This window comes from Leptolyngbya sp. CCNP1308 (assembly GCF_034932455.1).
In the GTDB taxonomy this organism is placed as follows: Bacteria; Cyanobacteriota; Cyanobacteriia; order Phormidesmidales; family Phormidesmidaceae; genus Nodosilinea.
Window position 1 is genome coordinate 57,078 of record NZ_JAYGIH010000036.1, and the last position, 111,559, is coordinate 168,636.

111 protein-coding genes and 2 pseudogenes (2 of these 113 only partly in view) are annotated in these 111,559 nt (G+C 57.9%); 59 read left to right on the plus strand and 54 right to left on the minus strand.

All coding sequences use genetic code 11. The features are described 5' to 3' along the window. Together moeB and VB780_RS10115 are read left to right on the plus strand one after the other, a co-directional pair. Positions 1-855, plus strand: partial view of a molybdopterin-synthase adenylyltransferase MoeB gene (moeB, locus tag VB780_RS10110; protein ID WP_323351213.1) — the 3' portion only. Its footprint begins 318 nt before the window's first position; 855 of the gene's 1,173 nt are visible here — the last part of the coding sequence; the start codon falls outside the window, past its left edge; the stop codon is at positions 853-855. A gap of 116 nt (positions 856-971) precedes the next feature. Next, positions 972-1,604: a hypothetical protein gene (locus VB780_RS10115; RefSeq protein WP_323351022.1), complete on the plus strand. Its 633-nt coding sequence runs from the start codon at positions 972-974 to the stop codon at positions 1,602-1,604. A gap of 10 nt (positions 1,605-1,614) precedes the next feature. Here VB780_RS10115 and VB780_RS10120 read toward each other — a convergent pair whose 3' ends face one another. Together VB780_RS10120 and VB780_RS10125 are read right to left on the minus strand one after the other, a co-directional pair. Further along, a complete protein-coding gene (locus VB780_RS10120; RefSeq protein WP_323351023.1) occupies positions 1,615-2,490 on the minus strand; it encodes a M56 family metallopeptidase in 876 nt (291 codons plus the stop codon). Then, a complete protein-coding gene (locus tag VB780_RS10125; RefSeq protein ID WP_323351024.1) occupies positions 2,490-2,942 on the minus strand; it encodes a BlaI/MecI/CopY family transcriptional regulator in 453 nt (150 codons plus the stop codon). Before VB780_RS10125 ends, VB780_RS10120 begins: the two co-directional genes overlap by 1 nt. A 158-nt stretch (positions 2,943-3,100) precedes the next feature. Between VB780_RS10125 and petJ the strand changes: the two genes are divergently transcribed. Next, positions 3,101-3,433: a cytochrome c6 PetJ gene (petJ, locus tag VB780_RS10130; protein ID WP_323351025.1), complete on the plus strand. Its 333-nt coding sequence runs from the start codon at positions 3,101-3,103 to the stop codon at positions 3,431-3,433. An 89-nt stretch (positions 3,434-3,522) separates the two neighbouring features. Next, positions 3,523-4,299, plus strand: a complete 777-nt coding sequence (locus VB780_RS10135; RefSeq protein ID WP_323351026.1) for a tetratricopeptide repeat protein — start codon at positions 3,523-3,525, stop codon at positions 4,297-4,299. Positions 4,300-4,322: 23 nt separating this feature from the next. Here the strand turns inward: VB780_RS10135 and VB780_RS10140 are convergent, their stop codons facing one another. Continuing rightward, the gene (locus tag VB780_RS10140) at positions 4,323-5,237 is read right to left on the minus strand and encodes an alpha/beta fold hydrolase (RefSeq protein WP_323351027.1); all 915 of its coding nucleotides are present in this window, start codon (positions 5,235-5,237) and stop codon (positions 4,323-4,325) included. Positions 5,238-5,372: 135 nt separating this feature from the next. Between VB780_RS10140 and VB780_RS10145 the strand changes: the two genes are divergently transcribed. Beyond that, on the plus strand, positions 5,373-6,857 hold the full coding sequence (locus VB780_RS10145; protein ID WP_323351028.1) for a hypothetical protein: 1,485 nt from the start codon (positions 5,373-5,375) through the stop codon (positions 6,855-6,857). 197 nt (positions 6,858-7,054) lie between these two features. Further along, positions 7,055-7,606, plus strand: a complete 552-nt coding sequence (locus VB780_RS10150) for a hypothetical protein (protein ID WP_323351029.1) — start codon at positions 7,055-7,057, stop codon at positions 7,604-7,606. Positions 7,607-7,736: 130 nt separating this feature from the next. Here the strand turns inward: VB780_RS10150 and VB780_RS10155 are convergent, their stop codons facing one another. After that, complete coding sequence (locus VB780_RS10155) at positions 7,737-8,006, minus strand: hypothetical protein (protein ID WP_323351030.1); 270 nt, start codon at positions 8,004-8,006, stop codon at positions 7,737-7,739. A 732-nt stretch (positions 8,007-8,738) separates the two neighbouring features. On the opposite strand from VB780_RS10155, the gene VB780_RS10160 reads away from it, so the two are divergent. Further along, positions 8,739-9,995, plus strand: a complete 1,257-nt coding sequence (locus VB780_RS10160) for a DEAD/DEAH box helicase (RefSeq protein ID WP_323351031.1) — start codon at positions 8,739-8,741, stop codon at positions 9,993-9,995. A gap of 163 nt (positions 9,996-10,158) precedes the next feature. Here the strand turns inward: VB780_RS10160 and ppk1 are convergent, their stop codons facing one another. Continuing rightward, complete coding sequence (gene ppk1 / locus VB780_RS10165) at positions 10,159-12,321, minus strand: polyphosphate kinase 1 (protein WP_323351032.1); 2,163 nt, start codon at positions 12,319-12,321, stop codon at positions 10,159-10,161. Positions 12,322-12,574: 253 nt separating this feature from the next. Here ppk1 and atpD point away from each other — a divergent pair, with 253 nt between their 5' ends. Both atpD and atpC read left to right on the plus strand, forming a co-directional pair. Further along, positions 12,575-14,029: a F0F1 ATP synthase subunit beta gene (gene atpD / locus VB780_RS10170; protein ID WP_073610293.1), complete on the plus strand. Its 1,455-nt coding sequence runs from the start codon at positions 12,575-12,577 to the stop codon at positions 14,027-14,029. Between the two features lie 72 nt (positions 14,030-14,101). Next, positions 14,102-14,509, plus strand: coding sequence for an ATP synthase F1 subunit epsilon (atpC, locus tag VB780_RS10175; RefSeq protein ID WP_323351033.1), 408 nt, complete (start codon positions 14,102-14,104; stop codon positions 14,507-14,509). Positions 14,510-14,666: 157 nt separating this feature from the next. Here the strand turns inward: atpC and VB780_RS10180 are convergent, their stop codons facing one another. Beyond that, positions 14,667-14,966 carry a 30S ribosomal protein PSRP-3 gene (locus VB780_RS10180; RefSeq protein ID WP_073610291.1) on the minus strand — a complete coding sequence of 100 codons (300 nt, stop codon included), beginning with the start codon at positions 14,964-14,966 and terminating at the stop codon, positions 14,667-14,669. A gap of 86 nt (positions 14,967-15,052) precedes the next feature. Here VB780_RS10180 and VB780_RS10185 point away from each other — a divergent pair, with 86 nt between their 5' ends. Further along, the gene (locus VB780_RS10185) at positions 15,053-15,865 is read left to right on the plus strand and encodes a TIGR01548 family HAD-type hydrolase (protein WP_323351034.1); all 813 of its coding nucleotides are present in this window, start codon (positions 15,053-15,055) and stop codon (positions 15,863-15,865) included. 96 nt (positions 15,866-15,961) lie between these two features. Here VB780_RS10185 and VB780_RS10190 read toward each other — a convergent pair whose 3' ends face one another. Continuing rightward, positions 15,962-16,768, minus strand: a complete 807-nt coding sequence (locus VB780_RS10190) for a DUF4114 domain-containing protein (protein WP_323351035.1) — start codon at positions 16,766-16,768, stop codon at positions 15,962-15,964. Positions 16,769-17,177: 409 nt separating this feature from the next. Here VB780_RS10190 and VB780_RS10195 point away from each other — a divergent pair, with 409 nt between their 5' ends. Continuing rightward, complete coding sequence (locus VB780_RS10195; RefSeq protein ID WP_323351036.1) at positions 17,178-18,119, plus strand: LysR family transcriptional regulator; 942 nt, start codon at positions 17,178-17,180, stop codon at positions 18,117-18,119. Positions 18,120-18,280: 161 nt separating this feature from the next. Here VB780_RS10195 and thrC read toward each other — a convergent pair whose 3' ends face one another. Further along, the gene (gene thrC, locus VB780_RS10200) at positions 18,281-19,393 is read right to left on the minus strand and encodes a threonine synthase (protein WP_416349217.1); all 1,113 of its coding nucleotides are present in this window, start codon (positions 19,391-19,393) and stop codon (positions 18,281-18,283) included. A 294-nt stretch (positions 19,394-19,687) separates the two neighbouring features. Between thrC and VB780_RS10205 the strand changes: the two genes are divergently transcribed. The 3 genes from VB780_RS10205 to VB780_RS10215 all read left to right on the plus strand — a co-directional run bounded on the left by VB780_RS10205 (position 19,688) and on the right by VB780_RS10215 (position 21,801). Further along, entirely contained in the window at positions 19,688-19,993 is a 306-nt protein-coding gene (locus VB780_RS10205; RefSeq protein WP_323351037.1) for a hypothetical protein, read from the plus strand. 182 nt (positions 19,994-20,175) lie between these two features. After that, positions 20,176-21,045 (plus strand): hypothetical protein, encoded by an 870-nt coding sequence (locus tag VB780_RS10210; RefSeq protein WP_323351038.1) that lies wholly within the window; start codon positions 20,176-20,178, stop codon positions 21,043-21,045. Positions 21,046-21,282: 237 nt separating this feature from the next. Then, complete coding sequence (locus VB780_RS10215; protein ID WP_323351039.1) at positions 21,283-21,801, plus strand: hypothetical protein; 519 nt, start codon at positions 21,283-21,285, stop codon at positions 21,799-21,801. 60 nt (positions 21,802-21,861) lie between these two features. Here VB780_RS10215 and VB780_RS10220 read toward each other — a convergent pair whose 3' ends face one another. Both VB780_RS10220 and VB780_RS10225 read right to left on the minus strand, forming a co-directional pair. Then, positions 21,862-22,824, minus strand: a complete 963-nt coding sequence (locus tag VB780_RS10220) for a hypothetical protein (RefSeq protein ID WP_323351040.1) — start codon at positions 22,822-22,824, stop codon at positions 21,862-21,864. Positions 22,825-23,047: 223 nt separating this feature from the next. Further along, the gene (locus VB780_RS10225) at positions 23,048-24,025 is read right to left on the minus strand and encodes an RluA family pseudouridine synthase (protein WP_323351041.1); all 978 of its coding nucleotides are present in this window, start codon (positions 24,023-24,025) and stop codon (positions 23,048-23,050) included. A 31-nt stretch (positions 24,026-24,056) separates the two neighbouring features. On the opposite strand from VB780_RS10225, the gene VB780_RS10230 reads away from it, so the two are divergent. Then, positions 24,057-24,527, plus strand: coding sequence for a VOC family protein (locus tag VB780_RS10230; protein WP_323351042.1), 471 nt, complete (start codon positions 24,057-24,059; stop codon positions 24,525-24,527). Between the two features lie 89 nt (positions 24,528-24,616). Here VB780_RS10230 and dxs read toward each other — a convergent pair whose 3' ends face one another. Continuing rightward, positions 24,617-26,524 carry a 1-deoxy-D-xylulose-5-phosphate synthase gene (gene dxs / locus VB780_RS10235; protein ID WP_323351043.1) on the minus strand — a complete coding sequence of 636 codons (1,908 nt, stop codon included), beginning with the start codon at positions 26,522-26,524 and terminating at the stop codon, positions 24,617-24,619. A gap of 216 nt (positions 26,525-26,740) precedes the next feature. On the opposite strand from dxs, the gene VB780_RS10240 reads away from it, so the two are divergent. Continuing rightward, the gene (locus VB780_RS10240) at positions 26,741-27,265 is read left to right on the plus strand and encodes a hypothetical protein (RefSeq protein WP_323351044.1); all 525 of its coding nucleotides are present in this window, start codon (positions 26,741-26,743) and stop codon (positions 27,263-27,265) included. On the opposite strand, the gene VB780_RS10245 is transcribed toward VB780_RS10240, so the two are convergent. Further along, positions 27,262-28,044: a DUF362 domain-containing protein gene (locus VB780_RS10245; RefSeq protein WP_323351045.1), complete on the minus strand. Its 783-nt coding sequence runs from the start codon at positions 28,042-28,044 to the stop codon at positions 27,262-27,264. The genes VB780_RS10240 and VB780_RS10245 overlap by 4 nt on opposite strands. A gap of 374 nt (positions 28,045-28,418) precedes the next feature. Between VB780_RS10245 and rpsN the strand changes: the two genes are divergently transcribed. After that, positions 28,419-28,721 (plus strand): 30S ribosomal protein S14, encoded by a 303-nt coding sequence (gene rpsN / locus VB780_RS10250; RefSeq protein WP_323351046.1) that lies wholly within the window; start codon positions 28,419-28,421, stop codon positions 28,719-28,721. 125 nt (positions 28,722-28,846) lie between these two features. Here the strand turns inward: rpsN and VB780_RS10255 are convergent, their stop codons facing one another. Further along, the gene (locus VB780_RS10255; protein WP_323351047.1) at positions 28,847-29,422 is read right to left on the minus strand and encodes a Uma2 family endonuclease; all 576 of its coding nucleotides are present in this window, start codon (positions 29,420-29,422) and stop codon (positions 28,847-28,849) included. 27 nt (positions 29,423-29,449) lie between these two features. Continuing rightward, positions 29,450-29,848 (minus strand): hypothetical protein, encoded by a 399-nt coding sequence (locus tag VB780_RS10260; RefSeq protein ID WP_323351048.1) that lies wholly within the window; start codon positions 29,846-29,848, stop codon positions 29,450-29,452. A 142-nt stretch (positions 29,849-29,990) separates the two neighbouring features. On the opposite strand from VB780_RS10260, the gene aat reads away from it, so the two are divergent. Next, positions 29,991-30,578 (plus strand): leucyl/phenylalanyl-tRNA--protein transferase, encoded by a 588-nt coding sequence (aat, locus tag VB780_RS10265; RefSeq protein WP_323351049.1) that lies wholly within the window; start codon positions 29,991-29,993, stop codon positions 30,576-30,578. Here the strand turns inward: aat and VB780_RS10270 are convergent. Then, entirely contained in the window at positions 30,552-30,941 is a 390-nt protein-coding gene (locus VB780_RS10270) for a helix-turn-helix domain-containing protein (protein ID WP_323351050.1), read from the minus strand. The genes aat and VB780_RS10270 overlap by 27 nt on opposite strands. A 101-nt stretch (positions 30,942-31,042) precedes the next feature. Between VB780_RS10270 and VB780_RS10275 the strand changes: the two genes are divergently transcribed. Then, positions 31,043-31,651, plus strand: a complete 609-nt coding sequence (locus VB780_RS10275; RefSeq protein ID WP_323351051.1) for a flavodoxin family protein — start codon at positions 31,043-31,045, stop codon at positions 31,649-31,651. A 76-nt stretch (positions 31,652-31,727) separates the two neighbouring features. Here VB780_RS10275 and VB780_RS10280 read toward each other — a convergent pair whose 3' ends face one another. Continuing rightward, entirely contained in the window at positions 31,728-32,066 is a 339-nt protein-coding gene (locus VB780_RS10280) for a helix-turn-helix domain-containing protein (RefSeq protein WP_323351052.1), read from the minus strand. A 115-nt stretch (positions 32,067-32,181) separates the two neighbouring features. On the opposite strand from VB780_RS10280, the gene VB780_RS10285 reads away from it, so the two are divergent. Both VB780_RS10285 and VB780_RS10290 read left to right on the plus strand, forming a co-directional pair. Next, positions 32,182-32,931 carry an SDR family oxidoreductase gene (locus VB780_RS10285; RefSeq protein WP_323351053.1) on the plus strand — a complete coding sequence of 250 codons (750 nt, stop codon included), beginning with the start codon at positions 32,182-32,184 and terminating at the stop codon, positions 32,929-32,931. 7 nt (positions 32,932-32,938) lie between these two features. Further along, a complete protein-coding gene (locus VB780_RS10290) occupies positions 32,939-34,600 on the plus strand; it encodes an alpha/beta hydrolase (protein WP_323351054.1) in 1,662 nt (553 codons plus the stop codon). Between the two features lie 51 nt (positions 34,601-34,651). Here the strand turns inward: VB780_RS10290 and VB780_RS10295 are convergent, their stop codons facing one another. Both VB780_RS10295 and VB780_RS10300 read right to left on the minus strand, forming a co-directional pair. After that, positions 34,652-35,941, minus strand: coding sequence for a Glu/Leu/Phe/Val dehydrogenase (locus VB780_RS10295; protein ID WP_323351055.1), 1,290 nt, complete (start codon positions 35,939-35,941; stop codon positions 34,652-34,654). Positions 35,942-36,111: 170 nt separating this feature from the next. Next, positions 36,112-38,022 (minus strand): GGDEF domain-containing phosphodiesterase, encoded by a 1,911-nt coding sequence (locus tag VB780_RS10300; RefSeq protein WP_323351056.1) that lies wholly within the window; start codon positions 38,020-38,022, stop codon positions 36,112-36,114. A 348-nt stretch (positions 38,023-38,370) separates the two neighbouring features. Between VB780_RS10300 and VB780_RS10305 the strand changes: the two genes are divergently transcribed. Continuing rightward, positions 38,371-38,577 (plus strand): hypothetical protein, encoded by a 207-nt coding sequence (locus VB780_RS10305; RefSeq protein WP_323351057.1) that lies wholly within the window; start codon positions 38,371-38,373, stop codon positions 38,575-38,577. A gap of 13 nt (positions 38,578-38,590) precedes the next feature. On the opposite strand, the gene VB780_RS10310 is transcribed toward VB780_RS10305, so the two are convergent. Together VB780_RS10310 and VB780_RS10315 are read right to left on the minus strand one after the other, a co-directional pair. Further along, the gene (locus VB780_RS10310; RefSeq protein WP_323351058.1) at positions 38,591-40,081 is read right to left on the minus strand and encodes an SGNH/GDSL hydrolase family protein; all 1,491 of its coding nucleotides are present in this window, start codon (positions 40,079-40,081) and stop codon (positions 38,591-38,593) included. 60 nt (positions 40,082-40,141) lie between these two features. Next, positions 40,142-41,035: a DMT family transporter gene (locus VB780_RS10315; RefSeq protein ID WP_323351059.1), complete on the minus strand. Its 894-nt coding sequence runs from the start codon at positions 41,033-41,035 to the stop codon at positions 40,142-40,144. Between the two features lie 195 nt (positions 41,036-41,230). Here VB780_RS10315 and groES point away from each other — a divergent pair, with 195 nt between their 5' ends. The 3 genes from groES (at position 41,231) to VB780_RS10330 (ending at position 45,819) form a co-directional block, all read left to right on the plus strand. Then, on the plus strand, positions 41,231-41,542 hold the full coding sequence (gene groES / locus VB780_RS10320) for a co-chaperone GroES (protein ID WP_017299961.1): 312 nt from the start codon (positions 41,231-41,233) through the stop codon (positions 41,540-41,542). 219 nt (positions 41,543-41,761) lie between these two features. Continuing rightward, a complete protein-coding gene (gene groL / locus VB780_RS10325) occupies positions 41,762-43,393 on the plus strand; it encodes a chaperonin GroEL (RefSeq protein ID WP_323351060.1) in 1,632 nt (543 codons plus the stop codon). A 287-nt stretch (positions 43,394-43,680) separates the two neighbouring features. Then, entirely contained in the window at positions 43,681-45,819 is a 2,139-nt protein-coding gene (locus tag VB780_RS10330) for a cation:proton antiporter (protein ID WP_323351061.1), read from the plus strand. 84 nt (positions 45,820-45,903) lie between these two features. On the opposite strand, the gene VB780_RS10335 is transcribed toward VB780_RS10330, so the two are convergent. Then, the gene (locus VB780_RS10335; protein ID WP_323351062.1) at positions 45,904-46,353 is read right to left on the minus strand and encodes an SRPBCC domain-containing protein; all 450 of its coding nucleotides are present in this window, start codon (positions 46,351-46,353) and stop codon (positions 45,904-45,906) included. Positions 46,354-46,540: 187 nt separating this feature from the next. On the opposite strand from VB780_RS10335, the gene VB780_RS10340 reads away from it, so the two are divergent. After that, positions 46,541-47,932, plus strand: a complete 1,392-nt coding sequence (locus tag VB780_RS10340) for an NAD-dependent malic enzyme (protein WP_323351063.1) — start codon at positions 46,541-46,543, stop codon at positions 47,930-47,932. A 26-nt stretch (positions 47,933-47,958) separates the two neighbouring features. Here the strand turns inward: VB780_RS10340 and VB780_RS10345 are convergent, their stop codons facing one another. The 5 genes from VB780_RS10345 to VB780_RS10365 are packed head-to-tail and all read right to left on the minus strand — an operon-like array spanning position 47,959 to position 52,238. Next, positions 47,959-48,432, minus strand: coding sequence for a GNAT family N-acetyltransferase (locus tag VB780_RS10345; RefSeq protein WP_323351064.1), 474 nt, complete (start codon positions 48,430-48,432; stop codon positions 47,959-47,961). Positions 48,433-48,436: 4 nt separating this feature from the next. After that, the gene (locus VB780_RS10350; protein WP_323351065.1) at positions 48,437-49,111 is read right to left on the minus strand and encodes a hypothetical protein; all 675 of its coding nucleotides are present in this window, start codon (positions 49,109-49,111) and stop codon (positions 48,437-48,439) included. 27 nt (positions 49,112-49,138) lie between these two features. Then, complete coding sequence (locus tag VB780_RS10355) at positions 49,139-50,362, minus strand: ABC transporter permease (protein WP_323351066.1); 1,224 nt, start codon at positions 50,360-50,362, stop codon at positions 49,139-49,141. A 6-nt stretch (positions 50,363-50,368) separates the two neighbouring features. After that, the gene (locus VB780_RS10360; protein WP_323351067.1) at positions 50,369-50,863 is read right to left on the minus strand and encodes a DUF29 domain-containing protein; all 495 of its coding nucleotides are present in this window, start codon (positions 50,861-50,863) and stop codon (positions 50,369-50,371) included. A gap of 34 nt (positions 50,864-50,897) precedes the next feature. Then, complete coding sequence (locus VB780_RS10365; RefSeq protein ID WP_323351068.1) at positions 50,898-52,238, minus strand: efflux RND transporter periplasmic adaptor subunit; 1,341 nt, start codon at positions 52,236-52,238, stop codon at positions 50,898-50,900. A 148-nt stretch (positions 52,239-52,386) separates the two neighbouring features. Between VB780_RS10365 and VB780_RS10370 the strand changes: the two genes are divergently transcribed. The 3 genes from VB780_RS10370 to VB780_RS10380 all read left to right on the plus strand — a co-directional run bounded on the left by VB780_RS10370 (position 52,387) and on the right by VB780_RS10380 (position 55,777). Then, complete coding sequence (locus VB780_RS10370) at positions 52,387-53,487, plus strand: Gfo/Idh/MocA family oxidoreductase (protein WP_323351069.1); 1,101 nt, start codon at positions 52,387-52,389, stop codon at positions 53,485-53,487. Between the two features lie 147 nt (positions 53,488-53,634). Further along, complete coding sequence (locus VB780_RS10375) at positions 53,635-54,435, plus strand: hypothetical protein (protein WP_323351070.1); 801 nt, start codon at positions 53,635-53,637, stop codon at positions 54,433-54,435. Between the two features lie 232 nt (positions 54,436-54,667). Further along, positions 54,668-55,777 (plus strand): 4-hydroxyphenylpyruvate dioxygenase family protein, encoded by a 1,110-nt coding sequence (locus VB780_RS10380; RefSeq protein ID WP_323351071.1) that lies wholly within the window; start codon positions 54,668-54,670, stop codon positions 55,775-55,777. Positions 55,778-55,844: 67 nt separating this feature from the next. On the opposite strand, the gene VB780_RS10385 is transcribed toward VB780_RS10380, so the two are convergent. Continuing rightward, on the minus strand, positions 55,845-56,453 hold the full coding sequence (locus tag VB780_RS10385; RefSeq protein ID WP_323351072.1) for a CPP1-like family protein: 609 nt from the start codon (positions 56,451-56,453) through the stop codon (positions 55,845-55,847). A gap of 285 nt (positions 56,454-56,738) precedes the next feature. Between VB780_RS10385 and VB780_RS10390 the strand changes: the two genes are divergently transcribed. Further along, complete coding sequence (locus VB780_RS10390; protein ID WP_323351073.1) at positions 56,739-58,367, plus strand: sodium:proton antiporter; 1,629 nt, start codon at positions 56,739-56,741, stop codon at positions 58,365-58,367. Between the two features lie 156 nt (positions 58,368-58,523). Here VB780_RS10390 and VB780_RS10395 read toward each other — a convergent pair whose 3' ends face one another. Then, complete coding sequence (locus tag VB780_RS10395; RefSeq protein ID WP_323351074.1) at positions 58,524-58,889, minus strand: hypothetical protein; 366 nt, start codon at positions 58,887-58,889, stop codon at positions 58,524-58,526. Between the two features lie 176 nt (positions 58,890-59,065). Continuing rightward, the gene (locus VB780_RS10400; protein ID WP_323351075.1) at positions 59,066-59,743 is read right to left on the minus strand and encodes a TrkA family potassium uptake protein; all 678 of its coding nucleotides are present in this window, start codon (positions 59,741-59,743) and stop codon (positions 59,066-59,068) included. 196 nt (positions 59,744-59,939) lie between these two features. Between VB780_RS10400 and VB780_RS10405 the strand changes: the two genes are divergently transcribed. The 3 genes from VB780_RS10405 (at position 59,940) to VB780_RS10415 (ending at position 63,160) form a co-directional block, all read left to right on the plus strand. Next, positions 59,940-60,749: a glucose 1-dehydrogenase gene (locus VB780_RS10405; RefSeq protein ID WP_323351076.1), complete on the plus strand. Its 810-nt coding sequence runs from the start codon at positions 59,940-59,942 to the stop codon at positions 60,747-60,749. Positions 60,750-61,012: 263 nt separating this feature from the next. Continuing rightward, complete coding sequence (locus VB780_RS10410; protein ID WP_323351077.1) at positions 61,013-61,441, plus strand: photosystem I reaction center subunit II PsaD; 429 nt, start codon at positions 61,013-61,015, stop codon at positions 61,439-61,441. Positions 61,442-61,630: 189 nt separating this feature from the next. Beyond that, positions 61,631-63,160: an anthranilate synthase component I family protein gene (locus tag VB780_RS10415; RefSeq protein WP_323351078.1), complete on the plus strand. Its 1,530-nt coding sequence runs from the start codon at positions 61,631-61,633 to the stop codon at positions 63,158-63,160. Positions 63,161-63,223: 63 nt separating this feature from the next. On the opposite strand, the gene VB780_RS10420 is transcribed toward VB780_RS10415, so the two are convergent. After that, positions 63,224-63,967, minus strand: coding sequence for a hypothetical protein (locus VB780_RS10420; RefSeq protein WP_323351079.1), 744 nt, complete (start codon positions 63,965-63,967; stop codon positions 63,224-63,226). A gap of 211 nt (positions 63,968-64,178) precedes the next feature. Here VB780_RS10420 and VB780_RS10425 point away from each other — a divergent pair, with 211 nt between their 5' ends. Then, positions 64,179-65,123: an S-layer homology domain-containing protein gene (locus tag VB780_RS10425; protein ID WP_323351080.1), complete on the plus strand. Its 945-nt coding sequence runs from the start codon at positions 64,179-64,181 to the stop codon at positions 65,121-65,123. Positions 65,124-65,210: 87 nt separating this feature from the next. Here VB780_RS10425 and VB780_RS10430 read toward each other — a convergent pair whose 3' ends face one another. Further along, entirely contained in the window at positions 65,211-65,756 is a 546-nt protein-coding gene (locus tag VB780_RS10430) for an Npun_F5560 family protein (protein ID WP_323351081.1), read from the minus strand. 287 nt (positions 65,757-66,043) lie between these two features. After that, positions 66,044-66,409, minus strand: a complete 366-nt coding sequence (gene rpsF, locus VB780_RS10435; protein ID WP_323351082.1) for a 30S ribosomal protein S6 — start codon at positions 66,407-66,409, stop codon at positions 66,044-66,046. 160 nt (positions 66,410-66,569) lie between these two features. On the opposite strand from rpsF, the gene VB780_RS10440 reads away from it, so the two are divergent. Beyond that, positions 66,570-67,346: a fumarylacetoacetate hydrolase family protein gene (locus VB780_RS10440; protein WP_323351083.1), complete on the plus strand. Its 777-nt coding sequence runs from the start codon at positions 66,570-66,572 to the stop codon at positions 67,344-67,346. On the opposite strand, the gene VB780_RS10445 is transcribed toward VB780_RS10440, so the two are convergent. From VB780_RS10445 to rimO, 4 genes are all read right to left on the minus strand, one after another. Then, complete coding sequence (locus tag VB780_RS10445; protein ID WP_323351084.1) at positions 67,343-67,846, minus strand: Tic20 family protein; 504 nt, start codon at positions 67,844-67,846, stop codon at positions 67,343-67,345. The genes VB780_RS10440 and VB780_RS10445 overlap by 4 nt on opposite strands. Before the next feature lie 153 nt (positions 67,847-67,999). After that, a complete protein-coding gene (locus VB780_RS10450) occupies positions 68,000-68,197 on the minus strand; it encodes a hypothetical protein (protein ID WP_323351085.1) in 198 nt (65 codons plus the stop codon). 333 nt (positions 68,198-68,530) lie between these two features. Continuing rightward, the gene (locus tag VB780_RS10455; RefSeq protein WP_323351086.1) at positions 68,531-69,940 is read right to left on the minus strand and encodes a DEAD/DEAH box helicase; all 1,410 of its coding nucleotides are present in this window, start codon (positions 69,938-69,940) and stop codon (positions 68,531-68,533) included. A gap of 41 nt (positions 69,941-69,981) precedes the next feature. After that, a complete protein-coding gene (rimO, locus tag VB780_RS10460) occupies positions 69,982-71,334 on the minus strand; it encodes a 30S ribosomal protein S12 methylthiotransferase RimO (RefSeq protein ID WP_323351087.1) in 1,353 nt (450 codons plus the stop codon). A 353-nt stretch (positions 71,335-71,687) separates the two neighbouring features. Here rimO and btpA point away from each other — a divergent pair, with 353 nt between their 5' ends. The 4 genes and pseudogenes from btpA (at position 71,688) to VB780_RS10480 (ending at position 74,838) form a co-directional block, all read left to right on the plus strand. Beyond that, positions 71,688-72,530: a photosystem I biogenesis protein BtpA gene (gene btpA, locus VB780_RS10465; protein ID WP_323351088.1), complete on the plus strand. Its 843-nt coding sequence runs from the start codon at positions 71,688-71,690 to the stop codon at positions 72,528-72,530. Positions 72,531-72,662: 132 nt separating this feature from the next. Continuing rightward, complete coding sequence (locus tag VB780_RS10470) at positions 72,663-73,583, plus strand: vitamin K epoxide reductase family protein (protein WP_323351089.1); 921 nt, start codon at positions 72,663-72,665, stop codon at positions 73,581-73,583. A 287-nt stretch (positions 73,584-73,870) separates the two neighbouring features. Beyond that, positions 73,871-74,140 (plus strand): annotated as a pseudogene (locus VB780_RS10475) (DUF2809 domain-containing protein); the annotation flags it as partial. 215 nt (positions 74,141-74,355) lie between these two features. Further along, the gene (locus VB780_RS10480; protein ID WP_323351090.1) at positions 74,356-74,838 is read left to right on the plus strand and encodes a tellurite resistance TerB family protein; all 483 of its coding nucleotides are present in this window, start codon (positions 74,356-74,358) and stop codon (positions 74,836-74,838) included. A gap of 137 nt (positions 74,839-74,975) precedes the next feature. Here VB780_RS10480 and VB780_RS10485 read toward each other — a convergent pair whose 3' ends face one another. From VB780_RS10485 to VB780_RS10505, 5 genes are all read right to left on the minus strand, one after another. Beyond that, a complete protein-coding gene (locus VB780_RS10485; protein ID WP_323351091.1) occupies positions 74,976-76,607 on the minus strand; it encodes a CapA family protein in 1,632 nt (543 codons plus the stop codon). Between the two features lie 160 nt (positions 76,608-76,767). Then, positions 76,768-77,190, minus strand: a complete 423-nt coding sequence (locus tag VB780_RS10490) for a hypothetical protein (protein ID WP_323351092.1) — start codon at positions 77,188-77,190, stop codon at positions 76,768-76,770. A 42-nt stretch (positions 77,191-77,232) separates the two neighbouring features. Beyond that, a complete protein-coding gene (locus tag VB780_RS10495) occupies positions 77,233-78,630 on the minus strand; it encodes an ammonium transporter (protein WP_323351093.1) in 1,398 nt (465 codons plus the stop codon). A 246-nt stretch (positions 78,631-78,876) separates the two neighbouring features. Then, positions 78,877-79,413, minus strand: a complete 537-nt coding sequence (locus tag VB780_RS10500; RefSeq protein WP_323351094.1) for a hypothetical protein — start codon at positions 79,411-79,413, stop codon at positions 78,877-78,879. Continuing rightward, positions 79,410-81,266: a DUF1989 domain-containing protein gene (locus tag VB780_RS10505; protein WP_323351095.1), complete on the minus strand. Its 1,857-nt coding sequence runs from the start codon at positions 81,264-81,266 to the stop codon at positions 79,410-79,412. Before VB780_RS10505 ends, VB780_RS10500 begins: the two co-directional genes overlap by 4 nt. 114 nt (positions 81,267-81,380) lie before the next feature. Here VB780_RS10505 and VB780_RS10510 point away from each other — a divergent pair, with 114 nt between their 5' ends. The 6 genes from VB780_RS10510 (at position 81,381) to VB780_RS10535 (ending at position 86,508) form a co-directional block, all read left to right on the plus strand. After that, positions 81,381-81,830 carry a DUF29 domain-containing protein gene (locus VB780_RS10510; protein WP_323351096.1) on the plus strand — a complete coding sequence of 150 codons (450 nt, stop codon included), beginning with the start codon at positions 81,381-81,383 and terminating at the stop codon, positions 81,828-81,830. Between the two features lie 283 nt (positions 81,831-82,113). Next, positions 82,114-83,445, plus strand: coding sequence for an ATP-binding protein (locus VB780_RS10515; RefSeq protein ID WP_323351097.1), 1,332 nt, complete (start codon positions 82,114-82,116; stop codon positions 83,443-83,445). 165 nt (positions 83,446-83,610) lie between these two features. After that, complete coding sequence (locus VB780_RS10520) at positions 83,611-85,398, plus strand: tetratricopeptide repeat protein (RefSeq protein ID WP_323351098.1); 1,788 nt, start codon at positions 83,611-83,613, stop codon at positions 85,396-85,398. Between the two features lie 46 nt (positions 85,399-85,444). After that, entirely contained in the window at positions 85,445-85,672 is a 228-nt protein-coding gene (locus VB780_RS10525; protein WP_323351099.1) for a hypothetical protein, read from the plus strand. Next, complete coding sequence (locus VB780_RS10530) at positions 85,656-85,937, plus strand: type II toxin-antitoxin system RelE/ParE family toxin (protein WP_323351100.1); 282 nt, start codon at positions 85,656-85,658, stop codon at positions 85,935-85,937. The genes VB780_RS10525 and VB780_RS10530 overlap by 17 nt, the downstream gene beginning before the upstream one ends. A 211-nt stretch (positions 85,938-86,148) precedes the next feature. Continuing rightward, positions 86,149-86,508, plus strand: a complete 360-nt coding sequence (locus VB780_RS10535) for a hypothetical protein (protein WP_323351101.1) — start codon at positions 86,149-86,151, stop codon at positions 86,506-86,508. A 73-nt stretch (positions 86,509-86,581) separates the two neighbouring features. On the opposite strand, the gene VB780_RS10540 is transcribed toward VB780_RS10535, so the two are convergent. After that, positions 86,582-87,157, minus strand: coding sequence for a GNAT family N-acetyltransferase (locus VB780_RS10540; protein WP_323351102.1), 576 nt, complete (start codon positions 87,155-87,157; stop codon positions 86,582-86,584). Positions 87,158-87,409: 252 nt separating this feature from the next. On the opposite strand from VB780_RS10540, the gene purH reads away from it, so the two are divergent. Both purH and VB780_RS10550 read left to right on the plus strand, forming a co-directional pair. Then, a complete protein-coding gene (gene purH, locus VB780_RS10545) occupies positions 87,410-88,957 on the plus strand; it encodes a bifunctional phosphoribosylaminoimidazolecarboxamide formyltransferase/IMP cyclohydrolase (RefSeq protein ID WP_323351103.1) in 1,548 nt (515 codons plus the stop codon). Positions 88,958-88,968: 11 nt separating this feature from the next. Further along, entirely contained in the window at positions 88,969-89,439 is a 471-nt protein-coding gene (locus VB780_RS10550; RefSeq protein WP_323351104.1) for a GNAT family N-acetyltransferase, read from the plus strand. A 33-nt stretch (positions 89,440-89,472) separates the two neighbouring features. Here VB780_RS10550 and yidD read toward each other — a convergent pair whose 3' ends face one another. The 4 genes from yidD to VB780_RS10570 all read right to left on the minus strand — a co-directional run bounded on the left by yidD (position 89,473) and on the right by VB780_RS10570 (position 92,239). After that, the gene (yidD, locus tag VB780_RS10555; protein ID WP_323351105.1) at positions 89,473-89,718 is read right to left on the minus strand and encodes a membrane protein insertion efficiency factor YidD; all 246 of its coding nucleotides are present in this window, start codon (positions 89,716-89,718) and stop codon (positions 89,473-89,475) included. Positions 89,719-89,823: 105 nt separating this feature from the next. Beyond that, complete coding sequence (locus VB780_RS10560) at positions 89,824-90,183, minus strand: hypothetical protein (protein WP_323351106.1); 360 nt, start codon at positions 90,181-90,183, stop codon at positions 89,824-89,826. Positions 90,184-90,271: 88 nt separating this feature from the next. Continuing rightward, positions 90,272-91,321 (minus strand): serine hydrolase domain-containing protein, encoded by a 1,050-nt coding sequence (locus VB780_RS10565; protein ID WP_323351107.1) that lies wholly within the window; start codon positions 91,319-91,321, stop codon positions 90,272-90,274. Then, on the minus strand, positions 91,322-92,239 hold the full coding sequence (locus tag VB780_RS10570) for a LysR family transcriptional regulator (RefSeq protein ID WP_323351108.1): 918 nt from the start codon (positions 92,237-92,239) through the stop codon (positions 91,322-91,324). Positions 92,240-92,327: 88 nt separating this feature from the next. Here VB780_RS10570 and VB780_RS10575 point away from each other — a divergent pair, with 88 nt between their 5' ends. The 5 genes from VB780_RS10575 to VB780_RS10595 all read left to right on the plus strand — a co-directional run bounded on the left by VB780_RS10575 (position 92,328) and on the right by VB780_RS10595 (position 95,678). Continuing rightward, positions 92,328-92,774, plus strand: coding sequence for an ester cyclase (locus VB780_RS10575; protein WP_323351109.1), 447 nt, complete (start codon positions 92,328-92,330; stop codon positions 92,772-92,774). Positions 92,775-92,778: 4 nt separating this feature from the next. Beyond that, on the plus strand, positions 92,779-93,663 hold the full coding sequence (locus tag VB780_RS10580; RefSeq protein WP_323351110.1) for an SMP-30/gluconolactonase/LRE family protein: 885 nt from the start codon (positions 92,779-92,781) through the stop codon (positions 93,661-93,663). Between the two features lie 11 nt (positions 93,664-93,674). Then, positions 93,675-94,226, plus strand: a complete 552-nt coding sequence (locus VB780_RS10585; RefSeq protein ID WP_323351111.1) for an antibiotic biosynthesis monooxygenase — start codon at positions 93,675-93,677, stop codon at positions 94,224-94,226. A gap of 93 nt (positions 94,227-94,319) precedes the next feature. Further along, positions 94,320-94,970 (plus strand): SDR family NAD(P)-dependent oxidoreductase, encoded by a 651-nt coding sequence (locus VB780_RS10590; protein ID WP_323351112.1) that lies wholly within the window; start codon positions 94,320-94,322, stop codon positions 94,968-94,970. A gap of 9 nt (positions 94,971-94,979) precedes the next feature. Beyond that, on the plus strand, positions 94,980-95,678 hold the full coding sequence (locus tag VB780_RS10595) for an SDR family oxidoreductase (protein ID WP_323351113.1): 699 nt from the start codon (positions 94,980-94,982) through the stop codon (positions 95,676-95,678). Positions 95,679-95,684: 6 nt separating this feature from the next. On the opposite strand, the gene ffh is transcribed toward VB780_RS10595, so the two are convergent. Beyond that, complete coding sequence (gene ffh / locus VB780_RS10600) at positions 95,685-97,157, minus strand: signal recognition particle protein (protein ID WP_323351114.1); 1,473 nt, start codon at positions 97,155-97,157, stop codon at positions 95,685-95,687. Positions 97,158-97,504: 347 nt separating this feature from the next. Between ffh and VB780_RS10605 the strand changes: the two genes are divergently transcribed. Continuing rightward, the gene (locus tag VB780_RS10605; RefSeq protein WP_323351115.1) at positions 97,505-99,808 is read left to right on the plus strand and encodes a GAF domain-containing protein; all 2,304 of its coding nucleotides are present in this window, start codon (positions 97,505-97,507) and stop codon (positions 99,806-99,808) included. A gap of 79 nt (positions 99,809-99,887) precedes the next feature. Here the strand turns inward: VB780_RS10605 and VB780_RS10610 are convergent, their stop codons facing one another. After that, complete coding sequence (locus tag VB780_RS10610) at positions 99,888-100,037, minus strand: hypothetical protein (protein ID WP_323351116.1); 150 nt, start codon at positions 100,035-100,037, stop codon at positions 99,888-99,890. A 115-nt stretch (positions 100,038-100,152) separates the two neighbouring features. Continuing rightward, positions 100,153-100,551, minus strand: a complete 399-nt coding sequence (locus VB780_RS10615; RefSeq protein ID WP_323351117.1) for a thiol-disulfide oxidoreductase DCC family protein — start codon at positions 100,549-100,551, stop codon at positions 100,153-100,155. Positions 100,552-100,826: 275 nt separating this feature from the next. On the opposite strand from VB780_RS10615, the gene VB780_RS10620 reads away from it, so the two are divergent. Then, positions 100,827-102,779 carry a tetratricopeptide repeat protein gene (locus tag VB780_RS10620; protein ID WP_323351118.1) on the plus strand — a complete coding sequence of 651 codons (1,953 nt, stop codon included), beginning with the start codon at positions 100,827-100,829 and terminating at the stop codon, positions 102,777-102,779. On the opposite strand, the gene VB780_RS10625 is transcribed toward VB780_RS10620, so the two are convergent. Next, complete coding sequence (locus tag VB780_RS10625) at positions 102,776-102,985, minus strand: hypothetical protein (RefSeq protein WP_323351119.1); 210 nt, start codon at positions 102,983-102,985, stop codon at positions 102,776-102,778. The two genes, VB780_RS10620 and VB780_RS10625, sit on opposite strands and share 4 nt — an antisense overlap. 396 nt (positions 102,986-103,381) lie before the next feature. Between VB780_RS10625 and hpxO the strand changes: the two genes are divergently transcribed. Continuing rightward, positions 103,382-104,545: an FAD-dependent urate hydroxylase HpxO gene (gene hpxO / locus VB780_RS10630; protein ID WP_323351120.1), complete on the plus strand. Its 1,164-nt coding sequence runs from the start codon at positions 103,382-103,384 to the stop codon at positions 104,543-104,545. 1 nt (position 104,546) lies between these two features. Here the strand turns inward: hpxO and VB780_RS10635 are convergent, their stop codons facing one another. From VB780_RS10635 to VB780_RS31390, 4 genes and pseudogenes are all read right to left on the minus strand, one after another. Then, positions 104,547-105,134, minus strand: a complete 588-nt coding sequence (locus tag VB780_RS10635; RefSeq protein ID WP_323351121.1) for a YHS domain-containing (seleno)protein — start codon at positions 105,132-105,134, stop codon at positions 104,547-104,549. 145 nt (positions 105,135-105,279) lie between these two features. Further along, positions 105,280-107,961, minus strand: a complete 2,682-nt coding sequence (mutS, locus tag VB780_RS10640; RefSeq protein WP_323351122.1) for a DNA mismatch repair protein MutS — start codon at positions 107,959-107,961, stop codon at positions 105,280-105,282. Between the two features lie 90 nt (positions 107,962-108,051). After that, complete coding sequence (locus VB780_RS31385) at positions 108,052-108,294, minus strand: DUF29 family protein (RefSeq protein ID WP_416349221.1); 243 nt, start codon at positions 108,292-108,294, stop codon at positions 108,052-108,054. Next, a pseudogene (locus VB780_RS31390) lies at positions 108,276-108,557 on the minus strand (DUF29 domain-containing protein); the annotation flags it as partial. The pseudogene VB780_RS31390 and the gene VB780_RS31385, both read right to left, overlap by 19 nt. A 231-nt stretch (positions 108,558-108,788) precedes the next feature. On the opposite strand from VB780_RS31390, the gene VB780_RS10650 reads away from it, so the two are divergent. The 4 genes from VB780_RS10650 to serA form a co-directional block, all read left to right on the plus strand. Then, on the plus strand, positions 108,789-108,992 hold the full coding sequence (locus VB780_RS10650) for a hypothetical protein (RefSeq protein WP_323351124.1): 204 nt from the start codon (positions 108,789-108,791) through the stop codon (positions 108,990-108,992). A 127-nt stretch (positions 108,993-109,119) separates the two neighbouring features. Then, positions 109,120-109,896: an MOSC domain-containing protein gene (locus VB780_RS10655; protein WP_323351125.1), complete on the plus strand. Its 777-nt coding sequence runs from the start codon at positions 109,120-109,122 to the stop codon at positions 109,894-109,896. 41 nt (positions 109,897-109,937) lie between these two features. After that, positions 109,938-111,149, plus strand: coding sequence for a radical SAM family heme chaperone HemW (gene hemW / locus VB780_RS10660; RefSeq protein ID WP_323351126.1), 1,212 nt, complete (start codon positions 109,938-109,940; stop codon positions 111,147-111,149). A 228-nt stretch (positions 111,150-111,377) separates the two neighbouring features. Further along, positions 111,378-111,559, plus strand: the start of a protein-coding gene (gene serA, locus VB780_RS10665) for a phosphoglycerate dehydrogenase (RefSeq protein ID WP_323351127.1). 1,399 nt of this gene lie beyond the right edge of the window; 182 of the gene's 1,581 nt are visible here — the first part of the coding sequence; its start codon is at positions 111,378-111,380; its stop codon lies off the right edge, out of view.

Consider the following 111,559-nt stretch of genomic DNA (forward strand, 5'->3'; position numbering starts at 1 on the left):
CATTGCCAGGTTGACCTCTACGAGACCCGCCTCAGCGCCGAGAACGCCCTAGGCATTTTCGAACCCTACGACGTAGTGGTTGACGGCACCGACAACTTCCCCACCCGCTACCTGGTCAACGACGCCTGCGTGCTGCTGGGCAAGCCCAACGTCTACGGCTCGATCTTCCGCTTTGAAGGGCAGGCCACGGTCTTCAACTACCAGGATGGCCCCAACTATCGCGACCTCTATCCCGAGCCGCCGCCGCCGGGGCTAGTGCCCTCCTGTGCTGAGGGTGGCGTGCTGGGGGTGCTGCCGGGTATCATTGGCGTCATTCAGGCCAACGAGACCATCAAGGTGATTTTGGGTACAGGCAATACCCTCAGCGGTCGCCTGCTGCTCTACAATGCCCTGGAGATGACCTTTAGGGAACTCAAGCTGCGCCCCAACCCGGTGCGCCCAGTAATTGAAAAGCTAATCGACTACGAAGAGTTCTGCGGCATTCCCCAGGCGCGTATGGAGGCAGAGAAGGAATTGGCTGACATCTCCGAAATGACCGTCACCGAACTTAAACAGGTGCTCGACAGTGGTGCCGATGACGTGCTGTTGCTCGACGTGCGCAACCCCAACGAGTACGAAATTGCCCGCATCCCCGGCTCGGTGCTGGTGCCTCTGCCAGACATCGAGAATGGCGATGGCGTTGACAAGGTCAAGAGCCTGCTCAACGGCCACCGCCTGATCGTGCACTGTAAGCTGGGCGGGCGATCGGCCAAAGCCCTGGGCATTCTCAAGCAGCACGGCATTGAGGGCACCAATGTCAAAGGCGGCATCACCGCCTGGAGCCAAGAGGTAGACGCCTCAGTTCCCGAATACTAAGCTCCTAGCGTTAGCGAAATGCCCTGGTGGAATCTTCTCCGCCGGGGCATTTCTGTTGATTCGTTCTATCGCAGAGTTGTTATTATCGGGCACGGGTTCCTTGGGAGGTAGAGCAGATGACAACGTGGCGCAAATGTGGTTTTTGGGGTGCGATCGCTCCAAAGAGCGGGCCTCTGACCATCGCCCTTAGGAGTGGGGCTCTGACCCTTGCCGCCCTTGCTATGACCGCCCACCCCGGCTGGCCACTGCCAGGGCAAACGGTGAACCTAACTGAGTCGTGGATTCGCAACAACCCAACCCTCAAGCCTGGCCCTAATGAGCGCCTGGCGATCAATCGCCTGGTGGCCCCTGGGCAACGGTTCACCTTCCAGGCGTCGGTGTTTCCCATCAGTGGCGTAGCGCCCGATCAAAACCCTCGCCAGATTCGTTCCGAGCGCTTTAGCCTGTCCGACCATGCCAACCCGATCACCGTAGAACGGCTCGATGAGTCGCTGCGGGCCATCTACGGGCAAGAAATTTTTAACGACTATCGCCAGGCAACGGTGCTGCTGCGCTACCCGGCCCGAGGGATGAGACCAACTCCGACGGACAACCCCAACCTGGTGCTGAGGGGAGAAGTGCGCGAAGGAGAGCGATTTGCCTACTGGCAAGAGATTGCTTACGATCGCGCCGGTACTGCCTACCTGGGCCGCATGGCCGTTTTTGTCAAAGATGACCTGCCAGCCCTACAAACCCAGCTTGCTCCCTAGGGGCGATCGCTCACGTGTGCAGCCAAGGGGCCACCAACGGCAGCGCCGCAACAAATAGCCAGGCCAGCCGCCCGTGGTGTGGGGTAGAGGGATCGGCCCTAGTGTCTGGTTCTACCAAAGCGTTAACCCGCTGCTCTAGGCGAGTGAGCGACAGAGCGTCGTTGAAACCCACACAGGAAGCGATTTCGGCCTCCAAGGTTGGAGGAATGGAATCCAGGGCCATCTGGCGGGCCAGCTTTACCAAAAGTTCTGCCAGCAGGAGTGGATCGCTGGTGTTAGCGGCTTGGTGGTCAGCCCGCATCTCTCGCAGCAGCAGCAGCTCTTCCCACAGCGATGCGGTATTGGGTAGCCAGCTGGTAAAGCGCCGCACGACACCCAGCCAGAAGAACCAGAACGGGTCGTGATGGTCAGCGTGGGCCTGTTCGTGGGCCAGCATGGCCTGCTGCTCGGCAGGGGGCAGCTGCTCTAGCCAGCCCCGACTGACTAGCAGGGCCGATCGCCACAGCCCCACCTGGGCGGCCATGGGTAAATCAATGGGCAAACACTGAGCCCGCCCGCCCTCGGGCAGGGGGACAACCGGATATTGCCGCAGCCGCCACTGGGTGCGAACCGCCTGCCCCAGAGCAGAGGCAAAAACTCCGCCAACCAGGGCCGTTACCCCTAGGCTGATCCAACATCCAACTGGGCTCACTGACCAGCCCAGCATAGTGCCGTGGTGCCCCATGGCTAGAACGGCCCCAGCGGCCAGAACTACCATCAGCGGCGGTAAGCAAAAGGCGCTCAGGGCCGACTCCCAGCGGGTTTGCCAGGGGCCATCGGGCCGTTGCCATCGCCACCGCCAAACCACTGCGACCAAAATTGTGAACACTATCAGGCTGCTGTGCATTACGCGTCTTTCTCCTCGGATTGGCTGTCCTGGGTGTGGCGCAGGGCTCGCAGGCGGGCGGCGATCGCATCCAATTTATCCAAATCAGCCCCATCTAGGCTGTCGGCAAAGGCGGCCACAATGTCGGGGCTGCCCACCGCCAAAAAACTCTGAAGCTGCTGGTGAGCCGTCAGCAGGTTGGCCTCCCGCTGAGAAACCGTCGGCTGCCACTGATAAACCTGGCGGGTCTTCCCCGCTGGGGTAGCCTCGCGTTTGAGCCAGCCTTTTTTGGCTAGCCGCTGAAGCACCGTCGTGACCGAAGCCTGGGTCAGCTCGCGATCGGGATCAGCCAGGATATGGTCGTGAATCGCCTTGACGGTGGCCCCGCCTTTGGCCCAGATAATGGCGAGAATCTCGGCCTCTAGAGGCCCGAGGGAGAGTTGGTGGGGTCGGTGGCGGGGGAGGGGGGACATGGGTGGAGAGTGGGGGGTGGGATAAGCCTTAGTTTAGGGGATGGGGTCGCTCGGGCAGTGGGTTTGCATTCTGTAATAGTTGACGGGCTGTCTTTTGATGTCAATGGCCTGTTGCCAGACAATGCCTCAGGAGAGGATGTTTTGGCGGTTGACAATCTATGAAAAAGTTCGCGTTTGGTTTAGCGGCTGCGATCGCAGCCCTCGCCCTGTGGATCGCTCCGGTGGCCCAAGCTGCTGACTTGGGGCACGGTGGTCAGGTGTTTGGCAATAACTGCGCGGCCTGCCACATCGGCGGCAACAATGTGGTTAACGGGGCTAAAACCCTGAAGCAGGCAGATCTCGAAAAGTACGATATGGCTTCTGTGGACGCGCTCGTGGCTCAGGTGACCAACGGCAAAAATGCCATGCCCGCCTTTGAGGGCCGCCTCAGCGATGAGGATATTGTCGACGTGGCATCCTACGTACTCAGCCAGGCTGAGCAAGGTTGGTAGGTCAGTTCACTATCTCCAGTTCCACCCCTCGCCGCTGTGGCTTTCGCCGCTTTGGATGGAGGGGTTTTATTATCACAGGGATGATGGTTATGGGCTTTTATCGACTGCTGCTGGCCCTGGGTTTAGGGCTGTTGCTGGGGCTGGGCGGGCCAGGGGGTTGGGCAAGGGCTGACCCAGCGCCCGGCGATCGCTGCTTCCTAGAAGTGCAGCTAGAGCATTACCCAACGGCGATCGCCCTCTGCACCAAAGCCCTCGATCGAAGGCCTGATGCCGTAGACTATCGCCTCAGCCGGGGGGTGGCCCTCTACCGCAGTGGTCGCTACGCCGAGGCGCTGATGGACAACAGCCGGGTCTTGGCGGCTCATCCAGAGGACTATCGGGCCTTTTACAACCGGGGACTGGTGCGGGTGGCTCTGCACGATTTTGGGGCGGCGATCGCAGACTTTGACCGAGCCGCCGATCTCACCGCCGATCCAAATCCCTTGGTCGAGATTTATGACGATCGCGGCCTCGCTAAACTCATGGCCGCCCAGCCCCAGGCAGCCCTATACGACTTTGAGCGGGCTCTCGCCATCAACGGCGAAGACACCCGTGCCCTGTTTAACCACGGCTGCGCCTGTCACCAGTTGGGCCACATTGATGCTGCGCTGGCCGACCTAAATCGAGTGCTGACGCTGGAACCCGACCATGCTCGCACCTACCTGAAGCGGGGGGTGATGCGCCAATCGCTGGGCGATCGCACCGGCAGCCTCGCCGATTTGCAGCAGGCTGCAGACTGTGCCCAGGCTCAGGGACAACCCCATCTGCACCACTACATCCTCACTCTGCTCAATGAGTGGAAAACCCCCACCACATCCCTGGGGTAGCGCCAATCCTTCTCACCTGCGATTCATAACCCATCATCCTGATGGACGATCTCCAACACCCACTCCCGCAGCAGCCCGTTCACCTGATCGGGCACTTCGTCATGGGGGCAGTGGCCCGCCTGGAGGTAGTGCTCCGTCAGCGTGGGGTAATACTGACGGAACTGTGCCCCCTTCTCGCGGCAATTCATCCAGGGGTCACCCTCACCCCAGAGCATGAGCAGAGGGCATCTGAGCTTTTGCAGTAGCTCATCGACCTTTTCGCCCTGGCGAGATTTGAACACCGAGGCAAACACCCTGGGAGCACCAGGGTCGAGGGCGGGGCGGCGAATGTCTTCCACCAGCTGGTCGGTAATGGCGGTTTTATCCAGATACACCTGCTGAAGGGTGCGGCGAATGGTGGCGGGCTGGCGCACGTACTGAAACAGCAGCCAGCTGGGCAGCGGCTGAAGCATGAGTGACTGGATTGCCTTTGCGATCGGATTCGGGGGCGGTGGTGGCGTTTGAGCGGGGCTAGAAAATGGCCCAGCACTGTTGAGCAGCACTAGCCCAGCCACAGCTTCGGGATGGTTGGCCGCTACGCACAGCGAGGCATAGCCGCCGAGGGAGTTGCCCGCCAGCACCGCCGGGCGACCGATCATCTCGACGATGAATTCGTGGAGTTGCGCTTCCCAGAGATCGCCGCTGTACTGCCAGTCGGGCTTGGCCGATCGTCCAAACCCCAGCAGATCAATCGCCCACACCTGAAAGTCAGCCTGTAGGCCCTGGATATTTTTGCGCCAGTGGTCGGTGGATGCACCAAAGCCGTGAACCAGCAGCAGGGGAGGGCGATTCTCCTTTGGAGAGGCTTCGCCAGCTACTACGTAGTGAATGGCCTGGTCGCGCCAAGTCCAGTAGGTGCCCTGGGAGCTATTGACGAGTTGGGAGGCAGTGGCAGTCATAGGGGGGGAGCAAGGGACTTTGTAAACAAGTGTTAATTAAAATGGTAGCGAATCTGCAGACGACCAACCTTATGAGGGTGACAAACGGGCGAATACCAGGCATTGTGGCAGATAAACGCTCGTAAGCCTGGTGCCATGGCCGCCCTTTCTCGCCCCCGTCGATCGTCGAACCGCCGCGAATTTTCTAAGTACGATGCCCGTCGCCTCAGGGCTCGCTGGTTTGAGCGCATCATGGCGATGGTGGCGCTGATCAATCTAGCGTTGGTGATTGGCGATCTGAGCTACATTCCCCTGCGCGACATGTACCTGAGATTGCTGCCCGGTTTGACGACCTGGTATGGCGAAACGTTTAAAGGTATTGAGCCCCATCGCTTTACGACCAACTATCTAGAGACCGTAGAGCAGCTTGAAGAGCAGGTTGCAGAAACGGGGCTAATCTCTACTGCGGCCCAGTCGATTTTGGTCGATCTCCAGCAGCAAAGTGCCGCTATGGTGGCTGAAAACCCGTTTCAGCTGGCCAATCGCTCGGGCAATTTAGAGCAGATAAAAAACAAAATGCGCGATCGCATCGGGCTAGAGTCGGCCACCGACTCACTGACAGAGTTTTGGAGCTATGACCACCTCAGCGAAGCAGGCTTTTCCACTGAGATGGCCTTCTTTAGCAGCGAAGTACAGCCCTTAGTCGAGACTAACTTTTTCCGGCGCACGGCCGTCCACGGCGGGTTTGTAGATCTGTTTTGGCGCATCGACATCTGGTTTAATTTGCTGTTTGGCCTAGAAATGTTGGCCCGCAGCATTTACCTCGATCGCCGCTACAAAAACTTCACCTGGAGCGATGCGATCCTGTGGCGTTGGTATGACATTCTGCTAATTGTTCCATTCAGCGCCCTGCGATTGCCCTGGCTGGCCCTATCGCGCATTATTCCAGTCACCATTCGGGTTAACCAGTCAAACTTAATCAACTTAGAGCCCATCCAAAGCCGCATCAGCCGCTTTGTAATCAGCCAGGTTGCCATCGAGATCACCGAAATTGTGGTGCTGCGCATTATCGACCAAATGCAGTCGCTGGTTCGCGATGGCAGCGTGGCCAAGACGCTCCTAGAGCCCAACTCAAGGCGCTATATCGATGTCGGTGGCGTAAATGAGCTAGAGGTTATTTCCCAGCGGCTGGCCGCGCTCACGGTCTACAACGTGCTTCCCCAGGTCAAGCCCGAAGTAGACGCCCTGCTCAAGCACACCGTTACCCAGGCCTTTGATCGCACCCCTGGCTACCAGGGGTTTCGCCAGCTGCCTGGCATTGGCGACCTGCCCGATCAGCTGGCCGAACAAGTTGTTTCCCAACTTTCGGCCAACCTCTACAATGCCATGAAGGGAACTTTGGAAAACAAATCTGGCGGCGATCTGACCCAGGCTCTCGTGCAAAAGCTCGGCGAAACCTTCAGAGTTCAGTTCAAAGAAAACGAGAATGTCGAAGAGATAGAAGCTCTAGTCGTAGATTTTCTAGAAGAATTTAAACTCAACTATGTCAAACGTCTGGCCGCCGCCGATGTCGATCGCCTGATCGAGGAGCGCTACCAGCTGTACAACGTTTCCCAGGGCAGCCTCAAGGGCGATCGCTAGGGTTAACAACACCTTGAGATGAAGCCTGATCTGCCCTAAGAAAGATAACAGGAACATTGATCTCATCCTGCTAGCTACCCACCTGGGTAGAGACAACTCTATCTTCCCTATTGCTACCTTAGGCAAAGTTTAAGGGGCGTCTACAGAAGATCAAAAACTTCTTATGCCCAATTGCCTGTTAATAGGAGGACGAGAGTATGTCTACACGCAATACTGACCCCCGCAACCGGGATTTTGAAACTTCAATTAATACTCGGCCCGCAACCAGCGACGAAATTGCCTACCGCGATGGTTATATTCGGGGCAAGTCGGCAGAGCAGCTAGAGTACGAGCGTCGCCGGGCTGCCGAAGCCAGAATGCACGAGGAAAACGCCAGGCTGCGGGCCGACAACGGCGTCTCAACTGGTCTGATTTTGGGTCTGGTATTGGCAGCGGTAGCGGCTGTAGTGGGCGGTATCGTCTATGTCTCTAGCACAGACGGTGTGGGCACAGTGGCGCCGACCCCAGAAGCCACCACGCCAGAGGCTACTACGCCAGAACCAGCCAATGAGACAACTGTCATTGAGCGCACCATTGAGCGCACTCAAGAAGTTGTCCCTGCGCCCAGTACCGTAGAGCCCCCCGAAATTAATGTAGAGCTGAACAACCCCCTGGAGGCGGCTCCTGCCACCGCTCCTGAAGCTGCCCCTGAGACGGCTCCTGAAGCTGCGCCTAGCCAGCCTGAGGCCCAAGATACTCAGCCTCAATAGTCGCTAGCTTATATAGGTGAGGGGAACCGTCATCGACGGTTCCCCTCTTTTGATGTCGTAAACCCAACGTCTTTGAATTGGGCGATCGCTGGCTCCTTGCAAAGACCCAATAAACCAAGGCAGTTAAGCGCTACGAATCGGCAAACACATAGCGGGTCAGCACCCGCATTGACTCCTGCTGACGATCGGTGGGAATGGGTTTGCTCCACTCGATTGAGTCAGAGAAGCCCAAATGGCTCATCTCTAAAATGACTCGATTGACAGCCCTGGGTCGACCAACAACAAGAACGCGAACCTGGTCGCGATGGTCTGATATCGGCCCTTTGAGGCGATCGCCTGCCGAAGAAGACGTGGCCGCCTCTTCTGAAGAGGCGCTGGCATATAAAAAAGTTTTAGGCATAGCTGGTTAAGGGGATAAGGGGTTCAACATACATCTGCGGTGACGATTCAGGCAGCGGTTGAAACGTTGAATACCCAGTGGAAAACGGCGATCGCCATACTCCCGAGGCATTTAGGTACACCTATACCCAGCGTATTCACAATACTAATAGGCGGTAGTGCTACGGAGGCACTTCACAGAGATTTCAAGACGGGCGAAGTAGGAATACTTCACCAGATTTAGTCAATAATTCTTGCTAAAGGCAAAATGAGCCTAAAGTCAGGCTGTTATGCTAGATCTGAGCCCTCATCAGAGCTTTGCAAACAAAGATGAGTAGAACACGGTGGCCCAGGAGTTTTCAGCCGACCGTACCCCATAACTAAGTTAACTTGCTAAGGGGCATTAGCTTCAGCTAGTAGACCGTTCAGCCCACTGATTTGCTGCCTTCACTGTCAAGGGCAACGTAGCCAAGAAGTCACATTCATCGCGGCAAGGCTGCTGAATACTTAGGTGCTGAAACCGCTCATCTAAGCGAATAGCGTAGGTCCACAGTGGGGATCTATCAGGGCTATTTTCTGGCTCTGCGTCAATTTTTTGACTTATCTGCTAGACTATAGCTTCGTCCAGCCATCCGGTCTGCGCTGGCCAACAGAATTTGCTTAGCAGCCGTTCTTTTGATCAAAATCATTGCTCTTATGACTGGGCCCAGGTAATTGATTTGGGATAGGGGCACCATTCGGAGCAAAAAACTAAATGACATTTGAGCAACTCGGTCTTACGGCCGGCTTACTTCGCGCGGTTGCCGATCAGGGCTACACCGAGCCAACGCCAATTCAGCTGAAGGCGATCCCCGCGATTTTAGACGGGCAAGACATCTTAGCCAGCGCCCAGACGGGCACCGGCAAAACCGCAGGGTTCACCCTGCCGCTCTTACAGCGGTTGGCAGAAACCAAAACCACTGGTAAGCGTATTCCCCGCGCCCTGGTGCTCACCCCCACTCGCGAGCTGGCGGCTCAGGTGGGCGAGAGCGTGATCACCTATGGCAAGCACATGCCCTTTCGGGCGGCGATGATCTACGGCGGCGTCAGCTTTGGCGGCCAGATTCGTCAGCTGCGCCAGGGGGTCGACATTTTGATCGCCACCCCGGGTCGTCTGCTCGACCACGTCAGCCAGGGCACCATCGACCTCAGCGCCGTCGAGATTTTGGTGCTGGATGAGTGCGATCGCATGCTCGACATGGGCTTCATCCACGACATTCGCAAAATCATGGGTCGTCTGCCCGACGAGCGCCAGACCCTGATGTTTTCGGCCACCTTCTCTAAGCCCATTCAGCAGCTGGCCCACACCCTGCTGAAGTCGCCCGTGCAGATTGAGGTCGCCCAGCGCAACACCACCGCCGAGCGGGTCGAGCAGGTAGTGCACCCCGTCGATCGCCACCGCAAGCGGGAATTGCTGTCCCACATTATTGGCTTCCACAACTGGCAGCAGGTGCTGGTGTTCACCCGCACCAAGCACGGTGCCAACCGCCTGGCCGAGCAGTTGGCCAAAGACGGCCTTAAAACCGCCGCTATCCACGGCAACAAGACCCAGGCGGCTCGCGCCCGTGCCCTGAAAGATTTTAAACAGGGTCGCGTGCGAGTGCTGGTGGCGACCGACGTGGCCTCCCGCGGCATCGACATTGATCAGCTGCCCTACGTGGTTAACTTTGAGCTGCCCAACGTGCCCGAAGACTACGTGCACCGCATTGGCCGCACCGGCCGGGCTGGCAACGAAGGTCGCGCCGTGTCGCTAATCAGCGACGATGAGCTGCCTCTGCTGATCAGCATTGAGCGCATGCTCAAGCAGTCGATTACCCAAGACATCGTGGCCGGTTACGAGCCGTCTTTCTCCTCGGATACGACCAGGGTGAGATCTGCTGCTCCGGCCAGCCCGCGTCGCCAGCGGCCCCGTCGCCGCAGTGGTAGCAGCCCTAGCGCGCCCCGCCGAGCTGGTGCTGGAGCCAGAGGGTAACAGATCTGGCCAAGGGATGGATCAACCCTTTCCCTAGCAACCTAAACCGTACTGACCAAAATCCCCTTTGTCTTTTCATTGAGAAGGCAAAGGGGATTTTTGATGGGCAGCGGCCTGGAGGTTGGCTGGGGCGATCGCCTCTCTCCCCCAATACCCCGCCCGCCTATAGTAAGCTGTCGCGTTTGAGGGCGTAGGCCTTGAGCGTGGCGTGGGTGCCGCGCTCCTCTTCGCCTTCGAGCGGGCGGCGCTGGGTAAACGTACCGTCAGAGGCCATCTCCCAGGCTTGGCGGTTGTCGGCCTGCAAAACATCGAGAATGTTTTGCAGCTCTTTGATCAGCTTCGGGTCTTCAATGGGCACGATCGCTTCCACCCGACGATCGAGGTTGCGGGTCATCCAGTCGGCGCTGCCGATGTAGTACTCGGGCTCGCCGCTGTTGTGGAAGCAAAAAATGCGGGAGTGCTCTAAGAACTGACCGATGACGCTAATTACGCGAATAGTCTCGCTGACGCCGGCTATGCCGGGCTTCAGACAGCAGATACCGCGCACAATTAGATCAATTTCGACCCCCGCCTGGGAGGCTTCGTAGAGCAGTCGAATAATGCGGGCATCGACCAGGGAGTTCATCTTGGCGACAATTTTGCCCTGGCCACCATTTTGGGCATGGTCGATCTCGCGGCGAATCAGGGCTTCCATGCGATCGCGCAGGGTCAGCGGCGCCACCAGCAGTTTGCGGTAGGCTTTCTGGCGCGAGTAGCCGGTGAGAAAGTTGAACAAGTCGCTCAGATCAGCCCCCAACTCCTCCTGGCAGCTAAATAAACCCAGGTCGGTATAGAGTTTCGAGGTTTTAGGGTTATAGTTGCCGGTGCCAATATGTACGTAGCGGCGAATTTCATTGCCCTCTTCGCGCACCACTAGGGTAGTTTTGGTGTGGGTTTTGAGCCCCACAATGCCGTAGACCACGTGAACCCCAGCGTCTTCTAGCTTTTTGGCCCACTCAATGTTGTTGGCCTCGTCAAAGCGGGCCTTGAGTTCGACTAAGGCCACCACCTGTTTGCGATTTTCGGCGGCGGCAATCAGTGCCTTCACAATGGGCGAGTCACCGGAGGTGCGGTAGAGGGTAATTTTAATCGCCAGCACCTTGGGGTCGTTTGCCGCCTGGGTAATAAACTCCTGTACCGAGGCCCGAAACGATTCGTAGGGGTGGTGCACCAAAATATCGCCGTCCCGCAGCCGGGCAAAAATATTGGGCGGGTGCTCCGAAAAACTGCTGTTGCCCTCATCATCAAGCTCAATTACCGGTTTGAACCGGGGCGGCACTAGCGCTGTCCAGGGTTTATCCTTAATCTCCGGCAGGGGCAGCGAGAGGAAAAAGAACAGGTCTCTCAGATTCAGCAGGCCGTCGATTTCATAGATGCGATCGCTGCCTACCTTAAGCTCTCGCATCAACCCCTCCTTTAGGTCGGGGGGCATGGCGCTTTCGACCTCGACCCGGCAGACAAACCCCTCTAGACGCCGCTTGTTAATTTCTTTTTCAATAGCCAGCAGCAAATCATCGGCCTCGTCTTCCAGCACCGGAAAGTCGGCATCGCGGGTAATCCTAAACAGATGACAGCTCACAATCGTCATGCCTGGAAACAGGTAGCTTAGATTTTCGGCAATCACCTGTTCTAGGGGCACCCCAATCCACACGCAGGGTTTACCCCTGTAGGTGCACAACTGCTCAGGCATGCCCACAAACCGAGGCAGGCTGCTGGGCACCTTGACTCGGGCAAAGCGCTCAACCCCAGTGTCTGGGTCGGCCACCTTGACCGCTAGGTTTAAACTCAGGTTCGACATGCGCGGAAAGGGGTGCGACGGATCAACGCTGAGCGGCGTCAGCACCGGAAAGATGCGCTTCTCAAAATAGACCTTGAGAAAGAAGAGTTGCTCTTTAGTGAGGTCGCGATAGTTTTGCAGGTAAACCCCGTGCTTGGTCAGGGCTGGGCGCAGATCACGCTCAAAGGTTTCATGTTGCAGGGCCACCTTCTCGACTAGGTGCGATCGCATCATTTCCAGCTGCTTTACCGGCGTCATCTTATCCGGTGTCTCAGGATGCACGCCCGCCTCGGCCTGCTCCATCACACCAGAGATGCGCACCATAAAAAACTCGTCCAGATTATCGCTGTAGATCGCCAAAAACTTCAGCCGCTCCAGCAGCGGCGTGCGAGGGTCAAGGGCTTCGTGGAGCACCCGCTCGTTAAACCCCAGCCAGCTGACCTCACGATTGACGTAGTACTGCGGGGCACTCAAGTCAGCGCTCTGGTCGGCCACCTTCGCTTTAGCCATGGCTTTCCTTAACCCCCAATATGTTTTGTCAGGGCATTTTAGCGGTGCAACTTGATGATTTGGTTAAGGCCAAGCCCTAGGTCGTCCTCAAAACCCAAGAGTGCCGTCCCCCCATCAACCTGGCGTTTGGATAAAGTCGATGGGATCGTCGTAGGCGGTAACGCTCTAGTGATACTCTAAATGATGGCGCTTTAAAATGTAACAGTAAATTAAAAGCGCCCAAGACAGCTGATCATACGGAATAGGCGCAAGCATGGTCACCACAGCAGAACAAACCAACGTTGGCTACATTACTCAAGTTATTGGCCCGGTCGTAGACATTAAGTTTACGGCTGGTGAAATGCCAAAGATCTACAACGCTCTCAAAATTCAGGGCACAAACCCCGCCGGCAACGAAGTTGCCGTTACCTGCGAAGTGCAGCAGCTCCTGGGCGACTCCCAGGTGCGGGCCGTTTCGATGAGCACCACCGACGGTCTAGTGCGGGGTATGAAAGTTGTCGATACTGGCCTTCCCATTAGCGTGCCCGTAGGCGCTGCTACCCTGGGCCGCATTTTCAACGTGCTGGGTGAGCCCGTAGACGAAAAAGGGCCGGTCAACGTTGACACCACTTCGCCTATCCACCGCTCAGCGCCTAAATTCACTGAGCTAGAAACCCAGCCCTCGGTGTTTGAGACCGGCATTAAGGTGATTGACCTGCTGGCTCCCTACCGTCGCGGCGGCAAAGTGGGTCTGTTTGGCGGTGCGGGCGTGGGCAAAACCGTACTGATTCAAGAACTGATCAACAACATCGCCAAAGAGCACGGCGGTGTGTCGGTGTTTGGCGGCGTGGGCGAGCGCACCCGCGAAGGCAACGACCTCTACAACGAATTTATCGAGTCCGGTGTGATCAACGCCGACGACCTGGGCAAGTCTAAGGTCGCCCTAGTCTACGGCCAGATGAACGAACCCCCTGGGGCACGCATGCGCGTAGCGCTGTCGGCGCTGACCATGGCCGAGTACTTCCGCGACGTCAACAAGCAAGACGTGCTGCTGTTCATCGACAACATCTTCCGCTTTGTGCAGGCTGGTTCTGAAGTATCGGCACTGCTGGGCCGCATGCCCTCCGCTGTGGGTTATCAGCCCACCCTGGGCACCGATATGGGTGACCTGCAAGAGCGCATTACCTCTACCCTAGAGGGCTCTATTACCTCCATTCAGGCCGTGTACGTCCCGGCGGACGACCTCACCGACCCCGCGCCGGCAACCACCTTTGCCCACCTTGACGCCACCACCGTGCTGTCTCGGGCCCTGGCCTCCAAGGGCATCTACCCGGCTGTGGATCCCCTCGACTCTGCTTCCACCATGCTGCAGCCCAGCGTTGTCGGCGAAGAGCACTACAGAACCGCTCGGGCGGTGCAGTCTACCCTCCAGCGCTACAAAGAGCTTCAGGACATCATCGCCATTCTGGGTCTAGATGAGCTGTCTGAGGACGATCGCACGGTGGTGGCCCGCGCCCGCAAGATCGAGCGCTTCCTCTCCCAGCCCTTCTTTGTGGCTGAGGTGTTTACCGGTGCCCCTGGTAAGTACGTTTCTCTGGAAGACAACATCAAAGCCTTTAACCAGATTCTCTCTGGCGAGCTAGATGATATCCCTGAGCAGTGCTTCTACCTCAAGGGTGGCATTGAAGAAGTGTTCGAAGCCGCCGAAAAGATCAAGGCTGAGAAGTAGCTTCTGCTGTTGGGGGCCAGGGAATAATCCTGGTTCCCAACATCCTGTCATAATCCCTATTGCATTCTTGCTATGGCATTAACCGTTCGTGTAATTGCCCCAGACAAAACCGTCTGGGACTCTGAAGCAGAAGAAATCATTCTGCCCAGCACCACTGGCCAGTTGGGCATCTTAGCTGGCCACGCCCCCCTCCTCACGGCCCTCGACATAGGCGTGATGCGGGTAAGAGCTGATAAAGAGTGGGTGCCCATCGCGCTGATGGGTGGCTTTGCCGAAGTTGACAGCAACGAAGTCATTATTCTGGTCAATGGGGCTGAGCGTGGCGATACCATCGATCTCGCCAAGGCCCAAGCCGCCTATCAGGAGGCTGAGACTCACCTCAGCGAGGTTGACACCGAAGATAAGTCGGCCACAATTCAGGCCCGTCAGAGCCTCAAGCGCGCTAGAGCCAAGCTTCAAGCGGCGGGCGGACTCAAGTAGTATCTCAATAGTGAATGAGTTCATTGAAAAGCCCGCCAGTTGAATAACTGGCGGGCTTTTCAATGGGACTGTGCCCCCGATTGAGTCTTAGCAGCGAAGGAAGATCTAAACCAGATGTTTTAGCTAGGCATTAAATCCTGTTCAGCCTCTGGAACAATCACGAACTACCGGTAAAGGTGATTTCGGGAAAGCGATCTTGAGCTTCGGTAAGGGGTTTGCCCTTACCTTCTTCCTGCCAATAGTTGATAATCTCGGTAGCCTGGTTGAGAATTTCAACCCGCTCTTCCTCTTCGATCCAGGGCTTGCTTTCAAGCTCTGTTTTCATTTGTTCCCAGGCGTCGTTACGGGGCCAGAAGAAATAAGAGGTGAGCGGGCTGGTGCCCTTGCCTACCACCTGATCAACTGCCAGCGCAACGTCGCCTTCTAGCCAGAGTACTTTTAGGACAAATCTGGACAAGTAGACCTCCGCTGCAATTCCAAAAATACTACAGTCTATAATTCTATCACCTTGCCTCCCTCCTCTCTACCCCAGGTGTGCATTCTATGACCTCTTTGGCTGCCCCTCGGGCGATCGCGGTGTTTGATATCGACGGTGTACTGCGGGATGTGGGCAATTCTTACCGCCGCGCCCTGGCCGATACCGTGGAAGAATTTACCGGGGGCCGCTATCGCCCCACGTCGGAAGATATCGATCGCCTCAAGGGTGAGGGCCAGTGGAACAACGACTGGGAGGGTTCCCAAGAGCTGGTGTATCGCTATTTTGAAGCCCAGGGGAAGAGTCGGGATGCGATCGCCCTCGACTATGACCAGATCGTGGACTTCTTTCAGCGCCGCTACCGGGGGCCTCGCCTGGACGATCCTAACCAGTGGACAGGCTACATTACCCAAGAGCCACTGCTGGTGGATGCGGCTTACTTTGGTGAACTGACGCGCGATCGCATTCCCTGGGGATTTTTTAGCGGAGCCACCCAGGGGTCGGCCCGCTTTGTGCTAGAGCGGCGGCTGGGGCTGAACAACCCCGTGCTCGTAGCTATGGAGGATGCCCCCGGCAAGCCCGACCCCACCGGCCTGTGGGCCGTGGTGGCTCGCCTGACTGAGCAGCATGGGCTACCGACTGACCTACCGGTGATCTACGCCGGAGACACCGTCGCCGATATGCAAACCGTTGTGCAAGCCAGGGCTGCCCAGCCCCAGCGGCGATGGCTGGGGGTTGGGGTGCTGCCGCCCCACGTAGGGGCCGGAGCAGAGACCTATCGCCGGGCCTACCGGGATGCCCTATGCGAGGCCGGGGCCAGCGCAGTCGTGAGTGGCGTGACGGAACTCACGGCTAGCCTCATCCCCACGCTGCAGCCCTAAGAAAAAACGGGAGATGAGTAACTCTCACCTCCCGCACTACCATCAGGGTGCATTCATGAACAACTAAAGCGACTGAGACCGTTAGGTCAAGCCAGCTTATTCGGTGACGGCTTTACGGCGGCGCAGGGTGGTAAACCCGCCGATGCCCAGGGCCATCATGCCGAGTAGGGCAGAGGGCTCAGGAACGTCTTCAGCCGGGGGTGCCCCATGCTGAATACCGCGCACCGCAAAGATCACGTCGTTGTAGTCGCGATCGCCGCCGCCGACAATATCCTCAAAGCCGAGGATAATCCAGTCTTTGTGCTGGAAGGCGACTACGTGCTGGAGCCCGTTGGGGTTAGCCGCCGCGTCAGTGCCCAGCATGGTTTTGCCGCCGTTTTTGCCGTCCGACTTAATCATGAAGTCGAGCTGGGTAGCCCCAACGAACCCACCGAGGCTAACGCCTTGTCCGAGGGCTAGGGGCCCGTTGCTCTCACTCAGCTTGCTGTTGGCCGACGAAATGTCGTCAAAGATTTTACCACTGCCGCTCAGGCCACCGTTGGCATCGGTGGCGGTGTAGAACAGCTGGTTGCGATACCCCGCGCCTTCATTGATGAAGTAGACCTCAACGGGGTCAACCCCATTCCAAAACAGCTTGCTGGTGTCAAGCTGGTACTGGGCCAGAAACCCCTGAGACAGGGCGTTGGCTTCGTTGTTGATGAGCTTTTTGAGCTCATCGAGGGTAGTGGAGGGCTCGGTTATGTTAAGGCTCTTGAGGTTGTCAAACCCGAGGTCAGTGGAAAACTGATCGGGAGTGAGGCTAGCGTTGGACATTTGGGCCTGGGCTGGTGCCGTAGCCACAAGGCTGACAGACACTGCCGCTGCGGCAAGTCCGGCTTCTAAGAGGTGACGGTTAATAAACATCTCCTGGTACCTGGCTGATAGATTCGTTGGAGTTATATAGGACACCTGCCGCAAGGAAGGGCCTAGGGGATGAGCAGGCTGTATCGCGGTAGCGAATGGGTCTGCCCGAGGGCCAGTTAGACTGGTATATCTCTCGTCCAATCTACTTGACCGGTGGAGAGAGAGCCTGAGTAGATACCCTGGGAGGGAGATAAAGTTTCAGTAATTCTATCGCAGTCAAGTAAAAAGTATTGCTAGAAGTACTGATGCCACCCCCGTAGAACCGGTCTGTTGCTCTAGCCTGCTGCGCTTAAAAGCCCCTCAAATCTGACTCCCGCCTGAAAAAAACTAGAAATTTGGGCTGACTCTTTCACTTAGCCGCAATCAGGGGTTAGTGTCTAGACTTACCCTGTCAAGTTAGGACGGCACCATGGCCAAAGCTGACCCCCACCGCCTGAAGCTCTCGCAGCTGCGAGCGCTGGTGGCCATTGCCGATCAGGGATCGTTTAGCGATGCGGCTCTACATATGGAGCTTTCCCAATCGGCGGTGAGTCACGCGATCGCCACCTTGGAAGATGAGCTAGGGGTACTATTGCTCAACCGAGGTCGTCAGGGGGCGGTGCTGACGCCAGTGGGTGAACAAATTACTGAGGAAGCTCGGCAGGTGCTGCGATCGCTCTCTAACCTGTGCAATCGAGCTGACGAGGCGAAGGGACTACAAACGGGCGAGGTGCGGATTGCGGCCTTTCGCAGCGTGGCCACCCACATTTTGCCGGAGGTGATTCGTCAGTTTCGGCAGCAATACCCCGGCGTGACCATTGCCATTGACGAAAAATCTCACTACGAGATGGTGGAAAGCGATCTGCGCCAGGGGCGGGCCGATGTGGGGTTTACCTATTTGCCCACCCGCGACGAGTTTGAACAGTGGGAACTGCTGCGCGATCGCTACATCATGCTTTTGCCCCCCAGCGCTCAGCCGACTGCCCCCTTTACTTGGGAAGACCTGGCGGCCTACCCGCTGATTCTGACGCCGAGCGACGACGGCGATCGCCAGTACCTCGATCGCCTGCTGCACCGCTGGGGCCAGCAGCTACAGCCCGCCTACGTCGTGCGCGAAGACTCAACCATTCTCAGCATGGTAGAGCGGGGTTTGGGAGCTACGATTATGGCCGCCCTGGCGGCAGAACCGATTCCCCCAGAGCTGCGGGTAGCGGAGTTGCCCCAGCCCCTAGAGCGGGTGATTGGGGTGATTGTGCTGCGCGATGCGCTGCTGCCGCCGCCGGTATACGCCTTCTTAGAGCGGCTCAAAGCAGTTTGGTTGAAGTCTCGGGCGGCTCAGCCCGCCCCTGGCCTGGTGGTGGGAAACAGCTAGCCCGGCGTCTGTCAGCATAAAAAATGCCCCAGCACTGGGCCGAGGCAAAAGGTCGTTGTTGCTCTGGAGGGACGTTGAACGCGGTTCACATTCTCCAGCTATTGGCTACAGCGACAGGACTGTCCATTTCGGACGGCACCAATTTTTGTGGATACCGGAGGTTAAAAACCCATAGCCTTGGCCAGAATGGCGGTGTCGGGGTTGAGGCCACCTTTGACCTGGTTATTGCTGTGGGCGATCGCCGTGTCGGGGTCTTTCAGTCCGTTGCCGGTCAGCACGCAGACGATATTAATGCCAGCGGGCACTTGGTCTTTTACCTTCAGCAGCCCGGCTACGGAAGCGGCACTGGCGGGTTCACAGAATACGCCTTCTAGGGCCAGCAGGCGATAGGCGTCTAGAATTTCGTCGTCGGTGACGGCATTAAATTCGCCCTGGCTGGCGTCGCGCACGGCTTCGGCCTTTGTCCAGCTGGCGGGGTTGCCAATGCGAATGGCGGTGGCTAGGGTTTGCGGGTCACGCACCACATGGCCATGAACCAGAGGCGCTGCCCCCGCCGCCTGAAAGCCCATCATTCGGGGCAGGCGACTGCACTTGCGCTGCTGGTGGTATTCGCAAAAGCCCATCCAATAGGCGGTGATGTTGCCCGCGTTGCCCACGGGAATACACAGCCAGTCGGGGGCATCGCCCATGGCGTCAACAATCTCAAAGGCACCGGTTTTCTGGCCCTCTAGGCGGTAGGGGTTGACCGAGTTGACCAGGGTAATGGGGTAATCCTGCGCCAATTCCTGCACCATGGCGAGAGCATCGTCAAAGTTGCCGTTGATGGCCAGCACTTCGGCCCCGTAGAGCAGTGCCTGGGCCAGTTTCCCCAGGGCCACATAGCCATCGGGTATGAGTACAAAGGCCCGCATGCCCCCTCGGCGAGCGTAGGCGGCGGCGGCGGCAGAGGTGTTGCCCGTGCTGGCGCAAATCACCGCTTCGGCCCCGGCCTCTTTGGCCTTAGAAATGGCCATGGTCATGCCCCGGTCTTTAAAGCTGCCGGTGGGGTTGAGGCCGTCGTACTTGACCCATACCTTGACGTCTTTACCAATGTGCTGGGCCAGAGTTGGCATCGGAATCAGCGGAGTATTGCCCTCGCACAGGGTAACCACCGGGGTCTGGTCGGAAACGGGCAGATAGGCTCGGTAGGTTTCAATTAGCCCCGGCCAGGGCTGGAGCCCAGTGCTAAAGGTGCGGGAGACGGCGGTGGCGGCAGGATTTACGCTTAGGGTCACGGTAGGTCGGCAATATATTGTGGGAAGCTCAAGACCTAGATGAGTTACACCCAATCCAAGGCTCAGCCCTATGTTGTTTCCTAGTTTACCGTGAGCCTTGGCCCCAACGGATCAAGCGCCCCACTTTTGGCTACCTGGCCGCAGAATTCTGTCCTAGGGAGGATCTCCAGTTTATAAACTGCCCTAAGCTGTTTCGGTGGTTTGCGATCGCCCGGTTTAAGATTGGTCTCTAGACAGAATGGTTAAAATGTCTTAACTTTCTGACTGAGTACAACTCTCTACCCAACTTCGCCCATGAACGCCCCCGTAGATCGCGCTAACGTTCAAGTATCTGCTCTATCTGATGGAGCGGCCCTGGAACTGGTGACAGCCCCGAACCCAACGATGACGGCTGTAGTCTCCACAGCGCGCGAAACAGCTCCCGCGGTCGAGGACAAAATTTGCTGGCTTGAAGTTCGCCAAGCCCCCTACCCCCCCAATCAGCAGGTAGAACTGCTGCATTTGCAGGCCGAAGCCGAGGCCCTGCTGTTGCAGCTGCAGGCCAAGCACCAGCGGCGACAGCAGCACCTGGATAGCGCTGTGGAAACGCTCACACTGTAAAAAATTAAAAATCGCAATGGGATTGACCGATGATTCCTGCGGGATACTCGTTCCGAGTCGATTCCCGTGGCTGCGATGCCGCAGGATTCACGCTCCGCGAATCGCGCCTCTGACCCGAGCGAAAATGCGCCACTTTCTGAAGAATTCGCTATGGTTAGGGGAATTTGTGGGGAGATGCTGCGATGACTTACTCTGCCAAACCCAGGCAACCTGGAGAGCCTAAGCTAAAGAGCCTAGCTAACCGAAAGCTGTACGCCGCCCTCGGTGGTGGGTTACTTTTGGCGATCGCGGCCGGTGCAACCCTCAAGCTCACCACGGCAAACTCTCGCAGCAATAATCAGGTGGTCGAGACCGTGCCGCCTGCGGTGGCTACTGACCCCGCCTCGGTTGATGGAGCGCTGATTCCAGCAACTGGGGAAGCCGCTACGCCATTTCAATCTCAACCCTTCTATGCCGCATCGACGCCCCTGCGGCTGGCTGACCCCAGTCTGCTGCGGTCTACCTCACCCCAGGCTCGGGTAGAAGCTATCAGTGCGGGGCGCTCTGATCCATTTGCTTCAGTAGTATTACCCGGGCCTAGAGCTTCCCGGCCCAAGCCAACAGCGGCTGTGCTGACGCCAGCGCCCTCAACCACCGCAGGCCAGGGGCTGCCCGCGGTGCCCGCAACGGCTACCCAGAGTTTGCCGCCTCTGCCCCAGATTGCCGTGCAGCCCGTGGCCTTGCCCAACCTTCCTGCTCCTTTTCTGCAGGGCGGTGTGCCACCGATCCCTACCGATATTGCCGTAGCCCCCACGGGTAGCCCGACCTTTCAAAACCTGGTTGACCAGGTGGTGGTGAGCGGTGTGGTACAGGTCGGCAGCGGCGTCAGCGTCATTGTCACCGAACCGGGCAGCACCGTCAGCCGTCGCGTGTCCCAGGGCGATATGCTGGCCGGCGGGCGCATCAAAGTTAAGTCGGTGGATATGTCTGGACAAGAGCCCATGGTGGTGCTCACCTACGACGGCAGAGACTACACCCGTACTGTAGGGGCTCCCATGGTGAGTGCCCTTTAGCTATTGGCACCCTTCAGCGACGGTCGTGAATCCGACAAAGCAAAGTTTTGCTTAAATTTGACCGCCTATCGTCGCATGGGGTTGATATATGAAGGAGAGCTAGCCAGAGGATTTAGTCCAGAAAGCTGGGCTAGGTGGGCCAGAGGATTGGTGCTTACAACACCAGCTAGCGATACCGAGTAAAGGGCAGCGGGGTGCTATGCCCTTGCGGTTAGTCAGTCGGCTGAGAGGTTGCCTATGGGCAGTAGTCAGACATCTTCTAGCAGAGCAAGGGCTCAGCGGTTGCTGGGTCTTGATGGGGGCGACACCTACGAGTGCCCGGTGTGTCGCCATGGGCAGATTCAGCCCATGGCGCTGATGGATGCCTACGCCTGTAGCTTTTGTCGCCACATATTTGAGGTCAACCTCGAGCAGCAAACGGTGCATGTAGTCGATAGCGTGCAGCCTATGGGCTGGCGCTGGCAGGGCTGGCGCTGGCAGCCCCTTTACCAAAGCCGGGGCGATATTACCCTGACTCTTTGGCTGATCGGGCTGGCGCTGGTGATTCTCCCGGCGGGGATAGTGGCCCTGGGAGGGTACATCTTTCCCCCGCTTGAGGCCACAGCGGGGATGAACTGGTCTATGGTTTGGGCACTGGGTACCTTAGCCGCCCACAGCGCTATGGTGGGCTGGCTCATCGCCGAACATCACCAATTCCCAATTTATGTGATGGCTAAAATTCGTCTCCAACGGCTTTTAGAGCGCCTGCCAGGATAGACGATGACTATCTGCCCCCGGTAAAGCCTCGCGATCTTGAATGAGTAGTCAGCGAGATTTCTAATGATTCACAACCGATAGGCAATCGGTCGAAGAGAACCAAATTAGGGGAATATCGGCGTCGCTGCGCCAGCGTACCCAGCCCTCGGCAGTGCTAGAGCCCGGCAGCGGATTGCATCCTTGGGCCGGTTGTGTGACTCGTACCCGTAGCCAGTCTCCTTCGAGATCGAGGGGTTGAATAATGCTGTTAGACCCCACCAGTGCCTGGAGTGGGGCAGTGCTGTTGGGAGCCAATCGCATGGGTTGAGCCAGGCCAGGTCGCCGAAACTCAATGCGGGATGCCGCCTGCATCGAGGTTTCCCAGGCTTCTATGGTGAGAGGCAATCGGCCCAGGTCTAGGTGGGAGGTATGGGCCCAGGCGGTACCCGCCGGGGTGTATTGAAAGCGAAACCAGCCATCGGGGCGAACTTCTAAAACGGGAAAGGTGTAGATCTGCTGCTCGGTTTTGACCATAGAAAAGGCGGCATCGCGGCCAATGGCCAAGGGGCCTGCGTTGTTAGGGACGAGCCAGCCGTTGATCAGCCAGCCCCAATGGACGCTCTCCGGGCTGGGGTAAATGGGCAGAGCCACCTCGCTCAGCCAGCCAGCACCGGAGAGCTCGTCGCTAATGCCTGTGGTGGGATTGGCGGGACGCAGATTCCCGACGCCGACCTCATCGTTGGGGGCTGGGGTTAGACCAATAATGCCCGCCGCTTCTGGGAGGATGGGCTCTGGGAGAGGGGTCGGTAGCGGTGGTGGAGTAGGTTCTGAGGTGTCTTGTTTGTCCCTGAGGTTGTGGGGGGCGGCGGCGAGAGCATCTGGTGCAGCCTGAAGGGGGCTAGAAAGTGTCGTTCCTAGAAGGGCTGTCGTGGCAAAAAGCCCGATCGCAATGGGTACCAGTCGGCCTAGACAAGCTACGCTGCGCTGGTTGGAAGCCTGCCCCAGGGGACGTTGTGGTGGAAGTAGGAGAGGATGCATAGCCATGACAACTGGAGGAGATAATGACAGAACTCTGTAGCAGTACGCCTGCGATCGCAAGTTGGATGCCTGAGGCCGCCTTGATTATGCTCAAATAAGCCCCGTTTTAAGCTGTGTCTCTGGTTTGCTTGACCAACACTTAACCTGATTGTGCCCGATGCAACCCCTCTGCTCATCGCATATCTGTTGATCTCCCCTTCCCAACCCATCCACCGACTTTCCTCCTCGGCTAAACCGACCGATTCCTAAGCACTGTTAACAGCTTGAGAAAGTGCTCTGGCAAGGGGGCGATCGCCACCACCAGATTCCCCGTGGCCGGGTGGCGCAGTTCTAACCGCTCGGCGTGGAGCGCCTGACCCGGCAAATTTACGCCCACGTCGCGCCCCGCCCCATAGGTGAGGTCGCCAACGATGGGGTGACCCATGTGAGTGCTGTGGACGCGGATCTGGTGGGTGCGACCAGTCTCTAGGCGAAACCGCAGCAGTGAGAAATTGCCCAGGCGTTCTTCCACCTGCCAGTGGGTGATGGCGGTGCGCCCTTTCTCCAGGGGCACAACGGCATGCTTTTTGCGGTCGATTGGGTGGCGACCCAGAGGGGCATCGATGGTGCCAGAGTTAGCCTTAGGCGCTCCGTAGACAACACCGAGATATTCCCGGCGGGCCGTTTTGGCCTTCATCTGGGCTTGGAGATCGCTGTGGGCTAGGTCGGTTTTGGCCACCACAATGGCCCCGGTAGTGTGCTTATCGAGCCGGTGGACAATGCCGGGGCGCTGGACGCCGCCGATGCCGAGGAGCTGATCGCCGCAGTGGGCCAGCACCGCGTTAACCAGGGTGCCGCTCAGGTTGCCGGGGGCAGGATGCACCACCAAGCCAGCGGGCTTGTTGAGAATGATCAGGTGCTCGTCTTCGTAGAGAATGTCGAGGGGAATAGCTTCGGCGGTCAGATCTAGCGGGCGGGGTTCGGGGATGGTGAGGTGGATGCGATCGCCCAACCGAACTGCTTCCTTTTTATTGGTGCACAGCTGACCGTTGATCAGCACGTACTCCCAATCGATCAGCTTTTGCACCCGGTTGCGGGAGAGTTCCTTGACGTTGGCGGTGAGCCAGCGATCGAGCCGCTCGGGGTCAGGACGATCAACGGTGAGTTCGAAGATTTGGTCGGCGATGGCTAAAAGACTGAGCGCGGTAAGATTTCTATAATCAATCATAAGCCGCTCCGTCTTGGGATCTTTGCCGCCGATGAATCCTAGCTCTACCCCTCAGACCCTAGCGAATCTGTCCCCTAACCAGCTACGCCGCATTCATCATCTGGCCCTAAATGTAAAGGATATGGCGGCCTCACGCAGGTTCTACGGCGGTCTGCTGGGGCTGCGAGAGCTGACTGGTGACGAGGTAGATGATACCCTCAAAGATCTGGTCGCCACGGGCAAGGTCGCTAACTTTGTGCTGCCCGACGGGCTAATTCTCGACTTGTTTGGTGCTCCACACCTGGAGCCGCCTGACCCCGACCCCGATAAATCTTTTACCCGCGCTTACCACCTGGCCTTTGATATTGACCCGGCGCAGTTTGACGGGGCGCTGGCGGTGCTGGCGGCGAACGAAGTCTCCATTGCCCACGGCCCTGTCACTCGGCCCACCGGGCGCGGCGTATATTTCTACGACCCCGATGGCTTTATGGTCGAGATTCGCTGCAACCCAGTTGAGGCCTGAGCACAGAACTTACTCAATGATTAGGCAATCGCAAAAAGCCCCAGGCTGAATGGCTTCAGCCTAGGGCCATTGGTTAACCAAATGCCGCCTTACCGCACCAGGGCAGGCTTCTCCACCTGGTAGGTGGCGAGAATGCGCTCGGCCATCTGGGGCGGAGTTAATCCTAGCGCCGCCTTTGACTGGTCGGGGCTGGCGTGGTCTACCAGCACATCGGGCACGCCGATACGCAGCACCTGAGCGGGCAGCTGGGCATCCATGATCGATTCCACTACCGCAGAGCCAAAGCCGCCCATTAGGCAGCCCTCTTCAAAGGTGACCACCTTGCCGATTTCCCTCGCCAGGGGCAAAATCAGCGCCTCATCCAGGGGCTTGGCGAAGCGGGCGTTAACCACCGTGGCCTCAATACCGTGCTCGCTGAGGATTTCGGCGGTCTGCATGGCCGGGTAGACCATCGAGCCGTAGCCCAGCAGCAGCACGTCGTCGCCCTGGCGCAGTACTTCTGCTTCGCCAATTGGTAAAGGCTCCCAGCCTTCTTCCATCAGAGGGGCACCGTAGCCGCTGCCGCGGGGGTAACGCATGGCGATCGCGCCCTTGGTGTAGTCAATCCCCGTCACAATCATCCGCTGCATTTCGGCCTCATCTTTGGGGGCCATCAGCACGATGTTGGGGATGCAGCGCAGGTAGGCGATGTCGTAGAGACCCTGGTGGGTCGGCCCGTCGGCCCCGACAATGCCCGCCCGGTCGAGGCAGAAGAACACCGGCAGCTTTTGAATGCAGACATCGTGGACAATCTGGTCGAAGCCGCGCTGCAAAAACGTGGAATAGATTGCCGCCACCGGGCGCATACCCTCGCAGGCCAGACCTGCCGCCAGCGTCACCGCGTGCTGCTCGGCAATGCCGACGTCAATGTATTGCTTGGGCAGCGCCTGCTGGAGTTTGTCTAGCCCCGTACCCGTGGCCATAGCGGCGGTGATGCCGACAATTTTGGGGTTGTCTTCAGCCAGTTTGATCAGGGTTTCGGCAAACACCTTCGAGTAACTGGGAGGTTTGGGCTTGGTGGAGGGCACCCCTTTGCCAGTAGACAGGTTAAAGGGCGACTGGGCGTGGTAGCCCACCTGGTCTTTTTCGGCGATCGCATAGCCCTTCCCCTTGGTGGTGGCCACGTGCACTAGCACCGGCCCGGTGTGCTTGTGGGCCTCTTTAAAGGTGGCAATTAGCTCTTGCAGGTTGTGGCCATCCACCGGCCCCATGTAGGTAAAGCCCAGTTCTTCAAATACGGCCCCCACCTTGGGCACCGCCAAACGCTTCATGCCTTCCTTCACCCGGTCAAGCTCCGGCGAAAGCGACTCACCCACAAAGGGCAGGTGCTTGAACTGCTCTTCGAGGTTGTCGGTAAGAAACTGCACGGGCGGGCTGAGGCGCATTTTGTTGAGGTAGCGCGGAATCGCCCCCACGTTGGGCGAAATCGACATTTCGTTGTCGTTGAGCACCACCAGCAGGTTGGTGTTGGGCAGGTGCCCGGCGTGGTTGATGGCCTCCAGGGCCATGCCCCCGGTCAGCGCCCCGTCACCGATAATGGCCGCCACCTTGTAGTTGTCGCCGCTCAGATCGCGGGCCAAAGCCATACCCAGGGCGGCTGAAATGCTGGTGGAGGCGTGGCCAGCGCCAAAGTGGTCAAACTTGCTCTCGCTGCGCTTGAGGTAGCCCGCCACACCATCTTTTTGGCGCAGGGTGTGGAAGTCGTGGTACCGCCCGGTGATGAGCTTGTGGGGGTAGGCCTGGTGGCCCACATCCCAGGTGACTTTGTCGCGATCGAGGTCGAGGGTTTGGTACAGGGCCAGGGTTAGCTCCACCACCCCCAGCCCAGGCCCCAAGTGCCCCCCGCTGGCGGCCACGGTCTCCAGGTGCTTTTCGCGAATCTGGCGAGCCACATCTTCGAGCTGGCGAATGGATAGACCGTGGAGTTGATTGGGGTGAGTTACGTCACTCAGGTGCATACTGCCTTAACCTCTACGTCACGAAATTGTGTTTTTCCTGCTACTCTTCACTGTAGAAGATTCGACGACTAGAAACATTGGGGCGATCGCATTGGTCTACCCAAGGCATAACCAAAACGAACTCTGCTGAATTAATTCGCTGTAATTCATTGACCAACAGTCTGTAACCAGCGATTACGCCTGTTAACTAAGCTATATAACCTTTAACGTTCTGTTATGGTTCATTTTCTTGCTTCTGCTACCCGTCGCCCGTGCTCTGCACTACCGTTTGCCCTAATTGCCGGGCTGGCGGCTCCCCTGGTGCTGGTGTCTGCTCCCAGGGCGATCGCCAACGATTTTGAATCCTGCACCAGTAACCTGATCGAGGCGGGCATTGCCGTTGCTGATGCCGCTGGTGCCTGTGGCACAGCACTGCACCCCGCCGACCTCTCAAGCTGCACCGTTGATGTGCTCGGGGCTGCCGAGGTGGATGCCGAACAGGCGTTAGTGGCCTGCCAGAGCGATCGCCGCCCCCTAGAGCTGGCCACCTGCGTCGGCGATATTCACCAGGGTCTAGAGGTCGCCAACTCTACTACCGTGCTCAACAACTGTCGCCGCAGCGTGCTGCCCATGCGGTTTTCTGACTGTGTGGTAGGCGTGGCTACCGCCGCAGAGCTAGCCGTGACCGACTCCATGACCCAGTGCATTGCCGCTGGCTATCGCCCTGAAGATGTCGCCCCTACTTTCATCTTCTCCCGCTAGCTCCGGCGCTGGCTCTCTAGAGCGGTGATGTAGTCGGGAATGTCTTCCTGCCCCACCAGGCAGGCGGTTCTATCCACCGTCAGCAGGTCGTCGCCATAGATGACTTGACCGATGGAAATGCCATTGCCGCGATCGGGCTGCCAGTCGCGGCTGACAAATTTTTCGGTGCAGTCCACAACGCCGCCCGCAAAGTAGTGGCCCAGAGTCGAGTAGACATCCTGCAAAACCAGGGGCACCGACGGGCGGTGCAGTTGCCCCCGAGAGTTAGCACTGCGGGCTTTGTATTTCGCCCTAGGAAAAAGGCCATAGAGGTTTTTCAGAGAAGCCGAAATCAGCGGTGCCCCTTTTAGCTGGGTGCGCTTCAAGGCGCTGACCGACAGGCAGCAATCGACCTCTTGCAGCAGTTTGGGTGCCCACATGGTTGTGAACCGCACCGGACTGGGGGAGCGATTAGAGTATTCGGCCAGTTCCAGCTCATCGGCGTTGAGCAGCTGCATTCCCGCTGACAAAAGCTGAGGGACGCCAACTTTAGCCATGATGGTGTCGAAGGCAACGTTAGAGCAAACCCCTTCAACGATGAGGATTTCGGCGCTGGGGCTAGATTCCCGTAAGCCTCGGAGGACTTCTTTCAGCACCGCCAGGCTGACGGTGGCGGGCGGCCCCACGGGGTACCCCAAATTGGGCTTAACGAGAATGCGCCGGGCCTGCTGGGCAGCTGCGGGCGGGGCGTAGTGGAAGCGATCGCTCAGAGTCGTCACCACTGGAGCTAACACAGGCATAGGTTAAATGGACGAATAGGGCTCTAACTGATGAACTGCACCGCAATGATGCCAAGGGCCCAGGCAAAGACCATCCAGGTCATTAAACTTGTCATCGGCATTCCTCTCCAATAATTTAATTCTTTGGTTGACGAAAACTCTCATTCCACTGTAGTAGGGCCTTGGAGGCATTCCGATGGCAGAAAACCGAACCGAAGACATCGACTCCGCTCAGCCACCAGGAAGGGTTGGCATGGTTGATGAAATGTCTCCGTCGGGGCCGTCGCCGGGGCGGGCTGAAAAAACTGGGCAGTGGGGTTTACTCTGCTGGGTAACGTCGCGTATAGTAGTAGACTGTGTCTGTGATAAAAAGGTCTTACGGCTAGAGAAACCAAATGGCTAAGAAAAGCATGATTGCGCGGGAGCGCAAGCGGGAAAAGATGGTAGCGCAGTACGCTAAGAAGCGTGAGGCACTGCTGGAAGAGTTTGATAAGGCTGCCAACCAGCAAGAGAAGGTAGCTGTCCACCGCAAGATTCAGCAACTTCCCCGCAACAGCGCGCCGACTCGCCTGCACAATCGCTGCTGGATGACCGGCCGTCCCCGTGGTTATTACCGCGACTTTGGCCTCTGCCGCAACAAGCTGCGCGAAATGGCCCACCAAGGTCTGCTGCCTGGGGTTGTCAAGTCGAGCTGGTAAGATAGATTTTCAATATTTGAATAGGCCTAAGGCTTTCGCAAAAGCCTTAGGCCTATTCCCTAAAGGGGTTTGAGTACTGCTCAAGCCCCTTTAATGTGGGGATTGATATGAAATCTCGTAATCCTCTATCCCCAAATCTCGGCCATCACTAGAGCAAAACCGGGCAGAACCTCTTCTCCAGAGAGCTGTTCCGGCTGGCTCAAATACTCTGTAGGTCGCCCTAGACGGTAAATTTCCACCCGTTTTTCCTGGGGATCGATTAGCCACCCTAGCCGCACACCGCAATCGCGGTATTCAGACATCTTGTGCTGAAGGGTTGCCAGTTTATCCGTCGCCGATCGCAGCTCAATCAGAAAATCGGGGGCTAGGGGTAAGAATTTGGCTGGGTCTGGGGCCAGGTCTTCAATACGCGATTTTGCTACCCAGGCTACATCGGGCGAGCGATCGGCTCCGTTGGGGAGCGAGAACCCGGTGGAGGAGTCAAACACAAAGCCCGTGCCATCTTGTTCAGCCCAGGCACCCACCCGTAAGTTGAGCTTAGAATTTTGACGACCAGACTCCCAGCCTGTGGGTGGCATGAGGATCAAATCTCCTGTACTGCTGCGTTCGAGGTGAATGTCGTGGTTAACTTTGCACAGCTCATAGAACTGCTCACGGGTGAGCTGCACCACCGGATCGAGGGTCAGAGTGAGTGAAGTCATAGCCCTAGGATAACGACTTAATTTGAGTCAGTTGATATCGATCGCGGCATCGCCGCCATCACGCAGCGAACCCACGCGGCTGACTTCTAGGGTGGTGGATCGGCCACAGCAGCGATCGATGCCTAGGCTGTCGAAGAGCAGATCGCCCACGGCGTTGGCGACTGCAAACTCACCGTAGAAGCTTTCAGAAAAGTCGAAGGCTTGCAGTTCGGTCAAGATCGCCATCACCAGCGAGCCAACGTCGTTTTCGCCCTCCATGCGCTGGCGCACAAACACCTGAGAGGCTCGCTCGGCGATTTTGCGATTGGCTGGCTCTGGCAAATATTCTGCATTCAACCAGGTGAGCAGAGCTGCTTTGAGCCACAGCCCTTCCTGTTGAGCATCCTCTGGGGGCGGCAGCATAATGGGGCTAAGGGGGTCAGTCATCGCTTTGAGGGGTGAGGAAACCTAGGAAAACCTTCTGTACACTCAATACTACCGCCTTAGATTCTTGCCCCAGGGCGAGGGCGACTGAGCGTCAAGAATCATTACTCGCCTATCCCTTGAGCAACCATCCATTGAGAACACTGTGACCTTCATCAAGTACGACCTAGATGCCATCATTCGCGGTTACTCCCAGGGGTATTTTTTGATGGCCGATGGCGAAGGCGACGACCTGGGCTGGTACTCAAGCCGCCAGCGCACGCTGATTCCGCTGGACGATCGCTTTCGCTATCCCAAGTCGCTGCGGCGATCGCTCAACCAAAACCGCTTTCGGGTCGCGATCAACCAGGCCTTTGAGGAGGTGGTCGACGGCTGCGCCGATCGCGACACCACCTGGATCTCGGGCGAACTTAGGCAGGTCTACAGCGAACTCTACCGGGCGGGCTGGGCCTACAGCTTTGAGACCTGGCAGGGGGACGAGCTGGCGGGGGGCATTCTCGGGCTGGTGATTGGCGGCGCGTTTATTGGCGAGTCGATGTTTTTTCGCATTTCTGAGGGCTCTAAGGTGGCGATGGTTAAGCTGGTCGAGCACCTGCGCCAGCGCCACTTTGCCCTATTCGATGCCCAGATGATGAACCCGCATTTGGAGCGGTTTGGAGCCTATGTTGTGGGCGATCGCGAGTACAAAAGCCAGTTAAAAGTAGCCCTAAAGCAAAACTGTAGCTTTCTGTAGCGCCTCTGGTTGAGCCTGGGATGCCCCACAGCTGGGCAAGTCGCCATACCAGCGCTGGGCCAAGCCGTTGAGCTGATCGAGAATGGTCACCAGTTCGCCAGCGCGCTCCGTCAGGCTGTAGGTGACCTGGGGCGGCACGGTGGGCTCGTAGTGGCGGTGGACAATGCCCTCTTGCTCCAGCATCCGCAGGCGCTCGGTGAGCATTTTGGTCGAAATGCCCTCCACTTGTCGACGCAATGCTCCAAACCGGGTGGGGCCAGCGGTGGAGAGTGTCCAGATAATGTACATCGTCCAAGGCCCTGAGAGCATATTCATCAGCAGACTGACGGGGCAGGGGTTGCGATCGCTAGTAGGTTGCGCCATGGGCTAAGGCTATATCCAAAGTAGTTACCTCAAGGTTCCTACTTTACATCAGTAAGTAGTTACTTTTAGTATCTGTGCGTAACGCAATGAGATATCTAGCTATGGCCACTATCGCAATTGTTTACTTTTCGGGCGGTGGACACACCCACCTGATGGCCGAGGCGATCGCCGCCGGAGTCCGCACCGCTGGCCACACCCCCGACCTGCTCAGGATCACGGGAGAGCAAATTACCGAGGGCCGCTGGGCCGATGACGCCTATTTGGCTCGCTTAGCAGAGGCCGATGCGATCGTGTTTGGCTCCCCCACCTACATGGGTGGTGTAGCGGCCCAGTTCAAAGCCTTTATCGATGCCGCCAGCTCTGCCTGGTTCGTGCAGCAGTGGAAAGATAAGATCGCCGCCGGGTTCACCCATTCCAGCTCGCCCAGCGGCGACAAGCAGGGTACGCTGCTGTACCTGTCTATCAACGCCGCCCAGCACGGCATGGTGTGGGTGGGGGCCACCGACATGCCCAGCCAGTACCAGGGCAAAACCGATGGCGTCAACCGCCTGGGGTCATTTTTGGGAATTATGGGCCAAAGCCCCATGACGATGGACGGTAGCCCGGCGGCGATCGAATCGGGCGATCGCCTCACGGCAGAGCTGTTTGGTCAGCGCATTGCCACCGCCGCCGAGCGCTGGATACCCCAGAAGGTTGCTGTGGTGGCCTAGGCCGCCGCAGCCAGGAAAATGATTAGATCGTGCTCTCAAAGGCAGTGTTTTGGTGGGATCAAAACACTGCCCTATCTTAAGTTGGGGTTTTGCCATAGAGCACCATATGGTGCTCTCCCCAGTGACAAAGTATTTCCAGGACTGGTATTAAACTGTGACCGTAGTCAGTAAAAGAGTACTCTACCTTAGGGGATTTGCTGGGATGCGAAACCCGCAGCACAAGGCCATCTTTTTCTAACTCCCGAAGCTGCTGAGTCAACACTTTCTCACTAATACCAGGCATGAGGCGATTTAGCTCACTAAAACGTTTGGTTTCGTCGCGTAAATGCCAGAGAATCAAGATTTTCCACTTACCGCCCAGCACCCTTAGGGTGACTTTAACAAATTCTGTACCTTCAGTAGTTGTCTCTGACATAGTTGATTTTGGCCAATCAAAGCAATTTTTAGATACTTACGAAAAAGTAAGTACTGGGCAAACCTTGGTGCCCAGTATACCGTTGTGAAAATGAGTTAGAAAAAAGGCCGCTGACATGCAGGTAGAGAACGCTGTAGCACTGGTAACTGGAGCTAACGGTGGTATCGGGCAATACTATATCGACACCCTACGTAGAATGGGAGCAGCCCGAATTTACGCTGGAGCGCGCAAGCTCAATAGCTTAGATGATCTAGTCGCTACTGATCCAGACCGCATTATTCCTGTTGCTCTAGATATTACCGATGAGTCCACGGTAAAGGCCGCAGCAGCTCAGTGTAACGATATGAATTTGCTCATTAACAATGCTGGCATCGCTCTGATGCAGGGGTTTATATCCGCAATAGATCTCTCGGCGGCGCGGGCCGAAATAGAGGTGAATTACTTTGGCACTTTGGCGATGTGCCGCGCGTTTGCGCCTGTACTCAAGGCCAACGGTGGCGGTGCGATCGTCAACATGCTGAGCATTTTAGGCCGGGTCAATTTTCCTATGAACGCGTCTTACAGCGCCTCTAAGGGGGCATGCTACATCTTGACCCAGGGGGTGCGGGCCGAGCTAGCGGCGCAAAACACCCTGGTCATTGGGGTTATGCCCGCCACGGTAGATACCAAGAGTAGCCAACATTTTCCACCTCCCAAGGTGGCTCCCGAAACGGTAGCTCAGGAGGCACTCCAGGCGGTAATCGACGGGGTGGAGGACGTTTACCCCGGTGAGCAGGCCCAGGCCATGGCGGCTCAGCTGCTCAGCGATCCCAAAGGGCTGGAGAAGGCGATGGCGGCGATGCTGCCCCAGTCGGTTGGGGGCTAAACAACCTATGAAAATTGGCATTTTAGGCTTGGGTAAGCTGGGGGCCGGGCTGGGTCTGCAACGACATAGACTAAATCGCTGCTGGTGGCGATCGCTGATTACAGCCCTCAGCAGCGCTCTGTTGGCGCTGCCTGGACTAGCCGCTGAGCGCATTGAGTTTTTCTACGGCCCCTTTGAGATCGCCGTGCGCGTAGACGACCTTCAGCACTTTGCCGAAACGGGCGAGGTGCGGGGCAGTCTGCGCCCCATTGCCCAACGGCTGCCCCCCAGCCAGCTCGATGGCCTGCGGGGGTGGCTGACCCGGCCCTTTTCGCTCGATGTGGTGACGGTGGCAGAGCTGACCTATTCTCCGGTGGGTATGCGGCTACTGGGGCAGCTCGGTGATTTAGTGCAAACCGACGACCGGCGCAGCGGGTTTTCGGCCCTGCGGGCCAGCCTAATTTTGGCCGCGGCTCAAGAGCCAGGACTGACGACCCTGCATGTGTTGCAGCAGTTTCCGTTAGATATTGTGCAGATTGACTACGCCCTGGCTCGGGAATTGTTGGGCGAAGGCCAGGCTTTTTTTCAGCGGCGGCAGACAGTGCTGTCGGCCCTAGAAGCCCAGGCCCGACAAAATCTTGCCCCCGTAGCCACCGCCCTTTCCCAAAAAACGCCCGAGCAGCCAGGGACCTACCCCTGGGAGCGGCGCACCCTTGAGTTTGAGAATGCGCTGCGGCGGACTCGACCGATAGCTGATCTGTATCTGCCGCAGATCTCTGCGCCGCCAGGCTCCCTGCCTGTGGTGGTCATTAGCCACGGGGCCGCGTCGAGTCGGCAGACCCTAAGGTATCTGGCCGAACATCTGGCGAGCCACGGCTATGGGGCCGTGGTACTTGAGCACGACGACAACGGGGCTCAGTTTGAGCAGTTTCTCAGTGGCATGGCCCAGCCCCCTGACCCGATCACGCTGCTGAGTCGCCCGAGGGATGTGACGGCGGTGCTCGATACTCTGGAGACTCTGGCCCAAGCCGATCCCAGTATTGGGCGGTTAGATCTGGCCCAGGTTGGCGTGGTGGGTCAGTCTTTGGGGGCTTACACCGCGCTGGCGGTGGCTGGGGCAACGTTTAACCCCGAGGCCCTGCGACAGGTGTGCCCGTCGCCAACCCAGAGCGGCGTCTCGCTCAATCTCTCGCTGCTGGTGCAGTGTGAGGTGCTAGAGATCGCCACCGACCTGCCCGCTTCCTTGAGAGATCAGCGGGTGACGAGCGCGATCGCCATCAACCCCCTCACCAGCCATATCTTTGGCGAGGCTGGACTCAGCCAGGTGGAGATTCCAGTCATGGTGGTGGCAGGCACCGACGACGTCTTTACCCCTGCCGTACCCGAGCAAATTCAGCCGTTTGATTGGATTGCCAGCCCCGAGAAGCATTTAGTGGTGGTGGGCGCTGGCACCCACTTCTCATTTTTAGAGGGCGACACCAGCGGCGGCGCGCTGCCTCTTCCACCCGGACTCTTGGGGCCTGATGCTAGGGCGGCCTATCCTTACCTCAAGGGTTTGAGCACGGCTTTCTTTAACCGCTATCAGCGGGGGCAGACGGCGGCCTCTACCTACCTGGGGCAGGGCTATTTAGACACCTTTGAGCAATCGCCGTTTCGGGCGCTAATTGTGCAGGATTTACCAGACTTCTAGCGCTCGATATGGAGCCATGAACCGGCGGTGGCCTCCACCTAGGGATGGGTCTCAAATGCCGCTGACGTAGTAGTCGCGGGTGCCCTTGGCGTTGAGGGCATCGCCGAGGCGCTCTAGGGCGTGGACGTAAGCAGCGGTGCGGGGGCGAATATCGAGATCCTGGGCAATCTTCCAGATGCGCTCGCCCTCGGTTACCATCATGGTTTTGAGCCGGGCGTTGACATCTTCCACCGACCAGTAGAGGCCGCTGCGGTTCTGCACCCACTCAAAGTAGCTGACGGTGACCCCGCCCGCATTCACCAAAATGTCGGGGAAGACGTAAATGCCCTTGGCCGACAAAATGTCGTCGGCTTCGGAGGTGATCGGGCCGTTGGCCACCTCAAAGATGTAGCGGGCCTGAATGGCGTCGGCATTCTCAGCGGTAATCTGGTTCTCCAGCGCCGCCGGCATCAAAATATCCACATCTAGAGCCAGCAGTTCTTCGTTGGTGATCGTGGTGTGGTCGTTCACCGTATTGCAGACGGTGCCTTCGCAATACACCGCCTTGAGGCTGCGGGTGGAGGTTTTAAACTGCTGAATGCTGGGAATATCTAGCCCAGAGGGGGCATAGATGCCGCCTTGGGAATCGCTGACTGCCACCACCTTATACCCGGCATCAAACAGCAGCCGGGCGATGACGCTGCCCGCGTTGCCAAACCCTTGCACCGCTACGGTGGTGTTCTGGGGAATGCGGTCAAATTTGGCCATCATTGCCTGCAGCACGTAGAACGCGCCGGTGCCGGTGGCGGTGTCGCGCCCCTGGCTGCCGCCCATGCTGAGGGGTTTGCCGGTAATCACCGCCGGGCTGAGCTTGCGGCGAATAATGCTGTACTGATCCATCATCCAGCCCATGATCATGGGGTTGGTGTAGACATCGGGGGCGGGGATATCGACATCGGGGCCGATGAAGTTGGCGATCGCATCAATGTACCCCCGGCTCAGCCGCTCTAGCTCAAACTTAGACAGCTCCTTGGGGTTGACCGTGACGCCGCCCTTGGCCCCGCCCAGGGGCAAATTCAGCGCCGCGCATTTAAAGGTCATCCAAAATGCCAGCGACTGCACCTCGTCGAGAGTGACATCGGGGTGAAAGCGAATGCCGCCCTTGGTGGGGCCGCGCGTATCGTCGTAGCGCACCCGATAGCCCTGAAACACCTTCAGGGTGCCGTTATCCATTCGCACAGGAATGGACACGGTGAGGCTGGCCTTGGGATAGCGCAGCCGCTCGGAGGCATCCTCAGAAATAGAAACATACTTGAGCGCCCGCTCTAGACGGCGGTTAGCATCGGACAAAATGGAGGCCATAGACGAACACCAGGGAATGAAGGGATTGGTGAAACAGCGAATTTTGCTGCTGTTATTAAGGTTCCGCCAGGGCGCAGCAGCTCAGTCAAACAGCAATATTTTGTATTGTAAGCTACCGTTTTCCCTGCTCCTTTCCCCATCTCCCCATCTCTCCCACCTTCCTCATCCCCTCACCTCGGTGCCAAGCAGGTTCCCTCCCTCAGCAGAGTCGTTAAATCCGGTGCCGTTATCGGTCGCGAGAATAGGTAGCCCTGGCCGTAGTTGTAGTTCAACCCCAGCATGAGGTCGCGCTGGCTGGCCTGCTCAATGCCTTCGGCCACCAAATCAAAGTTGATGCCCTCCGACAGATTGGCGATCGCTCGGCAAATTGCTACCTTCTCCAGGTTTTGGGCATTGGTCGGGATGAAATAGCGATCGACCTTGACCTCATCAAAGCGAAACTGCAACAGCTGGGCCAGCCCCGACTGTCCGGTGCCAAAGTCATCGACCTTGAGGCGCAGCGACATATCCCTTAGACTCTGCAAACTTTGCAGGTAGCGCTCCAAGTTGCTGTAGATGCCCCGCTCGGTAATTTCAATGCCAAAGTGGTTGCTGGCAATACCCGCTCCGGCGACCCGCTGCATGATGCGGTCTAAAAAGTCGTCATCCTCCAGTTCTAGCGGGCTGATGTTAATCGACAGGGTGAATTGGGGGGCGATGTCTTGCCACTGGGCCAGCTGCTCTAGGGCATGGCAGAGCACCCAGTCGCTGATGCGGTGCACCAGCCCTGTCGCTTCGGCCACCGGAATAAACTCTGAGGGCGAAACCCGCCCCAGCCGGGCAGAATTCCACCGGATCAGGGCTTCGGCTCCGACAATGGCACCGGTTTGCATACTGCAGATGGGCTGGTAGGCGAGCCAAAACTCAGCCTCGCTGCTGCGCTGCTCTAGGTAGGCTTCGAGGGTGATCTGGCGCAGCCGCCGCCGAGCCAGATCGCGGTTCCACACCTGAATGCGGTGCTGGGGTGAGTTGGATCGCCGGTTGCGTTTGGCCTCTCGCAGGGCAGTCTCGGCCGCCTGAAGCAGTCGGTTAATGGGGGTATCTTCCTCAAAGGCGTCGATGGTGCCGCTGGCAATACCAATAGAAGCTCCCACGCTGGCCCCTTCGATTTCGATGGCCAAAATGTCTTTGAGCACGCTGGCGGCAATTGTCGCTGGGTCAGGGCGGGGCAGCTCAGACTTGGGGGCAGGCAGCAGCAGCAGAAACTCGTCACCGCCATTGCGCACGGCCACACCGCTGTGGGCTTGGGCGTGTTCTTGCAGCCCGGTCGCCACGGCCACCAGCAGCTGATCGCCTAGAAGGTGGCCCCGCTGGTCGTTGATCAGCTTAAAGCGATCGAGATCGATAAACAGGCAGACATCCCAGGTCTCTAGATCCATCTCCAGCACGCGGCGGTTGTAGAGGCCGGTGAGCGGGTCGTGGATGACGCCGCTGACCTCGGAGAAGGTCATGTAGAGCAGTTCGGGCGACAGCGGTGTTACCAGGTTCATATACCAGCCCGAGACTTCGTCACCTTTGTACTGGTACTCTAAGCGGCGCGATTCGCCCGACTTCAGAGCCTCAAAATAGAGGTTAATTAGCGGTATGTCGTAGGGGTAGACCTGCTGGCGGTGGATGGGCATGGTTTCGCAGAGGCGATCGCCCGACTTGAGTAAGTCTTTGGTGATCGCCCTGGCGGCGGGGTTGATCTTAATTATCCTGAGGTCGTCGCCACTGCGTTCGCAGAGCAGCTTGCCGGTGAGGGCCTGCTCCCAGGTGGCCTCTAGCAGATGAAAGGTTTCCCCCAGGTAGCGCAGCCGGTCTTGGCTTGTGATCAAAACCAAGACCGCCGCCCATGAGACCCCCGCCGTCACCCAGTGCCAGGGCGTGCTGTGAAGGTTCATGGCGCTGAGAGTATGGCCTACACCACAGCTGAAGACAAACATGATCATCAGCAGTAGATTGAGCCAAATTTCACGCTTGGCCTTCAGCAATAGCGGCAGTAGCGTGAGGGGAATGATGAGATACGCTGCGGCGATCGCGCCGTTGGCAGCAGTCTCCATGCTTGACTCTCCCCTAAAACAGTGCTCCTCATACCTATTCAGCCTATGGCCTGAATAGGTAATTAAGGCAGAAACGTCCAATTGTTAACTACGGCTAGAGAAAACCTCACCGCAATCATGCCGATCTATTAAAGTTAAACTCACGGATCCAGACGAGCAGGGTTCAGTAAATTTTCGCTGGCGCTTCGTGCAACGTCCTGTTGCGAAGCGCAACAAACTTTATCGGGGCGTAAAGGTTCACCCTGAACAGTAGCGGTTATCAGTGGGTTCTCGGAGAATGGGGGCATGCACCTAGGCCCAATTCTCGGAATTGGCCTGGATCCTCATTATGTATAAAGGACTATCTCCATGAAAACTCCCCAAGAAGTGCTTGAGCACCTAGAGCAGCTCGAAAAAGCGGGCACGGTGCAAAGCGCCCTATATCGCGAAGAAGCCCAAGAAGTACTCGCAGACGACAGTATTAGCCTCAAGTGGCGACGGGCGATCGCCGATCGCCTCAACCGAGCCAACCACGATCTGGGCCTGCACACCGTCACTGGCGACGACAGCTACTAGGGCTTCAGAAACTCTAGTAGGCCAAACCTGCCGCTGAAGCAGCCTGAATTGGGCTAAGGGTGTCTGCGATTGAGATTTCCCCGCCTGTGCCGTAGCTTCCTAGGGTTCCGTCCTGGGTGAGGGCTCCAGCTGTGGCGAAATCTTCGATGGCCAGTGCTGGCATTGCGCCATTACTAGGCTGCAAGTACCCCGCTTCCACCAGACTCGTCTGAAATACGTCCGCTAGCAGCGCGTGAACGGTGGTGGTGGGGTGTTGATCATCCCACCAGAAGTAGCCAGGGTCGTTGAGCACGCCCTGGTTAAGCAGCGGGTCGGTGACGTTGGTAAACCCAAACTCCGCCGGAGCGCCAATAATGTCGGTGGTCAGCCCAAACAGATCGACTGGGATGATATCGATCGCAACGGGCAGACTTTGTTCCAGCGCCTCTAGCGTGTCGGCCAGGCCAGCATTAAACGCCTGACTTAACGCAGTCGCCTGCTCGCTGGTACCATCTCCCAGGGTGCGGGGCGTGAGGCCCAGGTTGGGCAAGTTGGGCACCAAGAAGGTGTCGGCTCCCCGCGCCGCCAGGCTGCTAATCGCTGTAGCAATGTTGGCCACCGATGCCGCTAAAAAGTCTGGAATAGCGGCAGGGTCGCTGGGCAGGTTAAACAGGTCGTTGGCCCCGGCCCATACCACATAGAGACCGTCAGAATTAGCCGTGCCCTCCCCTAGGCCACCAAGGTAGCTATCGACTTCGTCGAGCAATCCCGGCAGGTTAGACTCTGTGCCCGTGAGCGATCCAATTAGGGGATCGAGGCCGTTGTCGCGGCCCGTGGTGGCTCCCCCCACAGCCAGGTTTTGCACCTGAGCAGGCTCAACCCCCAGGTCATCCACCAGATAATCTGCCCAGAGATCGCCGTTAGAAAACCGGCCCTCAGAGTAGGGAAAGGGCGGAAAAAAGCCCGTCAACCCAAACAGGTTGCCGGGGTCTGACAGACTATCGCCAAAGATCGTCAGGCTGTTAAAGCTGGGCACCAGCGCCTGGGTTTGAAAGCTCTCGGCGGTGAGGCTGGCGGCCTCCACATTGAGCAGAATGACGCTGGGCTCCGACTGGTTTAGGTAGCGCAGGGTGGTGTTTGCTCCCTGCTGGGCGATCGCAATCTGCCCAAAACTCAAGCCCTCCTGAAGCCAGAAGCGATCGACTCCAGGGGTAAAATCCACTACTGTATCAACCCGACCATCGTTTCTGAGCACAACGGTGTCTTGGCCCGGCCCGCTAATCAGCTGATTGCTGCCCAAGCCCCCATCGAGAAAATCATCGCCAGGGCTGCCCAAGAGCCAGTCGTCCCCCCCCGCGCCGAATAGCCGGTTATTGCCCCAGAAACCCAATAAAATTTCGTCGTCTGGGCCGCCGCTGAGGTCGTCATTGCCTAAACCACTGAGCAAAACATTGCTGCCGAAAATATTGAGGGGGCCAAGACCAGCAAAAAGCGGATTCAATAAAGACGATACCAGCGATGCCATAACGCCTCCCGGCAGTAAAACGAGCTAGGCCCAGCCTAACGAACCGCCTTCTTCCTTAACTCACACTTTAGGCTGACTGAGCACCACATTCACACCCAGCAAAATTAATCCCATACTGGCCACCATTGTCGCCGTCAGCGGCTCTCGAAAAAACAGCCAGGCCAGCGCCGCCACAAAAATCGGCACCAAACTATAGACCACGCTGGCGGTGCGAGTGGGGCCAACCTGCTGAATGCTGAGGTTAAACAAAAGGTAGGCCACTCCCGACGCCGCCACCCCCATGTACAAAATGGCCACCAGCGAGGAGAGAGACAGGGTCGCCAACTGTAGCCACCAGCGTTCGAGCGCGGCCAGCACCAGAAGTTGTCCTACTCCGGCCACGGCGGCATAGAAGGTAATCGTCAACCCCGAATACCGCTGGCTCAGCTGCTTAATAATCAGGGAATACACCACCCAGCACAGCACAGCACACAGCATCAGCCCATCGCCCCGGTTGAGTTCAAGCCTCAGCAGCGTCGTCAGGTTGCCCCGCGTCAGCAGGGTCAGCACTCCCAGCAGCGCCAGCAAAATCCCGCCGTACTGGCGGCGGGTCAGCCGTTCGCCAATAAACAGCGCCGCCATCACCCCCGTCACCACCGGGTTAAAGGCGTTGATAATCGCGGTGTTGGCCGTGGCCGTGTAGCGCAGGCTGCTAAAGAAAAAATAGTGATAACCCACCACCCCAAATAGACCTAACAGTGCCATCGCTCCCCAGTCGGCGCGGGCGACGGTGAGGGATTTGATCGGCTGGGCACTGCGGGTGATGAATAGGCCCAGAACCCCCATGGCGATGACGTAGCGCAGCAGCGAGGTGGTCAATGGCCCCAAATCTACCGTCGTATATTTGCCTGCTACAAAGCTGCCCGCAAACAAAAAGCTGGTGAGAATGGGCAGCAAAACCTTGAGTTTGAGCATCAATCAATCCTACCTATGGCAACTCAGTTCGGGAACCCGTACAGGGGGCTTTGTTGCGATCGCCCCCCTGGCGTCGTAAATTAGCACTCGGAGCTTGCGAGTGCTAAGCTTCGAAAACCTGTGTAATGCGTCTGAATGGGGCCGAGTGTAATTCCCCCAGGCGCTGTCTTAATAGCAAATCCGGAGAAGCATTGTATGGCAGCTATCACTTTGGCGGCATCTAGCGTTAAGCCCCTAGCCGATCGAGTTTTGATTAAAGTAAGTGCGTCCGAAGAGACCACCGCTGGCGGCATTCTGCTACCTGACACCGCCAAGGAAAAGCCTCAGGTGGGCGAAATCACCGCCGTAGGCCCCGGTAAAACCGATGACAAAGGCTCTCGCCAGGCTATGGAAGTCAAAATCGGCGACAAAGTTCTCTATTCCAAGTACGCCGGTACCGACATCAAGCTGGGCGGCGACGAGTTCGTGCTGCTGTCTGAGAAAGACATTCTCGCCGTGCTCGGCTAAATCAATTTTGGATTTTAGATTTGGGATTTTGGCTGCGTAGGGTGGGCACGGCCCACCATCCCCTAGGCCAACTGCAAGGCATTGTCTGCTACGGTCTCTGCCGGGTTTTGTTGGGTTCCGCTACCGCTTCACCCAACCTACTCAAACGCCTAAATCTTCTTCCCACCGTCTTCTAGCTAACGTTCACCTCATATTCTTCTTTCGGAGAAAACTGACTTTATGGCTAAGCGCATTGTTTACAACGAAAACGCCCGTCGCGCCCTCGAAAAGGGTATGGATATTCTGACCGAGGCCGTGGCCGTTACCCTCGGCCCCAAAGGCCGCAACGTGGTGCTCGAAAAGAAATTTGGCGCACCCCAAATCGTCAATGACGGCGTCACCATCGCCAAAGAAATTGAACTCGAAGACAACATCGAGAACACCGGCGTCGCCCTGATTCGCCAAGCCGCTTCTAAAACCAACGACGCCGCTGGCGACGGTACCACCACCGCCACCGTCTTGGCCCACGCCATGGTCAAAGAAGGTCTGCGCAACGTCGCCGCTGGCGCTAACGCGATTTCGCTGAAGCGCGGCATCGACAAAGCCACCGCCTTCCTGGTCGAAAAAATTGCTGAGCACGCCCGCCCCGTCGGCGACTCTAAGTCGATCGCTCAGGTGGGTTCCATCTCCGCCGGTAACGACGAAGAAGTGGGTGCCATGATCGCCGAAGCCATGGAGAAAGTGGGCCGCGAAGGCGTCATCTCCCTGGAAGAAGGCAAGTCGATGACCACCGAACTGGAGGTCACTGAGGGCATGCGCTTTGACAAGGGCTATGTCTCCCCTTACTTCGTCACCGACACCGAGCGCATGGAAGCGGTGCTCGATGAGCCCTACATTCTGATCACCGACAAGAAAATTGCCCTGGTACAGGATCTCGTGCCCGTGCTGGAGCAGGTGGCTCGCTCCGGTCGTCCCCTGATCATCATCGCCGAAGACATTGAGAAAGAAGCCCTGGCTACCCTGGTGGTCAACCGTCTGCGCGGCGTGCTAAACGTGGCTGCCGTTAAGGCTCCTGGGTTCGGCGATCGCCGCAAGGCCATGCTCGAAGACATCGCCGTCCTCACTGGCGGTCAAGTGATCTCCGAAGACACCGGCCTCAAGCTCGACAACACCAAGCTCGATATGCTGGGTCAGGCCCGCCGCCTCACCATCACCAAAGACACCACCACCATCGTCGCCGAAGGCAACGAGAAGGATGTCAAGGCTCGCTGTGAGCAAATCCGTCGCCAGATCGACGAAACCGAGTCCACCTACGACAAAGAGAAGCTGCAAGAGCGCCTGGCTAAGCTCTCCGGCGGTGTGGCTGTAATCAAGGTCGGTGCCGCCACCGAGACCGAGATGAAGGACCGCAAGCTGCGCCTCGAAGACGCCATCAACGCCACCAAAGCAGCGGTTGAAGAAGGCATCGTCCCCGGCGGCGGTACCACCCTGGCTCACCTAGTACCAGCCCTGACCGAGTGGCTCGAAGCCAACCTCACCGCTGAAGAGCACACTGGAGCTGCGATCGTAGCTCGTGCCCTGGCCGCACCTCTAATGCGGATTGCTCAGAACGCTGGCCAAAACGGTGCCGTGATCGCCGAGCGCGTCAAAGAGAAGGACTTCAACGTCGGCTACAATGCTGCCAACGGTGAGTTCGTTGACATGTTTGACGCTGGTATTGTTGACCCCGCCAAGGTGACCCGCTCTGCCCTGCAGAACGCGGCCTCCATCGCCGGTATGGTGCTGACCACCGAGTGCATCGTGGTCGACCTGCCCGAACCTAAAGAAGGCGCTCCCGCTGGCGCTGGCATGGGCGGCGACTTCGATTACTAAGCCAAGGTTTTAGCAGTCGGGTGATGTAGGGAGTATCCCCTGGGGTTATAACCTATATAAATCCGCTGGTAGCCACGCATCAACACAAAAGCCGCTCTGAAATTCAGGGCGGCTTTTGTGTTGGCAGTTGGGCACAACGTAAAATTCTTTCTTTGGATAGAGAGACAGATTTGGCCTAGGAGTACGACTCTTAGTAAACAGACTTAATCAATGTCAATTAATTATTTAAGCAACACCCACAGCCAGGCATTTAATGCCCTGGCTCTCTTTATGCTAGGGGCGGCATTATGTTTCTCTTTTTGGTGGAACCGGTTTCAGAAACGTTAAAAGAACCGATTACAACGTTTGTGCTGTTGCTGGCGATTGTGTTAATCACACCGCCCATCTTTGAGCGGTTTAGGCTACCCGGATTGATCGGCCTATTGATGGCTGGGGTGTTATTTGGCAGCAGCGGTCTGGGGTGGCTCAGCGCTGACACGGACATCATGAAGCTGTTTTCAGAAATTGGCAAAATCTATTTGATGTTTGTGGCCGGTCTTGAAATCGACATGGCCCTATTTGAAAAAACGCGCGATCGCTCCCTCAGCTTCGGGGCGCTGACCTTTGCCATCCCAATGTTAGGTGGTATTGCGGTTGGGCTGTTCTTTGGCTTTGGCTGGCTGGCGGCGGTGTTAATTGGCTCGCTGCTGGCCTCTCACACGCTGCTGGCCTATCCGATTGTGCAGCGGTTTGGCATCGTAAATAATGAAGCGGTGACGGTCACTGTTGGGGCTACAATCTTCACCGATATTGGGTCGCTGCTGGTGCTAGCCATCTGCCTAGGCATCAATCAGGGAGACTTTTCAGCGCTTAATTTGGCTACGTTATTGGGGTCGCTAAGTCTGTACACGATCGCAGTCTTAGTGGGTCTCAAACAGCTCAGCAAGCTGTTCTTCAGCAAAACCGGAAAAGACGAGGGCAATCAGTTTCTATTTGTGATGCTTTCGGTGTTTCTCTGCGCCCTGGGGGCACAGCTAATTGGGGTAGAAAACATTATTGGTGCCTTTCTGGCGGGGCTGGCCATCAACAGCGTGATTGGCGATGGCCCGGTCAAAGAAAAAACAGAATTTTTGGGCAGCGTTTTATTTATTCCCATGTTTTTTGTGGCCATGGGGCTGCTGCTTGATTTAAACGCCTTTGGCGACATTTTGCGATCAATTGAATTACCCTTAATCATCGTTGGCATGCTGCTGCTCACCAAGGGTCTGGCTTCCTTGGGGGCTCGCATGCTCTACGGCTACAGCTGGCCTGAGACCTGGACGATGTGGTCACTCTCCATTCCCCAGGTGGCGGCGACTCTGGCGGCGGCACTGGTGGGCTACGAAGCCGAAATCATTAACTCACAAGTGTTTAACAGCGTTATTTTGCTGATGCTGGTGACGGCTATTTTAGGCCCGCTGGTCACCACCAGAGCCGGCAAACACCTTATTGTAGTAGACGACCTAACCGAAACCGAAGTACTTGACTGGCTGCCCCTGCCGAGTGATATTCCAGAGTCGTTTACGGTGGTGGTGCCGGTCTATAACCCCAACACCGAACAGTGGTTGCTTGAGCTGGCGGCGGCAGTGGCCCGCCATGAAAACGGGCGGGTTATTCCCCTGGTGGTGGCCCTGGCTCAGCCCCAAATGGATTCGCCGCAGCTGGCCAGGGCCATGACCCACAGCCGCCAGCGGTTAGAAGCTGCCGAGGCCATTAGCGCCACCCTAGAAGCCGAAATTAACCCCCGGTTGAGAATTGACTACAACGTGGCCCAGGGGATTTCTCACCTCAGCCGGGAGGAAAATGCCAACCTGATTTTGCTGGGCATGGGGCGGCGATCGCGGCTTGGTGCCCGACTATTCAGCAACATTCAAGACAATATTTTGTGGTCAGCCCACTGTCCGGTGGTGGTGGCCCGTCTGCTCGATTCGCCCACGACCTGCAAAACCATTCTGCTGCCCATTGAGAACCCCTCCCCGGCTAACCTGCGCACTCTGCGCTTTGCTCAAGTGCTGGCTAGCACCTACCAGGCCAAAATTACGCTGCTGCATGTGCACAGTTCTCGAGCTTCAGAGCTCCAGCGCAGCCGGTTGACCAAACAGCTAGAGCTATTGGTTAACCGGTTTCCTGCCTCAGATATCGACATCGATATTCGCCTGGTCGCAGGGGACAACGTGGTGTCTACCATTGTCAAAACAGCGTCGCAATATGACGTGGTGATGCTGCGGCTACAGCGCCGTCGAGTTGGCAATGGGCTCACCGTGGGTTCACGAACCACATCCTTGGTCGATCAGCTGACTGGCTCGGTTATTCTGGTGGGCGAACCCCATCCCCAGCGCAGCGATCGCCCCGTCCGATCGAATCGAGGTGCCTTCAAGCTAAACTCCAAGCCTTTAGCGTCTTCTTAGAGGCTATCTAGAGCCTGATGTGAAAATAAAGTCCCGGTCGTGATGGGTGGTGGAGCGCTAGAAAACTTTAGCCCCCATTTCCCGTCACCACTGCCGCCGGTAGTGGTGCTCTACGTAACGCTTAATCTGTCGGCCCATCCGGCGAATGCCCTCCTTCTCGTCGCGGCGAATGAAGGGTAGAAACACCTGGGAGAGCAGGCCAGAGATGCGCTCCTGGTGGATGTATTTGGTGCGGTTGGGGCCAACATCCTCCAGTTCAAACACATGCTCGCTCTTAAAGCCGGGGCCTTTAGAAATCCACCGCAGGCAGTGGTTGGGCTGCACTACGACGATGCGGGGTTGAAACTCGGTTTCGTCTTCGCCCTCAAGGCGGCGCAGGGCGAGGAAGATTTCGCCGCCGGGGCGGATGGGCCGGTTGGGGTCGCAGTCGTAGAGAAAGGTGTTCCAACGGTGCCACTCTTCTTTGCGGACGAGGGCATCCCAGACGGCAAACCGGGGGGCGTTGATGGTGACTTCACTATAGAGACTGGGCATGGCGGTGAGGGGGGTAGCCAGGAACCGTGCGCCAGAAACCGTGCATAGGTAACAGACGCTACTGCTATCTTCACACACACTGGGAGACACGACGGGAGAGACTTAGTCGCCTAAACTAGGGAGCTGGTCTTAATATTCCCTCAGGACAGCATTTTTGTTTCGCTGGCGATCGCCCAAAGGTTTTGGCATGGCAACTCTTACCCCCAACCCCAGTTACAGTCTCAGTCTGCGGCTCAAGCTGCCCAATAAAACCGGCATGCTGGCGCGCGTTACCCAGGCCATTGCCGAGGCCGGGGGCAACCTGGGGGACTTTGAGCTGCTGAGCCGCAGCCGCTACGACATGGTGCGGGTGCTGCACGTCGATGCCTCTAGCGAGGCCCATGTGGAAGACATCATTGCGGCGGTCAAAACCGTCGAGGCGGTAGAGATTCTGGAGATCTGCGATCGCACCTTCCAGCTCCACGAGGGCGGCAAGATCAGCGTGGAGAGCAAACTGGAGCTGCACAACCAGGATGACCTGGCCATGGCCTACACCCCCGGCGTCGGGCGGGTCTGCCTCGAAATCGCCGAGCACCCCGATCGCGTCTACGACCTCACCATCAAGGGCAATACGGTGGCGATTGTCACCGACGGCAGCGCCGTGCTGGGGCTGGGCAACCTCGGCCCCGAAGCCGCCCTGCCGGTGATGGAAGGCAAGGCGCTGCTGTTCAAGAAATTCGCCGGGCTAGATGCCTTCCCGATCTGTCTAAATACTCAGGACACCGACGCCATTGTGACCGCCGTCAAGCAGCTCGCTCCCGTCTTTGGCGGCGTCAACCTGGAGGATATCAGCGCCCCCCGCTGCTTTGAGATTGAGGCTCGCCTCCGCCAGGAGCTAGATATTCCCGTCTTCCACGACGACCAGCACGGCACCGCCATTGTCACCCTGGCGGCGCTGGTCAATGCCCTCAAGCTGGTGAACAAATCCCTCACTCAGGTCAAAGTGGTGATCAACGGAGCCGGGGCGGCGGGGGTGGCGATCGCCAAACTCCTCCAAAAGGCCGGCGCCACCGCCATTGTGCTGTGCGATTCCAAAGGCATTCTCGCCCTGAGCCGCGATGACCTGAACGCTCAGAAGCAGGAATTTGCCGTGGAAGCCTCAGGCACCCTGGCCGACGCCATGGTGGGGGTCGACATCTTTTTAGGCGTCAGCGCGCCGGGGGTTGTGTCGGTGGAGATGGTGGCGTCGATGGCGGCAGACCCGATCGTGTTTGCCATGGCCAACCCCATTCCCGAAATTCAGCCTGAGCTGGTGATGGGTAAAGTGGCGGTAATGGCCACGGGCCGCAGCGACTACCCCAACCAGATCAACAACGTGCTGGCCTTCCCAGGGGTGCTGCGGGGAGCGCTCGACTGTCGCGCCCAGGAGATTACGCCGTCGATGTATTTGGAGGCGGCCTATGCGATCGCGGCCCTGGTCAGCCCCCACGAGCTCGATCGCGAGCACATTATCCCCTCGGTATTCGATGAACGGGTTGCCGCTGCTGTTGCCTCGGCGGTCAAGCATGCCGCCCGCGTCGATGGCGTTGCCAGAAAATGACCGTAAGGGCACAGCATGCTGTGCTCCTACGGGGTTTCGACCAAAACCCGCTCTACCAAGTAGCGGGTGAACTGCACACCGCTGCGATCGACCACTTCGGTGTCGTACTGACTGAAGCCAAATTTTTGGAACAGCCCCAGGCTAAACTCGCTGGCCTCGGCGTAGAGGCGCTGGATTTGCTTCTCTTGAGCGTGGGCCAGCACCGCCTGCATCAGCAGCGAGCCCACGCCCCGGTGCAGACAGTCGTGGCGCACGTAGGTAGACGCCACATAGCCGTCGTCGCCTATCCCCGCAAAGCCGAGGATGGCGGTATCATCCTCGGCCACGTAGGTGGTTACGGCCAAAATCAACTGGTGAAACCGGGGGCTGGCGGCATCGACAGCGGCCCAGGCCTCGACTTGGGCCGGGCTGTAGTGCTGCGGGCCGTTAACTAGCACCGTTTCTCGAAATAGCGTTGCCAGGGCCGGTAAATCGGCTTCAATGGCGGTACGAAGGTTCATGCTTTTACCAGTGGACTATCAGCGGTAGGGCGGGGCGAAAGTCGTGGTGCTGGGCCTGGGTCTCGCCATCAAAGCCGAGTTCCAGTAGATAGGCGGGGCCGGTTTGGATGGCGATTAAGTTGGTGGCCGCGATCGCCTCTAATTCTGCCGATCGCGGCGGCGCTTGGGTCAAGGTGAAACTAATCCGAGTCACCTCGCGTAACCCAAAGGCATGCTCCAGGGGTTGGGCCTTGGCTTCAGTGTAGCTATCCTGTCGCTTGGCAAAGGGCAGATAAAACAGCATCGGCTCCGTGAGAACTGACACATTGGTTGCTATGGGTATTGCCACGCCAGGGGGCAAGTAAATCGGCTGATAGTCCCAACTGGGGAAGGGCAGAACTTCATGAACTTGACCTTCAATGGGGCGCAAGCACACCCCAAACGGACAGGTATCCTGCGATCGCCCAGCCCAGCGCTCCCATAGATAAGTGGGTCGGGTAACGTCAGACTGGGCTTCGGCAGCATTGTGAACCCACAGCAGCTCCAACATCAAGTTATGGAAGAAAAAGCAGCGGTTAGCCGTGCCTTGACCGGCATGCACGTTGGCTCTGCCCTCCACTAACCCAAACTGGAGCAGCTGTTCAGCGGCAGGGGCGTTGGGAGCAGTGCAAATAAACAGGTGATCGAGTTCAAACGCCATATCGTTATCCGCAGGGGCACTCCCCCACTACGCCGTTCTCAAGGCCACAATTGGATCCAGTTTAGCCGCCTGACGTGCCGGAAACACGCCAAAGAACAGGCCAATGCCGCCAGAAACAGTCACCGTCAGCAGAATTGCCCCTGCCGAAATTCCGGCTTCAAAGGGAGTCAGCACCCCAATCAGCAAAATGCCGCTCACCCCCACGGCGGTGCCAATCATGCCTCCGGCAATCGATAGAATAATGGCTTCAATTAAGAACTGGCCCAAGATGTCGCCCTGGGAAGCTCCGATTGCCTTCCTCAACCCGATCTCCTGGGTGCGCTCGCGCACCGACACCAGCATGATATTCATAATGCCGATGCCGCCAACAAAGAGAGAAATACCGGCGATCGCCGCCAACATCAGGGTCAGCGCCCCGGTAATCGTGTTGGCAATGGTGAGCAGCGAGTCTTGGCTGCTGATGTAGAAGTCATCTTCGTCGCGGATGTTGTGGCGCAGGCGCAGCAGGTTGGTGATCTGAAATTCGGCGGTGGCCATGCTGGGGCGATCGCGGGCCGACACGGTGATGAACGAGACCTCAATGCCGTAGGGCGATCGCTCGCTGCCGGCCAGGCGGCTAGCTTTGGTGGTCAGCGGCACCATCACCGCGTCGTCGTAGTCGAGGCCCAGGTTAGAGCCTTTTTTCTCCAGCACGCCGACGATGTCAAAGTTAATGCCCCCCACCCGAATCTGCTGCCCCAGGGCCGATTCTTCATCAAACAGCCGCTCCCGCAGGGTTTCCCCAATCACAGCGACCTGAGCACTCCGGGTTAGGTCTAAATCGCTAATAAAGCGCCCCCGCGCCACTTCAAAGCTGCGCACCGTGAGAAAGTCTGGGGTAATGCCCACCACATTGATGTTGGCGTTGCGGTTGCGAAAGGTGACGAGCTGGCGACCGCTCGACTCAGCCGCTACCGCACTGACCGAAGGCACCTGCTCGGCGATCGCCTCCGCATCCGCCAGTACCAGGGTGCGGGGAATTTCTAACGAGCCCAGCTGTCGAGTTTCTTGACTGCCCGGCACAATAAACAGCACATTAGGCCCTAGGGTTTCGAGCTGGGCATTAACATACCGCTGCGCCCCTTCCCCCAGGCCCACCATGGTAATCACCGAGGCATTGCCAATGATAATGCCCAGCATTGTCAGGGCGCTGCGAAGGCGGTTGGCCGCCAGGGTTTTGGTGGCCATCGACAGGCTTTCTTGCAGGTTCATTCAAAATTACTCTAGAGAGTTAAGGGGTGGTAGCCAATCCTCTTCGAGGGCTTGATCTAGGGAGAAAAAAGGATTTTCAGGCACAACATCTGCTGCCAAGCCGCTGGATTTTAGAAATAGTTTCCGACCTAGCTTGTACTGCTTCAGAAAATCCTTCTCCAGCCATGGCCTGAGGCTGGGGCTAGTGTCAAGCTGCTCTTGAACCTGAGCGCGAAAATTAGCGATCTCTGAGTCCCAACCCCTAAAGCAGTTGGCTCGCTCCGAATCCCAGAATGCCATCTTTAGCAAATGCTCACACAGTCGCATTAAATAGCTGGAAACGGCACGTTTGTCGCTTCTACCCAAGCTATCAATCTCCTCAATCAAATTTTCAAGGTCAAGATTTTCAAACTTGCGAGCTTGTAAACAAGCAACGGTATTCTCTATCCACAGCAAAAAGTCTGTGTCGTACAGGGATGGGGTATTCACCTGGGTTGTAGAATCAGCGGCCTGAGGAGTCATGGCGAGTCCAGGGTATCGGGCTGGTACAACGATTTTAGCGATCTTGGCGCACGGTGATGTTTTCGAGGGATTTGCCGGGGGGTAGATCGACAAAGACGCGATCGCCCGCCTCAATACCATCCACAATTTGAATTTGGTTGCCCACCTGGGGGCCGAGGGTCACCGGCTGAAACACGATATCGCGGTTCTCACCGGGCACCAGCACGCCGCTCTCCCCAGCCTGGGTCACCACCGCTACCGTCGGCACCACCAGGGCATCGGCCAGCTGATCGCCAACAAAATTCACATTGACATTCATGTTCGATCGCAGAATGTCTTTGCCGTCGATCAGCTCAATCCGCACCTGAAACAGGGTGACGCTCTGGCGCTCGATCGCCTCGGGGGCCACCAGCTTGACCCGGCCCGCAAAGGTCTGATCGGGAAAGGCATCGGCCACCACTTCCACCGCCTGCCCGGGCTCGATCAGGGCAATATCGGCCTCGGGCACCTCGGCCAGCACCTCTAGATCTTCAGCCAGAGCTACGATCGCCGTAGAGGTGGCCGACGACAGCTCAGAGGCCGAGGTGGTGGGGGTGACAAACGCGCCCTCCGTGGCAAACTTTTGGGTGACAATGCCGCCAAATGGAGCACGAATAAGGGTTTCATCCTGGCGGATCTGGGCACCGTCGAGCTGGGCACGGGCCTGGGCTAGGCGGGCTTCGGCCTGGGCGATCGCCTCCTGGCGCGGCCCACTGCGCAGGTCATCCACCCGCCGCAGCGACTCGGTAACGCGGGCCTGGGCCTGCTCTAGGGCCGCCTGGGCGCTGCGCTGCTCGCGGGCGGCGGTGTCGAGATCGGTCGCTGCTACCGCTCCCCGGTCAAACAGCTGCTGGCGGCGGGCCAGATCGCTGGTGGCCAGATCTAAGCGGGCCTGGGCGTCGCGCACCTGGGCGCGATTGGCCTCCACGGTCGCCTCGGCCTGGGTAATTTCGTCGGGGCGGCTGCCCTGGCGCAGTTCGGCCAAAGCGGCCTCGGCCTCAGCCACGGCGGCCTGGTTTTGTGTCACCTGGGCTGCGGTGTCGCGGTTTTTCATGCGGGCGATGATTTGCCCCGGCTCGACGCGATCGCCCTGTTCCACAAAGAGTTCTTCTAAAATTCCGGCGTTCTCGGGGCTGAGGTTCACCGTCTGTACCGGTCTAACGTTGCCGCTGGCCGCCACCCGCACCGTCAAGGGCTCGATCGCCGCCGGGGTGGTAAAGGCATCGACATCGTAGGCCGTCTGGCGGCTGCGCCAGACCCCAAACCCCACCGAGCCCGCCACCACGGCTGCTGCTGTCAGCCCGGCTAACAGCCAAACCAGCGGACGACGCACCTTACCAATCAAGGGAACCTGCATAAAAACTTTATAGAGACTTGTTGGATTTTGGCCAAGACTAAACTGCTCAGTTTAATTGTAGCGATCGCAGCTCGCCCCTTACTCTGGGGTAGGGCACTGGCTATCTAGCCCGCCCGCTTCATTGATTAAGGGCATGGATGAGGTCGCTATGGCAGAAACTCCGATTCAGGTGGCGGTGGTGGGCACAGGCTTTGGCCAGAAGGTTCACATACCGGGGTTGCAGGCCCACCATCGCACCGAAGTGGTGGCGGTGTACCACCGCGATCTGGCCAAGGCCAAGGCGATCGCCGCCGATCACGGCATTCCCCACGCCTGCGACAGTGTGGAGGCGATCGTGTCCCTGCCCGAGGTGCAGGCGGTGACCATCGCCACGCCGCCCTTTCTGCACTATTCCCAGGCCAAGGTCGTGCTCGAAGCTGGTAAGCATCTGCTGCTGGAGAAGCCCACGGCGCTCTCTGGGGCTGAGGCCGAGGCGATCGCCGCACTGGCGCGCGATCGCCACCTCATCGCCACCATGGACTTTGAATTTCGCTTTGTGCCCGCCTGGCAGCGGCTAGCCGAACTGCTGGCCGAGGGCTACGTCGGCAACCTGCGCTTCGTCAACATCACCTGGACGGTGCCGGGCAGGGCCGACCCCAGTCGCCCCTGGAACTGGTATTCCCGCCAAGATCAGGGAGGCGGTGCCCTGGGAGCCTTTGCCTCCCACAGCTTTGACTACATTACTTGGCTGTTTGGCCCCAGCGAGCGGCTGTGCGCCCGCCTCAGCACCGCCATTCCCCAGCGGCCCGACCCCTCTGGAAAACTCCAGCCAGTGGATGCCGACGACACCTGTAGTGTGATGCTCGATTTGGCCAACGGTGCCCCCTGCCAGGTGGCAATTAGCTCCGTTACCTACGCTGGGCGAGGGCACTGGGTCGAGGTCTACGGCGACGACGGCACCCTGGCCCTGGGCAGCGACAACCTCACCGACTACGTCCACGGCTTCAAGCTCTGGGGCAGCAAAGGCGGTGCAGCCCTGGCAGAACTGCCAATTCCCGATCGCCTCCAGTTTCCCACCACCTACAGCGATGGCCGCATTGCCCCCTTTGTGCGCGTCATCAACCACTGGGTCAACGATATCGATCGCGGCCAGGCCACCGAGCCGTCGATTTGGGATGGAGTGCGATCGCAGCACCTGATGGATTTAGCCCATCAGTCCCACCGTCAGAATGCCTGGGTTGAGGTACCCAAACCCCTATTTCAGGTGTAGAAACAGGTGTAGAAATATTTCCGACGATATAGGCTAGCCAGGCAGGGTTGGGGGTAGAGGGTATTCTCAGGGCATCCTTACTGTATTAACGGTGCAGTGTTCAAGCCAGTGCTACCGCCGCCTCCCTAGCCACCGTTCCGGTGATCCATGTCGTTTCAAAGATATCCCCTAGCTACAGTTCAAAAAGTTAGCCAGTTTATTCGCGAAACTCTGGTGCTACCTCCCCATGAACAGCAGCCGGGCCAAGTTCTTGGGGAAACGGAAGATGACAGCCCCCTACCCGACTCGCTCAACGCCCTAGGCGACCTGTTTCGGGTCGGGGATATGCCCGAAGACAACATCCCCGCCCCCAATGCCGAGGGGCGCTGGTTTGTCAGCACCCTTGACCCCGCCGAGGCTCTAGCCAAGCTGCCCGGCCTGTGGATGCGCCCTGGCCTGCGCCTGGTGACCTACCTGCGCCAAGATGCCAACGGCGGCATGGGTTCTACCGTTGCCTTACCCGGCCTGCTCAGCACCACCGAATACCTCGACCAGGCGATTAGCAAAGTCACAGCCCCCGACCAGGTGCCTAGACCGATGGGAGCCTTGCCCAACCTGATGGCCGGTATTGACGGCGACGGCTCGCTGGCGTCCTTTCTCGCCGCCTCAATTTTTACTCGGGAAGTCAGGGAATTTGGCCGCTTCAACCGCTACGCCCGCTGGGTGCATCACCGCTTTGTGGCAGCTCCTCCCCAGCAAATTCCGTGGCAGTGGCGCACCAAAATTCCCGAAGACTTCTCTCCCAAAGTGGTGCTCCGTCAGGATGCCGAGATTATTGTCGAGTTTTACACCTGCCGCGTGCAAAAGCCCATTGCCCTGTTTCGCCACCTCGATCGCTACCCTCCCAACAGCTACACCGCCGAGAACCAAGATCAGGTGGTCGCGATCGCGGGCAATGCGGCTGGGTGAATTGGTGGGTGGGTAGATGGAAAAGCCGTTGCCTACCTGGGGCTTTTGCCAGTCGGACTAAGAGAATTAGGCCGGAGACAATACGGTTTGAGATCAGGCCCTCGAAGCTGTAGAAAAGGCTTTAAAAACAGCAATTTGCTAAGTGTCTAAACGAAAATATTCTCATAGGGAGGCCTTGGAGGGGTAGGTTTGTGCTCCAATAACAGCGAGATACCCACAGTAACCTTGCCCTATGGAGTTCAACCATCTGAGTTTTTACGTGGATGAGGTGGCCCCCTGGCGCGACTGGTTTGTCCATGCCTGGGGGGGTGTTTGGGCTGGGCCTGCGCCAAGCCCAGCCCCAGAGCAGTTGGCTTACAGAGCTCTGGTTTATCTGGGGCAGGTGCCGCTGCTGATTGTGGCCGAGCCCGCAACTGTGGCCCCGTACCTGCAACGGCATCCGTCAGGCATTGGCGATATTGCCCTGCGGGTGGCCGATCTAGAGACCACCCTGCATCGGGTGGTAGCGGCCGGAGGCCAGGTGGTGCAGCCCATGCAACCCGATGCCTGGGGCCGAGGGCGCTGGGGCCAAATTCAGGGATGGGGTTCGCTGAGCCACACCCTTATAGAGTCATGGCAGGGAGAGCGTTGGGTGCCTGGCATCGCTCCCAGCCCTGTAAAACAGTCAGCTATCCCAAACAGTTTAGTAACGGCGATTGACCATGCCGTCGTCAACGTGCCCACGGGAGAACTGTCCCAGGCGGTGGATTGGTACGCTAGCCAGCTGGGTTTTCAGCCCCGGCAGCGGTTTACCATTGACACCTCGCGATCGGGCCTGCGGAGCCAGGTTTTGGCCCATCCCAAAGGCAGCGCCCAGCTCCCCATCAACGAACCCGCCACGGACAATTCCCAGGTGCAGGAATTTCTCGACTACAACCGGGGGGGCGGTATTCAGCATGTGGCGCTCCACACCGAGGATATTGTCCATACGGTGGAGCAGTTGCGCCGCGGGGGAGTGAGCTTTTTGCCGGTGCCCCAGAGCTATTACGAAGCCCTGGGGCAGCGTCCTGGCTATCAAGCCCAGGGCGATCTGCCGTCGGAGTGGCTCAGCCAGCGCGAAGCCGCCGTTGCCCGGCTGCAAATTTTAGTCGATTGGGATCCCCACCTGCCCCAGGCTCGGCTGCTGCAAACCTTTACCCAACCCTTTTTGAGCATTCCCACCGTCTTTTTTGAGCTGATTCAGCGGCAGGTGGTGCGGGTCAATGGCGATCTGGCCCAGGCCCAGGGGTTTGGAGAGCGCAATTTTCAGGCGCTGTTTGAAGCGATTGAGCGGGAGCAGATGAAGCGGGGCAGCCTCGCCTAGGAAACGTTTGAACGCTCAGACATTTGAACGTTTTGAGGGTTTCTTAATGCTCTAACCAACGCGGCTGTTAGCGCAGAAAGCTGCTGACCGTCCACAACGCCAGGCAGGTGACCGCCGCTGCGATCGCATCGGGGGTGGCCCAGGCGAACTGCGCCCCCTGGGGAATGAGCAGCTGCCCTACGGTCAAACCGAGGGCTAGACCGGCGGCCAGACCGCCAATGGTGAGCAGCACCGATCGCCAGAATTTATTTTCTTTGCGGTTGAGAAAGTAGATGGCGGCCCCGATGGCCACCGCCAGGGACAGCGAGGGCGCAGCAAAACCGAGCAGAGCCAGCCCCGCGTAGGTCACGGCAGGCCAAAGAATATCGTCGCGGCTGGGGGTATCGACCAGGCCGTTGAGCCAGTCGGGGCGGGGAAGGGAGGATGAGGCTTTGGCAAGGGGCGGGGGTTCGGGGACGTTTTCGGCAAAGCGAATGCGATCGGGCACCTTAATTTTGCCCTCTTGGCGGAGGCGGAGGCGCTCCATCAAAATGGCGTCGTAGGCGGCTTCGACGGCGGCCTGCTGTTTTGGCTCTTCGACATACTGATCGACTAGGCGATCGCGGGCCGCCTGAATTTCTTCAAAAGTCGAGGCTTCAGTTAGCCCCAGCAGTTCGTACGAATTTTGGTCGCTCATCTGCAAAACTCCAAAACCCCCAGACGACTTGACAATAACAGTCTGCCCCGGCAAATCTAACACCCCAGCCCGATGACAGCTATCTAGACCCAGTGTAACCAGCGACCACACGAATAGGGAACACCCCCTTCGGTAGGCCTCCCCATTAGGGCCTATCTTACGGCCTGGGCCGAGTTGAGCGAGCCCTGCGCAATTTTTGTTTGCGTGGTACGGCGCAGGGGCTTACCCCCTAGGATGAGCCCTAGTATGAGGAAGAGTTTTGGCGTTTTGCGGGTGCTTGACCCCATGGATACAACGTTAGCGATGGGTGTGTGGCTGGCCCAAGCGCCACCGGGGGCGGAGGCACTGGCGGATACCACTGGCGATGTCACTGGATTAGTCAACGCCCTGATTGTGCTGCTGCTCGTGGCGACCGGGGTTGCCCTGATTACTCGGCGGCTGCGGATTCCCTACGTGGTGGGGCTAGTTTTGGCGGGGCTGACGATTACTAAATCGCTGCTGCCGGGGTCGGTGGGTCTCAACGCCGAGGTGATTCTGAACCTATTTCTGCCGATTTTGATCTTTGAGGCCGCTATCAACACCGACATTAGCCGGTTGCGCAGCACGATTAAGCCGATTGCCCTGATTGCGGGGCCAGGGGTGGTGCTGGCGGCCATAATTACCGCGGCGCTGCTGCAGTGGGGGCTGGGGCTGGCGACGATTACCGCCGCCGCCATCGGCGTGATTTTGACCATTACCGATACGGTTTCGGTGATTGCGGCCTTTAGAACGGTGCCGGTGCCTCCTCGGCTGGCCACCATCGTTGAGGGCGAGAGCCTGTTTAATGACGGCACGGCCCTGGTGCTGTTGGGCATTCTCACCACCATTCATCTCCAGGGGTCGTTTACGGTCTGGCAGGGGCTACAGCAGGTAGTGATTGCCTTTGTGGGGGGCGGAGCCCTGGGCTTGGGCCTGGGCTACCTGTGCGTGGGGCTGTTTCAGCAGCTCGACGATGCCCTCAGCAATATTTTGCTGACGGTGGCGGTGTCGCTGGGCACGTTTCAGATTGGCCAGGCGCTGGGGGTGTCGAGTGCGATCGCCGTCGTGGTTGCCGGGCTGGTGATTGGTGAACTGGGCTTTCGCCAGACCTCGGCCTCAACCAAGGTAACGCTGCTCAATTTTTGGGAGTATGCGGGCTTTGGGGTGAACACCTTTATCTTTCTGCTGGTGGGGATTGAGGTGGATCCAGGGGTGCTGCTGCAAACCATTCCGGCGGCGCTGTTTGCGGTGCTGGCTTACCAAACTGGCCGGATTTTGACCACCTACCCACTGCTGTACCTGCTGGGCTTTTGCGATCGCCCCCTGCCCCTGCGCTGGCAGCACGTGCTGATTGTGGGCAACGTCAAGGGATCGCTGTCGATGGCCCTGGCGCTGAGTTTGCCCGCCGATCTGCCGGGGCGATCGCAGGTGGTTGCCCTGGTGTTCAGCACCGTGCTGGTGTCGCTGGTGGGCCAGGGGCTGACCCTGCCCTGGCTGGTCAAGCGGCTGCGGCTCTCGACCCCCTCCGCCACCCGGCAGCGCCTTGAGACGCTGCAGCTCAACCTGATTGCCGCTAAAGCGGGGCAGCAAGAGCTAGCCGCCCTGCTGCGATCGGGCAGCTTGCCCAAAAACCTCTACGAAGAGCTGTTCGCCGCCTACCAGGCCCAGATCGCCAGCGCCGATCGCGACCTGCGCGACTTCTACAACCAGCGCACCCTCAATGACGCCGCCCACCTCGAAGACCAAAGCCACCTAGACGGCCTGCGCCGCCGCCTCTACCTGGCCGAAAAAGGGGCCGTCAACGATGCCCTGCGCAAGGGGCTGCTCTCCGAAGAGACCAGCCAGGCTTACGTCAGGGTTCTCAATGAAAAGCTGCTTTCCCTTAAAGATGACTGAGTCTTAAAGAGCGAAAATAGAAGAGCGAAAAATGAAAAAAGATTCGTCAGGCCAGAATCTTGACATTTTGGGCTGCTCTACCTCTCACCTGCTGTGGGGGCTTCGCCAGGGTAAAACTCCCCAAAGCTTCTCCGGCTCGCGAGCGGCTGGGTTGGTCTACCTCAGACCGCTGCTAAACCCTTCGGCCTGACACCGCCACCCTTCGGATGCAGTCTCGGCGTCAGGCCGGGAGGCAGAGGCATGCCTCTGCCCGTGAGTTTCAGAGTCGCAGCAGGGACAGGGCGACCCATCGGGCCGAACAGTCTGCCCGGCTAGACGGCCTAGTGCCCCACCCAGCGCCAGTCCCAAGAGAGTAGGGAAGCCGCTGACTAGGGCAATTCCCACGTTACTGGCTAACGTCGGAGCTGCCATGCTCCCCAGCAGACCGCCGACTAATGTGCCGATGTCATCGGGGGCGACATCGGCGTCAAACCACTCAAACCAAGCGTCGCAGCGGGGACAATAGACTCGCTGAATTTTCATAGATATAACCCTGCAGCGGGGGCTGCTGTACGGTGTGCTCCACTGCTATCATCGGCGCGCGTGCTTAAAGCCCGTACCCAGCGTTTAGCCCAAATACGTCAAGATTTGCCAAGGATGATCCGCCTGAGGGCATCCCGGTAGCAAGGAAGACTAAATATCGCCGCTAACCCCAGCCCTCAGGAACAGAGCCCCATAAAATCGAGCATCTTGCGCACTAGACCAGGCTTAGTCACCGCCAGAATGGTGGAGCCGCTTTCCAGCACCGTGCTGCCGTTGGGGATGGTCAAATCTTCGTGGGGGTGGGCCTGGTAGCCGATGATCAGCGTGCCCGCCGGAAAGCGAGTATCTTGGGCAATTTCGGCCACGGTGCGCCCCACGATCGTGCACTGCTGGGGAATGGGCAGCTTGAGCACTTCCACCTGGCCCTGCTCAAAGTGCATCATGGCCTCCACCTGGGGATACTCGATGGCGTTGACAATGCGGTTGATGGTGAGTTCGGTGGTGCTGATGGTGTGGGTAGCCCCGGCCAATTGATAGGGCTCGGCAAAGTCGCGATCGCTCATGCGCACCACCGTCTGGGGCACCCCATAGTGCTTCGACAGGGTGACGATCGCCAGGTTGAGGGCGTCCTCCGGCAGGGCCGCAATTACGGCATCGGCCTTGCGAATGCCCGCCTCCAGCAGGGTGGTGGTATTTACGGCGCTGCCCTCAAAGGCCATCACACCAATCTTTTCGCGGGCGTACTGGCAGGCCAGGGGGTCAGTATCGACCACCGCCACCGTGTGCCCCTCTCCCAGCAGGGTTTTAGCCAGATCTAGGCCCAGCATGCCAGCGCCGCCAATCAGTACATACATGGTTAACGACTCCTTAATGTTTAGTAGCCATGCTAAGGAGTGGATATACCCTCCTAGGGGGATATACCAAAAATCAGCCCTTTAGTATGCTCACCCCATTCATTGTAGAGAGGCCTTGCCTCCGTCGGGCAGCTTGGCAGAGTCGTCGCCCTAGCCCGCTGTTGAAACCCATTCACCCATCTCCCGGAGCTACCCCATGAAAGGACTCGTCGGCAAAACCGCTCTGATTACCGGTGCCTCGTCGGGCATTGGCCAGGCGATCGCCATTCGCCTGGCTGAGGAAGGCTGCAACATTGTCATCAACTACCGCAGCGACAGTGATGGTGCCGAAGACACCCGCCGCCAGGCCATGGAGAAAGCCTGTGCAGACGTAGAGAACTGCGGCGTTAAGGCGTTATTGATCCAGGGCGATGTGTCGAAGGAGGCGGATGCGATCGCCCTGGTGCGGCAGTCCATCGACCACTTTGGCCAGCTCGATATTCTGATCAACAATGCCGGTGTACAGACCGAAAGCCCCTCCGATGCGATCGAGGCCGACAGCTTTGACTGGGTGTTGGGGGTCAACCTGAGGGGGGCCTACCTCTGCGCCCGCGAAACCATCAAGCACCTGCTGGCCAGCGATCGCCCCGGCAGCGTCATCAATATCTCCAGCGTGCACGAAATCATCCCTCGGCCCCAGTACCTCAGCTACTCCATCAGCAAAGGCGGCATGGGCAACATGACCCGCACCCTGGCTTTGGAATATGCCGCCCAGGGCATTCGGGTCAACGGCATTGGCCCCGGAGCCACCGTCACCCCCATCAACGATGACTGGACCGACGATCCCGCCAAAAAAGCCGAGGTCGAGAGCCATATTCCCATGGGCCGAGCGGGCACCAGTGAAGAAATGGCCGCCGCCGTAGCGTTTTTGGCCTCCGAGGAAGCAGCCTACATCACCGGGCAAACCCTCTATATCGATGGCGGGCTCACTCTGTACGCGGATTTTCGAGAGGCATGGTCGGCGTAAAACCCTGGGGTCGGCAATCTGCGAGGGCGTTGAGGGTTAGCAGGTTAGCAGGTTTAAACATTGGCAGGTTCGAGCCGTCCACCTCCCAACCTGCCAACGTTCTAACTTGCCAACCTGCCCCACCAGGGATCCGCGTCTTCGTCACAAACCCCAATCCAACCTGAAGAACTGTTACACTTCCTCAACAATCGGTATTACCCCCTGCTCTCGCGATGATACGATGCCCATCAAACGCCCATTAAGTGGTTGAGAGATAGGACTTCATGACTGAAACGCTGACAGGTCAAACACCTATTTTTGGAGGCAGCACCGGCGGTCTCCTCACCAAGGCTTCGGTTGAAGAAAAGTATGCCATCACCTGGACTAGCCCCAAGAAGCAGGTTTTTGAAATGCCCACAGGTGGCGCGGCCTTCATGAACGAAGGTGAAAACCTCCTTTACCTGGCCCGTAAAGAGCAGTGCCTGGCCCTCGGCAGACAGCTGCGCAACAAATTTAAGCCCAAAATTGAAGACTACAAGATTTACCGCGTCTTCCCCAGTGGTGAGACCCAGTATCTGCACCCAGCAGACGGTGTCTTCCCTGAGAAGGTGAACGAAGGCCGTGGGGCCGTGGGCAGCATCGGTCGCAACATCGGGGCCAACCCCGACCCGGCCACCATCAAGTTTAGCGGCAAGGCCACTTACGAGGTCTAAGCCCTTTTGGCTCGGTCTGCTGAGCCGACTGTTGCCGAGTTTTGACTGTGACTGTTGTGTTGTAAGGGGGCGTAGCTGCGGCTAGGCCCCTTTTGCTATCTAGACTGGTTGTTTCATGGGGTGGCGATCGCCCTATCGGACAGCCTTTGAAGCATTGCGCTGCCCCGATCGCGCTGTAGAATAAGTGCCATGATTTTTCCAGCCTTTGAGCAGTTTCAAACCTACGCCACCCAGGGCAATTTTGTGCCGGTCTACCAGGAGTGGCTGGCCGATCTCGACACGCCGGTATCGGCCTGGTATAAAGTGTGCGCCGGGCAGCCCTACAGTTTTTTGCTGGAATCGGTGGAAGGCGGCGAAAGCCTGGGCCGCTACAGCTTTTTGGGCTGCGACCCGCTGTGGGTGCTGGAAAGCCGGGGCGATCGCGCTACCCAAACCCACCGCGACGGCACCGTTATTGACCACCAGGGCAATCCCTTTGAGACCTTGGCCGACTGCCTTGCCCCCTATCAGCCCGTGAAGCTGCCCGCCCTGCCCCCCGGCATTGGCGGCCTGTTTGGCTTCTGGGGCTACGAGCTGATCCGCTGGGTTGAACCCACGGTGCCCGTTTATCCCCTCAGCCCTGACGACCTCCCCGACGGCCTGTGGATGCAGGTGGACAGCCTGCTGATATTTGACCAGGTGCAGCGCAAGATCTGGGCGGTGGCCTACGCTGACCTGCGCTACCCCGGTACCGATGTGCGGGAGGCCTACGAGGCGGCCTGCGATCGCGTCCAGCAGCTGCTTCACAAGCTCACCCTGCCATTGCCCCCGACCCAGGCCACCCTGCCCTGGCATCCGCCCCGCAGCGATGCCGCCCCGGTAGACTACACCAGCAACCGCACCCCGGCTGAATTCTGCGCCAGCGTCGAACGGGCCAAGGGCCACATCCAGGCCGGAGATATTTTTCAGGTGGTGATTTCCCAGCGGCTGAACACCACCTATGGCGGCAACCCCTTTGATCTGTACCGCTCGCTGCGCCAGATCAACCCCTCCCCCTACATGTGCTTCTTCAACTTCTACGACTGGCAGCTAATTGGCTCCAGCCCCGAAGTTATGGTCAAAGCCACCCTGGCCGACGACCCCAGCCAGCCCCAGGTGGCCACGGTGCGCCCCATCGCCGGCACCCGTCCCCGGGGCAAGACCGCCGCCGAAGACAGCGCCTATGAACACGATCTGCTGGCTGACCCCAAAGAGCGGGCCGAACACGTCATGCTGGTGGATCTGGGCCGCAATGACCTGGGCCGCGTCTGCCTCAGCGGCACCGTGCAGGTTGACGAACTGATGGTGATCGAGCGCTATTCCCACGTTATGCACATCGTCAGCAACGTGGTGGGGCACCTCAGCCCCAGCAAAACCGCCTGGGATCTGCTCAAGGCCTGCTTTCCAGCGGGGACTGTGAGCGGTGCGCCCAAAATTCGCGCCATGCAGATTATCCATGACCTAGAGCCCTGTCGGCGCGGTCCCTACTCGGGGGTCTACGGCTACTACGACTTTGAGGGCCAGCTCAACACGGCCATTACCATTCGCACCATGGTGGTGCGATCGCTGCCCGAGGGCGGCCACAGCGTTGCGGTGCAGGCCGGAGCCGGGCTGGTAGCTGACTCAATACCCGAAATGGAGTATCAAGAAACCCTGAACAAAGCTCGGGGCATGCTAGAAGCCATTCGGTGCTTGGAATAGGTCTCGATGGGAAGGAAACCCAAACGTTAGAATGTTTCGCCGTTGGAACGTTCTAACGCGAAACTACAGGCACCCTTCAGCCCAGGTCACCGACGGAAACTGCCCCGCCCGAAACTGGGTGACGCGGCCTTGGTCGTCAGTTTCAAATACTAGGCGATAGACGTCTTCGCCGGGGTCTTGGGGGGTAAAGATGACGGTTTTACCGAGGGTTACCGGGTTGGCGATCGCCTCTAGCTGCTCTCCGTAGACCCGCACTAAATCTCGCTCGGTCGAACCAATCCGGATGCCGCTGCGGGTAGTCGTCAGACTGCCTGGCCAAATATCGACCCGCAGTACCTGATCCTCTATGACCATCAGCCCGAGAGGTTCGCCATGGTCTTTAATCCGGTAGTACTGGCATTGGCCATTGCTGGCGTCTTCGATGAGGACTGGGGTGAGCCCCTCCGCCCGCAGATCGTCTAGCTCCATACCGATACGAACGGGGCCTAAACCAGTGGTTTTGAGAGGAGCCGCCAGCAGCGCCAGGGTCGGCACAGCATCGGCATCGACTCCGGGGGCCAGGGCGATCGCCCGCTGCATCACCCGTAGAGAACTCAGGGGAGCCAGCACCCCGTCGAGTACGGCACTGGCCTGGGGCCGGTAGTAGGGCAGGTTCGCAGTGGTGGGCACCGTGGACGCCCTAGCCAGGATGGCCTGGGCTTCCCCCTGGGGCTGCTGACCGGTACTGGTTGTCACCAAACCAGCTAGGGCGGTGACGGCGGCGATCGCAACCAGGGCTCCCCGGCGTTTTTGTTTCCCCTTAACCATATATTCCGAAATTCCGATGCATGACTCAACCGAGACAGAAAAGCAGCTTTGGCAGCTTTGATAGAGCGCTGCCGCTGCTAGCCTAGCTGGAGGCTAATGTTTAACCCCAGGCGGCTCAAACCCTAGGCAACATCTATCATAGGGGGCAAGTTCGGTTCATAGTGTGACTTAGCACTCGCTTTAGTGTAGCAGCCGCCGCCATCTGTCCCCAATGCCCCCGCTTTTCCGTCCTTTGCCTCGGTGGCCCCAGGCCTCGTCAACTCCCGGCCCTCGGTGGCGTCCGCTGGTGCCCATCGGGCTAGCGGCGATTGCCGCTGGCCTCACCCTGCTCCTGTGCACCAGCAAACGACCTGTGGATGCCGGGGCCACGTTGATACCTTCCACCAGGTCTGCCCCGTCGCGGGGCCTTAGCGCACTATTGCGCCGCCACCAAGCCAAGCCACCGACGCTGACAGTGCCGCCTCCAGTGATCCCCCAGCCCCTGCCGCCTCAGCAGGCCTGGCCTGCTGAGGCGGTGGTACAAGCTGAGCCCAGCTTTGACGACCTCAATACCAGTCACTGGGCCTGGCCCCTACTGGCCGACCTGGCCCAGCGAAATTTGGTGTCGGGCTTTCCCGACGGCACGTTTCGCCCTGGTGCTGCTATGACGCGGGCCGAGTTTGCTGCTCAACTGACCCATCTGTTTGATTTCCCCCCCGATCGCTCCCTACGCCCTGCCCTGGTTAACTACCCAGACGTAAAGCTCGACCACTGGGCCTATAAGAGCGTACAAAAAACAGTAAGTATGGGGTTTCTTGGCGGCCACCCTGACGGAACGTTTCTACCCGACCAAACCGTCAGCCGGATTCAGGTAATTGTGGCCTTGGCCAATGGGCTGACGCTGAAATCAAGTCGTGCGGCGACCGAAGCCCTAGCTCCCTATGTCGATCGAGACCAGGTGCCGATCTGGGCCATTCGTCAGCTAGTCGCGGCCACAGATGCGGGGTTGGTGGTCAACTATCCCGAAATCAATACCCTGGCCCCCAACCGACCCGCTAGCCGAGCCGAAGTGGCCGCCATGCTGCACCGATCGCTGGTGTACACCGGCAGCTTGCAGACTGTGCCGTCACCCTACATTGTCGAGAAGGCCAGGGTTGATCAGGTTGGGCCACCATAGGGCAGCGGCTGTCAACGCCACTGCTGCAATACCCACTGTCTAACGATGGGCGCACCCCGCCACGAGGCGCTGTCCAAACTATCTGTTCTAGAACGAGGGTAGCGAGATGCCGTCTAGGCCATCCTGTTCTAGGGTGGGCAGCTCTAGGCGCTGGCTGCGACGGGTGCGCATCGCCAGGCGATAGCTGACGCTCTGCAGCTCAGCCTGAAGCTGACGGTTTTCGCGCTGAATTTCGGCCACCCGCTGTTTGACGGCGGCCATGCGCTCGGCAAACTTTTGCCGGTAGACCGTCGGCAGTTCTTGCACGACCTGCTCCAGCATGCGGGTGCGATCGGTCAGCTCCTGCACGGTTTGGCGCAGCTGTAATACTTCACCGTCGCGCTCTTCAAGCTGCCCCTGGTAGAAATCGATCTGTTTTTCAACCCCCCGCAGCTGGTCGCGCAGGGCGGTTAGCTCCGCCTGGTGCTGCTCAGACACCTCCGGGCTGGGTACAAACCCAGTGTTACCTTTCACTAGGCGAAACAGCTCCTGAGAAAGCTGCTGCACCAGCTGGTCACGAATAGCCAGCTCAGATTCGAGCCGGGCAATTTCGGCCTGGTGCTCGTTCATATCAGTATATGAAGACTGCGCCACAAGAGTACTCCCACACCAAACGACTAACTTGCTACTCGATGCACCAAAGCCTAATTGCACCACCTGCACGGGTTCAATGGGCTGTGGCCAAAACAAAATTGGGCTATTACAGCCAGACTTTTGCAGGGTTGGATTAAGTTGCTGCTAATTTATAGCACCTGCTTGAAAAGTTGGCACACCGAAATTTAAAGGGCTGCCCCGCAAACCAAAGCCGCTGGCCAATCTCTGCCCTGGGGCAGAGATTGGCCAGCGGCCTGTGGACGATGCTGCTTATGGAGGCTCTAAAACTACTCTTCTTCGCTAGCGGCACCAGCGGCAACGGCCTCAGCGGGCTCTTCGACCTCTTCAGGGAGGGGTTCGTCAGATGCTTGCTTAACCGTCAAGAATCGAATTACCTCGTCGCTGAGGCGCATGGCCCGCTCTAGAGGTGCGATCGCACCCCCAGGCCCGGTATAGTTCATTTGGATATAGATCCCTTCGCGGTGGCGATCAATCTCGTAGGCCAGACGGCGCTTGCCCCGGTGCTGGGTCTCTAGAATTGAAGCGCCCTGATCCTTCAGCATGGTCTGATATTTGCCAATGGTGGCATCAATCGCCTCGTCGTTGAGATCGGGGCGTAGGATGTACATCGTCTCGTACATGTAGGCTGTCATGAAAACTCCTTGTGGACATAGTGGCCTTTGGCAGCCAAAAATAGGCATAAATAAGCTTTTATGGCCGCTTAGCCATCTGCTTACCCATGACCTGCGTACTGGCGCAAAGACAAGGATCTACAATCATACCAACAATTAGCAGGCCAAGAGTTAGAAAATTATGGCGCAACGCTACGTTAGGGTTCAGTCTCAGACCGGGCAGCTGCACTATGGGCTGCTGCGCCCCGATCGCAGTGTGCAGGTGCTAGACGCGCCGCCCTGGCTCCAGGGGCAGCCCACCGAGGTCGAGCTATTGCCCGGCAGCTATGACCTGCTCGCCCCCTGCGCCCCCTCTAAGGTAGTAGCGGTGGGTAAAAACTACGCCGCCCATGCCGCCGAGATGGGCAGCGAGGCTCCACCCGAGCCGCTGCTATTTATTAAGCCATCAACGGCGGTCACTGCCGCAGGGGCTCCCATCTACTACCCTCCTCAATCGGCTCGAGTTGACTACGAAGGCGAATTGGCGGTAGTGATTGGCGATCGCTGCGCCCACGTGTCACCCCAGGCTGCCCGGGCCAAAATTTGGGGCTATACCATCGCTAACGACGTAACCGCTCGCGATCTCCAAAAGCGCGATAGCCAGTGGACCCGAGCTAAGGGCTTCGATACCTTCTGCCCCCTAGGTCCGTGGATTGTGCGAGAACTTAGCGCCGGGGCTATGCTTCAGACCTTCCTCAACGGTCAGGCCACCCCCGTGCAGTCGGCCTCGATTGAAGACATGATCTACAGTCCTGACTATCTGGTGGCCTATATCAGCGAGATTATGACCCTGCTACCGGGAGACGTAGTTTTGACGGGCACCCCAGCCGGAGTCGGCCCGCTGACCGTTGGCGACCAGATCAGAGTAGAGATTGAAGGCATTGGTGCGCTTGAGAATACTGTCGCTCTGCGCCCCTAGCGCACCTGCATATGTACCGCTTCTGAAATCGTTGGAATCTCGGCGTAGAGGCCTCGAAAGGTCTGCACCAGAGAAAAGCCAACGGAGATCAACATGCCTAGAAACAGCACGTTAGCAAGGGTGCTAAATAGAAGAGAGCCAAACACGCTAGGGTCGAGCAGGCTCAGGATCAGGCCACACACCGCCAAAATAAAACTCAGCAAAATCGCCTGCATGGTGTTGAAGCGAATGAACCGGCTGATATTTTCGTTGCGTACGACCAACAGGATCAGCGCAAAGAACACAATCAGCCCGAAGAAAGAGCCAATTAATGGAATACTCTGTAGCATGCTGTACACAAAGATCAAAGGAGCCAGTGGTAGCAGCAAAAACCCAAACACCGGAAACTGGCTAACCAATTGATCGCCGTAGGGCAAGCCGGACATCACCGGCAAAATGTAGGGGAGGGCCGCCAACAAACGATCCCAAATGGTGGGATTGGGGGAACTGCTCCAGGTCATTGGTTTTCTCCAGACAAACGCTAAGGGCTACCAGGCTATAGCCTTACCATATCGTAAATCCACGATTTGCCGGAGAGACGCGGCCTGTGATTCACGATCTAAGGCACAGTCCGGTAGGGTTAACCAAATCTGTAGGCTTGAACTTTGTACCTTTTAACCGATATCGGCTACTCGAAAGCCCATTTGGCATTCAAACTGAGCCGGATGGGCCTGGTCTGAACTGGCCACCGGATGGCCACAGCGCAACTTACCCTGCTGCCAGCGGGGCTGACCGTGGCGATCGGCCATCAGGCAGTTGCAGCACACAGCCTGGGGCGATATCAGTTGGTTTTCGGTCATTAGCACCAGCATAATGGTCACCTCCCTAATGTTCGGGGTTAACCTGACCTTTCCCTAATCTTAGGATGCCCTACGGGAGCTGCTGTGTGCTGGCATACGCAATCAAACTCAACTGGTCAACGCAACCCGCAATGTATAGCAATGGTCACTGCGCTCAGGACACAAATCACTACCACTGACAAAAACTGGAGCAGAGCACCGGCGTATAGCCATTGCACTAAGGAGCTGTGCAGAATGTCTTAACCGATCGGGCAATAGCTATAAATCGTTGTCCTGGGAGAATCCGAGCGCCGCACGCAGCGTCCGACAACGATGCGGCAGTGAATATCACCCAGGACATTCCCTTTACTCCTTTGCCTTGCTGACCTCGCGAGACCCAGAGGAGACCCCTTTGCGTTTTTTTGGCAGGGGTACTCCACCCTCAGACATTTCGGGCTCGCTGCTGTGGTGTTCGCGCTGCCAGGCCGGGACGGTCTGGTCGTAGGCCATTTGCAGGGCGGCGGCGGCGACGGTACGCAGATCGTACTCTTCGCTGAGCTGAGACACAATCGGCAAAAACGATGCCAGCCGCTCGCTGGTAATGGCCTCGCGCACCTGGCTGCGCAGCCGCTCCAGATTGCGGGCGGCAATCTCGGCCCGGGTAGGAATTTTCACCAAGGTCATGGGCTGTTTGGTGTGGCGCTCAATCTGCCGCAGCTTGTATTTCTCCAAGGGCGTCACCAGGGAAATTGCCACGCCTTTCTTGCCCGCCCGCCCGGTGCGACCAATGCGGTGCACGTAGCTTTCCATGGCGTCGGGCATGTCGAAGTTGATCACGTGGGTGAGGTCATCGACGTGCAGACCGCGAGCGGCGATGTCGGTGGCCACCACCAGCTTCACCTGCTGCTGACGAAAGCGCAGCATCAGCCGCTCGCGCTGGGACTGGCTGAGGTCGCCGTGGTACTCATCAACGCTGTAGCCCGCTGCCTGGAGCTGGCGGGTGAGATCGCCCGCCGTGCGGCGAGTACGCACAAAGATAATCGCGGTTTCAGGATCTTCTAGCTCCAGAATGGGCTGAAGGGCGCGTACCTTGCTCCAGCCCCGGGGCACGATGTAGCTCACCTGCTGAATCTGCTTGGGCGAGGCCTTAGGCGACTGCACCGTGACGGTGACAGGAGACTGCAAAAACTTGGTGGCTAGCTCGCGAATGGCTGGGGCCATAGTGGCCGAGAAAAAGGCGGTTTGGCGATCGCCGGGGGCTTTGCTGAGGATTTTTTCAACGTCTTGAATGAAGCCCATATTGAGCATTTCATCGGCTTCGTCGAGCACAAGCCAGCCCAGACTTTTGAGGGAGAGGCTGCCCCGGTTGAGCATGTCGAGCACGCGACCGGGGGTGCCCACTACAATCTGGGTGCCTCGCCGGAGCTGCTCCTGCTGGCGCTCAATGGACTGGCCGCCGTAGATAGCTAGCACCTTAGGGCGACCGTCGATGCGGAAGCCGCGCATGGCCTGACACACCTGAATGGCCAGTTCGCGAGTGGGCGTCAGCACCAGCACCTGCACGGCGGGATTGCTGGCATCGACTTGCTCCATCAGCGGCAGGGCAAAGGCGGCGGTTTTGCCGGTACCGGTTTGGGCCTGACCAATGAGATCGCGCCCCGAGAGCAGATGGGGAATGGCCTCTGCCTGAATGGCCGTGGGTTCTTCGTAGCCCATGTTTGCAAGATGGCTAACGCGGGCTTCAGACAACCCCAAACTGGCGAACGATAAGGTCATAGTGATTCCTCGGGACGGTGAACAAAAAATATCGATTAAGATTAGCGAGCCAGACTCAGTAATGGCTCTGCGGAGGGGATCGCGGCGATTTCGCCAAACAGGTCGTAGGTGTCGGCAGCAGTAATTTTGACGGAGACAATCTGGTTGAGGGGCGCGGTGCCGGTCACGTAGACCAGACCGTCAACCTCGGGGGCAAAGCGATCGCTGCGGCCAATTGCCATACCCGTGGCCGGGTTCTCTTGCTCAATCAGCACATCTACTACGCGGCCAATGTGGGCGCGGTTGTGCTCCCAGGCGATGGGCTGCTGGGCCAGCATGAGAGCTTCGCGGCGGCGATCGCGCTCTTCCTGGGGCACCTGGTTTGGCAAGCTAAAGGCGGGGGTACCTTCCTCAGCAGAGAAGCTGAACACGCCCACATGGTCAAACCGATGACGCTCTACGAATTGCAGCAGATGCTCAACGTGGGCCTCGGTTTCACCCGGAAAGCCAACAATAAAGGTGGTGCGCAACACCGCCTCGGGGAGCGCCTCTTTAATGCGGTGAATCACGTCGTCGTTAACCTGCCCCTGCCAAGGACGGTTCATCGATCGCAGCACCTCGGGATGGGAGTGCTGGAGGGGCAGATCGAGGTAGGGCAGCACGTTGGGGGTTTCTCGAATGGCGGCCAGCACCTCGGGGGTGAGGCCGGTGGGGTAGGCATAGTGCATGCGCACCCAAGGCACGTCTACTTCGCCTAGCGCCAGCAGCAGCTCGGCCAGGCGAGGCTTGCCGTAGAGATCCATGCCGTAGTTGGTGGTGATTTGGGAGATCAGCACCAGCTCCTGCACGCCCTCGGCGGCTAGCTGATGGGCTTCGGCAACGATGGACTCAATGGTGCGCGATCGCTGGTTGCCCCGCAGATGCGGAATAATGCAAAAGGCGCAGCGGTAGTCGCAGCCCTCCGCCACCCGCAGGTAGGCCACACTAGAGGCCGTAGTGCGGTAGCGGGGCACGGTTTCATCGGCAATGTAGGTGGGCTCGGGGGAAACAATCTTCACCCGTTCGCCCGCTTCGGCCCGCTCAATCACCTCAACAATGCGGTTGTAGTCGCCCGTACCTACCAGAGCCACGGCCTCAGGAATTTCTTCTAGCAATTCATTCTGAAAATGCTGAGCCAGACAGCCTGTGATCACCACCTTCTTTTGGGCGGCGGCCAGCTCTACCAGGGTGCGCACCGACTCTTCCCGCGCCGCTTCAATAAAACTACAGGTGTTGACCACGACGTAGTCGGCCAATTCTTCGTTGGCATCGACTTGGTAGCCTGCCTGCACGAGCAAACCGAGCATGTGCTCGGTATCGACCCGATTTTTCTCGCAGCCCAGGTGGTTAAACGCAACCGTTGGCTTCAGCCCCATGGTGTCTCTCAATGTGTAACGTGTCGGTCTTGCCAAAAGCTTTGGGTCATTGGGTTTTAACTTAGTCGCACCAAGCTACCAAGGAACCGCATTACCGGTACCAGCACCCTCAACACCACCGCTCAGGCATCCATCAATCCTGTGTTGACGAATTGCCCAGCAAATCTTTTGGCCAATGGCACCAGGGGGCAATACAAATTAACACTCATAAATAATACATCACAAAAGCAGGGGTGTCCTAAATCGCGTCCCAGGGATTGATATGCTGATAGGGTGGGTTGGGCCTGGGTTTGCTGCGGCAGGCTGGGTCAACCTATGCTTTTGTACGTTAGGCGAGTCCAGGCAAAATTCACGTGGACTTAATCGAAGTCTTTAACACCCGTAATCCGGTGATTGGGGTACTGCACCTGCTGCCCCTGCCGACGTCTCCCCGCTGGCAGGGAGATTTGCAGGCCGTGGTCGATCGCGCTGAGCAAGAGGCCACGGCCTTGGCCTCGGGCGGCGTCCACGGCATTATTGTGGAAAACTTTTTTGACGCTCCGTTTACTAAGGGGGCGGTAGACCCGGCGGTGGTCAGCGCCATGGGCCTGGTGGTGCAGCGGTTGCAGACGCTGATTACGGTGCCCATTGGCATTAATGTGCTGCGCAACGATGCCCGCAGCGCCCTGGCGATCGCCACCTGCACCGGGGCGGCCTTCATTCGCGTCAACGTGCTTACGGGCGTAATGGCCACCGACCAGGGGCTGATCGAAGGCTGCGCCCACGACCTGCTGCGCTACCGCAAAGAGCTGGGCAGCTCGGTGCAAATTTTGGCCGACGTGCTGGTCAAACACGCTCGCCCCCTGGGCTCGCCCAACCTCACCACAGCGGTGCAGGAGACCATTCACCGGGGGCTGGCCGACGGCATTATCTTGTCGGGCTGGGCGACGGGCAGCCCTCCGAGCCTCGAAGATTTAGAACTGGCCAAGGCGGCGGCGGGCGATCGCCCCGTGTTCATCGGTAGCGGTGCCGACGTTGACAACATTGGCACCCTGATGAAAGCCGCCGACGGCGTAATTGTTGCCAGCTCCCTCAAGCGCCAGGGCGACGTCAACCAGCCCATCGATCCAATCCGCGTGGGTCAGTTTGTGGAAGCCATGCAGGAAAGCCTGGAGGCCCAGGGCAATCTCACCCTACCGACAATGGTGGCCCCTTAGGATTGCCCACGCTTGCCCTGAGACATCATGCCTCGACTGAGGCATTAAGATAGACACTAAACGGGCGGTAACTCCCCGCCACTTTGTGTTGCTGTAGAGTTTGGGTTAGCTGTTTTGGAAGAGAGGCGGATCATGAGACGTCGTCGTCAAGAAAGCCGTTGGATTCATCGCTGGTCGCGCTGGCTAGTGGCGGGGATCGCCTTGATCGGTGCCCTGGGCACGGGCTACCTGACCATTGCGAAGCTAACGGGCGGTGGAGCCTGCCCGACGGAAGGGTGCGATCGCGTGCTCTCTAGCCCCTGGGGCACTGTGTTTGGCCTGCCCTTAACGCTATTTGGCTTTTTGGCCTACGGCACCATGCTGGTAATGGCCGTTGCTCCCCTGCTGATCAACGCCGACGAAAACAAGCCCCTGCGCCAGAAACTCGAAACTTGGACCTGGCCACTGATGTTTATGCTGGCCTCGGCCATGCTGGTGTTTAGCGGCTATTTAATGACGGTGCTGGCCTTTCAACTACAGACGGCTTGCCCCTACTGCATTGGCTCGGCACTGTTTGCCCTCTCCATGTTTGTGATTATTTTGCTGGGCAACCGCTGGGATGACCTCGGCCAGATCGCCTTTATCGGCCTGATTGTGGGCGTCGTGACGATCGTAGCTACCCTAGCTGTTTATGCTCCCATCAGCGCCGGGGGTAGCCCCAGCAACGATGTCGCTGGGCAGGCCGGGCCACCGATTACTACAGCCTCTGGCCCTGCCGAGGTCGGCTTGGCCAATCACCTCAGCGAGGTCGGTGCTGTAATGTATGGCGCTTGGTGGTGCCCCCACTGCCACGACCAAAAACAGCTATTTGGGGCCGAGGCCGCTACAGCGATTACCTATGTAGAGTGTGCGGAAGACGGCCAGAACCCCCAGGTCGCTGTGTGCCGGTCTAAACCCGAAATTACCGGTTTCCCCAGTTGGGAGATCAACGGCGAGTTTTATGCGGGTACCCAAAGCCTAGAGCGCCTGGCGGAGCTGACAGACTACAGCGGGCCAACGAATTTTCAGCGCTAGGCTTGAACTTATACAAACCGCGCTAGTGCGTCGAAACGGCTGGTACCTATGGCCTGGGTCCCAGCCGATTTATTTTTGACTGCCTACAGCTTTGCACTGGCAAGCTGCATCGGGGCTGCACAGCAAAAGAACGAAAAATGGTTAATTAAGAGACGATGGACATGACTATCCAGAAATTCTGTGATCAAATTTAATGCCAAGTATTTTTATCTAGCGGTTTTGCTGTTTCTGATTGAAACCGCGATCGCGATTTTTCTAGACGATCGCATCATTCGCCCCCCGTCGGCGATATTTTGGTTGTCGTTCTTGTTTACTGCTTTGTCAGAGCCTTCTGGCAAATTCGGCCTCTCACTGCGGCTCTGGAGGTCTTTGCCTTTGCCTGCTTGATTGAAGGGCTGCAATACCTCCAGCTGGTCGATCGCCTCGGGCTGCGCGACAACCGGCTGATTGCCACCGTAATCGGCACCACCTTCGACAGCAAAGATATTCTGGCCTATGCGATCGGTGCTGCCCTGGTGCTGGGTGTAGAGTATCGCCTTGAGTCCTTTAGACGATAAGCTCCCTGGAACAGGCTTGATTCAAGGCTTGTATTGACCGATATGAACGGTAGGTTGACCAACTATCACCGCACCAACTGTTACTCAACTTTATCTATTCACCCAAAATAGTTCCGGACTGTGCGCCCTGTCCCGTTCGGGGAATGCTGAGGCTGAACCTGGTTGACCATCGAACGACCAGAGGCCGCACAAAATTACTAATACATTGGAGAAACATGCCTAAACGCAGATTGCCGCGTGGTGGTGGTACTCAAGTCGCTTTGAGTCCAGAGCTAGCAGTGGCCATGATTGGCCTATTTTCAGCGTTTGCCGATGGTGATGTGTCTAGCGATGCAGAAGCCTATGCGCTGGGTGAAATGGTTAGCTGCATCGACCTCTATTCTGAATATACGGAGGAAGACTTTGCCGACTTGGGTGCTGAAATCGGCAACCTGATCAACGAATCTGGGGTTGAAGTCGTCGTCTCCCAAGCCATTGAGACGATTAAAGAGGAGGGCGTAGAAGAGGCCGCCTTCATCATTGCGCTCGTCGTTCTCGTTTCAGACGGCGAAGTGCCCGAAGACGAGCAGGAGTTTATCGACGACTTGCGCCAAGCCCTCAGCATCTCAGTCGAACGCGCCGACGAAATCGTGAGCGAGCTTTTTTCTGAAGTAGAAGAAGAAGCTGAGGAGGAATACGACGAGAGCGAAGAAGAGTAAGTGATTGACGCATTAAGGGCATTAAGCCAATGCCCTTAATGCAGTGCTGCTATCTGTTGTTACAGACATGGCCTGAAGGGGGCAGCAACGAATTCTAAACGTCTTCGCCCGACCGTATAAGCCCCCGCTCAGACCATCTATCGGGGCCAGATGTAGCCCAGATCGTCGATCGCTAAGGGCGTGTCGGGAAAGTCTCGCTGGGTGAACTGGCGCACCAGCACCACGCCGCCAAAGTGGTCATCGAGGTAGGGGACGCCGTTGCGATCGAGGGCGACCGGGATAATGCGCCCGCTGACAAAGTTGCCCTGGGCATCGAGATTGGTCTGCAAAATTAGCGACGTGCCCAGGGGGCCAACGGTGGAGAGGCTGCGGTAGCCGAGGAAATTCCCGAGAGAGTAAGCGATTAGTTTGTTTTGGTACAGCTCGATCGCCCTGGGAACGTGGGGGCCATGGCCTAGCACCAGGTCGGCCCCGTGGTCAACGACAGCGCGGGAGAAGCGCACGACATTGCCGCGATTTTCGGAATAGAACAGCTCGTCTTGGTCGCGGGTGACGGTGGCATCGGTGCCTTCTTTGCCAGCGTGGAAGGAGACGACGACGATATCGGCCTGGGCATTGGCAGCTTTGACCAGAGCGATCGCCCCATCGATATCCTGCACCTGGTTGTGCTCTGGGTAGTTGCTAAAGGCGATAAACGCCACGGTTTGCCCCTGGGCCTCTAGGTACAAAATTTCACCCTTGCGGCCCACGGCCTTCATACCTGCCGCTTCAATATGTGCGATGGTGTCGCTAAAGCCCTGCTCAAAGAAATCCATGGAGTGGTTGTTGGCCACGCTCAGAACGTCAAATCCGGCCTCTTTGAGCACGCTCGCGTACCAGGGCGGGGTGCGAAAGGCGAAGGTGTTGGCGCTGCCTGTGTTTTTGGAACTGTTGGGCACTTCGGTGAGGGTGCTTTCAAAGTTGCCGAAGGTGATGTCGGCCTCGCCCAGGTGATACTGAATGCTGCTAAACAGGTACTGCCAGTCGTCGGGCAGACGGTAGCGCTGGTAGTCGGTACCGGGAATGATGTCGCCCACGGCTTTGATGGTCAGAGCCACGGGAACCGCCATTGCAGGGGGAGCAAGGGCCGTAGAGGACTCTGCCGTGAGTATGGGCTCGATCGCATTAACCGCACCGTCTGCCGCCGAAGCGAGATTGGCCTCAGCGGCAGGCCGCGACGGATTTGCTCGATTAGATGCTTGCTGCCCGTAGCGCCATTGGGTCACCCCAGCGGCCAGACCAAACCCCAGCACCATGGCGGTGGTCAAGGCCCCCCAGCGCCAGCGGTAGGGGATAGAGGTTTTGGAGGGCGCTGGTTTTGGCCCCAGCACCGTGGTGCTGAGATGGGTGGTTGGCGCGATCGCTAAAGTCCTCTCATCCTCCAATGCCTCATCCGCAAGGACGGTGACTGGAGACGTTGGGACATCTAGGCTAAAGACCTGCTGCCAGCGATGCTCTAGGGTGCGATCGGTGCCATCGACCACCTTGAGTTCGGCGATGTCTGGCAGGGCCAGAGCCACTACCACCGCGCGAATGCGATCGAGGTGCTGGGGCAGCCCATCGAGATTTGGGGTGGTGAGCAGCACGTAAAGGGTGCGATCGCGCCGCGAGACCTCTACCCGAGTAGCGGAGTCATCAAGGGCAGTGGTGAGCAGGTCTGCGATCGCGGCCATATGGCCCCGCTGGGCCAGAGGCCATATCGGCAGTTGAGTCAGGTCAGGAATGGTCACAAATGAGAGAGCATCCAGGCTCCAAAGCTATGCCAAATCATACCGCTGGGTCAAAAAAGAAAACGTCATCCCATAAAAAACTGCCCGGCTAACCAAGAGGCCAGCGGGGCAGAGACGGGTCTATCGAACGCTGTGGGCCTTTCAGCCTCCAGCACTTGGCCTACCGAGACGAACCGATGTCTCGGTAGATACCTTTGCGGCGCTGTCGCTGGCGAACCGGTAGGCCAATACCTACCAAACCCAGTAACCCTAACGCTGCCTTGGAACTGGGCCGCTGCGACACGGCCTCGGCCCGAGCTTCGGCGGGCTGAGAGGGGTGCACCGTCTGGCGATGTTCAAGCCCAGCTAGAGACAGCAGCCCCGCCACAATAAAAGCACTTAGGTGATTGAGCGATTGATCGACCGCAGGCACTTCGTAGTGAGTAGAAAACGTTCTCACTAAAAACCAAAGGAATATGCCGACGCAGATGAGCAGGGCAATGGCATTGATGGCCGGGCTGTTAGCAAAGGTATAAATAGCCCCGCCAGTGGGGCCATCAATGGCTCCCTCAAACTCTTCAAAGGTAGAAAACGGGCTAGACATATCACAGGCTCCTCAAAACTTTTGGCAGGATAAGGGACAGGCTTAAGACTTGGGAGAAACCTTAACCATCGGTACCGCAACCCGAGCAGAATAACCATTTTGCTCAGGCAAAATAGAATATTCTGGATAGCCTTCAATACCAAAGTCAGCCAGGTCTAGACCGGCAATCTCCTCGGCCTCAGAAACCCTCAATAGCCCCATTTTTTTCAGCACAAAGCTCACCCCATAACCGGGAATAAAGCCCAGCAGCACCGCACAAAGGACAGCACCCAACAGCTGAGCTCCAAAATTAATCGAGGGAATACCCTCGGGCTGGGGATAACCCGCCGCGACAATACCCACCATCAATGAGCCAAACACCCCACAGTAACCGTGGACAGCAAAGGCCCCCACGGCATCGTCAATGCCAGCTTTTTCAATCGCATTACCGACAAAGGGCATAGTGTAAGCCCCTACGAAGGCGAGAATAATCACAATCGCTGGGCTGTAGATATCCATCGCCGCCGCAGATGAAATAATGCCCGCCAGACCACCGGAAATGGTGTAGAACGGGTCGGCCTTGGAGCCCATATAGGCCCCCACTAACCCCGCCGACAGAGCCAGGGTGGTATTGACCCCAATGGAAGCCAGGGTCATAGGAGTGCCGTAGATGGTAATCTCCCCCGTTTGGCCAGGGGTAAAGATCACGCAGGCGGCTAAAAAGGCGTAGAAGCCTACAAAAATCAGCATCAACCCCACCATGGTGAGGGGCAGATTGTGGGGCATAATCACCCGAGCCTTCCCTTGGGCATCAAACTTGCCGATGCGGGGGCCGAGATTGATCAGCACCCCCAGGGCAAAGAAGCCCGCCACGGCGTGGAGCAGGGCTGAGCAGCCAAAGTCGTGATAGCCTAACTGCGTAAACATCCAGCCGTAGGGGTTCCAGCCCCAGGAGGCGGCCACTACCCAGGTAAACGAACCCAGCACAATCGCCAAAATGGCGTATGCCCCAACCCGAATGCGCTCAATCACCGCGCCGGAAAGAATGGAGGCGGTGGTCATGGCAAACAGGGCAAAGGCAAACCAGAACACGCCGGTTAAATTGTCGGCAATGTTTGGCCCCAGGGCGGGCGACCAGGGGTAAGAGGCCTGCACCAGACCCAAAACATCACCCACAACGCCCTCAGAGGCAGGGTCAGTCCAGGGGCCGACCACACCACCCTGGAAGGGAAACAGCGGGAAGGCGTTATACACCCACCAGCCAAAGAAAAAGAAGGTTAGTCCTACCAGAGCCAGCGTCATCAAATTTTTGACCATGGTGGCCAAAACATTTTTAGACCGGGCAGCGCCGCCCTCGTAGGCCAAGAACCCTACGTGAATGAGCAACATCAGTACAGAAGCCCAGTAGTAGTAGGACTCTGCCACAAAAGTTGCTAAAAACTCTTGCGATTCAGGAGACATAGATAACTCCTAACTGTCAGTTACGTGGTACAAAAGCAGCCATTTAAACGGAACGACCAATCGACTTGAAGGCAAGCGGGCAAGAGGCGATTAAAAACGCCCCCGTTCTAAAAACTATCGCTGTCAGATTGAGAGAGATTTAACCTGTCTAAAGACAGCCTTAAACTCTAAGTTGAACCGGAACTCTAATTAAAGAGTCGCGCTGTTTTGAGGTCAACTTGTTATGTCAAGAGTGTGCAATGCAAATTAGGTATGAGCTGTAGTCAGCGATACTGAACCCTCGCTGAACGACTGAATTAAGCGCCACAAATTTTCGATTTGTGGCTTGGCCAGGTGTAGTTCTAGGGCCGGCTGACCCTCGATGGGGTGATGCCAGATGAGTACCGGCAGCGCTGAAATTTGGGCTGGCACGGCACAGTGCAGGGGCAGCCCGTGCAGCCGATGGGGAGCCCTGACGGAGGCCTGGGCCAAAAACGAGGGGCAACCCTCATCGGTGCGCGGAATGGTCGAAGACTGGGGTGGCAGCACCACGACATCCATCCAGGTCAGTTGCTTGACCCACAGATTGAGTTGAAGCTCAGCCACAATGCGATCGAGGGGGCCAGGGTAGGTGAGGCGAAAGTTGCGATCGCACAGCCGCAGCACCGCACAGGGCAATCCCTCCAGTTCTGTCTCCATCGACTGAAAGGGCGCTAGATGATCGATCGCCTCGCCAAACAAGGCCCTCGCCGCAACCAAGCCATCGGCCCCCGCCATATCCCAGGGCTGGGTAGTGTTATTCATACCCGCACCCGACTCTTGGTCGGATCAAACGCCGCCAGCGGCCCCACGGTAGCGCTGACTCGGCGCTTGAGGCCATCCAGTAGACCCACCTCCACCGCCGTCCCCGCCTCGGCAAATTCAGGGACGACCTGGGCCATAGCGATACTGGCGTTGAGGATGGATGAAAATGTGGCGCTGGTGATCTGACCCACTCGCCACCGTTCCCCTGCGGCGAAAATGGGCTGGCCATGGGTCGCCACCTCTGGCCCCTCCAGCACTAGCCCCACCGCCACCCTGGGGGGATGGCGACGGATGGCTTCCAGTGCCGCTTTGCCGACGAAGTCGGGCTTTTTCATTGCTACAGCCCAGCCGATGCCCGCTTGGTAAGGCGAGATCAATTCGTCAAACTCGTGGCCCAGGGCCAGCAATCCGGCTTCGATGCGGGCGCGATCGAGCGCTTTCATGCCCAAGGGCAGCATTCGCTCTGGTTTACCCGCAGCCATGAGAGCATCCCACAGCGCCGCGCCGTCTTGGGGCTGCACAAACAGCTCGTAGCCCAGTTCTCCGGTGTAGCCGGTGCGAGATATCAGCACGGGGATGTTGTGGAGGCGAGTTTCCACAAACTGGAAATAGCCCAGGGCGGTGACCTCGGGTACTAGGCTTTGCAGAATGTCGCGGGAGCGGGGGCCTTGAAGGGCGAGGTTGTGAAGAGTCACCGCCTCTACCGTGACGGCGTAGCCCTTGGCCAGGGCCAGCTTTCGCAGCCAGTCGCCATCGGTGTCGCAGTTGCCGACGTAGCGGTAATGGGTGGGGCTAAAGCAAAACACAATGCCGTCATCGACAATGCCGCCGTGGGGGTTGAGCAAGCAGCCGTAGGCTCCCTGCCCAGGGGCGACTTTTTCTAAGTTGCGAGAAAAGGCGTACTGCAACAGGGCAAAGGCATCGGTGCCGCGAATCTCAAACTTGCGTAGGGCTGAGAGATCCATCAAAGCCGCCCGCTGGCGCAGCGCCCAATATTCTGCCTGGTCGCCCTGGTGGGCAAAGGTTTGGGGCACCCAAAAGCCGTTGTACTCGGCCAAATCATCGGTGAGCTGGCGAATGCTGGGGGTGAAGGCGCTGTCTTGGGTCATGCGCAGGGGTAAATCTGCCGCCACCCGTCGCCCCATCCCGCGCGCAAAGGTTTGCCCTGCCGCGTAGATGCGCACGTGAATTGGCGTGGGCTGCCAGCCATTCGCGGGGTCAATGTCGTCGGGGCAGGCGGAACTGGCGCAGAGCAAATCTTGGTGGGCCAGCAGCAGCACGTAGTCGCCGGGGCGAGAGAGGGGTTCTGCGAAGGCGATCGCACCGTGGCAATCGACACTGGTGTTATAGAAGAAGTTGAGCGCGGGCCAGCCGGGGCGCGGCGCAATGCCGTAGGGAGCCAGCACCCGGTTGAAGTTGTCGCTGCAGCTGGGGTGGCCAGGATAGCCCGAGTCTTCGTAGTAGCGGGCGGTGCAGGCGAGCAAAAAGCTGTCGTGGCGACCGCAGGTGTCTTGCACTACCTCCGTCAGCGGCTGCATCGATTGGGAGAAGAGTTTGCTGGGCAGTCCCGCCTGGGGAACGGCCAATCCGGTGAGGGTGCGAGTAACCGTGGCATCTAGCGGGTCGCTGTATTGCTCGCCGCCAAAGGCCAGAAAATCGGAGCATTGAGAGCCCGCCACGTCGATGACTTGGATGAACTGGCCAGCGGTGACGGTGTAGGCGATGGCCCCCCAGGGCCGGTCTTTGACCATCGCATCTCCGGGCGCAATGCGATACTCGGCCACCACGTCGCCTAAAGGCGGCGGAATATCGGTGAACTGGGCGGTGGGGGGAATGGATAATGCAGTTGTCATAACAAGATTGCACCAGAGGCGCTGGCTCGCCGCAGTGGTGCAGACTACCGAACTGGGGAATACCGCTTGGCCAAGATTGGCCAGCCTGTTTTGGCTACACTTGAGCCATACACCGTGCCAGCGCTAGGCAAAGCCGCCATGACCCTCTACAACAGCGATTTCTACGCCTGGACTCAGACCCAAGCCAAGACTCTCAAGGCGGGCATTTGGGATGCACTGGATGTGGAAAACCTGGTGGAGGAGATCGAAACCTTGGGACGGCAAGAACGACAGGAGCTACAGAACCGCCTTGGCATTCTCCTTGGGCATCTGCTGAAGTGGCAATACCAGCCGGAGAACCGCAGCAATAGTTGGCGATCGACCCTGCGAGAACAGCGCCGCCGCATTGACCAGCTTTTGGCAGACAGCCCTAGTCTCAAGCCGTTTTTGCCAGAGGCTATAGCCCGCGCCTATCAGGATGGACTTGACTTGGCTGTGCGAGAGACCGGGCTTGGCTATGACGCGTTCCCAGAGGATTGTCCTTACTTGTTTACGCAGGTGCTTGCCCCAGACTTTTTGCCTTAGGCATTCAGGCTGTCAACGCCTATCGCTGAAACTCAACTGAAAGAATTTAACGCTAAGGGATTGCAGGGCGATCGCATCCCATAACCACCCCCTGCAATAGCAATGCCGCTCAGCGCCATGCTAAAACCACTCGATGACATGGCAATGCAGGGCCGTAACAAGCTAAATCCACGCCGTGACATCACAATGCAGTGAATGGATCTAGCGTTGCCGCTATGTATCTAGCGAAACCGCCCGCTGCAATGGCATTACCATAGGGGCTAGCCCTGTTTCGGCTCCGGCAATGCCTAGCGACTTCGAGATTCTGCGCAGCATTTACAACGCCTTCGACCCCTTCGAGCCGCTGCCCGCAGGCGACCCGGTGTATGTCAATTGCAGCGCGGTGCGGGGCGAGGAGAATATTTTGGTGGATGTGGGGCGGCAGATTACCTACAGCGATCGCATCACCCACCAGCTTTACACCGGCCATCGCGGCGCAGGCAAATCGACCGAACTGCTGCGGCTCAAGGATGCCCTAGAGAAAGATGGCTATCGCGTCGTCTACTTTGCCGCCGAAGAGGCCGACATTGACCCCGAAGACGCCCAATACACCGATATTCTGCTGGCCTGCACCCGCAATCTGCTGAAAGATTTGCAAGGCAACCAAAAGCCCATTCAACAGTGGCTTCAGTCGCGTAAAACCGAGCTGGTCGATGCCATGCAGAGTGAGGTCGGCTTTGACAGCATTAATGCCGAGGTGCCCTTTAGCAAGCTCACCACCACGCTCAAGGTCAGCCCCACGGCTCGCGCCCAAATTCGCAAAATTGTGGAGCCGCACACGCCCTCGCTGATTGAGGCGCTGAATACGTTTATTGCCGAGGCCATGGCCCAAACGCCCCAGCAAACCACCCACAAGCTGGTGCTGATTGTCGATAGCCTCGATCGCATTCCGCCCATTTTGCGAGAAAACGAACCCAGCAACCACGAGCAAATCTTTGTCGATCGCAGCGAACAGCTCAAGCTGCTGAACTGCCACGTGATCTACACCGTGCCTATTTCGCTAGTGTATTCGGGCCGTGCCCCCGACCTGCGCGACATCTACGATGCCGAAATTCAGGTGTTGCCGATGGTGATGGTGCGCGACCAAGCGGGCCAGGTGTGTGAACCGGGGCTAGCGATTATGCGCGAGCTGGTGCGTCAGCGGGTGTTCCATGCCCCAGGGGTAAGTGCTGACGCGCAACTGGTGGGCGATATCTTTGACGAGGCCGAAACCCTCAACCAGCTTTGCCTGATGAGCGGCGGCCACATGCGCAACCTGATGCTGATGGCTCAGGAGGCGATTAAGCAGACCACTGCGCTGCCCATCGGCAAAAAGGCGGTGCGGTTGGCGATTACCAAGGCCCGTAACACCTACCGCAATGCGGTGTACGACAACCAGTGGGGGCTGCTGGCCAAGGTGTGGCACACCAAGGAGATTTTGAACGACGAAGCCCACCGCGACCTGCTGTTTAACCGCTGCATTTTGGAGTATCGCTATATCGACGGCACTGGCGAGATCGTCTGCTGGCGCGATGTTCACCCCCTGCTGCGCAGCGTGAAGGAGTTTCAGTCGGCATTAGATAAACTAGAAGCATAAGTAGGGTGGGCATTGCCCACCAACGTCTCGTTGGTGCCATGCATCTCAGTGCCAGTCATCATGGGGGGCGTCATCGCTATTCGATGAACCGCAGGAATCCTGGTAAGGCTGCACATGTTAATGGTGGGCAGTGCCCACCCTACGCTTTCGATAAAGTAGCGCTCTATGGCGAAACCTGAGCTAACCGAATGGGATGAAGACCTCACCGCTTCGGCGGAGGAGGAATATGAGGCGCTGGTGCGGGCTATTCGCTGGGCGCAGGGGTTTGGCCTGCTGTTTGTGCAGTGCTCGCCCGCCCAGGGCGAGGAACTGATCGCCCGCGTGCGGGACGACGTTACCGACAAAACTATAGATGTGCTGCGCCTAGAGGGCGAAGTTGACGACCTCTACGAAACGGTTGCCGCGCTGCATGAGATAGATAAGACCAATGTGCTGTTTGTCACCGGGCTTGAGAAGTCGCTGGTGCCCTACATTAAACCGGGCTACGGCAGCGAAGGCGACTACTACGCCAAAGACACCGTGCCGAAGATTCTTGGCAAGCTGAATTTGCAGCGCGAGAAGTTTCGCGAAACGCTAAAGCTGTGCTTTGTGTTCTTGGTGCCGCCCTACGCGATGAAATACCTGATTCGCCGCGCGGCAGATTTCTTTGACTGGCGATCGGGCGTGTGGGAATTTGTGGCACCTCAAGAGGAGTTACAGCATGAGTCTCAGCGTCTATTACAAGACAGTGAAATTGAAAAATACTGGAGTTTGACGCCTCAGCAACGGCGCGAGCGCTTTTGGGGAATTGAAGACCTACTTACAGAACGTGGTTGTGCTGACGAAGAACAAAGTAGATTACGGCGAGAGCAGGGAAGGCTCTTAAGTGCTGACCAAGACTTTATTTCTGCTATTGCTTATTATGATGCTGCGCTAGCGCTCATACTTGATGATCATAAAGCGTTCTACAACAAAGGAAACGCATTGTTTAACTTGGATCGCTACGAAGATGCGGTTGCTAGCTACGACGCTGCCTTAGCCATTAAACCCGAAAAGCATAACGCGCTTACAGCTAAGGGGGTAGCGCTAGTTAACCTAGGACGCCATCAAGATGCGATCGTTAACTACGATGCAGCCCTAGCTATTAAACCTGACTACTATCATGCACTATTTAATAAAGGGGTTGCGCTGGGTATTTTAGGCCGCTATGAGGAGGCAATTGCTAACTATGATTCTGCTCTAGTGATTAAACCCGAAGATTACAGAGCACTGAACCTCAAAGGAATTTCGCTGTTCAAGTTAGGCCGCTATGAGGAGGCAATTATTTGCCATGACACTGCCTTGTCGATCAAATCTGATGATCATGATGCATTCAGCTTTAAAGGAATAGTATTGGATGAGATAGGTCGCTACGAGGAGGCGACGACTTGCTACGATGCGGCTTTAGCGATCAAACCCGACAAGCAAGAAGTGCTTAATCTAAAAGGGACGGTATTGGATGAATTAGGTCGCCACGAGGAGGCTATTACTAGCTATGACGCCGCTCTAGCGATCAACCCTGACAATCATGGTGTACTCCATAACAAAGGGGTTGCGCTAGAGAGTGTGGGCCGCTATGAGGAGGCAATAGCTTGCTATAATGCCGCCCTCGCAATCAAACCCAACTACCACCAAGCGCTCAACAATAAAGGGAATGCGCTGCGTAACTTAGGCTGCTACGAGGAAGCACTCGCTTGCTATGACGCCACTTTAGCGATCAAGCCCAATGATCACCAAGCACTCAACAACAAAGGGATAGCACTGCATAACTTGGGTTGCAATCTACAAAAAGAGGGCCATGAAGAGGAGGCGTTAGCAAAGCTATCCGAAGAAATCGCCTGTTATGATGCCGCTTTAGCAATTAAGCCTGACTACCAACTTGCAATAGATAATAAGCAAGAAGCACTGCAAAAGCTGGCAGATGCTACTCACTAAGAGGATAAAGTATGGCAACATCTATAACCGAAGAGGTGTAATGCGAATGGAATCTACAAACATCTTAGACTCACAGACTTTAAAGGCGTTAATCAAAGAAAGTCTACGAGAAGTCTTGCGCGAAGAGCGTATGAATCTGTGCCAGCTTCTGATGCCCTTTGTCAGCGATGACGAGCAAGCTGAGATTGAAGCCTCCCTTGGTTCCCCCGATGACTACAACGAAGACGAATTCATTGATCTAACCAATTGGGTGCGGCATGGAGGTTCAATTTAGCAAGCGCGCTGTCAGGTTTCTCAAAAAACAAGATGCCAAGACCGCCGACCGAATCCGGCAAAAAATCCTTCAGCTTCAGTCTATGCTCGAAGTCGAAGGGGTTATCCCCTTCAATGAGCTAGATGTCAAAAAGCTCAAAGGGCAATGGGAAGGTTATTTTCGACTGCGGATTGGTCAGATCCGCGTAATTTTTACAGTGGTTGCGGGCGAAATTGAAGTGCTGCTGATTTACGACATTGATGTTAGAGGCAGCGTATACGAGTAATCAGCCGTTTGTAACCTGGGCAAGGCACAACGCACCTATCACCAGCGAATCTAAGCTTAATAAGCATAGGCAATCGCTCTTCATCCAAAAAATTTTGCGATGATCGCGCGATCGCCTTATGAAGCGGGCATCTTATGCTTACGGCAGGTTGAAACCTGCTGTGCATTCGCCAAGCTTTCTACTATTCCTAACTCTTAAACAGGAGTGCATCATGCCCATTGCTGACACTAGCCGCCGCCTGCGGCCCGCCATTCTCGACAAAGATATCGACTCCCTCCACGGTCTTGGCACCATTCCCACCTACAGCACCGTGCGTGCCGAAGCCACCGCCGACGCCCTACAGCTCGCCCACGACCAAATGCGCATTCGCCAGCAGGCCGAAACCGAAAAGCTCGCGATCGCCAAAGCCGCCACCGACGCCGCCCGCCTCGCCGAGTGGGAATTCCACAACGCCGTGCTGGCCATGAAAGAGTGCGTGCGCGGCCAGTTTGGCTCCGACAGCAACGAAGCCCAGGCGATCGGCTTTAAGAAAAAGTCTGAGCGCAAACGCCCCAAGCGCCAGGCCGCCTAACCACAACCTTCCCCCTCAAGTTCGACCGCCCGCAGAAGTACTTCTGCGGGCGGTTTTTGTAGGCGTTCTAGGGCTACGGTTCCGGCATCTGCCAGTTGGGGTTGACCAAGCTAGTCATCACATGGTCTTGCCACTGGCCGTTGATGAATAGGTAGTCGCGGGCAATGCCCTCGATCTGAAAGCCTAGCCGCTTGAGCACGTTGGCGCTGCGGTGGTTGTGGGGCATATAGTTGGCCACCACCCGATGCAGATTCAGATCGTCAAAGGCGTAGGCAACGATCGCATTGCCTGCCTCGGTCATGTAGCCCTGGCCCTGGTGCTCGGCAGAGAGGCCATAGCCCAAGGTAGCCCCCTGAAACGCCCCGCGAATGATGGTGTTGAGGTTGATGGTGCCCACAACCTGGCCCGGCTCAGCTCGCGAAAAGAGAAACAGCTTCACCGCCTGACCCGCGTAGAAATCGTTGCGGCGGGCATTCAACACATTTTGCCAAAAGTCTGGAGTGTAAAAGTCGGCGGGTCGCTGCGGTTCAAAGGGTTGCAGATAGTCGCTGTTGTCGTGGTAGTAGCGCAAAATTGCGGCAATGTCGCTAGGTTTGCCAAGGCGTAGCCGCAGCCGTGGGGTGTTGAGCGTGGGCTCTTGCGTGATCATCGTCGCCCAGAGTAGTGGCCCACCGAGGTTTGAGCTAAGCAATGGAGCGCCATCCTGCGGTGAGGGGAGCATTGCTATGGTGCCATAGGTGGGGGTGAGGGGGATGGGGGAGGTGGGGAGATGAGGGGGTGAAGAAGGTGGGTTGGGTGGGTAGATGGGTGGGTGGACAAGGGGGAAGGCTTGAGTTCTGGGAGAGGGGCGGGCGGGCTTTTTCGGTATAGTAGGGGTCTGCAAAATCGAGGATGGAGAGCTATGGCGCGCCTGGCACTGTTGAGCGTATCGGATAAAACCGGGCTGGTAGAGTTGGCCAAAACTTTAGTAGAAGAGTTTGGCTTTGACCTCATCAGCAGCGGCGGTACGGCGAAGGCGATCGCAGGCGCAGGCCTCCCCGTCACCAAAGTTTCTGATTACACCGGCTCGCCAGAAATCCTCGGCGGGCGCGTTAAGACGCTGCACCCCAAAATCCACGGCGGTATTTTGGCGCGGCAAGATTTGCCTGAAGACCAAAAAGATTTGGCCGACAACGGCATTCGCCCGCTGGATCTGGTGGTGGTGAACCTCTACCCCTTTGAGCAGACGATCGCAAAAGCAGACGTGACGATGGCCGATGCGATCGAGAATATCGACATCGGCGGACCAGCGATGCTGCGGGCGGCAGCGAAGAACCACGCCCACCTGACGGTGCTGTGCAGCGCCGAGCAGTATGGGCCATACCTAGAGGCGTTGCGGGCTAGCGATGGCCAAGTGCCGCTAGAGTTTCGCCAGGCCTGCGCGCGGGCGGCCTTTTGGCATACGGCCAGCTACGACCAGGCGATCGCCACCTATCTCACCGCATCCACTAGCGAACCAGACACCCTGCCCCAGCAGTGGGCGATGACGGGTCGCCAGCAGGCGACATTGCGCTACGGCGAGAACCCTCACCAAACGGCGGCCTGGTACCGCACCGGTTCCACTCCCACGGGCTGGGCCGGGGCTGAGCAGCTCCAGGGTAAAGAACTCAGCTACAACAACCTGGTGGATCTGGAGGCGGCGCGGCGGATTATTGCCGAGTTCCCCAGCGATCGCCCCGCCGCCGCCGTGCTCAAGCACACGAATCCTTGCGGCGTGGGGATGGGCGATACGTTAGCTAGTGCCTACCGCCGCGCCTACGATGCCGACGATGTCTCGGCCTTTGGCGGCATTGTGGTGCTGAATCGCCCCATTGATGCCGACACTGCCACGCAGCTCACTGGCACGTTTTTAGAGTGCATTGTGGCACCGGGGTGCGATCGCGCCGCCCAAGACATTCTCGCCAAAAAGCAAAACCTGCGGGTGCTGGTGCTGGAGGATCTGCTAACCGGGCCAAAGCAGGTGGTGAATGCGATCGCAGGCGGCTTCTTGCTCCAAGCGCCCGACACCTACCGCGATGACCCCGCTACCTGGCAGATTGTTACAGAAGCCCAGCCTAGTGAAGCTGAGCTAGCCGAAATGCTTTTCGCCTGGCGGGTGGTCAAGCATGTGAAGTCGAATGCGATCGTCGTCACCCACCAGCAGCAAACCCTCGGCATTGGGGCGGGGCAGATGAACCGCGTTGGCTCCGTCAGCATTGCCCTGGCCCAGGCGGGTGCAAAAGCCCAGGGAGCCGTCCTCGCCAGCGACGGTTTCTTTCCCTTTGACGATTCTGTCCGCACCGCCGCTGCGGCGGGTATTCGTGCCGTGGTGCAGCCTGGTGGCAGCCGCCGCGATGACGACTCCATCAAAGCGGCCAACGAGCTAGGCCTAATCATGGCGATGACCGGCGTGCGGCATTTCTTACATTAGAGGCGCGGGGAATGTCGTTTCTACCGGAGTCCTTTGAGGTGCCAGCGGTGGTGGAGACATCCCGGTTTAGGCTGCGATCGATCACCATCCATGACGCATTCAAGGACTTTGATGCCGTCATGTCGAGTCGCGACCATCTCTGGAACCGCTTTGGTGAAATTTGGGGCTGGCCCCCAGATAACCTGACCATTGAACAGAACATTGTCGATCTGGGCTGGCATCAAAAAGAGTTCCAGCTCAAATCTTCCTTTGACTATGCGGTCATGGGCCTCGATGAAACTCGCCTACTGGGCTGCATCTATATCGACCCGCCATCGCAAGCCGATGTGGATGCCGAAATTTGGTATTGGGCGAGGCAAAGCGAACTGGCCTCAGGCTTAGAATCTGAACTAGAAGCCTTTTTGCTGTCTTGGCTGCGAGAGAACTGGCCGTTTAGCACCATCTGTCTCAATGGCACCACCGTTAAACTTGGTGAGAGCTAGATTCGCAAACCAATCCCCACTGATCAAAAGTAGTTATTCTTCTAAAGTTTCAGGTTTAACCACGGCCCCCTCAGGCACCGGGTCGTAGCCGCCGGGGTGAAAGGGGTGACAGCGGGTAATCCGTCGCACTGCTAGCCAGCTCCCTTTCACCGGGCCAAACCGCTCGATCGCCGTCAGTGCGTACTGCGAACAGGTGGGGTTGAACCGACAGGTGGGCGGAAACAGCGGCGAAATCAGCCGTCGATAGCCGTGAATGAGGAGCAGCAAGACTTGCTTCATAGCTTCATTCTATCGGCTAGCTCACCATGTCTGAATTGGTTGAAAGGTTTGAGGTTTAGCAAGTTAGCGAACCTTTCAATCTTCAAACCTTCAAACCCCCTTCATTTAATAGTCCAACATCAGCGTGTTGTAGTCTTCGGGAGCCTGGCGGCTGTTGCGTTCGGGCAGGTAGACATTGGCGTTGGGGGCGAAGTTCAGACCCTGGGGCCTTGGCGCAGCGGCGGACTGGGTGGGCTGGCGCAGGGTGGTGGCTTTGGCATCTAGCCCTGCAGTTTCATGCTCAATTTCGGCGAGGCGATCGCACAGCTGCTGACGGCGACCGTCAATGTACTCTAGCTCTTGCTCAAGGCGCGTCTTCTCGACGGTGAGCTTGTACATATCTAGATATTGCGCAGCCTCGGTAGCCGGGCGCGGCATCGTGCTGATCTTAGGAAAACTTCTGCGGGGTGCGCGTTTGATGCTCATAGACGGTTCCGGGGGCTGACCTAGAGTTCACCTCGCTAGCTTGCCCGCCTACGCTGAGGAATTCCCAGCGGCGCACAATTCGTAGTAATCAGGCTTCGGCCAGCACGCGAGCCACGGTATAGGCCACCTCTAACCCCACATTGTCGCCGTCTCGGTTGGTGGCAGCGGCGATCGTGGTGGAGCGACCCGCCAGCGCCGAGAAGTGAAAGGCGGCGATCGAATAGCCTGGCCCACCACCGTTGTGCCCTGCAACCCTGCCGTAGGGCGAATCAGTATCCATAAACAGCCCTAGCCCGCAGCCCACATTCGTTAGCGGTGGGTATGGCCCCAGGCTGTGAACCGGCTGAGCCATCTGCTCAACCAGCGAACAGTCGAGAATTCGCCCAGTCATCAGGGCATCTATCATCATGGCCAACTCTGCTGCCGTCGATACCACCACTCCGTGGGAGACCCAGCCGGGATGGTAGTGCTGCGACATATCCTGGAGCCCCTCGCCAAATATAGCGGTGTAGCCTGGCATCAGCCCCGTGACATCCGATAGGGATGTTGCAACGAAGGTGTGCTTCAGTCCCAGGGGAGCAAAGAACAGCTCGTCTAAGTAGTCCTGCATCGATTGCCCAGTAACGTTCTCCACCAGGGTTTTGAGCGCTAGATAGCCAATGTTGGAGTACGACCAGCTTTGGCCAGGGGTGAACAACAATCCCCGATCGCGGGCCACTTCGAGAAATGCCTGCGGTGACCAGGGAGCGCTGGGCGTCGCTTTGACGGCGTCGCTGTAAGCCGGTAGCCCGCCGTAGTCGGGCAAGCCGCTGGTATGACTAAGAATCTGGCGCAGGGTGATGGGCGCTGCGATCGCGAAATCGGGCCAATAGTGCTGAATTGGGGCATCTAACTCAAGCTGTCCTCGCTTGACCAGCTTGAGCACCGCCGCAGCAATGAGGGATTTTGTGACGCTGTAGATGTAGAAGTGGGCATCCATTGCGAGAGGCTGGACTCGGCCGCGATCGCGGTAGCCTACCGCAATTTGGAGAATGGGCTGACCGGCGACGCAAACTGAGAGCGTAGCCCCTGGCATGTGGGCCCGATCGAGGGTCTGTTTGACCGCTAGGTTGACGCGGTCGTGAAGGCTGACATCCATTTAAAGCTCGATGTTTTGACAAATAGTGTGAATGATTTGCCGCAGCCAGAGATTGGCGGCGTCGCGATCGCAGAGTTTGCTCCAGGCCATCGATACAGACCAAGATGACAGGTCAAGGGGAATCTCGAAGGCCTGCACTGAGTAATGGCTGACAAAATGCTGCTGCAAACAGGATGGAATGGCGGTGAGCAAGTCGGAATTTGCGATCGCCGTTGGCATTGTAAACCAGTAGGGAATGGTGAGGGCAATGCGCCGCTGTAGCCCCCGCTGAGCTAAGGCCTGGTCAACAATGCCCGTCGCATCTCGTCGCAATGTAAACAGCGCGTGGGGAAAGGCCACAAAATTTTCTAAACTGATTTTGCCATTTTCTATAGCAGGGTGCCCCGTGCGACAGATGCCGACAAAGTTCTCGTTCAACAAAGTTGCTTGATGAATATGGCTGGGCAACATGTCAAACGTGCCCAGCGCTAAGTCAACAATGCCATCTTCTATCAGTTCGACAAAAGACTGCTTTTCTACAGTGATTAATCGCAGGTCAATCTGCGGAGCTTGATCGCTAAAAAGCGCCAGCATTTTTGGCAAAATTAGGCTAGCAAAATAGTCGGATGTCGCTAGGGTAAACACCTGTTGAGAGTGGGCTGGGTCAAAGGTTTGCCGGTCTGTGAGGACAGTTCTTACAGTATTGAGCGCAGCCATAACTTGGGGGGCGATCGCATCGGCCTTAGCCGTCGGTCGCATGTCTCGACCGACGCGCACAAATAGATCGTCGGCAAACAGCGATCGCAGCCTGCCCAAAGTTGCACTCATGGCGGGCTGCCCTACATGGAGGCGCTGGGCCGCCGCCGTTACGCTGCGCTCGGCATACAGAGCCTCAAAGGCCACTAGCAGATTGAGGTCTATGGTGCTCAGGTCTATCATTTTTGTCGATAAATAATATCTTAGTTATCGATTTGATTTATTCTATTCCGACCTTTATGGTGGTGGTTAAGCCGTAAAGAAACACATTATGACTGACCTAGAGACTCAAAATTTAGCGATCGCCCACAGGTTTGTCGAGCAATTTTTGGGCAAAGGCAACATTAGCCTGGCGGCAGAACTGTTAGATGAAAATGTCCAGATTATCACCGGGTTAAAGCCCAGCGGCCCCATTGAGGGTATAGAGGAATACAAACAGGTGTTTTCTAGCTTCTATGATGCCTTTCCTGACGTAGAGCCGCTGGTTATTCAGGACAGTTTTGCCGCAGGCGATCGCGTTGTTGTGCGCTTTAAGTCATTTCAGCGCCACGAAAAAGATTATTTTGGGATACCAAAGAGCGATCGCATCATCACCTTTCACGAAACCCACGTCATGCGCTTTGCCAATGGCAAGATTGTAGAAAATATCGTCAGCGCCACAAACTTAGAGTTTGAGATGCTGATGGCTCCGGTGCTGACTCCCTTAATTCTTGTGTAATGTGATGGCCCCACCCGATATCTATGCTGACGCGCCAGTTGAGCTGGTTCCGGCTCAATCCTTGGTTACATTCCCAGTGAATACGTTTTTAGAGAACCTTGCGATCGCCCCCAATGGTTATATCTTTGTCACTAGCCACGAAGCTGGCGAAATTTATAAGCTAGACGCCCAGCAAACCCTCAGTCTCTACGCCAGCATTGACGGTAAAGTCAGCGGCATTGCCATCACTGGAGAAGACCGGTTTTTAATTAACGGCTGGACGGCAGAGGGCGTTCCCTTTGTGGCCACCCTATTCCAGGGGAAGGTTGATTCATTACACCTCATCCCCGACGGTGCATTTCTTAACGGCATCACGCCCATTGACCCACAGCATTACCTCATGGCCGACTCCTACCGAGGGGCGATCTGGCGCTTTGATCTAGAAACTCAGGCCGCCGATATTTGGCTAGAACATCCATTACTTGCCCGCAATGATGTTACCGATCCTTTCCCTGCCGTCAATGGATTGAAGCGATTTGGGGATTTTCTCTACGTATCTAACACCCAGCAAAAGCTGCTGCTGCGCATTCCCTTAGGCGAGGGGCTCACCGCCCAGGAACCCGAGGTGTTTGTCTCAGGCACCAACATCGACGATTTTGCCTTTGATACTGATGGCAACCTCTACGGAGCCACCCACGTGTACAACAGCGTGGTGCGAATCGATCCTCAGGGGCATACAACGATCATCGCCCAGGCTGAGCAGGGGATGACGGGCTGCACCGCCGTGGCGTTTTACGGCCCCGATCTCTACGTCGTCAACAACGGCGGCATGTTTTTGCCGCCGCCAGGAGGGGTAGAGCCCGCCCAAATTGTGCGGCTGGCGGTGGGCGCGATCGGCGCACCCCTATAGGAGGTCACGCCATGGCCAATGATCCCCCCGTGACGGTGGATGTGATGCAGCACGTCAGACCCGGCAAAGAATGGGAGTTTGAAGTTCTGCTCGAGAAAATTATCGGCACCGCCAGCACCTTTACTGGGTATTTGGGTTCCTCGGTCTTTCGGCCCAACGAGCAAGAACCCTCTGAGTACCGGGTCATCTTTAAGTTTGATCGTTTGGAGAATTTGAAGCATTGGGAAAATTCTGCCGCTCGCCAAAAGTACCTCACCCAAGCTAAAGAACTCACCGTTGACGAAGGCACATTTTCTATCATTACCGGGCTAGAAACCTGGTTTACGCTGCCCGGCAAGCCTGGGATGAAGCCCCCAGCCCGATACAAAATGGTGCTGGTGTCTGGACTGGCAATTTTTGCGATCAACCAGGTTTTAGCGCTGCTGCCAGGGGCTTGGCTGGGGCTACTGCCGCCGCTAATGCAGTTGCTCATTTTGATTTTGATTACCACTACCTTAATGACGTATGTGGTCATGCCCCGATTGACAAAATTATTGGCTGGGTGGCTGTATCCAAACCATTAGGTGATTGCTCGAAAACGACTTGATTAAATGGTGGGCGGTGCTCACTTTACAGGCATTCCAATTCTCAACTTCATCTAAGCAAGGACAATTTGTATGGCAGACGTTTGTGTGATTGTGGGCATGGGCGAAGGAAATGGTATGGCGATCGCCCGCAGATTTGCCAGTGAAGGCTTCACCATTGCTATGGTGGCCCGCAACGAAGACAAGCTCAAGGGCTACCAATCGACCTTGCAGACAGAGGGGATCATCTCCCACTATTACTTGGCCGATGCCGGGGATGAGGCCGCGCTAACAGCAGCGTTCGAGGCTATTCAAACCCAGTTGGGCACACCCGGCGTGCTGATCTACAACGCCGCCGTGCCGCGCATGGAGAGCGTATTGCAGACCAGCTACGACACTCTGGTGAATGACTTTAAGGCGAATGTTGCGGGGGCGATCGCCTGCGTTCAATCCATCCTTCCCGCCATGCAGGCCGAGCAAAAAGGCACGCTGCTATTTACGGGTGGCGGGTTTGCCCTCTACCCTGACCCTAACTTTGTCTCTCTTTCTTTAGGCAAAGCAGGAATTCGGGTGCTAGCCAGTACGCTCCACGCTGCCCTAAAGGATTCGCCGATTAAAGTCGGTACTGTCACTATCTGCGGCACGGTTAATGGCGATGACCCCAAGTACAGCAGTGCCCTGATCGCCGAAGAATACTGGAAGCTCCACATCGCCGAAAATGGAGAGTACGAGGTTCTTTACTAATTCAGTCCAATGGATCAAAATCCTAAAACTGTTGTCGTCATCGGGGCTAGTCGGGGCATCGGAGCAGCAGTTGCCCAACACTTTGTTAGCCATGACCACCAGGTATGGTCAGTTTCTAGGAGCCCCGCTGTGGCTGGCCACTGGATACAGGCCGATATTTCAGAACCGGCGGGTATTCAGGCAATCGCTAGCGCTCTCGGAGATACTCCTATAGATGCCCTGTTGTTTATGGGAGGGGTGTGGGAAGCGAGCGCGTTTACTGATGCCTATGACTTTCTATCCAGTTCTGATGCCGAAACCCGTTTTGTGATCAGCGTCAACACGATTGCACCGATAGAGATCACGCGATCGCTTGCCGCTAACCTCTCCCAGACCACCAACCCCAGAGCCATCTACATCGGTGCTCTCTCTGGCCTGGAGAACTGCCCTTCTGCAGAAGTAGCTAACACCGCCTCTAAGTTTGGTCTTCGGGGCGCGGTGCAGGCCCTGCGGCTGGCATTGGGTAACCAAAATATCGGCTTCACTGTCATCAACCCCGGCAACATAGCCACGGAGGAAGTTCTGCTCGACATTGAGGAAGGTCGGTTCGGCCCGCAGATGCCCATTCCCATCACGGTCATTACCACCGCCATCGACTGGCTGCTGAACCTGCCGCCCAGCGTCGATGTACCGGAGTTAAATCTGTGGCAGCGATCGCAAGCGTTCTAAACCAGCCTAAAGCTGGCCGAAGCCCTTCTTTTTCTTCTGACTTTTCTGCTTTTTGTTGCTGGGGGGGCGAAAACCTTGCTGGGGTCCGCCGCCCATGCCCGGTAGCCCCGGCATGCCGCCGCCCATACCGGGCATACCGCCACCCATACCCGGCATACCACCCATGCCGGGGAAGCCGCCGCCCCGACCCATCTGCTGCATCATGGTGCGCATTTTGGTGAAGTCGCTGACCAGCTTGCCCACGTCTTTTTCTTGATGGCCCGAGCCTTTGGCAATGCGGCGGCGGCGGCTGGGGGAGCTAGAGAGCAAGTTGGGCTGCTTGCGCTCCTGGGTGGTCATGGAGTTGATCATGGCTTCGCAGCGTTTGAGCTGGGCCTCGCCCTGTTCCAGCATGTCTCCGGTAATTTGCTTACCCATGCCGGGGATCAGCTTCATGATGCCGCCCAGGGAGCCCATGCTCTTCATAAAGCGCATCTGCTTGAGAAAGTCGTCGAAGTCAAACTCGGCTTCGAGAATTTTCTGCGTCAGCTTTTCTGCGTCGGCAATATCGACGGCTTCCTGGGCTTTTTCGACCAGGGTGAGTACGTCGCCCATGCCCAAGATGCGAGAGGCCATGCGATCGGGGTAGAAGGGCTGTAGCGCCTCTACCTTTTCGCCCACGCCGATGAACTTGATTGGCTGGCCTGAGATCTGTCGCACCGACAGAGCTGCCCCACCGCGGGCATCGCCATCCATTTTGGTGAGAATGGCCCCGGTAATGCCGATCTGGTCGTGGAAGGTGCGGGTGAGGTTGGCGGCCTCCTGGCCGGTCATGGCATCGACCACCAGCAGCACTTCGTCGGGGTCAATGGCGGTTTTGATGTCGGCCAGCTCGGCCATCATTTTGGGGTCGATCTGCAAACGGCCTGCCGTATCGACAATTACCGTGTCAACGCCGTCAGCCTTAGCTTTCTCGATGCCCTGGCGGGCAATCTCCACCGGGTTGGCGTCGGTGCCCAGCTCAAACACGGGCACGTCGATCTGCTTGCCGAGGGTGACTAGCTGATCGATCGCTGCCGGGCGGTACACGTCGGTGGCCACTAGCAGGGTGCTGCGGTTTTCTTTGCGCAGGTGCAGGGCCAGCTTGGCGGTGGCGGTGGTTTTACCTGTTCCTTGCAGGCCCGCCATCAGCACCACGGTGGGTTTGGTCGGCGAATCGGCTAGGGGTGCGTTGGTGTCGCCCATGAGCCGGATGAGTTCGTCGTTCACCACTTTGATGAACTGCTGATCGGGGCTGATGCCCTTGACCACCTCAATGCCCAGGGCGTTTTCTTTCACCTGGGCGATAAAGTCTTTGATCACCTGGAGGTTGACGTCGGCCTCTAGCAGGGCGCGGCGCACCTCACGCAGGGCGCTGTCGATATTCGACTCGCTGATTTTGTCCTGGCCACGTAGGCTTTTCCAGGCAGATTCGAGGCGATCGGAGAGGGCTTCAAACATGGCGCAGCGGGGGACTATCTTCGGACAGGATTTCTATTCTAAGGGTTGACGGTCCGGGGAGGGGTATGGAGAGAGCCGACCGGTCTAAGAATGCGAACACCACTGGGCACTTGGGGCCTCTATCTGGAGACTGAGAGGCTGGGCCAGCACAAGTGGGTATGCTTGAGGTCAGGGTTTAGCTTTGGCCATAGCGCTGAGGCACAGAATTGTATCCAGGGTGCATCGAGCAGGGGGCGGTTAATCGCATCTCTGCAAAGTCTCTGGATTCCGCAAAGATTTTAATACTTGATTCGGAATTCCATGGGGTTGCCTTGTAAACGTTGTTGAAGGGTGGACCAAACGCAACTATGGCTAACGAATCGTCTCGCTGTATGGATACAGACCAGAGTTCTGGTGCTGGGGCTATGCCTATGGTAGACCTGGGCTATGCCCTGGGCAGTCTGGGGGGCAGTGCTCAAGCTCCAGTCGCAAGCCTTGGCCAGGAACCTGAAGAACTGCCGACGCGCCCGTTGCTGCCCTGGCTGGAGCTGATTCAGCACTATAGCCATCTGGTGATGGCGGTGGTCGATGTAGCCACCGAAATTAGCGCCCCGACCCAGGCCCATCCGGTGCTGTTTGCCAACCAATATTTTTGCCGCCTGACGGGCATTCAACCCGAGGGGGGCCACCTCGACCTCAGCTTTTTTGATCGCCTCGCGGCGGCAGACCAAAAGGCGCTGCGGGAGCGGTTTCGACGACATTTTTTGAGTGCTGTGCTGGGCCATGCCTACGGGGCCGCCGATTTAGTGTCGCAGCGGCTGCTCCACGAGCCGCTTGTGGTGTCGCTGGACGACTCACAAACGGGGCAGGGGCGCAAAATTGAGCTGCGCCTGCGTACCGCTGAGGGGGGCTTGCAGGTGACGGCGATCGCCCCATCTCTCCAGGCTGCCCTGGCCGACTGTTGGGCCACGGCCCCGAGCCGCGAGCAGGTAGCCACCCAGCTGTTGAGCAAAGACCCCGCCTTTAGACACCTGCTGACGGCCCTCAAGCCGGGCCAATACACCGCCAGCGGCCAGATTTTAATCGAGGGCATCGACGTGACCGAGCGCGAGACCTCGAAGGCGCTGATTGAGCTGCTGGTGGGCCATGAGTCGGTGTTGGGCACCCGCCGCTTTGAGCAGGCCAACGGGCTGATGAAGCAGCTGTTTAGCGCTGACGAGAGCTTTTTGCTGAGCGCCGAAAATAACCGGGCTCAGCTGTTTAGCAGCCTCGACCAGGCCGACTGGCACACCGAGACCTACGCCGTGGAAGATCTGCAGGGATCGTCTTTTTTGCGGGCCACCGAGCGGCAACAGGTGGTCAACGTGCCCGACCTCAGCCTCGACTGCGCCACCCAGTGCGAGCGCGATATGCTCGACCAGGGGATGCGATCGCTCCTGCTGATTCCGCTGGTAATGCGGACGGTGTTGGGCGACAGCAAGGCCCAGATGGTGGGGTTGGTGGGGTTGGCTAGCTCTAAGCCCTACGCCTTTGACCAGGCCGATCGCAGCCGGGCGACAACGCTGATTCCGGCGCTGACGACGGCCATGCGCCACAGCGTGCAGGATCGCTTTACCAACATTCACCCCTCAGTGCGGTGGCGGTTTGAGCAGGAGGCCGAGCGCCTCAGCCTGGGTTTACCCCCGGCCCCGATTGTCTTTGAAAGCGTCTACCCGCTCTACGGCATCTCCGATATTCGCGGCTCGTCTGACGAGCGCAACCGGGCGATTCAGCAGGATTTGCTGACCCAGTTTCGCCTAGCGCTGGCGGTGGTGGAAGCGGCAGGCCGCGCTGTGAGCAATGCCCTGGTGGGGCAGCTGGCCCTCGATCTAGCCGATCACATTGCGGTGCTCAAGAGCGGGGTGACGGTCGATTCTGAGGTGACGCTGCTGCGCTACCTGCAAGGGGAAGTGGAGGGGCATTTTGCCTACTTTGCCCAGCACAGCCCCGAGGCCGACGCGGCGATCGCCCAGTACAAAGCCGCTATAGACGCCGACCACGGCTGTGTCTACACCGCCCGCGCCCTGTACGACGAAACCATTGGCCACATCAACGGGCTGCTGCGCGATACCTGGAACCAGTGGCAGCAGTCGATGCAAGCGATTACTCCCCATTATTGCGATTTGGAGGCCACCGACGGCATTGACCACATGATCTACGCCGGTCAGGCCATTGATCAGAGCTTCACCGAGTTTCAGCTCAAGTCGCTGCGCTACGAACAGCTTCGGGCGGTGTGCGACTGCGCCCGCAAGGGGTTTTCGCTCAAGGCCACCTACGACACCGACATGACCATCACCCACCTGGTGCTGGTGCAGGGCTATACGGTGGATATCTGCCACGATGAATCGACCGAGCGCCTGTTCGACGTGCGGGGCACCCGCGACACCCGCTACGAAATTGTCAAAAAGCGGATTGACAAGGCCTGTGATGCCGAAAAGGGCGATCGCATTACCCAACCCGGCATGCTGACGGTGGTCTACTCTACCGGCGAAGAGTGGCAGGAGTACGAGCGCTACCTGCGCTACCTGCACCGCGAAGGCATTGTGGCGAGTGATATCGAGCAGGGCACGGTCGAACCGCTCCAGGGCGTCAACGGCCTCAAGTTTGCTCGGGTCCGAGTGAACCCTGAGTAAGGGTTTTCGCAAAAGAGACCGGGTGCTTGGCTGCATGCCCATCGGGCTGTGGACAAACTACCAGGCACCCGGTCTCTGGCTAGGCGATGTCTTGCACTACAGGGGCGCTGGGCTGAGGCCGCTGCCCTTGGCCAGGGCGGGCGTCTGCGGCGGTGGCGGCCAGGGCGGCGGTGGCCAAAATGCTGAGGGTGGCTAGGGCAAGTTGCGATCGCAGGCTCATGACGGTCATCCTTGGGTCAACAACGGCGGAGCAGCCTGCCCAATCCCGTGTGAGCCGCTGCCTTGATGTATCCAAGGTAACAATGAGGGGTCAGACCCCTCATCTGTGGATGCACCCATCTTCGTCACCCATCTTCGTCGCAGAGGGGGTAGGCCGAGTCGTAGCGCGCCTGTCGCTGGCCAAATAGCTCGTAGCGGCGATCGCGCACAAAGGCGTAGATCGAATCGCCCACGGCCTTGGCCCCCGGCAAGGCCTGGTAAGCCTGCACAACGGGGTTGCCCAAGGGCAGCAGGCGGCCAATTTCTTCGGCGGCAGCGCTGCCCTGCCAGCGACGCTCTGGAGCCGATAGGTCAATCAAAATCATGCCGGCTTCGCAGTCGTGGGCTGTAATGCTGTAGCGAGCCAGGGTAGCCTCGTCCTGCATGGGCACGTACTGAAACTGCTGACCCCGATCGAGGGACTCCAGCAGCTGCACTAGACTGACGCAGAGGTTACAGTTACCGTCGTAAATTACACAGTACATAGTAGTATTGCTGCTGATGGGTCGTCTTCGTTATCTTAGCCACCTGCTGCCTCAGTTTCAGCCTTGGGACATATGTGCCCAACCTGCTTTCTTCCTGAAATCGACACTACACCTGACCCTATCTTTGGCGGCTATGGTTGACCTCAGTCCGAGGTTGACGGCCTCTGATTTTTAGGCCCAGAAAACCCCCAGACAACGGCAGCATGCTAACGGCTATGGACGACTGAGGGTTGTGGGTAACGCCGCCGCCCGGTGCATTTACCTCTGCAAAACCAATGGTTGTGAAACGACTGATCGATGGACGGTTTCAGTTCATTCGAGTTGTCAGTACTAAGGCCTACACCAAGACCTACCTGATGACCGATCACGGCAGTGCGGCTAAGGCCAAATGCATCGTCAAGCATTTGCAGCTGCCTGCCCACAACACGATTACACTCAAATTTCTCAACGATTTGCTGGCTAAGCGGGTTAACCTGCTCAAGCGCATGGGCGACCACGAGGCGATCGCCAAAAATCTTTCCACTGTGCAAGAGGGACAAGATTTTTACTGGGTGCGCGACTATGTCGTAGGCCATCCCCTAATGGCCGAATTGGCCGAGGGCAAACCGCGAGTCGAAGCCGAAGTACAGCGCTTTTTAGTCGAGAGTTTGGGCATTGTAGACATTATTCAGCGCCACGGTATTGCCCACCAAAATTTGCACCCCAACAACCTCATTCGGCACCGCGATCGCGGCCATCTAGTGCTGGTAGATTTCGGCCTAATTCAAGACACCGGCACCCCAGAGCCTGGTTCAGTAACCAACGGCAGCTCCGCAATTCCCAACGCTGAGTCGGCCTATTTACCGCAGGTTAAAAACCGCCAGTACACACGCTTTGCCGCCGACCATTTTGCCCTCGGCATGATTGCGGTACAGATGGCCACGGGCCTGTCTAACGAGGCCATTCCCCGCCTCGGGCAGAATGACTTTTTAGCCCAGATCAAGCTCCAGCTCGATGAATGTTCGACCCTAGGCAGCCCCCTCAAAGACATTCTGATCAAAATGGTGTCGCCCCAGCCCGAGGCGCAGTATCACCAGGCCAAAGATATTCTGCTGGCCCTCGCCGAGCGGGTTGCCCCCGCCGACCCTGCCCCCCTCGCTGAGCTTGCCAGCCCCCCGACCCCGGAGAACGGCGCTATGGATTCAGAACGGTTATCGGTAATGCCGCCCGCCCCGCCCCGCCCTGCTCGCGCCTTCAACCGGCGTCGGGTCTGGCTCGGTGCCGGGGCCGCTCTGGCTCTGCTGGCGGTGGCGGGAGTGTTTTTGCTGCGCATTCCTCAACGAATGACGGTTAACGGCCTGCTGGAACAGGCCGAAGCCGCTAAGCAGGTGGGCCAAAAAAATGACGCGCTCAACTATCTCAACCAGGCTTTGGACTTAAAGCCCGACTACGGCTCAGCCCTGGCCCAGCGCTCGGCGCTGCTGTGGGAGAACGGGCAGCCGGAGGAGGCGCTGCAAGACTTGACCAACGCCATTCAAAATGACCCTACCACGGCCACCTGGTACTATCAGCGGGGCAATTTGCGCTTTCGCCTGGGCGATTTGCAGGGGGCGATCGCCGACTACAGCGATGCCCTTGAGCACGAAGCCGCCTACGTTGATGCCCACATCAATCGGGGCAATGCCCGCGCCGAGCTCGGCGACGAAGCCGGTGCCCTGCAAGACTACACCGCCGCCATCAACCTGGCCAAAGATCCCGAAAGCAAGGCCGATGCCTACCTAAACCGCTGCCTATCGCTCTCAAACTTAGAAGATCATGCGGCGGCTCTAAACGACTGCACCGAAGCCGTCAACCTGCGCCCCAACAACAGCCTGGCCTACGAAAACCGGGGGCTAGTCAAGCGGCGGCTCAACGATTTTCAGGGGGCGATTCAAGATTTTACGATCGCCATTCAAATCAATGCGGGTAGCCCGGAGCCTTACTACAATCGTGGTTTGACGCGCCAAGACCTGGGCGACTTTGCCGGGGCCATGGCCGATTTTAATCAGACGATTCAACTCAATCCCAGTCATCCCTTCGCGTACTACGATCGGGGTTTGCTCCATGCGGAACTGGGGGATCTGGAGCGCGCGATCGCCGATTTAGAAACCGTCGCCAGTGCCTGTCTCGACGTCAGCCGCCTAGGCTGCTTTGATGACGCCAAATACCAGCTAGAAAAGCTCCGGGCCGATCAGGCCGAGGAACTCTAGCTGCCGCGCATGCCGCGCCGCCCGCTGCCCGAGCGCCGTTGACTTTGCACGTATCGGCCAGCCACCGTATCGGCCCCCAGCTCAGGGAATTCAGCGCCGGAGGATGACGGTGCTGAAGCCGCCTGAGGAGACCGGGCAATATCGCCCCAACCCCCTACGCTACCGGCCACAACAATAGCGAGCACTACAGAGAAACGATGCCACATGATGGTATTCCAAGTCTGGACAGTTCCCTTTTCTCTGTGGCCAAGAAAAATCCAGCTATTTCTAATTGTTCAGGAGTAACAAATTGATGAACAATCGGGCCGGTCTTTAAAGGTCGAGTAAAGGTATGGCCCTAGCCATGTTGGTTAGAACATCCAGAAACGCTCGGACGTTGAACGTTCAAACGTCCGAGCGTTTTGAGGGAATTGCTCAGGCAGACTGGCTACAGCTATACCGCCCGGTGGCCGTTGCCGTCCTTAAACGCAGCGGCTAGCCTATTCGCCTCGATTGTGCACTGTATACAGCTTGTTCTTTATAGTGAAAGTGTTAATGATGAAACCTAGGCTCTGCGACAGCAGGCCCAGGCAGCGTACCCCCACAGCAGTTAGGAGCGACCCATGTACAACCTGAAGGTGGTGATTATTGGAGCCGGGATTGGCGGCCTAACCACGGGTATCGCCATGCGGCGGGCCGGCTACCAGGTCGAAGTTTACGATCGCGCTCAAGAACTCCGCCCCGCCGGGGCCGGGATTTCGCTCTGGTCGAACGGGGTCAAGGTGCTTAACTACCTGGGGCTGGGGGAAAAGCTAGCGGCTATTGGCGGTGAAATGAACGCCATGGAGTACCGCAGCCATACCGACGAATCCCTCAGTTATGTTGATCTGCGCCCTTTGTTTGAGCGCGTCGGCCAGCGCCCCTATCCTGTAGCCCGCACCGACCTGCAAAACATGCTGCTCGAAGCCTTTGGCCCCGAGTCGGTGCACCTGGGCATGCCCTGTGTTGGCGTTGAGCAAGACGAGCACAGCGCCACCGCCATTTTTGAAAATGGGGAGCGCATCAGCGGCGACCTGGTGGTAGGGGCCGATGGCATTCACTCAGCGGTACGCGCCGACGTGGTGGGGCACTGCATCGATCGCCGCTACGCCCGCTACGTCAACTGGAATGGTCTGGTCAAAGCTGACCCTGAGCTGTGCGATCCCAACCTGTGGGTGCTCTACGTAGGCGACAGCAAGCGGGCCTCGATGATGCCGGTGGGGGGCGATCGCTTCTACTTTTTCTTTGGTGCGCCAATGGTTGAGGGCACCCAAGTCGATCCGCTCCATCACCAAGATGAGCTGGCCAAAATCTTTCAGGGCTGGCCCGAGCCGGTGCAAAAACTCATTCAGGCGATCGCCCCAGAGCAGACCAATCGCCTAGAAATTGGCGACATCGACCCCCTAGAGCGCCTGGTGAAGGGGCGCGTGGCTCTGCTGGGCGACTCAGCCCACGCCACCACCCCGACCCTGGGCCAGGGCGGGTGTCAGGCCATCGAAGATGCCGAAGTGCTCACCCGCTACCTAACCACCACCAACATCGGTGTGGCCGACGCTCTCCAGCGCTATGAAGCGGCCCGCAAAGACCGCACCGCCGATCTGGTGATGAAGGCCCGCAAGCGCACGAGCACCATCTACGGCTACGTGCCCGAGGCCACCCAGCAGTGGTACGCCGACCTCAAGCAAGAGCCGCCCGAGGCCGTGATTAACGCTCTGGCCAAGGTGATTTTGGCCGGGCCAATGGGGTAGGCTACCAGCTTTTGCCGCTCTCGCTAACCTCGCTGCTGCCCAGGGCGGCGGGCCAGTTTTGGTCGCCCTGGGTAATGTTGCCAGCGATGTCGGCCTGCCACTGTCGCTGTACCCCAGGGCTATAGTTGAGATAGAGCTTGCCGTCCACAATCTTCCACGCTTCAGGATCAACCGAGGCTAGGTAGCCGCTCTTAACCGCCCAGGCGCAGTAGCCGCCGTATTGGGGCGCGTAGGCGATCGGGTCGGCCTCAAAGGCGGCTAGGTTCTCGGCGCTGCTAAACCGCCAGGTGGCACCGTTCCAGGTGGTTTCGTAGTCGGCAGATCCCTTAACCGCTTTGCCTGCGGTGAAGTAAGCCACCGGATCGGCCCCACGAATGGCCACTCCCTCAAAGGCGTAGACTTCGGGCTGCGCCCCGGCTTTAGCTCCAGCGCCGGGATTGGCAGCGGCGCAAGGGTTCGCTACTGCACCAGGATCAGCGGTCTCTTGGCTGACTTCAGCAGGGTTTACCGCCCCTTTGTTGCCACAGGCTACGGTGCTCAAGGTCAATAGGGAGGCGATCGCCACAGCGCCCAAATATTGAATTCGCATAGTAAACCTCTAATCAAGTTAAGGGATAAATCTACGGCAACCGCCATCGCAAGCAAGCGCGCCTGAGCCCTAGCGTGTCACCGCAGTCTGAGAACCATCTGAGAACAGCCTGAAAAAACCTAGACGACCAGCTGAGACTATTTATTCACTTATTAAACAAATCCAGTTGTTCTAAAGGATCGCCGCTGGCAGCAGCCTCCTTGACACGACGGCGGGGTTTGGAGAGTTTGGGTACCTCTCCCCGCAGCCCCACGGCGATCGTGCTGTTGCGCTCGATCTCGCGCATTACGTCCCTGGCCCTTTGGATAACAGACGTTGGCAAACCTGCCAATCGCCCCGCCTCAATGCCGTAAGATTTGTCGGCCCCGCCGGGCTGCACCTGGTGCAAAAAGATAATCTGGTCGGGCATTTCTTTGACCGTGACTTGGTAGTTGGCAACGTTGGGCACCAGCGCTGCCAGCTCATTCAGCTCGTGGTAGTGGGTGGCAAAAATGGTGCGGGCCTGAAGTTCTACGGCCAGGTACTCGGCCACCGCCCAGGCAATGGAGAGGCCGTCGAAGGTAGCGGTGCCCCGGCCAATTTCGTCCAGCAGCACTAGGGATCTGGGTGTGGCGTGGTTGAGAATATTCGCCGTCTCGTTCATCTCGACCATGAAGGTGGATTGGCCGCTGGCGAGGTCATCAACGGCACCGACGCGGGTAAAGATGCGATCGCACACCCCTAGCCTTGCCCCCTTCGCCGGAACGAAACTCCCCATCTGGGCCATCAGCTGAATCAACCCTACCTGGCGCAGGTAGCAGCTCTTGCCGCTGGCGTTGGGGCCGGTGAGAATGATCAGGTCTTGGGGGGCGGTGGCGTCGCGATCGCTCGGCATCGTCCCCATATAGTTGGAGTTGGGCACAAAGAACCCGGCGGGGAGCAGCTGCTCGACCACGGGATGGCGGCCCTCGGTGACGGCGATCGCCCTTGACTCCTCCATCTCTGGGCAACAGTAGCCCTGGAAGATGGCGACCTCGGCCAGACCACAGAGCACATCGGCGGCGGCCACGGCGGCGGCGACCTTGCGGATCAGTTCGACCTGTGCGCCCACTTTTTCGCGGAGCTGGTTGAAGATCTCGTATTCCAGCGCGTTGATCTCAGACTCGATGTTGAACACCCGCGTCTCGCGCTCCTTGAGTTCGGGGGTGATGTAGCGCTCTTCGTTGGTGAGGGTCTGCTTGCGAATGTAGTCGTCGGGGGCCTGGTCGGCACGGGCGCGCGAGATGCTGATGTAGTAGCCAAAGGCTTTATTGAAACCGACTTTGAGCGTGGAGATGCCGGTGCGCTTGCGTTCGGCGGGCTCCAGTTCGGCGATCCATTTTTGGTCGTCTACCGCCTGCTGGCGCAGGTCGTCGAGCTGGGCGTTGACTCCGTCGCGAATCAGATGGCCCTCGGTGAGGTAGAGGGGCGGGGTTTCGACCAGGTGCGATCGCAGCGTTTGACCCAGCTGCTCTAATTCTGGTGGTACATACTGCAACGCTTGCAAATAGGGTGATTTCGCCTGTTCTGCCAAGGCCGCCAAATCGGGCAGCCGCAAAAACGAATCTGCCAGGGCGACGAGATCCCTGGCATTGGCAGTGCCGGAACCCGCCCGACCCGCCAACCGTTCTAGGTCGTAGATCTGCTTTAGCTTGTGTTGCAGCATCTGGCGCAGGTTGCCGTCCTGCAACAGTTCCACAATGGTGGACTGTCGTGACTGAATGCTCTTTACATCCAGCAGCGGTTGCAGCAGCCAGCGCCGCAGGGTGCGGCCACCCATGGCCGTGACGGTGCGATCGAGCGCCCACAGCAGCGAACCGTTATAGGTACCGTCGCGGGCGGTTTGAGTAATCTCTAAATTGCGGCGGGTCTGGTGGTCGATCACCAGGTAGGCGGCCAGAGTGTAGGTGCAGAGCGGCTGAAGCGGAGCCTGAACGGTCTTCTGGGTTTCTTCGACGTAGTGCAGCAGGCCACCTGCCGCCCGCACCGCCAGGGGTAGATGGTCGCAGCCGAGGCCTTCTAGCGACCTCAGCCGAAACCGCTGGAGCAAGCGCTGTCGGGCCTCGCTCTGGCTGTAGGGGCCTTGGGGCCGCAGGGTATAGCAAAACTGTCGCGGCAGGCAGCTTGGCAGTTGGTCAGATTGATCCCCCGGCCTGAGCATCGCCCCTAGGTTGGGCGCATCCACCGGAAACAGCACCTCGGCGGGCTGGAGCCGGAGCAATTCTTGAGCGAGCTGATCGAGATCTTCGCCCTGGGTGGTGAGAAACTCTCCTGTGGAGACATCGGCGTAGGAGAGCCCCCAGTGGTGCCCGGCCACCACCACCGAGGCCAAAAAGTTGTTCTGGCTGGCACTCAGCATGCCCTCTTCAATCACCGTGCCGGGAGTGATCACGCGGGTGACTTCGCGCTTGACCAATCCCTGAGCCACGGCTGGATCCTCCACCTGGTCGCAGATGGCGATCGCATAGCCCTTTTCCACCAGCAGAGTGCAGTAGCGATCGAGGGCGTGGTGGGGAATGCCCGCCAGGGGCACCCGACCGATCGCCTTACCGGCATCTTTGCTGGTGAGCACCAGTTCTAGCTCGCGGGCGATCGCGATCGCATCCTGAAAAAATGTTTCAAAGAAATCGCCCACCCGGTACAGCACCAGGGCGTGGGGATACTGTTCCTTCATCTCCACGTAGTGGCGCATCATCGGTGTTAGGTCATCCCAATTTACCGAGTGGTGGTCGGCGTAGCGCACCGTGTGCTTGGCCAACCGCTCGGGAATGGGGGGCTGACCGTCGGCGGAGGGGGAGGAACCAGACATGGATGGTGTTAGATGCTAGCGTTCAGCATTGTTGCACAGCCGGTAGGAGGTGCCGAGTGGTATTTGCCTTCGCAGAAGGAAGACTGTCCATCAGTCGGGTAAAAACCCTGTATCGAGGGCTGCTTCAGGGGGAAAGGGTGCTTCCTGAGGAAAGATTTCCAGGGGCAGCCCGGTTTCCACCGATGCCTTTTGGCGGGCGGTGGCGTAGCAGTCAGCGTAGATACTGACGAAGCAGGGGCGCAGACTGGGGCTGTCGCGAAAGGCTTTGGCGATGCGATGGCCCTCTGGGCCGGTCTTTGACCATCCCGATGCTCCAAAATTGTAAACCGCCAGCTATTCGAGCGGCGATCGCGCTGATACTGGTACTTCAGCAAATGCCGCAGCAGCACCTCCAGGTTGCTCTCCACGGCTCGTTTTTCACTGCGCCCCATGTCGTCGAGTTCTTCCGCCAGGTTGAGGACATCGATTTGGTCAAACCGCCCACTGCGGAGCAGCCCAGCGGTTTCAGCTAGCCAGCGGCAATAGTCGCTATCGTATAGAGTTGCTGACTCTGGTGGTGAATAAATGGGCTGCGGTGCAGTCATGGCATGGGCCATTTGAAGGTCGTGGAGACTAAGACTTGGCGGAAAGGCTATGGGGGCGATCGTAACAGACGGGAGCGGTTGCTGTGAGACAACTAGAGCATTGGAATGCCTTTGGTCTTCTGTCTAAAATTGTGTCAGATGTTACGCAGCGTTAAGCTTCGTTGCACGGCCTTCAAGGGGTACGGAGCCTATGTTAGCTTCGATATCGTTACATAATATCGATGTTCAATAGAGGTTGTTCCCGTGGCCCTGTCAGAAAAGTTTGCTCCAGCCCTGACCGAAACCCGCGAAGACTTTTCCGAATACGTCGCCCATCTTCAGCTCCACATGACGCTCCAGGCCCGCAACCTGGTGCCCTCCCTCAGCAATACCGGCGATAGCCGCCACCACCTGCTGCACCAAACCCAGGCCGATATAGAGAAACTTGTTTCTCGCCAGGGGTTCTAGAGAAGACTTTTAGAGCAATCCTCAAACCGAAATTCTGGGCCGCAGCCGCGTATCTTGGCTCGTTCAGGGTTTCGGTTTTTCTTTGGGCAGCGTTTACCGGGTTTGAGCCGCCTACCAACCTTCAGCCATGATTTGCCGTCTTGCCCGCATCGACCGTTTCCCTGTCAAATCGCTAGATGGTATCTCGGTGCCCCAAGCCCAGGTATTAGCCAGTGGAGCTTTGCAGGGCGATCGCACCTATGCCCTCTTCGATGCCCAAGGGCGCTTTGTCAACGGCAAACGCACTGCCGCCATCCACCACCTGCGATCAACCTTCTCTGAGGATGGCCAGTTCATTACCATAGCCATTGATAGCCATCTCCCCGCCGCAACCTTTCACCTTCAGCAGCAGCGTTCAGACCTCGAAGCTTGGCTCAGCGACTACTTCCAGCAGCCCATCACGCTTCAATCTAATCTCAACAGCGGATTCCTCGACGACACCTATGCCGCTGGGCCAACGGTGATCAGCACTGCCACCCTCCAAACCGTTGCCGCCTGGCGCAATCTCAGCCTTGAAGAAACCCGCCGCCGCTTTCGTACCAACCTAGAAATTGACGGTGTCCCCGCCTTTTGGGAAGACCAGCTCTTTGGCCCTGACTCTGCCCCCGTGCGCTTTGCCATCGGCGATGTGGTGCTAGAGGGCATCAACCCCTGCCAGCGCTGCATCGTCCCCACCCGCGATACCCTCACCGGGGCCGCCACCGCCGACTTTCAAAAAACCTTCTCGCAGCAGAGGGCCGCTACCCTGCCCGACTGGGCTCCCTCGTCGCGGTTCAATCACTTCTACAAGCTAGCGGTCAACACCAACATCATCGACCAGGGCGGCCACACCCTCAATGTGGGGGATAGTGTTAGCGTGATTTGAGGTATCCCCTGCTCAACTTTTTCCAGGGATAGCCATTCCCAATGATTGCTAACCCGGCCTCTGCCTACGTTCACATTCCTTTTTGCCGTCGTCGCTGCTTCTACTGCGACTTCCCCATCTCAGTGCTGGGCAATCACCAGCGGGGCGAAACTTCGGGCACGGTCGAGAGCTATGTAGACCGGCTGGGCGAGGAGATTGCGGCCACGCCAAAACTCAACGAGCACCCACTAGAAACCGTATTCTTCGGCGGCGGCACCCCTTCTCTGCTCTCCGTCCCCCAACTCGAAACCATCCTCGATCAGCTCGACCAGCACTTCGGCATTGCCCCCGCTGCTGAAATCTCCATGGAAATGGATCCTGGAACCTTTAATCTGGAGCATTTGCAGGGCTATCTATCCGCAGGTGTTAACCGCATCAGTCTAGGTGTCCAGGCGTTGGACGATAGAACGCTAGAAAGTTGTGGTCGCTACCACCGCACTGCCGATGTCTATCGCTCTGTAGACTGGCTGCACCAGGTTGCTATGCCTAACTGGAGCCTAGATTTAATTTCGGGTCTGCCGCACCAGACCCTAACCGACTGGGAAACTGGCTTGTCCAAGGCGGTAGCCCTCCACCCCCATCACCTGTCGATCTATGACCTCACGGTCGAACCTCAGACAGTATTCGCCAAGCGCTACCAGCCGGGCGATAAGCCTCTGCCGACGGATGAGCAAACGGCGGCGATGTATCGGTTGGCTCAAGCGTTTCTCACTGCCCAGGGCTACGAGCACTACGAAGTCTCTAACTACGCCAAGCTGGGGCACCAATGTCAGCATAATTTGACTTACTGGCGCAATCAGCCCTACTACGGTTTTGGCCTTGGGGCGACCAGCTACACCCAGCTCCAGCGGGTCAGCCGTCCCCGCACCTTAGCAACCTATGGCGAGTGGGTAAAAGAGTTTTATGCTGCTGGGGGAATCCACAGCGAACCCCCGACACCAACCCTGGAGCAACTTTTGGATCGACTGATGTTGGGCTTGCGATTAAAGGAGGGGATCGGTGGGGATGAGGTGCGATCGCTCTGCGACTCCACCACCTGGGCCACTCTTCGCGCTGCCCTCAACCCCCACATTGCCCAGGGCTGGGTCATTCTAGAAGGCGATACCTGGGCCACCCTCCAGCGCCTGTGGCTCAGCGATCCCGAAGGGTTTTTGTTTTCTAACGTCGTGCTCTCTGACTGCTTTCGGGCGATCGAAGACCTAGCTGAAGCTTGAAGGTTTATATCTCTAACCCTGCACCTCAATTTGCCCAAACACCTCCGCGATCAAGCCCCTTAATGAGGTGCTTCACCTCGCAGATACCATCTACACTCCCTCATCGTCCCCATCACCCTCATCTTCCTCACAACCTCCACTCACCCACTCCAAAAGTACTCTTCCCACTAATGCCCCGCTCCGCCTTTGCAGTAAAGTAGATCCCTGTGACATTTTTATGGCCGACCCATGCCCAAGGTTCTAGTTTCCGACCCCGTTGACCAGGCGGGCCTCGATATTCTTTCCCAAGTTGCTCAGGTGGATGTCAACACCAGCCTTTCCCCTGAGGAACTGGTGGCCGCCATTGGCGACTACGATGCGCTGATGATTCGCTCGGGCACCAAGGTGACCAAGGCCGTCATTGACGCGGG

Excerpts from the sequence above, each read along its gene's own strand:
- VB780_RS10115 (WP_323351022.1), top strand. The coding sequence starts at position 972 with ATGACAACGTGGCGCAAATGTGGTTTTTGGGGTGCGATCGCTCCAAAG.
- VB780_RS10120 (WP_323351023.1), bottom strand. The coding sequence starts at position 2,490 with ATGCACAGCAGCCTGATAGTGTTCACAATTTTGGTCGCAGTGGTTTGG.
- VB780_RS10125 (WP_323351024.1), bottom strand. The coding sequence starts at position 2,942 with ATGTCCCCCCTCCCCCGCCACCGACCCCACCAACTCTCCCTCGGGCCT.
- petJ (WP_323351025.1), top strand. The coding sequence starts at position 3,101 with ATGAAAAAGTTCGCGTTTGGTTTAGCGGCTGCGATCGCAGCCCTCGCC.
- VB780_RS10135 (WP_323351026.1), top strand. The coding sequence starts at position 3,523 with ATGGGCTTTTATCGACTGCTGCTGGCCCTGGGTTTAGGGCTGTTGCTG.
- VB780_RS10140 (WP_323351027.1), bottom strand. The coding sequence starts at position 5,237 with ATGACTGCCACTGCCTCCCAACTCGTCAATAGCTCCCAGGGCACCTAC.
- VB780_RS10145 (WP_323351028.1), top strand. The coding sequence starts at position 5,373 with ATGGCCGCCCTTTCTCGCCCCCGTCGATCGTCGAACCGCCGCGAATTT.
- VB780_RS10150 (WP_323351029.1), top strand. The coding sequence starts at position 7,055 with ATGTCTACACGCAATACTGACCCCCGCAACCGGGATTTTGAAACTTCA.
- VB780_RS10155 (WP_323351030.1), bottom strand. The coding sequence starts at position 8,006 with ATGCCTAAAACTTTTTTATATGCCAGCGCCTCTTCAGAAGAGGCGGCC.
- VB780_RS10160 (WP_323351031.1), top strand. The coding sequence starts at position 8,739 with ATGACATTTGAGCAACTCGGTCTTACGGCCGGCTTACTTCGCGCGGTT.
- ppk1 (WP_323351032.1), bottom strand. The coding sequence starts at position 12,321 with ATGGCTAAAGCGAAGGTGGCCGACCAGAGCGCTGACTTGAGTGCCCCG.
- atpD (WP_073610293.1), top strand. The coding sequence starts at position 12,575 with ATGGTCACCACAGCAGAACAAACCAACGTTGGCTACATTACTCAAGTT.
- atpC (WP_323351033.1), top strand. The coding sequence starts at position 14,102 with ATGGCATTAACCGTTCGTGTAATTGCCCCAGACAAAACCGTCTGGGAC.
- VB780_RS10185 (WP_323351034.1), top strand. The coding sequence starts at position 15,053 with ATGACCTCTTTGGCTGCCCCTCGGGCGATCGCGGTGTTTGATATCGAC.
- VB780_RS10190 (WP_323351035.1), bottom strand. The coding sequence starts at position 16,768 with ATGTTTATTAACCGTCACCTCTTAGAAGCCGGACTTGCCGCAGCGGCA.
- VB780_RS10195 (WP_323351036.1), top strand. The coding sequence starts at position 17,178 with ATGGCCAAAGCTGACCCCCACCGCCTGAAGCTCTCGCAGCTGCGAGCG.
- VB780_RS10205 (WP_323351037.1), top strand. The coding sequence starts at position 19,688 with ATGAACGCCCCCGTAGATCGCGCTAACGTTCAAGTATCTGCTCTATCT.
- VB780_RS10210 (WP_323351038.1), top strand. The coding sequence starts at position 20,176 with ATGACTTACTCTGCCAAACCCAGGCAACCTGGAGAGCCTAAGCTAAAG.
- VB780_RS10215 (WP_323351039.1), top strand. The coding sequence starts at position 21,283 with ATGGGCAGTAGTCAGACATCTTCTAGCAGAGCAAGGGCTCAGCGGTTG.
- VB780_RS10220 (WP_323351040.1), bottom strand. The coding sequence starts at position 22,824 with ATGGCTATGCATCCTCTCCTACTTCCACCACAACGTCCCCTGGGGCAG.
- VB780_RS10225 (WP_323351041.1), bottom strand. The coding sequence starts at position 24,025 with ATGATTGATTATAGAAATCTTACCGCGCTCAGTCTTTTAGCCATCGCC.
- VB780_RS10230 (WP_323351042.1), top strand. The coding sequence starts at position 24,057 with ATGAATCCTAGCTCTACCCCTCAGACCCTAGCGAATCTGTCCCCTAAC.
- dxs (WP_323351043.1), bottom strand. The coding sequence starts at position 26,524 with ATGCACCTGAGTGACGTAACTCACCCCAATCAACTCCACGGTCTATCC.
- VB780_RS10240 (WP_323351044.1), top strand. The coding sequence starts at position 26,741 with ATGGTTCATTTTCTTGCTTCTGCTACCCGTCGCCCGTGCTCTGCACTA.
- VB780_RS10245 (WP_323351045.1), bottom strand. The coding sequence starts at position 28,044 with ATGCCTGTGTTAGCTCCAGTGGTGACGACTCTGAGCGATCGCTTCCAC.
- rpsN (WP_323351046.1), top strand. The coding sequence starts at position 28,419 with ATGGCTAAGAAAAGCATGATTGCGCGGGAGCGCAAGCGGGAAAAGATG.
- VB780_RS10255 (WP_323351047.1), bottom strand. The coding sequence starts at position 29,422 with ATGACTTCACTCACTCTGACCCTCGATCCGGTGGTGCAGCTCACCCGT.
- VB780_RS10260 (WP_323351048.1), bottom strand. The coding sequence starts at position 29,848 with ATGACTGACCCCCTTAGCCCCATTATGCTGCCGCCCCCAGAGGATGCT.
- VB780_RS10270 (WP_323351050.1), bottom strand. The coding sequence starts at position 30,941 with ATGGCGCAACCTACTAGCGATCGCAACCCCTGCCCCGTCAGTCTGCTG.
- VB780_RS10275 (WP_323351051.1), top strand. The coding sequence starts at position 31,043 with ATGGCCACTATCGCAATTGTTTACTTTTCGGGCGGTGGACACACCCAC.
- VB780_RS10280 (WP_323351052.1), bottom strand. The coding sequence starts at position 32,066 with ATGTCAGAGACAACTACTGAAGGTACAGAATTTGTTAAAGTCACCCTA.
- VB780_RS10285 (WP_323351053.1), top strand. The coding sequence starts at position 32,182 with ATGCAGGTAGAGAACGCTGTAGCACTGGTAACTGGAGCTAACGGTGGT.
- VB780_RS10290 (WP_323351054.1), top strand. The coding sequence starts at position 32,939 with ATGAAAATTGGCATTTTAGGCTTGGGTAAGCTGGGGGCCGGGCTGGGT.
- VB780_RS10295 (WP_323351055.1), bottom strand. The coding sequence starts at position 35,941 with ATGGCCTCCATTTTGTCCGATGCTAACCGCCGTCTAGAGCGGGCGCTC.
- VB780_RS10300 (WP_323351056.1), bottom strand. The coding sequence starts at position 38,022 with ATGGAGACTGCTGCCAACGGCGCGATCGCCGCAGCGTATCTCATCATT.
- VB780_RS10305 (WP_323351057.1), top strand. The coding sequence starts at position 38,371 with ATGAAAACTCCCCAAGAAGTGCTTGAGCACCTAGAGCAGCTCGAAAAA.
- VB780_RS10310 (WP_323351058.1), bottom strand. The coding sequence starts at position 40,081 with ATGGCATCGCTGGTATCGTCTTTATTGAATCCGCTTTTTGCTGGTCTT.
- VB780_RS10315 (WP_323351059.1), bottom strand. The coding sequence starts at position 41,035 with ATGCTCAAACTCAAGGTTTTGCTGCCCATTCTCACCAGCTTTTTGTTT.
- groES (WP_017299961.1), top strand. The coding sequence starts at position 41,231 with ATGGCAGCTATCACTTTGGCGGCATCTAGCGTTAAGCCCCTAGCCGAT.
- groL (WP_323351060.1), top strand. The coding sequence starts at position 41,762 with ATGGCTAAGCGCATTGTTTACAACGAAAACGCCCGTCGCGCCCTCGAA.
- VB780_RS10330 (WP_323351061.1), top strand. The coding sequence starts at position 43,681 with ATGTTTCTCTTTTTGGTGGAACCGGTTTCAGAAACGTTAAAAGAACCG.
- VB780_RS10335 (WP_323351062.1), bottom strand. The coding sequence starts at position 46,353 with ATGCCCAGTCTCTATAGTGAAGTCACCATCAACGCCCCCCGGTTTGCC.
- VB780_RS10340 (WP_323351063.1), top strand. The coding sequence starts at position 46,541 with ATGGCAACTCTTACCCCCAACCCCAGTTACAGTCTCAGTCTGCGGCTC.
- VB780_RS10345 (WP_323351064.1), bottom strand. The coding sequence starts at position 48,432 with ATGAACCTTCGTACCGCCATTGAAGCCGATTTACCGGCCCTGGCAACG.
- VB780_RS10350 (WP_323351065.1), bottom strand. The coding sequence starts at position 49,111 with ATGGCGTTTGAACTCGATCACCTGTTTATTTGCACTGCTCCCAACGCC.
- VB780_RS10355 (WP_323351066.1), bottom strand. The coding sequence starts at position 50,362 with ATGAACCTGCAAGAAAGCCTGTCGATGGCCACCAAAACCCTGGCGGCC.
- VB780_RS10360 (WP_323351067.1), bottom strand. The coding sequence starts at position 50,863 with ATGACTCCTCAGGCCGCTGATTCTACAACCCAGGTGAATACCCCATCC.
- VB780_RS10365 (WP_323351068.1), bottom strand. The coding sequence starts at position 52,238 with ATGCAGGTTCCCTTGATTGGTAAGGTGCGTCGTCCGCTGGTTTGGCTG.
- VB780_RS10370 (WP_323351069.1), top strand. The coding sequence starts at position 52,387 with ATGGCAGAAACTCCGATTCAGGTGGCGGTGGTGGGCACAGGCTTTGGC.
- VB780_RS10375 (WP_323351070.1), top strand. The coding sequence starts at position 53,635 with ATGTCGTTTCAAAGATATCCCCTAGCTACAGTTCAAAAAGTTAGCCAG.
- VB780_RS10380 (WP_323351071.1), top strand. The coding sequence starts at position 54,668 with ATGGAGTTCAACCATCTGAGTTTTTACGTGGATGAGGTGGCCCCCTGG.
- VB780_RS10385 (WP_323351072.1), bottom strand. The coding sequence starts at position 56,453 with ATGAGCGACCAAAATTCGTACGAACTGCTGGGGCTAACTGAAGCCTCG.
- VB780_RS10390 (WP_323351073.1), top strand. The coding sequence starts at position 56,739 with ATGGATACAACGTTAGCGATGGGTGTGTGGCTGGCCCAAGCGCCACCG.
- VB780_RS10395 (WP_323351074.1), bottom strand. The coding sequence starts at position 58,889 with ATGAAAATTCAGCGAGTCTATTGTCCCCGCTGCGACGCTTGGTTTGAG.
- VB780_RS10400 (WP_323351075.1), bottom strand. The coding sequence starts at position 59,743 with ATGTATGTACTGATTGGCGGCGCTGGCATGCTGGGCCTAGATCTGGCT.
- VB780_RS10405 (WP_323351076.1), top strand. The coding sequence starts at position 59,940 with ATGAAAGGACTCGTCGGCAAAACCGCTCTGATTACCGGTGCCTCGTCG.
- VB780_RS10410 (WP_323351077.1), top strand. The coding sequence starts at position 61,013 with ATGACTGAAACGCTGACAGGTCAAACACCTATTTTTGGAGGCAGCACC.
- VB780_RS10415 (WP_323351078.1), top strand. The coding sequence starts at position 61,631 with ATGATTTTTCCAGCCTTTGAGCAGTTTCAAACCTACGCCACCCAGGGC.
- VB780_RS10420 (WP_323351079.1), bottom strand. The coding sequence starts at position 63,967 with ATGGTTAAGGGGAAACAAAAACGCCGGGGAGCCCTGGTTGCGATCGCC.
- VB780_RS10425 (WP_323351080.1), top strand. The coding sequence starts at position 64,179 with ATGCCCCCGCTTTTCCGTCCTTTGCCTCGGTGGCCCCAGGCCTCGTCA.
- rpsF (WP_323351082.1), bottom strand. The coding sequence starts at position 66,409 with ATGACAGCCTACATGTACGAGACGATGTACATCCTACGCCCCGATCTC.
- VB780_RS10440 (WP_323351083.1), top strand. The coding sequence starts at position 66,570 with ATGGCGCAACGCTACGTTAGGGTTCAGTCTCAGACCGGGCAGCTGCAC.
- VB780_RS10445 (WP_323351084.1), bottom strand. The coding sequence starts at position 67,846 with ATGACCTGGAGCAGTTCCCCCAATCCCACCATTTGGGATCGTTTGTTG.
- VB780_RS10450 (WP_323351085.1), bottom strand. The coding sequence starts at position 68,197 with ATGCTGGTGCTAATGACCGAAAACCAACTGATATCGCCCCAGGCTGTG.
- VB780_RS10455 (WP_323351086.1), bottom strand. The coding sequence starts at position 69,940 with ATGACCTTATCGTTCGCCAGTTTGGGGTTGTCTGAAGCCCGCGTTAGC.
- rimO (WP_323351087.1), bottom strand. The coding sequence starts at position 71,334 with ATGGGGCTGAAGCCAACGGTTGCGTTTAACCACCTGGGCTGCGAGAAA.
- VB780_RS10470 (WP_323351089.1), top strand. The coding sequence starts at position 72,663 with ATGAGACGTCGTCGTCAAGAAAGCCGTTGGATTCATCGCTGGTCGCGC.
- VB780_RS10480 (WP_323351090.1), top strand. The coding sequence starts at position 74,356 with ATGCCTAAACGCAGATTGCCGCGTGGTGGTGGTACTCAAGTCGCTTTG.
- VB780_RS10490 (WP_323351092.1), bottom strand. The coding sequence starts at position 77,190 with ATGTCTAGCCCGTTTTCTACCTTTGAAGAGTTTGAGGGAGCCATTGAT.
- VB780_RS10495 (WP_323351093.1), bottom strand. The coding sequence starts at position 78,630 with ATGTCTCCTGAATCGCAAGAGTTTTTAGCAACTTTTGTGGCAGAGTCC.
- VB780_RS10500 (WP_323351094.1), bottom strand. The coding sequence starts at position 79,413 with ATGAATAACACTACCCAGCCCTGGGATATGGCGGGGGCCGATGGCTTG.
- VB780_RS10505 (WP_323351095.1), bottom strand. The coding sequence starts at position 81,266 with ATGACAACTGCATTATCCATTCCCCCCACCGCCCAGTTCACCGATATT.
- VB780_RS10515 (WP_323351097.1), top strand. The coding sequence starts at position 82,114 with ATGCCTAGCGACTTCGAGATTCTGCGCAGCATTTACAACGCCTTCGAC.
- VB780_RS10520 (WP_323351098.1), top strand. The coding sequence starts at position 83,611 with ATGGCGAAACCTGAGCTAACCGAATGGGATGAAGACCTCACCGCTTCG.
- VB780_RS10525 (WP_323351099.1), top strand. The coding sequence starts at position 85,445 with ATGGAATCTACAAACATCTTAGACTCACAGACTTTAAAGGCGTTAATC.
- VB780_RS10530 (WP_323351100.1), top strand. The coding sequence starts at position 85,656 with ATGGAGGTTCAATTTAGCAAGCGCGCTGTCAGGTTTCTCAAAAAACAA.
- VB780_RS10535 (WP_323351101.1), top strand. The coding sequence starts at position 86,149 with ATGCCCATTGCTGACACTAGCCGCCGCCTGCGGCCCGCCATTCTCGAC.
- VB780_RS10540 (WP_323351102.1), bottom strand. The coding sequence starts at position 87,157 with ATGATCACGCAAGAGCCCACGCTCAACACCCCACGGCTGCGGCTACGC.
- purH (WP_323351103.1), top strand. The coding sequence starts at position 87,410 with ATGGCGCGCCTGGCACTGTTGAGCGTATCGGATAAAACCGGGCTGGTA.
- VB780_RS10550 (WP_323351104.1), top strand. The coding sequence starts at position 88,969 with ATGTCGTTTCTACCGGAGTCCTTTGAGGTGCCAGCGGTGGTGGAGACA.
- yidD (WP_323351105.1), bottom strand. The coding sequence starts at position 89,718 with ATGAAGCAAGTCTTGCTGCTCCTCATTCACGGCTATCGACGGCTGATT.
- VB780_RS10560 (WP_323351106.1), bottom strand. The coding sequence starts at position 90,183 with ATGAGCATCAAACGCGCACCCCGCAGAAGTTTTCCTAAGATCAGCACG.
- VB780_RS10565 (WP_323351107.1), bottom strand. The coding sequence starts at position 91,321 with ATGGATGTCAGCCTTCACGACCGCGTCAACCTAGCGGTCAAACAGACC.
- VB780_RS10570 (WP_323351108.1), bottom strand. The coding sequence starts at position 92,239 with ATGATAGACCTGAGCACCATAGACCTCAATCTGCTAGTGGCCTTTGAG.
- VB780_RS10575 (WP_323351109.1), top strand. The coding sequence starts at position 92,328 with ATGACTGACCTAGAGACTCAAAATTTAGCGATCGCCCACAGGTTTGTC.
- VB780_RS10580 (WP_323351110.1), top strand. The coding sequence starts at position 92,779 with ATGGCCCCACCCGATATCTATGCTGACGCGCCAGTTGAGCTGGTTCCG.
- VB780_RS10585 (WP_323351111.1), top strand. The coding sequence starts at position 93,675 with ATGGCCAATGATCCCCCCGTGACGGTGGATGTGATGCAGCACGTCAGA.
- VB780_RS10590 (WP_323351112.1), top strand. The coding sequence starts at position 94,320 with ATGGCAGACGTTTGTGTGATTGTGGGCATGGGCGAAGGAAATGGTATG.
- VB780_RS10595 (WP_323351113.1), top strand. The coding sequence starts at position 94,980 with ATGGATCAAAATCCTAAAACTGTTGTCGTCATCGGGGCTAGTCGGGGC.
- ffh (WP_323351114.1), bottom strand. The coding sequence starts at position 97,157 with ATGTTTGAAGCCCTCTCCGATCGCCTCGAATCTGCCTGGAAAAGCCTA.
- VB780_RS10605 (WP_323351115.1), top strand. The coding sequence starts at position 97,505 with ATGGCTAACGAATCGTCTCGCTGTATGGATACAGACCAGAGTTCTGGT.
- VB780_RS10610 (WP_323351116.1), bottom strand. The coding sequence starts at position 100,037 with ATGACCGTCATGAGCCTGCGATCGCAACTTGCCCTAGCCACCCTCAGC.
- VB780_RS10615 (WP_323351117.1), bottom strand. The coding sequence starts at position 100,551 with ATGTACTGTGTAATTTACGACGGTAACTGTAACCTCTGCGTCAGTCTA.
- VB780_RS10620 (WP_323351118.1), top strand. The coding sequence starts at position 100,827 with ATGGTTGTGAAACGACTGATCGATGGACGGTTTCAGTTCATTCGAGTT.
- VB780_RS10625 (WP_323351119.1), bottom strand. The coding sequence starts at position 102,985 with ATGTGGCATCGTTTCTCTGTAGTGCTCGCTATTGTTGTGGCCGGTAGC.
- hpxO (WP_323351120.1), top strand. The coding sequence starts at position 103,382 with ATGTACAACCTGAAGGTGGTGATTATTGGAGCCGGGATTGGCGGCCTA.
- VB780_RS10635 (WP_323351121.1), bottom strand. The coding sequence starts at position 105,134 with ATGCGAATTCAATATTTGGGCGCTGTGGCGATCGCCTCCCTATTGACC.
- mutS (WP_323351122.1), bottom strand. The coding sequence starts at position 107,961 with ATGTCTGGTTCCTCCCCCTCCGCCGACGGTCAGCCCCCCATTCCCGAG.
- VB780_RS10655 (WP_323351125.1), top strand. The coding sequence starts at position 109,120 with ATGATTTGCCGTCTTGCCCGCATCGACCGTTTCCCTGTCAAATCGCTA.
- hemW (WP_323351126.1), top strand. The coding sequence starts at position 109,938 with ATGATTGCTAACCCGGCCTCTGCCTACGTTCACATTCCTTTTTGCCGT.